Here is a 111,931-nt window from a genome sequence, read left to right as displayed (position 1 = left end):
CCTTGCCGCCAAGCTCGGTCGCGACGGGGACGAAGGTGCCCGCCGCCGCGCGCTCCATCGCTTGCCCGCCCGCGACGGAGCCGGTGAAGTTCACCGCGTCGAAGGTCCGCGCACGCAGGAGCGCATCGGTCGTGTCGTGGTCGAGGAAGACGTTGCGGAACACCGCTTCCGGCACGCCCGCCGCGTGGAAGGCCCGCGCCATGCGCTCGCCCACGAGAAGCGTCTGCGTGGCGTGCTTCAGGATCACGGCATTGCCCGCGATGAGCGCCGGCGCGACGGTGTTGATCGCGGTCATGTAGGGGTAGTTCCAGGGCGCCACGACAAGGACCACGCCCCAGGGCAGGCGCCGGATGTAGCGGTGGAACTTGTTGTCCGAGCCGACCTCGATATCGGCAAGCGCCGTGGCGGCGATGTCGGCCATGTAGCGGCCGCGCTCGGCGAAGCCCGCGAACTCGCCGCCGAAGCGGACCGGGCGGCCCATCTGCCAGGCGAGCTCCGGCACGATCTCGTCGTTCATCGCGCCCACCGCCTCGATCCCCGCGAGGACGAGCCGGACGCGTTCGTCGAGGGGCCGTGCGGCCCAGTCCGCCTGCGCGCGCCGGGTTTCGTCCACGGCCGCGCGGGCCGCGTCGAAGCTCAGTGCTGGACGCTCCGCGTAAACCGATCCGTCGACCGGCGAGATGCATTGCAACATGGTCATTCCCTCAAGCTTGCTCGAAGCCGCGCGCGATCTCCCAGTCGGTGACGGCGCGGTCGAACTCTTCCTGTTCCCATTCGGCGGCGCGGGTATAGTGGTCCACCACCGCGTCGCCCATCGCCGCCCGCAGCATCTTCGAGCCGCGCAGGGTCTCCGTCGCCGCGCGCAACGTGCGCGGAATCTCGGCCTCGCCCTTCGTCTCGTAGGCATCGCCCTTCGTCGGATCGGGTAGCGGCAGCTCCGCCTCGATGCCCGCGATGCCCGCGGCGAGGAGCGCGGCCTGTGCGAGATAGGGATTCATGTCGGACCCGGGCACCCGGCACTCCACCCGCACGCCCTTCGTGCCCGCCCCGCACAGCCGGAATCCGGCAGTGCGGTTATCCACCGACCAAACGGTGCGCGTGGGCGCGAAGGTGCCCGAGGCGAAGCGCTTGTAGCTGTTGACGTAGGGGGCCAGGAAAAAGGTCAGGTCCGGCGCGTATTCGAGGACGCCCGCCATGAAATGCCGCATCAGGGGCGACATGCCGTAATCCGCGCCCTCCTCGTAGAAGGCCGACGCGCCGTCTTTCAGGAGCGACATGTGGACGTGCCCCGCCGAACCCACCTTGTCGGACGCCCATTTCGGCAGGAAGGAGGCCGAGCAGCCCGCCGCCCAGGCGCTCTCCTTGATCGCCTGCTTCGCGATCGTGTGGTTGTCGGCGCAGTCGAGCGCGGGGGCGTGGCGGATGTTGAGCTCGTGCTGGCCGCGCTCCGCCTCGCCCTTGGTTGTTTCCACCGGAATGCCGGCGGCGACGAGATTGTTGCGCAGCGGCCGGAGGATCGGCTCCTCCTTGGTTGTCTGGAAGAGGTTGTAATCCTCGTTGAAGCCGCAGAGCGGGACGAGGTTGCGGTAGCCGCCCTTCTGCAGGCTGCGGTAATCCCCCTCGAACAGGAAGAACTCGAGCTCGGTCGCCATGGTCGCGGAATAGCCCATCTCCGCGAGCCGGGCGACCTGCGCCTTCAGCATCTGCCGCGGCGAGTGAGCGATGGGCGAATGGTCGTGGTGATCGAGCACGTCGCAAAGGACCAGCGCGGTGCCGGGAAGCCACGGCACCGGACGCAGCGTGTCGAGGTCGGGCCGCAGCAGGTAGTCGCCGTAACCCTGCCGCCAGCTTGTCGCAGCGTAACCCTCGGGCGTCGCCATCATCAGATCCGTGGCGAGGAGGTAGTTGCAGCAATGACTTTCCTCGACGCCGTGCTCGAGGAAGTTCGTGACATGGAAGCGCTTGCCCATGAGCCGCCCCTGCATGTCCACGAGCGCGACGAGAACGGTATCGATCTCCCCGGAATCGGCCAGCTTGCGGAGGCCGTCGAGGGTCAGGGTGCCGGGCATGGAATGTTCCTTGAGTTTGAAACGGGGGCGACCCGCGGCGGGGCCGCCCCCGGTGGCTTCAGCCGTTGGTGTAGGGCGCGCCGGCCTGGTTGATGACCTGGTTGTAGTCGCGGAAGATCGAGACGATGCGCTGCTGCACCTCGCCCTCCTGCGCGACCTCGTCCCAGAATTTCTTTGCGGCTTCCTCCACCTGCATCCACTCCTCCGCGGGCACGGAACGCAGCTCCAGCTTGTCGCCCTGCGCGCGGAGCCGCGCCTCGCCGCCCCAATACCACTGGTTGCGATAGGTGTGGCCCGCCTCGATCCCGGCCATGACGACCGATTTCAGGTGCTCAGGCAGCTCGTTCCAACGCTCCTGGTTGACGAAGAACGACCCGATCCAGGCGCCGGAGATGTTGTTCGTGAGGAAGTAGTCGGTCACGTCGGCCCAGCCCACGGTGTAGTCCTCGGTGATGCCCGACCAGGCCATGCCGTCGAGCTCACCCGTCTGCACCGCCACTTCGGCATCCTCGTAGGGGATGTTCACCGGCACCACGCCGAACTGCGACAGGAAGCGGCCGGCCGTCGGGAAGGTGTAGAGCTTGAGCCCGTCGAGATCCGACACGCTGGTGATTTCGCGCGTGGTGTTGAAGTTGCACGGGTCCTGCCCCGCCGCCGAAAGCCACTGGACCCCGACCTTGCCGTATTCCTCGCGCCAGATATCGGCGAGCCCGTACTGGTTGAAGAGCACCGGCACGTCGAGGATGTGCTTCGTGGCGAAGGGGAAGTAGCCGCCGAATTGCCGGGTGGGCGTGGGCGAGGCCATCGAGTCGTCGTCGGAATGCACCCCGTCGATGGTGCCGCGCTGGAGCGCCTGGAACAGCTCGCCCGTGGGCACGATCTGGTCGGCGTAGAACAGCTCCACCTGCAGCTCGCCGTTCGAATTGGCGTTGATGTAGTCGATGACGGGCTTGGTCACCTGCTCGCCCAGGGCGGCGCCGGCATAGGTCTGGAACCGCCACTGGATCGCCTCCTGCGCGCGCACGAGCGCGGGCGTGGCGAGGGTCGCGGGCGCGGCGAGCGCGGCGCCACGCAGGAACTTGCGTCTTGAGGTCATGGTCGTCTCCTCTGTCTGGACTGGGTTGGGACGGGCCGGTTCGTCCGGCCGCTGGTTAATGTGCGGCCGCTCATCCGCCGTAGACCCGGTTCGGCAGCCAGAGCGCGATTTGGGGAAAGATCATCACCAGCGCGAGCGCGAGGATCATCACGGCGACGAAGGGCACGATGGAACGGTAGATGTCGCGGATGCCGATCTCGGGCGGGGCCATCGCGCGCATCAGGAACAGGTTGTAGCCGAAGGGCGGCGTCATGTACGCGATCTGGCAGGTGATCGTGTAGAGCACGCCGTACCAGATCAGGTCGAAGCCGAGCTCCCCCACCAGCGGCACGTAGAGCGGCGCGACGATCACCAGCATCGCCGTATCGTCGAGGAACGTCCCCATCAGGATGAAGCTCAGCTGCATCAGGATCAGGATGACCCAGGGCGACAGGCCCCACTGATCGGTGAAAAGATCCTCGATCGCCTTCACCGCGCCGAGCCCGTCGAAGACGGCCCCGAAGGCCAGCGCGGCGAGGATGATCCACATGAACATGCAGGTGATGCCGAGCGTCTGGCGCAGGCAGGTCTCGAAGACCGGCCAGGTCATGCGCCGCTTGGCGAAGGCCGCGAGGAGCGCGGCGAGCGCGCCGATGGCGGAGCTCTCGACGAGCGAGGTCCAGCCGTTGACGAAGGGCACCATCATCACCGCGAAGATGCCCACCGGCAGCAGGCCCGAGCGCAGCAGGCGCAGCTTTTCCGCCATGGGGATCGCCGCCCGCTCGGCCGGGTCCAGCACGGGTCCGAGCGACGGGTTCAGCCGGCAGCGCAGCGCGATGTAGGCGATGAAGAGCCCCGCCATCATCAGTCCCGGCACCGCGCCGGCGAGCCAGAGCTGTCCCACCGGCTGCCGCGCGATCATCGCGTAAAGAACGAGCACGACCGAAGGCGGCACAAGGATGCCGAGGGAGGAACCGGCCTGGATCACCCCCGTCACCATCAGCTTGTCGTAGTTCCGCTTGAGCAGCTCCGGCAGCGCGATGGTCGCCCCGATCGCCATGCCCGCAACCGACAGCCCGTTCATCGCCGAGACCAGCACCATCAGCCCGATCGTCCCGATGGCGAGCCCGCCGGAAATGCCGCCCATCCAGACGTGGAACATGCGGTAGAGGTCGTCGGCGATCTTCGATTCCGAGAGCACGTAGCCCATGAACACGAACATCGGCAGCGTCAGCAGCGGATACCACCGCATCACCTTGATTGCCGCCGCGAAGCCGATGTCGTAGCCGCCCCGGTCGCCCCAAAGGAGGACCGCCGACACGACCGCGACGAAGCCGATCGCGCCGAAGACGCGCTGCCCCGTTAGAAGCAGCAGCATCATGCTCGCGAACATCAGCGCGGCGATCATCTCATAGGGCATCGGCAGGCCCTTCGGTGGCGGTGCGGTCGGGACGGCCCGTCGCGAGGAACAGGACGTCCTTGGCGAGTTCGCTCAACGCCTGCAGCAGCATCAGCGCGATGCCCGTGCACATCACCACCTTTATCGGCCACATGTAGGGGCGCCAGGCCGACGGGCTGCGCTCGCCGCCGTACTGGAAGGCGTAGATGGTGGACTCGACCCCGCCCCACATCAGGGTGCCGAGATAGACCAGCAGGAAGATCACGGTCACGCAATCGGTCGCCGCCTTGCGCCGGGGCGAGAGCTCTCCGTAGAACAGGTCCATCCGGACATTCGCGCCGATCAGAAGCGCGTAGGGCCCGCCCAGCATGAAGTATGCCATCATCGCGAACTGCGCAGTCTCGAGCGTCCAGAGGGACGGCGCGCCGAGGGCCTTCGACGCGGTGGACCACAGAAGCACGCCCATGAGCGCGAAGATGCCCCACATCATCACGCGCCCGAGCCCGAGGCTGACGCGGTCCATGACCGCGACATAGGCTCGGGCGGCCCGGATCACGCGGCCGCCTCGTCGAGCGCATCGAGCGAGCGGAGCAGCATCCCGGCCAGATGCGCGCCCATCTGCGCGGCCGTCTCGGGCCGGTCGATCAGGTCGTTGCGAATCTCGATCATCAGCGCCGGCAGGCCGCGCGCCTCGCCGTGGCGGGCGAGCGTGTAGGTCACGCCGTCGCCCGGCCCGTAGGGCGCGTCGAGCGCCGAGCGATGCCGGGGACCGACCTTGGCCAAGGCGGCGCGCGCCAGGGAGGCGTCGGAATGCGACAGGAAGCCCAGCTCCACGTCGCGCGGCAGGCCGTGGAAGACCGGCGTGAAGGAATGGACCGTCACCAGCGCCGGTCCGTCGGTGCGCGCGTCGAGAACGGCATCGAGCGCCGCGTGGAACGGGTCGTGGACGCGCAGGCGACGGTCCCGGCGGCCCCCTGCGTCGAGGCTCCCGTTGCCGGGAACGGGATGGCGCTCGCTCAGCGACGGGATCGCATCGGGCGCGGTTTCGGGACGGTTGCAATCGTAGACCAGGCGCGAGATGGCGCCGGCCACCAGCGGGGCGTCGAGAAGCGCCGACATCGTCAGTGCCACGTCGCGCGCGCCGATGTCCCAGGCCGCGTGCGAATGGCGCGACGCCGCCGAGAGACCCAGATCGCCGAGTTCGGACGGAATCCGGGCGGAGGCGTGCTCGCAGACGAGCACGGCCGGACCCGCCCCTTTCGGCCGGATCACCTCGACGGCGGTCCATTCGTCCCTCATTCGCGTTGCCCGCTCCGTCCCTGTTCTGTAATCATCATTACAGGGCTTCCCCGCGTGTCAAGATCCGACCGGGCGGCCCGTCGGGAGGGAGGGACGCCTTGACCGATCGCCGCGACGACCCGCCCGACGGCCTGCCCGCCGACCGTCCACTCGTCCGCGACCTTCTGGACGAACGCCGCGGTGTGCTGACCGCCGCGGAACGCAAGCTGGCGGAAGTGCTCAAGGAGGACTCGCTCCTTTCGGGCCTGCAATCCATCACGCGCCTGGCGGAGATCGCCGCGGTCTCCACGCCGACGGTGATCCGCCTCGCCCGCAAGCTGGGCTTCGACGGCTTTCCCGCGTTGCAGGACGCGATCCGCGCCGATCTCGCCGCCCGCATGCAGCAGCCGCTCGCCAAGCTCGAGGCGGCGCCGCCGGTCGCGCCCGACGCCCATGTCGTCACCCGTTTCGCGCAGCGGGCGGCGCGCAACATCGACCGGACGCTCCGGCGGCTCGACGTCGCGGCCTTCGACGCCATCGCCCGTGACCTGGCGGCCCCCGAACGGACGGTGCATATCGCCGGCGGCCGCATCACACGGTCGCTGGCGCAGTATCTGGCCGATCACCTGCGCCTGATCCGCGCCGATGTGCGCATCCTCGAATCCTCGCCAGCGCTCTGGCCGCAGACCGTGATCGACACGGGGCCCGCGAGCACGCTCGTCCTGTTCGACATCCGCCGCTACGACCGCGAGATCGAGACGCTGGCCCGTCATGCGGCCGGCCGGTCGGCGCGGATCATGTTGCTCACGGACATCTGGGGCTCCCCCGTGGAGCGATACGCCGCGCACTCGCTGCGCGCGTCGATCGAGACGCAGTCGAGCTGGGATTCGACGGTGGCGCTGCTCGTTCTGGTGGAGGCGCTGGTGGCCGAGGTGCAGCGCTTCGCACCGGGGCCGAGCGCCGCGCGGCTCGACGCGCTCGAAAGGCTGGCGAGGGCGACACCGATGTTCCGGCCACGGTAGCGGTCGAAACCGTGACGCGGAACGCTAATCTTCCGTTCGACCGGCGGCCGGGGCCGCATGCGCGTTGCGGCGCGCGGCCGGTCTTCGATAGGTAAATGCCGGAACGAACGGGGCAATTCGCGAATGACGACGGACGATGACTGGCACCAGACCGACGACGTGCCCCATGCGCAGGGCCGCGGCGATCCGTTCGCGGCGGCGGTGCGATCGACGCGCATGCCGATGCTCGTCTCCGACCCGCGCCAGGACGACATTCCGATCGTCTTCGCGAACGACGCCTTCCTCACCCTGACCGGCTACGACCGTGAGGAGGTGATGGGCCGCAACTGCCGCTTCCTGCAGGGTCCCGACACCGATCCCGAGAAGGTGCGCAAGCTGCGGGAGGCGATCGCGCGGGAGGAGGCGATCCAGGTCGACCTTCTGAACTACCGCAAGGACGGAACGCCGTTCTGGAACGCGCTCTTCGTCGGGCCGGTCCACAACGACGACGGAGAGGTGCAGTTCTTCTTTGCCTCGCAGATCGACGTGACCGACCGGGTCGAGGCGCAGGAGAAGGTCGCGCGGCAGAAAGCGCTCGTGGAGGCGGAGGTCGAGGCGCGCACGCGGGAGCTCAAGGATGCCCTCGCGGAGAACAAACGCGCCCTCGAGGAGAAGACGATCCTGCTCGACGAGGTCGATCACCGGGTGAAGAACAACCTCACCATGATCGGCTCGCTCCTGCGATTGCAGGCGAATTCGGTCGGGGAACCGGAGCTCGCGCGCACGCTCGGAACGATGCTCGAGCGGGTCGACGCGCTCGCCACCGTCCACCGGACGCTGCACCAGACGCCGGATATCCGCCGCTTCGACGTCGGCATTTTCCTGCGAGGCCTCGTCTCCGACGTCCTCGCGGTTTCGGGCCGGCACGATATCGAGGTCGTCGACCGTATCGAGGCGGTGGATATCGAGGCGGCGAAGGCCACCGCGCTCGGCCTCCTCGTCAACGAACTCCTGACCAACGTCGTCAAGCACGCCTTCGCGGACGGCCGCTCCGGGCGGCTCACGATCACCGCGAAACGCACAGGCGGCGCGGTCGTGGTGGAACTGACGGACGACGGACCGGGTTTCGACCCGCGTCCCTGCGGCCGGTCGCTCGGCCTCGTCCTCGTCAATCGGCTGTCGCGTCAGCTCGACGGGACGACGGAATGGACTAGTTCTGCGGACGGGACCATGAGCAGAACCCGGTTTCGGTCCGAACCGGCAGAATGAGGGGCACAGCTTCGATGACGCAGGATGAAACGGGCCTGCAGATCGTCGTCGTCGAGGACGAGACCCTCATCATGATGGATCTGGAGCTGATGATCGAGGCGGAGGGGCACCGGATGGTCGCCGATGCCTCGAGCGTCCGCACGCTTTGCGCCATCGATACCGACCTCCATGTCGATCTGGCCTTCGTCGACCTGCAACTCGCGGAGAAGTCCTGCGGGCTCGACGCTGCGGACTATATCCGCGCGACCTGGCCCGAGGCGCTGATCGTGTTCGTGACCGCCAACCCCCGGCTGCTCCTGCCGGAGATCGAGCGGGGCGACGGCGTGGTGCCCAAGCCCTTCTCGAGCGGCGTGATCGAGGCCGTGCTGGCCTTTCTGCACGGCGGGATCAGGACGCCGCCGCCGGTTCTCGCCGCGCCGAACGGCTTCTTCATGCGGTCCGACCTCGCGACGCGGCTGGGCTGCGAAAGCCCGGCCGCGCGGGCTCAGACGTAGCGGTTGACGACGTTCTCCAGGATCTCCTGGCGGCCCGACCGCGGTGCGGGATCGAGGCCGGAAGTCTCGGCCCGGTCGGCGATATCGGCGAGACTCGCGCCCGGGGCGAGCATGGCGCGGGCTGTCTCCGTCTCCCAACCGGCGTAGCGGTCCCGGCGCGGCCCCTCGAGCGCGTCGTCCGCGATCATCCGCGCCGCCGCCTCGAGCCCGCGAGCGCAGACATCCATCGCCCCGGCATGCGCCGCGATCAGATCCACGGGGTCGAGCGATTGCCGCCGCAGCTTGGCATCGAAGTTCGTGCCGCCCTGGCCGAACCCGCCGCCGCGCAGGATCTCGTAATAGGCCAGCGCAACCTCGGCGACGTTGTTGGGGAACTGGTCGGTGTCCCAGCCGGACTGGTAATCGTTGCGGTTCATGTCGATGGAGCCGAACACGCCCAGCGTCTGCGCGAGCGCGATCTCGTGCTCGAAGCTGTGGCCGGCGAGGATCGCGTGGCCCTGCTCGATGTTGAGCTTCACCTCGTTCTCGAGCCCGAAGCGCCGGAGGAAGCCGTAGACCGTGGCGACGTCGTAGTCGTACTGATGCTTCGTCGGCTCCTGCGGCTTCGGCTCGATCAGGATCTGACCCTCGAACCCGATCTTGTGCTTGTGCTCGACCACCATCGACAGGAACCGGCCCATCTGCTCGAGCTCGCGGTTCAGGTCGGTGTTGAGCAGCGTCTCGTAGCCCTCGCGCCCGCCCCAGAGCACGTAGTTCCGACCTCCGAGGCGGTGCGTTACCTCGAGGCAGGCCCGCACGGACGAGGCCGACCAGGCGAAGACGTCCGGGTCCGGGTTGGTCGCGGCGCCCGACATGAAGCGGCGATGCGTGAAGAGGTTGGCCGTTCCCCAAAGCAGGCCCACGCCCGTCTCAGCCATCTTCGCCTCGAACACGTCGGCGATCTCGTTCAGACGGCGGTGGTTTTCCTGCAGGCTGCCCCCCTCGGGGCGCACGTCGTGGTCATGGAAGGCGAAGAACGGCACGCGGAGGATGCGGAACATCTCGAAGGCCGCGTCCGCCTTGGCCCTCGCATGCTCCATCGTGTCGTGCGGGAACCACGGGCGCTGGAACGTGCCGCCGCCGAACGGGTCGGAGCCGTCCCAGACGAGGCTGTGCCAGTACGCCACCGCGAATCGCAGCTGATCCTGCAGCCGCTTGCCGGCGACTTCGCGGTCGGGGTCGTAGTGCCGGAACGACAGGTCGTCCGCTTCGGGGTCGTAGCGGAGGGGTTCGATTTCGGAGAAGTAGCTGCGCATTGCGGTCCTCGTTCGGCTCGGGATGATCTCGCGGCCCAAAGGCGGCCACGACGCAGGATCTCACGCGCGGCCGAATGCGCAAGCGCTTCGGCCTCGTGGTCCAGGCCCGAATAGCACACCCGCTCGGCGCCGCAGGAGCCGGTTCAGACGATGGGCATCTCGGCGCCGGCGGTCTCCGGGGCATGCTCACCGGACGAAGTCATCGTAACAGGCACGTCGAGCCGCGGATCGGTCCGAAGAGAACACGGCCTGGAGCGGCAATCGAGGCGTTCGATCCCGCCGGTGATCGGAGGACCGGAGCGCGTGACGGCGACGCGGTCGTCGATGGTCTAGCCGGGATGGAGATCCGCTGACCTCCGACCACAATCCGGCAGACCGGCGCGTCGCGGAACGCGTGGCCCATGCCGCCGAGGCCGCCGCCGCCGCGCACGGCCGCGCAGAGCCGGTCTGTATCGTCCCGTGCGGAGGCGCCGTGCGTGACCACTGATGCAATCGGCGAGACGCGCTCCGACCCCTCGCTCCGCAGGGTGCGCGCCCCCTCGATAGGCGTGACTTGCGTTCCCTCGTCCTGCCGCAGGCCTGCCACGTCTAGATGTGCCGTAGGCATCATGCGGCGCCTTTCGTAGGGAGGTGCGAAGCTCCGGACCGGCCGCGACCGCGGCCGTGGCACGAACAGGGCGGCAAGCCAGAGCCGCCCCCCGAAGCCGTGCGTCAGGGCGGGAAAACGGTCACGCGCGAAGCTGCCGTTCGCCCTCCTGATGGCCCAGCCGCTCGATCAGGCGGGCGATATTGTCGAGGTCGACCTCCTGCTCCACACCGCCCGCCTTCATCGCTTCCGCCGGCATGCCGTAGACTACGCACGTGGCCTCGTTCTGCCCGATGGTGCGGGCGCCGACGTCGCGCATTTCGCGAAGGCCGCACGCACCGTCGTCCCCCATCCCGGTCATGATGACGCCGACGGCGTTGGCGCCCGCCACGCGGGCGACGGAACGGAACAGCACGTCGACCGAAGGCCGGTGACGGTTGACGAGGGGGCCGTCCTTTACCTCGACCCGGTAGTTCGCGCCGCTGCGGACCAGCATCATGTGCTTCGCCCCCGGCGCGATCAGGGCCTGCCCCGGCAGCACGCTGTCGCCCGATGCGGCCTCCTTCACGGTGATCTGGCAGAGCTCGTCGAGACGTTTCGCGAAACCCTTGGTGAAGGCCTCGGGCATGTGCTGCACGACCACGATCGGCGGCGCGTTGTGGGGGAGCGACTGGAGCACGACGCGCAGCGCCTCCGTGCCGCCGGTCGAGGCGCCGATGGCCACCACCTTGTTCGTGGTCTGCGCCATCGCCCGGTGTCCGGCGGGCGCGAGCATGACATCGGCGGAGTGCCTCACCTGCGGCGCGACCGTCTCCCGCCGGTTCACCCGGGCATGCGCGGCGCCCAGAACGGCGTCCTGCAGGCGGATCGACGATTCCTTCAGAAATTGCCGCGTCGAAAGGTTCGGCTTCTCGATGAGATCCACCGCGCCCGCCTCCAGCGCGGCGAGATAGGTCTTGCTGCCCTCTCCGACGAGCGTGGAACAGATCACCACCGGCACGGGCTTCTGGGCCATCAAACGCCGCAGAAAGGTGATCCCGTCCATGCGCGGCATCTCGACGTCGAGCACGATCACGTCGGGCCATTCGCGTTTGAGCCGCTCGGCCGCCTGGAACGGGTCGTTGGCGGTGGCCATGACCTCGAGCTGCGGATGCGCGGAGATGATCTCGCTGATGGCCTGACGCACCACGGCGCTGTCGTCGACGATCAGGACGCGCTTCGTGTTCGGGGCCATCAGGCGACCTTCCGGTAGATCGAGGGCCGCACGAGTTCGAGACCGGCCCGCCGGGCGTGAGAGGCTTCCGTGTGGCCGGTCATCAGAAAACCGCCGATGCGCAGGCGGCGGTAGACGTTGTCGATGACGCGCTGGCGGATCTCGGCGTCGAAATAGATCAGCACGTTCCGCAGAAAGACGACGTCCGCCGCGATGCCGTCGAGCCCGTGGCCGGTGACGAGGTTGGCGTTGCGCCATGTCGACTGCGTCCGCAACTCCGGCACGATGCGGTAGATGCCCGTGGACTTCTTCGAGGACAGAAGGAAACGCGGGCGCAGTTCGGCGGGAATACCGTCCGTCTCGCCGCGCGCGTAGACCGCCTGCTCCGCCCGGCGAACGACCGGCCGCGACAGGTCGGTGCCGACGAGGCGCGGCTCGAAAGAGCGAAGGCCGCCGTCGCGCGCCGCATGCGCCGTCATCAGGGCCGAATAGCCCTCCTGCCCCGTGGAGCACGCGGCGCTCCAGAAGACCGTCTCGCGGCCCTTCGTGCGCCCGCCATCCTGCAGCTCCGCGAGCCCCTCGTCGAGGAGCCAGTCGTACTGCGCCTTCTCGCGGAAGAAGCTGGTCGTATGCGTCGTCAGCGCCTCGCCGAAGGCCACGCGTTCGGCCATGTCGGACTTCAGAAGACGGCAGTATTCGGCGTAGTCGGTCAGCCCGTTGGCCGCGAGACGGCGACCGAGACGTCCCGCGATGAAATCGGTGCGCGTCTCGTCGAGGCTGATCCCGGTGACGGATTTGGCCATGACGACGAGGTGCCGGATGTCGTCGAGACGGAGGGAGGGTGCGATCTGTAGCTGTGTCATGTCGCTCAACATGTCTGGACGGCCCCGTGCCGGGGGACGATCGGGTGGAAGGGCCGACACGCGTCCTCTTGCGTGCCGGTCGCGCTCAGACGTGCTGCATGGCTCCCGTCAGATCGACCGGGCCGGCATGACCGAAGAGCTGGTCGAGCCGGATCAGGACGATCAGGTCGGACCCCGAACGGGTGATCCCCTGCAGGATGCGGCTGTCCCAATGATCGCTGCCGAGATTGGGGCAGGGCTCGATCTCGGCGGCCGGGATCTGATGGACGTTGCGGACCCGGTCGGCGAGGATGCCCAGCGGCTTGCGCGTTTCGCCTTCCACGACTTCGATCACGACGATCCGCGTATCCTCGCCGCCCTCGATCGAGGGAATGCCGAGCCGGGCCTTCAGATCGATCACCGGCACGCTGGCGCCGCGGACATCGACCACGCCCTGGACCTCGTGGGGGGCGTTCGGCAGCGGCGTGATCTTCCGCATGTCGAGGATCTCGCGGACGTTGCTGACCTCGAGGCCGAGGGTCTGCTTTCCAAGATCGAAGGTCAGGTACGTGGACGCATGCTCCTCCTCGTCTCCCTCGAGGTCGGTCTGATTGCTGTCGATCATGGATTACCCTGCATATCGCTGGAAGTCGGCGTCGGAGACGTCGTTGGAAAGGTCGAGCTCGAAGGCCTCGACGTCGCGGGCGTTGCGGCCGGGGCGGGTCTTCGGGGCGGCGTCTCGGATCGCGACCACCCGCGGTTTCGCCGGCGCGGCGGGCGCGTTCGGCGCTGCGGCCTCGATCTCGAAATAGGAGATCACCGCGCTCAGCTGTCGGGACTGGCTGGCCAGCTGCTGGCTGGTCGCCGCCGCGGCCTCGGCCGTGTTGGCGTTCTGCTGGATCACCTGGTCGAGATCCCGGATCGCCTGGTTGATCTGCTCGGCGCCCACGTTCTGCTCGCGCGTCGAGGCCGAGATCTCGGCCACCAGATCGGCCGTGCGCTGGATGTTGGGCACCAGCGTCTCCAGCATCCGCCCGGCCTCGCCCGAGACGTCGACCGTCTCCACGGAAAGCTGGCTGATCTCGGCCGCGGCCTGCTGGGAGCGCTCGGCGAGCTTGCGCACCTCGGAGGCCACCACCGCGAAGCCCTTGCCGTGGCTGCCGGCGCGGGCGGCCTCGACAGCGGCGTTGAGCGCGAGCAGGTCGGTCTGGCGGGCGATCTCCTGGATGATGTTGATCTTGTCGGCGATGGTCTTCATCGCGCGAACCGCGTTCGACACCGCCGCGCCCGAGGCCTTGGCATCGGCGGCGGACTGGTTGGCGATCTTCTCGGTCTGGCTGGCGTTGTCGGCGTTCTGGCGGATGTTGGCCGTCATCTCCTCGATCGAGGCCGAGGCCTCCTGCGCCGCCGCGGCCTGCTGGCTCGAACCGCCGGAAAGCTGCTCGGCCGTGGACGACATGTTCGCCGCACCTTCGGAGACGTAGGTCGCGCTCACGCTCGCGTTCGAGATCACCTCGCGCAGCTTCAAGGTCATGTCGCGCAGCGAGATGCCGAGACGGTCCTCGTCCGAGCGCGGCGTGACGTCGGCGGTCAGGTCACCCTTGGCGATGGCCTCGGCGGCACGGCTCATACCCTTCAGGTCGACGACCATGCCGTCCATCTCGTTCAGCAGCAGGCCGATCTCATCGCGGCTCCTGGTCTTCGCATCGACCTCGAGGTTGCCGCGCGCGACCTCCCTGGCGACGTGGCCGGCACGGCTCAGACCGCGGCTGATCGTGGTCGAAAGCCAGAATGCGGAACCGATGGCGATGGCGGCGGCGAAGACGCCCAGTGCCAGGAGCAGGTTGCGCGAGTTCCGGTAGGCCGCGTAAGCTTCGACCTGCGCAATTTCCATCACCTCGCGGGAGCGCTCGGCCAGGACGTCGGCGGCGGCGAAGCTTTCCTTGAACGCGGGTTCGAGGCGCGTGTTCAGAATCTCCCTTGCAACGGTGTTGGTGTTCGCCAACGAGAGCGCGACGGTCTGATCGAGCAGCGCGTACCACCCGAGCCAAGCCTCGCGGATCGACTCGAGTGCCTCGCGATCCGATCCGGAGGCATTGCGTTCGGCGGCGGCCAGGTTCTCCTCGAGCATCTGCTCTTCGGCGACGATGGCGGCCGCGTTCCGGGCCAGAAGGTCCGCATCGGAGAGGATCAACATGTCGCGCTCGGCACTCTGCAGGGCCCTCACGTTGTCGGTCAGCGTGTCGATGTTTGCTTCGAGAGCGACCAAGCGGCTGTCGCGCAATGCCGAATCCGCGATCCTTCCACGGACATCGGCGATGAACGCCTCGGTTTGCGCATAGAGTGCCGCGTAGGCCGGCACACTTTCGGCATGATAGAGGTCGACCGCCCGGACGTTGGAGTTGGCCAGTCCCGGCTCGCGAAGCTCGGCCTCGGTCGCGAGGTACTCGTCCCATTCGGCCCGGAAACGGGCGAGCATCTGCTTGGACGTGTCGGTATGCAGGACACCGCTCACATTGGCGACGGCGGCCTCGACCTTGACGAATTGCTCGTCGACCTGCTGCGCGATCTGCTGCGCCGCTTCGATGTCGTCCTGTACGAGATAACTCTTGATGAGGCTCATGGAGCGCGCTGCGGCGGCTTGCATCGACAGGCTCTGGTCGAGCTGGAACGCGGTCTGGTCCGCCAGGTCGTCGAACTGCGCCTGAAGCTGCGAGGCCTTCTGCAGGGCCATGTAGCTGGATGCGCCGAGGAGCGCGATCAGCACCGCAAAGACGGCGATCAGCTTGGTCTTGATCGTTATACGCATGGTCTCGGGATCTTTCTTCGAGGTATGAAGCTGTCAGTGGGCATGTGTCGGCGCGAACGCCGCTCCGACGTCGAGCAGGATGACGAGCGCGCCGTTCTTCTTGACGACGCCGCGGATCAGGTCGGTGGGCCAGCGGATGCCGAGCTCCGGCACCGGCTCGATGTCGGCCATGGCGGTTTCCGTGATGTCGTCGACGTTGTCGGCGAGCATCGCCACCTTGGTCGCTTCGCCCGCGACGGCGAGGTCGAGGACGAGGACGCGGCTCTGGTCCTTGATCGCGGCGGGCCCCATGCCGAGGCGGTGACGCAGGTCGACAAAGGGCGCGATGGCGCCCCGCACATTGATCAGGCCCGGCGCGAACGGGTCCGCGTTGGGCGCCCGGGTTACCGGCAGCGGGTCGATGATCTCGCTCACATGCTCCACGGGGATGGCGAACGTCTCGCCGTCGAGCGAGAAGGTGAGCGCCATCGCGGCGTCGGTCGTCTCGGCCATCGCCGTCTCCTTGGTCACGCCGCCACCTTCAGGGCGCTCTGGGCGCGTTTCACGATGGCCGCGGCGTCAAGGATCAGGGCCACGGAGCCATCGCCGAGAATGGTGGAGCCAGCGAGCCCCTCGATCCCGCGGTGGTAGATGCTGAGCGGCTTGATCACGGTCTGGTGCTGGCCGATCACCTCATCCACGACCAGCCCGGTACGGCGGCCGTCCACGCTGGTAATGACGACCCGGCGATCGTCCGAGTGCAGGCGCTCGAAGCCGAAGAGCCGGTCGAGACTGAGGAACGGGACGAGCTCGTTGCGGATGTGCAGGATCGACCGGCCGCTGGCGCGCACGTCGTCGTCCGGGGGCAGCTCCACGCATTCCTCCACCGACGAGAGCGGGATCACGAAGGATTCCGTGCCGACCTTGACGAGAAGACCGTCGATGATGGCGAGCGTCAGGGGCAAGCAAAGCGTGACCTCGGTGCCGACGCCCCGCTGCGAGCGGACATCGACGCTGCCGCGCAGATCCTCGATCACCCGCCGCACGGCGTCCATGCCGACCCCTCGGCCCGAAACGCTCGACAGCGTCTTGGCCGTCGAGAATCCCGGCTCGAAGATCAGGCCGAAGAGCTGCTCCTCGGACATCTCGACCTCGGGCGTGATCAGGCCGCGCTCGATGGCACGCGCGCGGATCGCCTCGGCATCGAGCCCCGCGCCGTCGTCGGTGATCGAGATCAGGACCTTGCCGCCGGATTGCCGCGCACGCAGATCGACCCGGGCCTGCTCGGGCTTGCCGGCTTGCCGACGCGCCTCGGGAAGCTCGATGCCGTGGTCGATCGAGTTGCGGATGATGTGGACGAGCGGTTCGGTCAGGCTGTCGATGACGTTCTTGTCGACCTCGGTTTCCCCGCCGCGCGTGCTGAGCGCAACGTCCTTGCCGAGTTCCGTCGACAGATCGCGCACGACGCGCCGGAACTTCGTGAAGACCGGCTCGATCGGGAGCATGCGGATCGACAGGATGGAGTCGCGCAACCCTGAAACCAGGTTCCCGATCTCCTCCGCCGTGCCGGCCAGCGCAACGTCATCCAGATCACCCGCGATGCGGTTGAGACGCGCCTGGGCGATGACGAGCTCGCCGAGCTGATCCATCAGTTCGTCGAGGCGCTGCGACTGCACCCGGACCGAATCCGGCTTCGGCGCGGCGGTCTTCGCGTCCGGCGTTTTCGCCGCCTCGACCCTTGCGGGCGCATCCATCTGCGACCCTATCTCCGCAGGCACGGGCTCGCACGTGGCGTCCGGCGTCGACTCTTCGATCTCGATCACGCAATCGCTGGCGAAGATGAACACCTCGTCGATCGCGTCCCGCCCCTTCGACGTGTCCAGCTCGATCGTCCACCAGAGGTGGCAGACGGTGGGATCCATCTCGCCGAGCCTCGGCACCCTGTCGGCGTGACAGGTCACGACGGCATCGCCAAGCTCGCACAACTCATCGAGCAGTAGGTCCAGGCGCGTCCCGTTGCGCAGGGCAAGCGCATCGGGAACGAGACGGATGGTGAACCGCTGCGTCGTCTTCGGCGTCACAGGCGCGGAGGCGGCAGCCGGCTCGGCCTCGCCCGACAGTTTCTCGATCTCGGCCACGAGCACGGCCGAGGCCGGATCATCCCCGGCGCCGGGGCCGGCATCGATCATCCGTTCGATGTGATCGCGCGACGCAAGGGAAAGCTGGATCAGCTCGGGCGTGACCCGCGCCCTGCCCTCGCGGATCTGGTCATAGGCATTCTCGAAGTGGTGCGTGAACCGCGCGAGCGCGTCGAAGCCGAACATCGCGCCCGACCCCTTGAGGGTGTGGAGCGCGCGAAAGACGGCATCGACCGAGGCCGCGGATTCCGGTTCGGCCTCGAGTTCGAGCAAGATCGCCTCGAGGCCTTCTAGAATGTCGGTGGCTTCCTGAATGAAGGAATCGGCTGGACTGGTCAAAGCGTCATCCGATCAGCTTGGAGACCACGGAGGCGAGCTTCTGCTCGTCGAACGGCTTCACGATCCATCCGGTCGCGCCGGCCTCCTTCGCCTCCTTCATCTTCTCCTTCTGCGCCTCGGTCGTCAGCATCACGATCGGCAGGCCATGATACGCGCTGTTCTCCCGGACCTTCCGGATCATCTCGATGCCATTCATGTTCGGCATGTTCAGGTCGCAGACGACGAGGTCGACCTCGTTCGCGGCCAGGGTCGACAACCCTTCCACGCCGTCTTCGGCGCCGATGACGTTGTAGCCCCGGGGCGTCATCGTGAATCCGATCATGTCGCGGATGCTCTTGGAATCGTCGACGCTCAGGATGGTCTTCGACATCGGTTCAGTCCTCTTCAAACGTTTCGAGGGTTGTAAGGGCGGCGGCGGCGCGAGGGCCGAGGGTCAGACGATCCGCCGGGACGCTGCGGACCGCGCTGACGACGAGCTGAAGCGCGAGGGGCGCCACCGGGCCGTCCGCAAGGTCGATTTCGAGGTGGCCGGACGGGTCGGCCGCATTGACTGCCGAGACGAGCCGCGCGTGGACGTCGGGCACCCCGGCGACGCCGAGACCGGCCGGTATCGTGATCGACGAAGGAATCTCGTTGTCTGTCTCTGGCATGACCGGTCCTCGAACTTTCGCGGGAACCCTTTCCATAGATGTGAAAATGAAACGTGAAGACGAAGGTGAATCCCGGCGGCGGAACGACATCCGGACCTGGAAATGCCGCAGACGCGCCTTCGGATGGGACCGCGCGATCCGTCCGAACGAGTCCGTGTCGGAAGCGGACGACGACCCGGCCAAGGCGGAACGCCCTCAATCGCCGTGGACGACCGGTCGCCGTCTCGCGATGGCCCGCTGCTGTCCGGCAGCCCCCTTTCCGGCTTCCGTCGCGGCCTCGACGCATGGGCGGCAGCAATCGACGGAACGGGTGCGGCGCGCTCGGATCGAACGATCAGGCCGCGGCCCGCATGTCCGGCTCAATCCCGGCGACCCGCGCCTCGACGGGGATGGTCACGAGAAAGCTCGAGCCGACCCGGAACGCTGTGGGCTGCGATCCGACCGCCCATCGCGCCCGATGGTATCGACGATGGCGGAGCCAGGGCTCCCGCCTTTCATCCAAGCGTCCGCCCGCTGCGCAAAACTCGGGAAGCTGCCCGTCCTTCGGGGAGGCGCTTGCCATATCGAGGAGCTGAACGGCCTCGACGATTCCGTTCATCGGCGTTCCGGGATCGTGGCCGATCGTTGCAGGGAAGTAGAACAGCGAATGATCCGCTCGGATCCGTGCCGCGTGTTCCGTTTGACCAGGATAGGTCTCCATGCCGAAGACCGGCAGATAGATCTCGATGTAGACGTCCAGAGGCTCCGGTTCGCCATGTCCGATCCTGAGCGCGGTGAAAGGTTGCTTGGTCTCGACAATTCGGACGACGACGGAATTATGGGTCGCCAGATCGGCGTGACGAACGATCGCCTTGCCTGACACGAAGCGGAGCCAGCCGACGGGACCGAAGACCTTGAAGCGGAAAACGCCGCCGAACCGCGCCATCTCCTCGATCCGCCGTATGCCCGCATCCGTGGGCGTCTCGCGCCAGTTCGGCGATCCGCAACAGGCGCACGGCGGCGTTTTCGACCCATTCGGCCGACCGCCGGGCCGCGTCGCAGGCCACGGCGCGTTCGACGAGGTGACCGGCCAGACCGCCGCTCCGCAAAGCGTCGCTACGCCCGCGCCCATGAGCGCTACCCCCCAGCCCTTCCGCTAACGCGCCTCTCAGCGTCGAATTCCGGCGCGATCATGGGCGGTGCGCGTGAGGACCCTGTTGAACGCCTACGGCTCCGCACGTCCGGTCCCCCGAAGGACGCGGCAGGCCCGGGATGCCGTCAGGTATCGAGGGTAATGGAAATCCGGCGGTTCGCCTTGCCCTTGTTCTCGATCTTGCCGACCGCGACAGGGCCGATCTCCGCGGTGGAGCGTACATGCGTCCCACCGCAGGGCTGCAGATCGACCGGCGCCTCCGCGGACCCGATCCGCACGAGGCGAATGGGCCCTGCCCCGCGCGGCGGCCGGACCGAAAGCGTCTTCACGAGATCCGGGTTCGCGTCGAGTTCCGCCTCGCTGATCCAGTCCGCCCCGACCGGGTGGTCGCCGCTCACGAGCTGCCCCATCCGGGCCTGGATGACGTCGCGGTCGTGGATCACCTCGGGCATGTCGAAGTCGAGACGCGATTTCTCCGCCCCGATCTGCCCGCCCGTCACCGGCAGCGGAACGGCGACCGAAAGCAGGTGGAGGGCCGTGTGCATCCGCATGAAGCGGTGCCGCCGCGCCCAGTCGAGGCGCATCTCGACCTCCGCCCCCTCGGGCGGCAGCGATTCCTCCCCGTCGGGGACGAGCACGATGGCATCGGGATCCTCGGCCGGGCCTTTGACCGTTCCGGCGATGCCGCTTTCCCCGCCGTTCCAGACCAGTCGTCCGCTGTCGCCCGGCTGACCGCCCCCCCTGGGATAGAAGATCGTCCGATCCAGCACGATGCCGCCCTCCGGCGTCAGGCGGCGGACGATCCCCGTGGCGGTCTTCAGATACGCGTCCTCGCGAAAAAGCGGTTCGGTCATTCGGTCTCTGCTCCTGTCTGGCGCGGCTGCAGCGCTTCCGGGTTCCGAAGCCAGATGTCGCGCTGCGCGAAGGGAACCTCGATGCCCTCCTCGCGGAAGCGTTTGGCCAAGGCATGGTTGAGCTCGGAGGCGACGATCGGCTTGAAAAGGATATCGCGGATGACGACACGGATCGTGAAGTTCAGACTGTCCGCACCGAAGGCGTCGAAGGTCACGAGCGGGGGCGGGTTCAGGACGACCATCGGATGCGCCTCGGCCACCTCCTGCAGGACCGACTGCGCCCATATGGTATCCGTCCCGTAAGCCACCCCGACCTGCAGCACGACCCGGCCGGACGCGTTGTTGAGCGTGTAGTTCGTCACGACGCCCGATATCAGGTCGGCGTTCGGCACGATCACGTCCTGCCGGTCGAAGGTCTCGATCCGGGTGGACCGGACGGAGATCTCGCGCACGAAGCCCTCCGTCGCGCCGGCCTGCACCCAGTCGCCGATCTTGATCGGCCGCTCGATGAGCAGGATGATCCCGGAAACGAAATTCTGCACGATCGTCTGCAGGCCGAAACCGATCCCGATCGACAGCGCACCGGCGACGACGGCCAGCGCCGACAGGTCGATGCCGGCTGCCACGATCCCGATCAGCGCGGCCAGCGTAATCCCGACATAGCTCGTGCCCGAAAGAATGGCGTTCGTGCCGCCTGCGTCGAGCTGCGTCTTCGGGAGCACCGATGTGCGCAGCACGTTCTTCACGAGACCCACGACGAGATAGCCCAGCGCGAAGATCAGGATGAAGGAGAGGAAGTTGACCGGCGAAATGCGCGTGTCCCCGAGGGTGAAGCCGCGCAGGAACACGGCCCACCATTCGCCCAGTGTCGTCGGGCGCACGCCCCAGATCAGCGCGAAGAGCGGCAACGACGCGACCCACAACGTGAAACCGACAAGCGTCGGCAGAAGCTGGTCCCGCCCGGCATCCGGTCGGCGGCGGATCGCGGCATAGGCGTCGAAGACGAAGTTCTGCAGCGTGCCGATCAGCAGCACGAGCCCGAGCGAGATCACCGACGGCCAGAGAACCGCGAGCCCGAGATTGACGTAGCCGAAGGCCGCCACGATGGGCGCCGCCAGGCCAACCACCATCAACGCCCGTCCGACATTGCGCAGAAGGGGACTCCAGAACCCCTCCTCGCTATCCCCCTCGGGAGCGTCGGACGGTCCGACCCGTCCTTCCGAGAGCAGGAGCTGTCCCAGCCGGAACAGGTCGATCCCGGCCACGGTCAGAAGCACGAAATGCGAGATGGCGCGGCCGAGTTCCGGCGCGACGGATGTCGGCGCGAGGACCTCGCCCGCGAGGGTGAGCGCCACCAGCACGCCGAGCGTCAGGAAATGCAGTCGCGCCTCCGCCCGCCGGGGCGGCGCGACCGGCACGAAGGTCGGCAGGTCCGCCCGCGCGGGCAGCGCCTGGTGGGCGAGCCAGCGCGACGCCATGATGACGAGGCCCATGGTCGGAACGAGCGTCCGCGCCGCCTGCATCCGATCGCCCGTAGCTCCCATCATCGTGAGCATCTGCACGACGATCACGAGGCCGATCACCGGCAGGATCAGGCGCGCGAGCGAGATCGCGAGCAGCAGAAGGCGGGTCGTCGCCCTTTCCGCCTCCGCCGTCGCGAAGCGCTCGCGCAACCGCCCCAGCCACACGCCGGACCTCCAGAGCAGGATCACCGCGGCGAACAGCATGATCCCCAGTTCCGCGCCCCTGTTCATCCAGGTCGCGCGGGCCTCGGGCGTGGCAAACGGCGCCCAAAGCTCTTTTCCGAAGGCCAGAGCCCAGGCGCTCATCGCCTCGACCGCCGGCGGCCAGTTCGAGGGGTTGAGCGGAACGGGCGATTTCCTGAGCAACTCCTCTTCGCGGGCGTCCTGGATGCGACGGTCGGTCTCGCCGACGAGGCCGTCGGCCTCCGCGAAGGCCGCCTGCGCCTTCTGAACCGGCGCCAGCAACACCTCGAGCCGCTCCTCCAGTTCCGCGCGTTCGGCGGCGATGGCGGCGGGCTCGCTCGCGCCCTCCTCCTGCGGCACGGGACCCAGCGCCTCGATCTGCGCGCGTAGCGCCGCGATGCGGCCGGAATCCAGGTCGAGCTCCGCCTCGAAGCGGTTGCGCCATTCGACGAGCGTTTCGCGCAGCGTCGTCAGCGCCCCGATCGTCGCCTCGGTATCCCCGACGGTCTCGTTGGCAAAGTCACGTGTCTCGAGCCAGGACGCGTGGGCCTCCGGATCAAGGGCCGCCTCCTGCGCGAGGAGGGGCGCGGCGAGCGCGAGCCAGACCGCCGCCAGCAGGACCAGAAGGATCCTCATTCGAAGGCCGACGGCACCTCGCGGTCCGACCCGTCGAGCCAGCGCGGAACCGGCAGGCCCTTTTCGCGCAGGAAGGCCGGATTCCAGAGCTTGGACTGGTAGCGCGAGCCGTGATCGCACAGGATCGTCACGATCGTGTGCCCGGGTCCGAGATGCTCGGCCATCTTGACCGCGCCGCCCATGTTGATCGCGGTCGACCCGCCCATGCACAGGCCCTCGTGCTCGAGCAGGTCGAAGATCAGCGGCAGGCTTTCCTCATCGGTCACCTGGCAGACGAAGTCCGGCTCGAAGCCTTCGAGATTGCCGGTGACGCGCCCCTGCCCGATCCCCTCGCTGATCGAACTGCCCTCGGACTTGAGCTCGCCGTTCGCGTAGTATTCGTAGAGGGCCGAGGCCATCGGGTCGGCCAAACCGACCTTCACGCCCTTGGGCTGCAAGGCCGCGCCCACGCCGGAAACGGTGCCGCCGGTTCCGGCAGCGCAGATGAAGCCATCGATGCGGCCCTCCGTCTGCGCCCAGATCTCGGGTCCGGTCCCCTCGATATGGGCCTGCCGGTTCGCGGTGTTGTCGAACTGGTCCGCGAAGATCGCGCCATTCGGTTCCGTCTCGGCGAGCTTCTCGGCGAGCCTGCGGGCATAGCGGACGTAGTTGTTGGGGTTCTTGTAGGGTGCGGGCGGCACCTCGACCAGCGTGGCGCCGGCCAGACGCAACATGTCCTTCTTTTCCTGGCTCTGACTGTCGGGAATGACGATCACCGACTTGAAGCCCATCGACGCACCGACGAGCGACACCCCGATCCCGGTATTGCCGGCCGTGCCCTCGACGATGGTGCCCCCCGGCTTCAGACGACCGGAGGCCACCGCGTCGCGGATGATGTAGAGCGCGGCGCGGTCCTTCACCGACTGACCCGGATTGAGGAACTCCGCCTTGCCCAGGATCTCGCATCCAGTCGCGTCGGAGACGCGGTTGAGCCGGATCAGGGGCGTGTTGCCGACGGCTTCGGCAAGGTTTCGGTGGATCTGCACGATGGGACCTCCGGCTTGGTCCGCCCGATCTAGACCCCGCGCGAGGCCGCTTCAACCGCGCAGGCGATCCCGATTGAGCGCGAGCCAGAGCGCGGTGAGCATGAGCGGCGCGTTCGCCGCCTCGCCGGTGCCGGCCATCGCGATCAGGTCGGCCGCGGAAAGGACATGCGCCCGGATGTCCTCGCTCTCGGCAGCGACCCCGTGAAGCCCCCCGGATCCGTCTGGCAGATCGGCAAGCGCGACGTAGGAATGCAGCACCTGCGCGAGTCCCCCGGGGCTCGGGTAGTAGCGTCCGACGAGATGCAGATCCTCCGGACGGAGCGCCATTCCCGCCTCCTCCTGCGCCTCGCGGAGGGCCGCGCGCACCGGCGTCTCGCCCGCATCGATCAGGCCGGCTACCGGTTCGAGCATCCAGGGTTGCGGATCGCCCTTTGCGAGCGCGCCCATACGGAGTTGCTCGACGACCAGGACGCGGTCGCGGCCGGGATCGTAGGGCAGCACGGTCACCGCGTCGGTCACGTGGCTGATGGCGCGCTGGATGCGGTCCGAGCGGCTGCCGTCGAAGCGCGGATGATCGATGATCCACTCCTCGACACGGTGGAAACCCTCGTAGGGATAACGCACCTCCGCCACGTTCACGGCGGAGGCGGGCGTGTCCTGCCCGACCGTGACGAGCCGCCGATATTCCCGCGCCGCGAGGATCCCCTGCGCGCGGGCCTGGATCACGCCGCGCCGCGCGGCGATCTCCTCGAAGCGCACGGTGCCGTGCCCGCGCATCACCTCCGACGCGGCAAGACGCGTCCGTGCGCCATGCGCCGCGACCCATTCCGCAAGCGACCAGGCCTTTCCCGAACCGCAACCGTCGGGCGCACGATAGACCAGCGCCGGCACCGGACCCTCGGGCCCGTCGACCTCCACCGCCTCCGGCAGGTAGCCGAACGCGCTCTCGTACCAGTCGAGCCGCGCCCGCCCCTCGGCTTCCATCGACTCCGTCAGAAGCCCCTCCGCCTGGCCATCCGGGACGAGGACGGGCCAGTCGCCGGCGGCCGCGCGTTCGACATGCCACCCCGCGAGCGCGGCCGGTCGACAGGCGACGGCGCGGCCCGCAACGTCAGTCAGGAGCGCCTCGTGCATCAGCGTCCCGAAAAGAAAGTACCGACTCACCGCGTCACCCGACCGACGATTTCCGCGATCAGCCCGACACGCGCGCCGTCGCCGGAGAGCGTTCCGGAGACCCGCGGATCGGCGATCGTCGCGATGTCGCGGCACAGGAAGTCCATCCAGGTCCTCACCGCCCGCCCGCCGACGCGCCAGACGACGAGGAGCGCGTCAGCGGGATGCGTCTCCCGGAACCGGCCGCTCCGCATGCCCTTCGGCAGGACCACCCGCACAACCCGATCGGCGACGATCCATGCCAGCGCCGCGAATGGGATCGCTGCGACGAACTCGGCGGGCTTCGGCATCAGGCGGGCTTGCGCACGGTCATCTGGATGACATCGCACATCCCGTATTCGAACGCCCCGGCGCAGCCCGCGAGGTAGAGGTTCCACATTCGGCGGAAGCGCTCGTCGAAGCCCTGCGCCGCGATCTCGTCCCAACGGGCATTGAACGTCTCGTACCAGCGGCGCAGCGTGATCGAGTAGCTCCGCGCGAGGCTGACGGAGCCGTCCTCTTCCAGTCCCGCGCGCGAGACCTCCTCGGCGAGCTTCATCGGCGCAGGCAACATGCCGCCGGGGAAGATGTATTTCTGGATGAAGTCGACCGAGCGCGTGTAGATCGCCCAGCGTTCGTCGGGCACGATGATGATTTGCAACGTCGCCGCGCGGCCCGGGCGCAGCCGCTCGCGCAGCACGTCGAAATAGACCGGCCAGTAAGCGCGGCCCACGGCCTCGAACATCTCGATGGAGGCGATGCCGTCGTAGCTGCCCGTCTCGTCGCGGTAATCCTGCAGCTTGAACTCGACCCGGTCGGCAAGGCCCGCCCGCTCGATCCGCTCCACCGCGTATTTCAGCTGCTCCCGGCTCAGCGTCAGGCCGGTGACGCGCAGGCCACGCGTGCCGGCCGCATATTCCGCGAACCCGCCCCAGCCGCAACCGATCTCGAGCACATGGTCGCCGGGATGCACCCCCATCCGGTCGACGATGGACTTGTACTTAGCCGTCTGCGCCGCCTCGAGGCTTTCCCGTCCGGTCTCGTAGATCGCCGAGGAATAGGTCATCGTGTCGTCGAGCCAGGTCGCGTAGAAGGCGTTGCCGAGATCGTAGTGCCGCGAAACGTTTCGTCGCGCCTGTGCCTTCGTGTTCCGGTTGAGCCAGTGGCGCACCTTCTCGTAGGCGTGAAAGAGACGCAGGCCGGGAAACCGCCGGATCAGCACGTCCCCTTCCTTGTTGATGTAGTCGAACACGGCCTGCAGGTCGGGCGTCGTCCAGGACCCGTCCATGTAGCTTTCCATGAAGCCGTTGTCGCCCTCGCGCACCAGCCGGGCGAACACGTCGCCCCGGTGCAGCCGGATCTCGGCGGAAGGGCCCGGCGCCTGCCCGGTGTGCCGGAAGCGCCGCCCGTCGGGGAGGACCACGTCGATCCGTCCGGAGCGCGCGGCCTGCGCCATCCGGAAGGCCTGCCGGAAATAGCGCGGCAGATCCGTCTGACCGTCGGTCGTGGCCAAGGCGTCCATAGATCCCCCATCGCGTAATCGTACCACATCACCGCGCGGCCGGACGGGCAAGTCCGGAACGCCTCAGGGGTCCGATCAGGCGTCGTCGCGTGTCCTGTAGGCCTCGAGCGCCCGTGTGCGGCCTTCCGCAAGACCCACGATCGGCGCGTCGGGATAGGTGTCGTCGGCAGACATGTTCCAGCGGCGCGGGATGGCGGCGTAGAAGTCGTCGTCCTTCAGCCAGTGATCGCGGTAGCGGCGGCGGCGGTCGAACTTCCGCGCCTGCGTGTCGGGGTTGAAGATGCGGAAGAACGGGCTCGCATCCGGTCCCGACCCCGCCACCCATTGCCAGCCGAGCGCGTTCGAGGCCGGGTCCCAGTCGATCAGCGTGTCGGCGAACCAGTCGCAGCCCAGCCGCCAATGCGTCATCAGATGCTTCGTTAGGTACGATCCCGCGATCATGCGGGCGCGATTGTGCATCCTGCCGGTGACGTAGAGTTCGCGCATCGCCGCGTCGACGACCTCCACCCCGGTGACGCCGCGCCGCCAGGCCTCGGCCCGTTCGCTCTCCCGGTCCCAGGGAAAAGCGTCGAACTCGGACCGCCAGTTCGACTTCGTCAGCCGGGGCGTGTGAAAGGCGAGGTGGTGGGCGAAGTCGCGCCAGGCCAGCTCCTGCAGAAAGGTCTCCGCCTGCCCTTCGCCCTCGTGCAGCGCCTTCTGCCCCGCGAACCAACATTCCCGCGCGCTGATCTCGCCGTAGGTCAGGTTCTCCGACAGCCCGCTCGCGCCGTCGACGGCGAGGTCGTCACGCCCGGCGACGTAGCGGTCGAGCTTCTGCTCCACGAACGTGACCAGCCGGTCGCGGGCGGCGAGCTCGCCGACATGAACATGGCCCGCCACGACGGCCGCGCCCCGGTCCATCCCCGCGCCGAGACCCCAGTCCGACAGGTCGTCCGAAGCGGGCCAGTTCTCCGGCGCCGTCAGCGCCTCCACGGGCGCCAGCGGTCTCTCCAGCGCGCGGTCGCGGACGTTCTTCCAGTAGGGGGTGTAGACCTTGTAGAAGCCGCCCGTCTTCGTCTCGACGGTCCAGGGCTCGAACAGGACATGCGCGTGATGCGACCGCGCCTCGACCCCGTCCGCCTCGAGCGCGGCCTTGACCCCCGTGTCCCGCTCGCGCTCGTCGGCGACGTAGAGCCGGTTCCAGCAGACGGTTTCCGCGCCCGTCTCCTCGACCAGCGCGCGCAGCACGTCCAGCGCGCGGCCGCGCCGCAGGATCAGCCGCGCGCCGATCCCCTCCAGTCGTCCGGCCATGGCCTCGAGCCCCAGCCCGATCCGCCAGGAGGGCGCGGCGCCCCAGGTCTCGACCACCTCGTCGAGAATGAAGACCGGCACGACCGGCCGCCCCGTTTCCGCCGCTTCGCTCAGGGCGGGGTTGTCGGTCAGGCGCAGATCGCGGCGCAGCCAGAGGAGAATTGGTTTCATGCGACCGAAACTAGCATGCGCCACGGAATGACCAGACGCGCGCCGATGTCCTGGCCATCGAGAAAGGCGAGCATGTCCTGCGTCGGCTGCTCCGCATTCGTGGCCGGCAGTTCATGCGGCGCATCGTCATACTCCTTGAACCCCACCCGCGCGACGGCCTTTGTCGCCGCCCGACCCTATGGGTCGATCGGAGCGGTCGTGTCGCCGGTGCCGCGCACGACCGGCGTGAACATCGTGACGGCCGCCATGTCGGGGCGGAAACCGGTCTTTCCGAAGGCGTCGATGCAGTCGGGCGTGGCCTTCGGGCTCGCCATCATCGCCATCATCCACGACCAGTGCAGAATACCGTCGGAGACCGGATGCGAACGGAAGCCGGTGCCCTAGAGGTGCCTGAGGAAGTCCCGAAGGAAGCCCGGCCGGTCGGCCTTGATCCCGTCCTTCCATCTGCCTGAACACCGCGGCGTCCACGCCGTCGGGATTGTCCGGCGCCTTCAGCATGCAGGACACGACGGAAGAGACGAGCCCGGCCTGGCGCACGCCCGCGCCGCGCGCCGCCTTTCGTTCCGGTCAGGCCATGGACGTCAAAGCGGCTGCGCGGTCTCTACCATGCGCGCGAAGAAGCTCGCGCCGATGGGAGCGACGCGGTCGTTGAAATCGTAATCGGCGTGATGAAGCACCGGCCCCGGCCCCGTGCCGAGAAACAGATAGGCGCCGGGCCGGGCGTTCAGCATGTAGCTGAAATCCTCCGCACCCATCTCGCGGTCGGTATCGGCCGTGACACGGTCCGCGCCCACCACGTCCGCCGCGACCTCCGCGGCGAAGCCTGCCTTTTCGGCGTCGTTGATCGTGGCCGGATAGCCCCGCTCGTAGCGACAGGTCGCCTCGACCCCGTAGGCCGCCGCCTGCCCCGCGACGACTTCCGCGAGGCGCCGCTCCACCATGTCCTGCACGCCGGGGTCGAAGGTGCGGACCGTGCCGCCCATATAGGCGAGCCCGGGGATGATGTTGTCGGCGGAGCCCGCATGGATCTGCGTGATCGAGACGACGAGGTCGTCGATGGCGCGGTGGTTGCGGCTGACGATGGTCTGGATCGCCTGCCCGATGCCCAGCGCGGCGGCGATCGGGTCGCGCGTGTCGTGCGGCATGGCACCGTGACCGCCCTTGCCGGTGATGTCGATATGGAACGTGTCGACCGCGGCCATCAGCGGCCCGGGCGCGGTGAAGAACGCCCCCTCCTCGACGTTCGGCGTATTGTGGATGCCGTAGACCTGGGTGATGCCGAACCGGTCCATCACGCCGTCCCGCACCATGACCTCGCCGCCGCCGCCGCCCTCCTCCGCCGGCTGGAAGATCAGCGCGACACGGCCGCGGAAGCGGCGCGTCTCCGCGAGGTACTTCGCCGCGCCGAGCAGCATCGTCGTGTGCCCGTCATGCCCGCAGGCATGCATCCGGCCCTCCGTCTCGCTGGCATGGGCGACGCCCGAGGTCTCGCGGATCGGCAGTGCGTCCATGTCGGCGCGCAGGCCGATCGTCGGCCCCTCGCCCTGGCCCTCGATGATCGCGACGATGCCGGAGGTGGCGATCCCCTCGTGGATCTCGTCCACCCCGAGGGTGCGCAGCTTGTCGGCGACGAAACCCGAGGTCTTCGGCAGGTCGAAAAGCAGCTCCGGGTTGCGGTGCAGCCAGTGCCGCCATTCCGTCATTTCGGGCGCCATCGCGGCGATGGAGTTGAGGACGGGCATGGCTTTCTCTCCTTCTGGTGCGGCGGTAGAGAACACCCGCGAAAGGGGAATGTGAATGGCCGACGAGACGGAAGACCGCATCTGCACCGAACCGGGCGGCGGGATGCCGCGGCTTCTCGCGATCATGGCGCGCCTTCGCGACCCCGCGCGCGGCTGTCCCTGGGATATCGAGCAGGACTTCGCTTCGATCGCGCCCTACACGATCGAGGAGGCCTACGAGGTCGCCGACGCGATAGAGCGCGAGGCGTGGGATGAGCTGGAGGGGGAGTTGGGCGACCTGCTGCTGCAGGTTGTCTACCACGCGCAGATGGGGGCGGAGGCAGGACGCTTCGACTTCGGATCCGTGGCCGACCGCGTGGCACAGAAGATGGTGGACCGGCACCCGCATATCTGGGGCGACGCCTCGCGCGACAAGTCGGCCGCGGATCAGGTCGCGGACTGGGAGGCGGCGAAGGCGCGGGAGCGGGCGACGAAGCGCGAGGGGCGCACGCTTGACGGGGTGGCGCTGGGGCTGCCGGCGCTGCTGCGAGCGGTCAAGCTACAGAACCGTGCCGCCCGCGTGGGTTTCGACTGGCCGGCAACGGACGCGGTGCTGGCAAAGCTGCAGGAGGAGGCGGCGGAACTCATCGAGGCGCGCGACAAGCTCACGTCCGAGGCGGTGTCGGAGGAGATGGGCGACCTTCTTTTCGTGCTGGCGAACCTCGCCCGGCATCTCGACGTCGATCCCGAACACGCTCTTCGGGCCGCGAACGCCAAGTTCGCCCGCCGTTTCGAGGCGATCGAGGATGCGCTGGCCGAACAGGGCCGATCGCCGGCGCAGTCCGACCTCGCGGAGATGGACGCCCTTTGGGATGCGGCGAAGGCGGCCGAGAAAGACCAATCGAAAGAATCGGGATTGACCTGACAACTTTGGTCGGGAATAGGTCTCCCGAACCGAAGAAGGAGGTTTCCATGCCGCTCCGCGCACTTATCCTGTCCAGCACGGCCCTGGCCTGCGCCACCCCGGTGCTTGCCGGCGAGGTCAATGTCTATTCCTACCGCCAGCCCGAGCTGATCCAGCCGCTCATCGACGGCTTCGAATCGACGACCAGCCATACGGCGAACGTCGTCTATATCGATCAGGGGATCACCGAGCGGCTGGTGGCGGAAGGCGAACGCTCGCCGGCGGATCTCATCTTCACCGTCGACATCTCCCGCCTGTCGGAAGCCAAGGCCGCAGGCGTGACGCAGGCGGTCGAGAGCGAGCATCTGACGCAGCACGTCCCCGAGGCCATGCGGGATGCCGACGGCCACTGGTACGGCGTCACCACCCGCGCCCGCATCGTCTATGCCAGCAAGGAGCGCGTGGCCGACGGCGAGATCACGACCTACGAGGATCTGGCCGACCCGAAATGGGAGGGCCGCATCTGCACCCGCTCGGGGACGCACGACTACACGATCGGCCTGATCTCCGCGCTGATCGAGCATAACGGCGTCGAGGCGACCCGCGACTGGCTCGAAGGGGTGAAGTCGAACCTCGCCAAGGCGCCCGAGGGCAACGACCGGGCGCAGGTCAAGTCGATCTGGGCCGGGGAATGCGACATTTCGATCGGCAACACCTATTACATGGGCGCGATGCTGCAGGACCCGGAGCAGGAAGCCTGGGCCAACGCGGTGCGGATCGCCTTTCCGACCTTCGAGGACGGCAGCGGCACGCATGTGAACGTCTCCGGCGTCGCGATGACCAAGGGGGCCCCGAACCGCGACGTGGCGCTCGAGTTCATGGAATACCTGACCTCGCCCGAGGCGCAGGCGATCTATGCCGACGTCGTCAACGAATACCCTGTTTCGCCGGACGCCGAGCCGTCCGAGCTGGTGCGGAGCTGGGGCCGGATCGACCCCGACGACACGCCGCTGACCGCGATCGCGAGCCACCGCGCCGAGGCGTTGAAGCTCGTGGAGGAAGTCGACTTCGACGCCGGCAGCTGAGCCTGCTTCCGGTCCCCGCCCGGCCGCGTGCCGGGCGGGGCTGGACATTCCGGGCGCCGGCGTCTCTGTGTCGGTCATGACCAGGAAGATCATCATCGACACCGATCCGGGACAGGACGACGCCGTCGCCATCCTGCTCGCGCTCGCATCCCCGGAACTCGAGGTTCTGGGCATCGCCACGGTGGCGGGGAACGTCCCGCTCGAGCTGACGTCCCGCAATGCGCGCATCGTCTGCGAACTCGCCGGCCGGGCCGACATGCCCGTCCATGCCGGCTGCGACCGTCCCATGGCGCGCGACCTCGTGACGGCGGAGCACGTCCACGGCAAGACCGGCCTCGACGGGGCCGAACTGCCGGATCCCACGATGCCGCTCGCCGAGGGGCACGCGGTCGACTTCATCGTCGAGACGCTACGGCGGGAGGAGGCCGGAACGGTCACGCTCTGCCCTCTGGGTCCGCTCACCAACATCGCCACCGCCCTCGAACGCGCCCCCGACATCGCCGAACGGATCGAGCGGATCGTCCTGATGGGCGGAGCCTATTTCGAGGTCGGCAACGTCACCCCCGCCGCCGAGTTCAACATCTATGTCGACCCCGAGGCGGCGCGCGCCGTCTTCGCCTCCGGCGCGCCGATCACCGTCCTGCCGCTCGACGCGACGCACAAGGCGCTGACGACGCGCGCCCGCAATGCGGCCTTCCGCGCGGCGGGACGCATCGGAGAGATCGTGGCCGGTTGGACCGGGTTCTTCGAGCGGTTCGACAAGGAGAAGTACGGATCGGAGGGCGCGCCGCTTCACGATCCTCTGGTGATCGCATGGCTTCTTCGGCCGGACCTCTTCACCGGGCGCGAGGTCAATGTGGAGATCGAGGTGGACTCGCCCCTCACCCGCGGCATGACCGTCGCCGATTGGTGGGGCGTGACGGACCGGCCGGCGAACGCGCTCTTCGTCGGGGACGTCGATGCGGACGGGTTCTTCGGCCTTCTGACCGAGCGTCTGTCGCGGTTGTAGGAGCGAGAGGCCAGCCTCTCGCGCTTTCCGGGATATGTCAGAAGCAAAGATGCAGCCGAACCACCTCGCATCGCCCGGCGTTGGCACTCCATCCAGAAAGGAGGCCCCGATGTTCGCCTTCGACAATTCCTATGCGCGCCTGCCCGACCGCTTCTATACCAGGATGAACCCGACGCCGGTCGAATCGCCCGGCTGGGTCGCGTTGAACGAAGGGCTCGCGCGTGATCTCGGCCTCGACCCCGAGGCCCTGCGCGGCGCGATCGACGTCTTTGCCGGCAACCGCGTGCCCGAGGGCGCCGACCCGCTCGCGCAGCTCTATGCCGGGCACCAGTTCGGCGGCTGGTCGCCGCAACTCGGTGATGGCCGGGCGATCCTGCTTGGCGAGCATGTCCACGAGGGACGGCGTTTCGACCTGCAGCTCAAGGGTTCGGGGCCCACGCCCTATTCGCGCATGGGCGACGGACGCTCCGCGCTGGGACCGGTGATCCGGGAATACGCGGTCAGCGAGGCGATGCACGCGCTGCGCCTGCCGACGACGCGGGCGCTCGCCGCCGTGACGACGGGGGAAGAGGTGCTGCGACAGGAAGGATCCGTGCCCGGCGGCGTCCTGACCCGCGTCGCGTCGAGCCACATCCGCGTGGGCACGTTCCAGGTCTTCGCGGCGCGCGAGGATGTGGAGGGCCTGCGCGCGCTGCTCGACTATGCGATCGCCCGCCACGCGCCAGAGGCGGAGGGGCCGATGGACCTGCTGCGGCACGTCATGGCGAAGCAGGCCAGCCTCGTGGCACGCTGGATGGGGCTCGGCTTCGTGCACGGGGTGATGAACACCGACAACATGACCATCTCGGGCGAGACCATCGACTACGGCCCCTGCGCCTTCATGGAGGCCTACCACCCCGACACGGTGTTCTCCTCCATCGACCAGTTCGGCCGCTACGCCTGGTCGAAGCAGCCCGACATCGCGCTCTGGAACCTCGCGCAGCTGGCCACCGCGCTGCTGCCGCTGATGGGCGAGCGGAAGGCGGCCGTGGCCGAGGCGACGGAGGTGCTGGAGGGCTTCCGCGATCTCTACGCGGAGGCCTGGACGGAGGTCATGGCCGCGAAGATCGGGGTCGACGACATGGAGCTCGCCATGCAGCTACTCGACATCATGCGCGAGGGGCAGGCGGACTTCACCAACACGTTCCGCGCGCTCGCGACCGCGCCCGATACGGCGCGGGATCAGTTCGTGAACGCCACGCGCTTCGACAGCTGGTACACGGAATGGCAGTCGGGCGACCCCGACCGGGCCGCGATGCTTCGCGCCAATCCGGCGGTCATTCCGCGCAACCACCGCGTGGAGGAGGCCATCGCCGCGGCCTATCGGGGCGATCATGCGCCGTTCCATGCCCTGAACGCGGCGCTTGCCGATCCCTGGCGGGAGACGGAGGCGAACGCGCCCTACCGGCAGCCCGCCACGGAGGCGGAGCGGGTGACGCGCACGTTCTGCGGGACATGATTGTCCGGCGCCGCGTCGGCGGCTAGGACGGGGCCATGAGCGCCCTGCCCTCCCTCCTCGACCGTTGCGAAGCGCAGGATCTGCGCCTTACCGGACAGCGGCGCACCGTCGCGCAGGTGCTGGACGCGTCCGACGATCATCCGGACGTGGAGACGATCCATGCCCGGGCCACGGCGCTCGATCCGAACATCTCGGTCGCCACGGTCTATCGGACGGTGAAACTCTTCGAGGAATCGGGCCTGCTCGAGCGGCGGGAGTTCGGGGATGGCCGGGCCCGCTACGAGGATGCCGAGCGCGACCATCACGACCATCTCATCGACCTGCAAACGGGCGCGGTAATCGAGTTCGTCGACCCGGAGATCGAAGCCCTGCAGGAGCGGATCGCGCAGCGCCTGGGCTACGACCTGAAGGGCCACCGGCTCGAGCTGTTCGGCGTCCGTCGCAGGCACGACGGCTGACGCGTCGCGCGACCTCGCGCGTGGCGCGGCGAGGGCGCGACCCCGGGCGCCGTCCGCGGGCATGGCTTTCCAATCGGCCCGACGAAGGGTAAGGCCCGGGTGTCAGAAGTCTGGAGCCCCCCATGTTCACCATCATCGACATCCACGCCCGCGAGATCCTCGACAGCCGCGGCAATCCGACGGTGGAGGTCGACGTGACCCTCGAGGACGGCACGCTCGGGCGCGCCGCCGTGCCTTCGGGCGCATCGACGGGCGCCTACGAGGCGGTGGAGCGGCGTGACGGCGACAAGGCTCGCTACCAGGGCAAGGGCGTCCTTGGCGCGGTGGCCGCCGTGAACGGCGAGATCCGGGAGCTGATCGAGGGCTTCGACGCCACCGAGCAGGAGGCGATCGACGCCGCGATGATCGAGGCCGACGGCAGCGACAACAAGGGCAGGCTCGGCGCGAACGCGATCCTGGGCGTTTCGATGGCGGTGGCAAAGGCCGCGGCGCAGGCGAGCGCCATGCCGCTCTACCGCTATGTCGGGGGCACGTCGGCGCGGACCCTGCCGGTGCCGATGATGAACATCGTCAACGGCGGCGAGCATGCCGACAACCCGATCGACATCCAGGAATTCATGATCATGCCGGTCGCGGCCGAAACCATGGCCGACGCCGTGCGGACAGGCTCCGAGATCTTCCACACGCTGAAAGGCGAGCTTTCCGCCGCCGGGCTGTCCACCGGGATCGGCGACGAGGGCGGTTTCGCGCCCGACCTTTCTTCCACCCGCGATGCGCTCGACTTCATCCTGCGCGCCGTGGAGAAGGCCGGCTATGCCCCCGGCGAGGACGTGATGCTGGCGCTCGACTGCGCGGCCACGGAATATTACCGCGAGGGCGCCTACCGGCTTTCGGGCGAAGGCAAGACGCTTTCCTCCGACGAGAACGTGGACTACCTCGCCGCGCTGGTGCGGGACTACCCGATCCTGTCGATCGAGGACGGAATGTCGGAGGACGACTGGGACGGCTGGGTCGCGCTGACCGAGGCGCTTGGCGACCGGGTGCAGCTCGTGGGCGACGACCTGTTCGTGACAAACCCGGCTCGCCTGGCCGACGGGATCGAGCGCGGGGCCGCGAACTCGCTTCTCGTGAAGGTGAACCAGATCGGCACCCTTTCGGAAACGCTGGAGGCCGTGGCGCTCGCCCATCGCAACCGCATGACCTGCGTGATGTCGCACCGCTCCGGCGAGACCGAAGACGCGACCATCGCCGATCTGGCGGTGGCCACGAATTGCGGGCAGATCAAGACCGGCTCGCTCGCCCGGTCGGACCGGCTGGCGAAGTACAATCAGCTTATCCGGATCGAGGAATCGCTGGGGACGACCGCACGCTACGCGGGTCGCTCGATCCTGCGCGCCTAGATGCGGGCGGGAATCGCATGCCGCGCGGGGCCGGAGCGCTTGCGCGGTCTCGGGCGCGTGATAACGTCCGGGTGATCGGAGCTGCCGGATGTTGCATGCACCCACGCTGAAGGACAGGCAGTTCCGCCGTCGGGTGGCGGACTTCCTCGCCGTCGAACAGGAACAGGCATCCGTCCGTCCGCTGCGCCTCGGACTGATCGGAGCCGGCGTGTTGCTGATGCTCTATTTCGGCGGATCGCCTTGGGTCGCGCTGATCGCCCCGATCTATTTCCTGTCCGACCTCACCTATGTCCGGCACGTCGCGCGCGTTCACCGGGCGGCCCGCGTCACGAGCCGGATGCTGTTCGCCCTTCTCACGCATCATGGCGTCACCGTGCTCGCCTTCGGCGCGTTCGCCGTGGTCAACGCGTTCTGGCCCACCGCCATCGCCGCGTGGTCCGCGGGCCTCCTCGTCTTCGGTCAGGCGCTGAACTGCATCGGTCACGACACCCGGTCGCAGGACGCGGCGCGGATCGGCGCCGTGATCGTCGGACTCGGCGCCCAACTCACGATCGCGGGGTTCGGCTACAGCAAGACCATCCCGGCATCCGACTTGGTTTTCCTCCACGTCTCGAGTTTCCTGGTGACGATCTACTTCGCGGCGATGGTGCTCAACACCGCCCGGACGCGCGCGCGGCTTTCGGAGCGGACGGAGGAGCTGGCCCATGCCCAGAAGGGCGAGGCCGTCGGACGGCTGACCAGCGGCATCGCACACGATTTCAACAACCTGCTGACCGTCATGCGCGGCAATATCGACCTTCTGTCCGAGGTGCCGGAATCCGAACGCGACCCGCTGCTGCGGGAGATCGGCGACGCGACCGAACGCGGAGGACGCCTCGTCGGGCGCCTGCTCGACGCCAGCCGGCGCGCGCCGAGCGATACACGGATTCTGGACCTCGCGCCCTTTCTCGATGAATTCGGCACCTTCGCCCGGCGTATCCTGCCGGCCAACATCACGCTTGTCATCGGGGCCAGCGGGCCGCTTTGGCTGAATACCGATCCGTCGCAATGCGAGGCCGCGATGCTGAACCTCGTCGTCAACGCCCGCGACGCGATGGGCAGGCGCGGCGGGATCATCACCCTGACGGCCGAGATGATCAGCTCTCCCTCGGCGCCATCCGACATGTCGCCCTGGATTCTCCTCGTCGTGGCCGATGACGGGCCGGGGATGGAGCCGTCGGTCCTTGCCCGCGCGACCGAGCCCTTCGTGACCACCAAGCCCCCGGGCGAGGGAACGGGGCTGGGCCTCGCCATGGTAATGGACTTCGCCAACCGCTCCGGCGGGACCTTCGAGATCGAGAGCAAGGTGGGCCAGGGCACCGTCGCCCGGCTGCGGCTGCCCACCGCGTGACCGACCGGGCGGCGCCGTGGGTCGACCGCCCGTCGTTGGGCGTCGCGCTGATGCTCGGCTTCTGCGCCCTCGCGCCGCTGTCGGACGCGGTGTCGAAGCTTCTGACGGCGGACTTTCCCGTCCTGCAACTCGTCGCGGTCCGCTTCCTCGCGCAGGCGATCCTGCTCGCCCCGCTGGTCTACGCGACGGGACGAAGCTGGCGGATGTCGCGTCTTGGCTGGATCCTGACGGCGGCGCGCACGTTTCTGCAGATTGCGGGGATCTGGCTCATGGTGACGGGCCTGATCTGGCTACCGCTGGCGGATGCCATCGCCATCGCCTTCGTGATGCCTTTCATCCTTCTCCTGTTCGGACATCTCCTCCTCGGAGAAGAGGTCGGGCCCCGGCGCCTGACGGCCTGCGCCATCGGGTTCCTGGGCACGCTTCTCGTCGTGCAACCGAGCTTCGCGGCGGTCGGGTGGCCGGCCTTCTATCCGCTCGGCGTCGCTTTCGTCTTCGCGGCCTTCATGCTTGTCACCCGCCGCGTCGCGCGGGAAGCCGACCCGCTCGCGATGCAGGCCGCGTCGGGCGCGATGGCGACGGCGGGCCTCGCGCTTGTCTACGCCGTCCTGCCGCGCGCGGGCGCCTTCGACCTCGCGCCGGTCGCGGACCACGGCCCCCTTCTGCTGACCATGGCCCTCCTTGGGACGGGGGCGCACCTGATGATGACGTGGTCCCTGCGCTACGCGCCGGCCTCGACCCTCGCGCCGATGCAGTATCTGGAGATCCCGATGGCGGCGATCATCGGCCTCGCCCTTTTCGGCGACTTTCCGAACCCGATGGCGATGGCCGGGATCGGCGTGACGATCGCGACCGGGCTCTACATTCTCTGGCGCGAACGGGGATCGGCATGAACGCGGACGACATCATCGCGACGCTCGACCCCGCGCCGCTTCCGGGAGGGGGCCGGTGGCGTCGGACCGGGGCCGGCGAACGCGTATCCGGGCTTCACCTTCGACGGGTTCGGGCCTGCGCCGGGCGAACTCGACATTCCGGACGGTGGAGACCGACATGAACATCCTGCACATCGCCTCCCTCCTCGTCGTGCTGGCCGGCGCGTTCGGCGCGGTGAATTACCTGTTCCTCCGCCTGCCCTCGGCCATCGGCATCCTGATCGTCGCGCTCGTGGCGAGCTTCGGTCTGATGCTCGTCGACGCCCTCCTGCCCGGTCTCGGCCTGGCCGATCAGATCCGCGGCGGCGTCCGGGGCATCGAGTTCGACGAGACGCTGCTCGAGGGGATGCTCGGTCTCCTGCTCTTCGCGGGCGCGCTACATGTGAAGGTGGCCGACCTGAAGCGCGAATGGCTCCTCGTCCTTCTGATGGCGACGCTGGGTGTCGGGCTTTCCACCGCGATCGCCGGGCTGGGCTTCGCCTGGATCGCCGGCGCGCCGCTCCTCGTCGCGCTGGTCTTCGGGGCGCTCATTTCGCCCACCGACCCGGTCGCCGTTCTGGGTGTGCTGCGGCAGGCGTCCCTGCCGCGCACGCTGGAAACCAAGATCGCGGGGGAGAGCCTGTTCAACGACGGGGTCGGCTACGTCGTGTTCCTCGTTCTCGTCGGCATCGCCTTTCCGGCCGGCGACGCGCATGGTGGGGGCCTGGCCGGCGCGGCCCAACTCTTCGTGCAGGAGGCGTTCGGGGGCGCGGCCCTCGGCGCGGCGCTCGGATGGCTGACCTACCGCGTCATGCGGCGCATCGACGACCCGCCTCTCGAGGTGCTGATCACGCTCGCGCTCGCGTTCGGCGGCTACCAGCTCGCCGTCTGGCTCCATGTCTCGGCACCGATCATGGCGGTCGTGGCCGGGCTCCTGATCGGCGACGTCGGCACGAAATACGGCATGTCCGCGGAGACGCGGGCGCATGTGGACACCTTCTGGACGCTCGTGGACGAGATTCTGAACGCCGTCCTGTTCCTGCTGATCGGGGTCGAGGTCTTCGCGGTCGCCTTCGAGGCGAGTTATGTCGTGGCCGGTCTCGCGGCCATCGTGCTGCACCTCCTCGCGCGCTTCGTCGCCGTGGTCGTCCCGGTCGTCGTCCTGAAGCCGTTTTCCGGCTTCGAGGACGGGATCACGCGGATCATGACCTGGGGCGGGCTGAAGGGCGGCATTTCCGTCGCCCTCGTCCTGTCGCTGCCCGACATGGAGTGGAAACCCCTGATGCTGACCTGCACCTATTTCGTCGTGCTGTTCTCGATCATCGTGCAGGGACTCACCGTCGGCCGCCTCGCCACGCGGGTCGGGAACGCGCCGACGATGGTCTGAGCGGGCGGCCCTATCCCTTCATCGCGCCGTCGGGGCCGATCTCGACCCATACACCCCGTTCGGCGGAGGCGTAGATCGCCTCGATCAGCCGCAGGTCGCGCAGGCCCATCTCGGCCGTGATGCGAAGCTCCGCCCCGTCGCGGACATGGCGGCTGAAGTGGTCGATCTCCTCCCAGAACTGCCGGGCATCCGGATCGTCGACCGCCACCTCCTCGGTTCCGTCCACGCGGGAGACGCTGAGCGAATTGCCCATGTAGCTGGTCGCGGGGTCGAGCACCGCTACGCCGTCCGAACCCCAGACGTCGATCCGTTTCTTCGACGCGATGTAGCCCGAGGAGATCTGGCCCCGCCGCCCCGAGGGGAACTCCAGCAGGACGTTGCAGATCCCCTCCACCTCGGCGAAGCGGTCGTCGTCGTAGGCGGGCGCATGGGTCTGCGCGACGAGACGGTTCGGCACCTCGTCCATGAACCAGATCAGGCCGTTCAGCGAATAGATCCCGATATCCGGCAGCGAGCCCCCGCCCGCGAGATCCTTCCGCATGCGCCAGATGTCCCGGGTTGCCTTCGGGTCGAGCGGACGGTGATGGTCGGAAGCCACGAACTCGATCCGGCCCAGCGCGCCCGCCTCGATCATCCGCTTCAACTCGACATTGTGCGGCTCGAAATGCGCCCGGTAGGCGACGCCGAGGTTCACGCCGTTGGCCGCGCAGGCGTCGATCATGCGCTGGCCGGCGGCAGGGGACGTCGCCATCGGCTTTTCGCAGAAGACGTGCTTGCCGGCCTCCGCCGCGCGCACGACGTTCGTCTCGTGGATCGCGTTGGGCGTGACGACATAGACGACGTCGATGTCGTCGGCCTCCGCCAGCCCTGCCATGTCGTAACCGAATCGCGCCGCCTCCGGCACGGCATAGGCGTCGCCGACCTGCGCGAGCTTGTCCGGCGTGCCCGAGATCAATCCGGTCAGGCGGCTGTCCACGCCCTCCTTCACATGCGGCAGGACATAGTTCTGCGCGAAATGGCCAAGCCCGCAGACCGCCCAGCCGACCCGCTCGCCCGGCGGCGCGGGCCAAGGGTTCGGGCCGTTCATGGCCGGTTGCGGCCGCCCCGTCGGTTCGACCGGCAGGTCGGGCCCCGGCGGCGTGCCGCCCGCGCCCGTCTGCGCCTGAGCCGTCCCGGCACTCAGGCCGAGCGCGCCGAGACCGAGCGCGGTCGAATGAAGGAAGCCCCGGCGGGACAGGTCGGGCTTGGGCATGGTGCGTCTCCTCGCGTGTCGCGAGGCAAACGGGCCGGCGCCCCGACTGTTCCCGCGACCTCAGGCCTCCAGTTCGGCGTCCCAGTAGAGATAATCCATCCAGCTCTCGTGAAGGTGGTTCGGCGGGAACTTCCGCCCGAGGTTCATCAGCTCGCCCGTAGCCGGGCGTCGTGGGGCACGGCGCAGGGTGAAGCCCACCTGCTTGAGCGACCGGGAGCCCTTCTTGAGATTGCAACGGCCGCAGGCCGCGACGACGTTCTGCCAGCTCGTGATGCCGCCGCGCGCGCGAGGGACGACGTGGTCGAAGGTCAGGTCGCCCCGGGCGCCGCAATACTGGCACCGGAACTCGTCGCGCAGAAACAGGTTGAAGCGCGTGAACGCGACCTCCTTCTGCGGGCGCACGTAATCCTTGAGGACGACGACCGAGGGAATGCGGATCTCGATCGAGGGGGAGCGGACGACCTCCTCGTATTCGCTCACGATCGTGACCCGGTCGAGAAAGGCGGCCTTCACCGCGTCCTGCCACGGCCAGAGCGACAGCGGATAATAGCTGAGCGGCCGGTAATCGGCGTTCAGGACGAGGGCGGGGAAATGGCGCAGCCCGGCGGGGTCGCGGACGAACTCGCTGCGGAAATCCGGCTCGGATGCGGAAATGTCGCTGACGGTCAAGAGGCTCATCCGGTCGCTTCCCTGATCGGAGAGCGGCCCGCCCGGCCCCCGGGCGCGCGGCCCTCTCGGGTGGGACTATATCTAGCGAACGCTTGCTGACAAGTGCCCAGATCGGGGGGTCCGATCGCACATGTTCGTGACGTTTCTCCGGCAACCGAACCCGGGGGGCGCCACCGGTCACGCGATGTCGAAGACGTCCCGCATGAAGGCCACCGCGACCTGCAATCCGTCGGGCGCGATGCCGTGCGCCGTGTTCTTCATGACATGCGCGTAGACCCGCTCGAACCCCGCCCCTTCAAGGGCCTCGGCCGCCTGCGGCAGCGACTCGACCGGCACGACCTCGTCGGCGTCGCCGTGGACAAGAAGGACGGGCGGCTTGCTCACAGCCTCCTCGGCGAGGAACTCGGGCTTCAGGAGCCGGCCGGAGAAACAGACGAGTCCGGCGAAGGACTCCGCCCGCCGGGGCGCGACATGCAGCGTCATCATCGTGCCCTGGCTGAACCCGAAGAGGGTGGTCTGGGCCGGCGTCACGCCTTCTTCGGCCATCACCTCGTCGAGCCACGCGTTCAGGTCGTCGACGGCGCGGTCCATCCCCGCCATCGCCACCTCCTCGGTGGAGCCGTCGATCCACGGAATAGGGAACCACTGGAAGCTCCCCGGCATGCCCGCCAACGCCTCCGGCGCGTCAGGCGCGGCGAAGGCGGTGTCGGGCATGTGCGGCATCAGCGGGTCGGCCAGCCCCATCAGATCGGCCGCGTTCGCGCCGTAGCCATGCAGGAAGATGACGAGCCGCTTGGGCGCGTCGGGCCCCCGGCGTTCGTGGTTCAAGCTCACCGGATGCCCTCCCGCTTCTTCTCCGCGGCGTAGTAGGCCCAGAGCAGACGGGCCGCAACCGCGCGCCAGGGCGTCCAGTCCCCGGCGATCTCGCGCATCGCACGCTCCTTCGGACGTTCCTCCAGCCCGAGCAGCATCCGCGCGCCTTCCTGCAGGGCAAGGTCGTTCGGCGCGAAGACGTCGGCATGGCCGAGCGAGAACATCGCGTAGATCTCCGCCGTCCAGCGCCCGATCCCCGGCACCTCCGTCAGCACGGCCACCACCTCGTCGGTATGGGCCTCGCGCAGCGCGTCGTAGTCGATGTCCTGCGCGGCCAGCGCGCGAAGGTAGCGGCACTTCTGACGCGACAGGCCGCAGGCGCGCAGCGTCTCCTCGTCGGCGGCGAGGACGTTCGCCGGATCGTCGAGCCCCGCCGCCTCGCAGCGCGCGAGGATGGCGGAGGCGGCGGCGACGCTCACCTGCTGGCTTACGATCGCGCCCATCAGCGCCCGGAATCCGTCCGTGCGGCGCCGGAGCGGAAGCGGCCCGACCCGTTCGAGCGCCTCCGCGAAGCGCGGATCGCGCGCGGCGAGCCAGGCCGCGCCCTCGGCCACGTCGTCGTCGGCCTCGATGATCCGTCCGGCCCTATGGGCGGGGCCCGGCGTGGGACCGGACGAAAGCGATGGCGCGTCGGATGTCATGACTCTCCTCCCCGCCGGCGGATGGCGGCCGTTCGATCACGTGGACGGCTAACCCGAGAGCGGCCGCCGCGTCGAGCTTCGCCGTCGCCCCGCCCGCGTTCTTCGTCACGAGATCGGTGATCCCCAAATCGCGGAAGAGCGCGGTCTCGTAGGCGAGGTCGAAAGGTGGCCGTCCGACGATCCAGGTCACGCCGTCCCGCTCGGGCGCGGGGTCGATCCGGCGGCAGAAGACCGCGAGGCCCCGGCCCGCGAAAGCGTCGAGCGAGCCCGGCCCGGTGGCGAGGAAGACGCGGGCGTCGGGGGACAGTCGGGCGGCGACATCCGTGGCCGAACGCGCAGGGAGGCAGCCCGGTCGGACCGGCCAGGGCGGGCGGATGAGGCGCAGATAGGGTCGGCCCATCCCGACGCAGACGCGCACGGCGCGCGCGGTCATCGCGCATGCGAAGGGATGCGTCGCGTCAAGCACCGCCGCGACGTCCGCGAGCGCCGCGCGGAACGCCGGCTCCCCGCCGAACCCGCCCCGGCGCGTCGGCACGCCGAGCGGGGCCGGGTCGGCCGTCGCGCCGGCGAGGGAGGCCTCCACGTCGCGATCGGCCACGGCGGCGCAAAGGCGCCGCGCCTCCGCCGTTCCCGCAAGGATCAGAACCCTAGAGCGCATGGGCGAGCACGATACCCGCGCGGTCGATCACCACGACGTCGACCTGCGCCGCGATCATCCCGCGCACGCGCAGGCGGGCCTCCCGCGCGACGATCCCGGCAAGTGCCGGCACATGCGTCGCAGCCTCCAGCGCCGTGTTGCACCCGGTCAGATCGGTCCCGGCCCAGTCCGACAGCAGCGCGAGGTCGACTTGGCTTCGCGCCGAATGCAGATCCATCGCCCCCTGCGCGAGCTTCGTCATCTTGCCGATCCCGCCCCCGACCGTGACGCGGGCGACCGGATGGCGGCGGAGGTATTTCAGCATCCCCCCCGCGAAGTCGCCCATGTCGAGCATCGCCCCGTCCGGCAGCCCGTGCAGCGCCTGCACCACCCGCTCCGACGTCGCCCCAGTGCAGCCCGCCACATGGGTCAGACCGGAGGCCACCGCGACGTCGATGCCGCGATGGATGGACGCGATCCAGGCGGCGCAGCTGAACGGCCGCACGATCCCCGTCGTGCCCAGGATCGAAAGGCCGCCCTCGATCCCGAGCCGGGGATTCCAGGTTTTCCGCGCCAGCGCCGCGCCGCCGGGGACGGAGATCGTGATCTCCACATCCGGCGCCCGCCCGTGGGTCGCCGCAAGCTCCGCCACGATCTCGTCGAGCATGGCGCGCGGGACCGGGTTGATCGCCGGCTCGCCCACGGGGATCGGCAGGCCCGGCTTGGTGACGCGGCCGACCCCCTCGCCTGCCCGGAACACCACGCCGCTCGCGGAGGCCGCGACCCGCACGCGGATCTCCGCCCCGTGGGTCACGTCCGGGTCGTCGCCCGCATCCTTGATCACGCCGGCCTCGACCCAGCCCGCGCCGCGCCGGACGCCCACTACGTCGAAGCCGGGCGTTTCCCCCTTCGGCAGCGTGATCGTCACCCGGTCCGGGACCGCGCCGCCCCAGAGACCCTCCAGCGCCGCCCGGCACGCGGCCGTCGCGCAGGCGCCGGTGGTCCAGCCGCGGCGGAGGGGTCTGTCGGGCGCAGGGTTCATGGCCGATCCTTCGCATGACGCCCCCGCGCCGCCAATGGTCGGGCGGCGCCTTTCCTCGGCCGCACCCGCGCGGCATAGAGAGGTCATGGACCCGCGCGCCCCCGACCTGCCCGCCAGCGACTGGCCCGAGCTGAAGCCCGGCTGGGTCTGGCTTTGCGGCGCGGGGCCGGGCGATCCCGGGCTGCTCACGCTCCATGCCCTCAATGCCATGCGGCAGGCGGACGTGATCGTCTACGATGCGCTGGTTCAGGAGGGGCTGCTCGACTGGGCGCCGCAGGCCGAGCGCATCTATGCCGGCAAGCGCGGCGGCAAGCCCTCGGCGCGGCAGCGCGACATCTCCCTCCGCCTCGTGGAGCTCGCCCGGGCCGGGCAGCGCGTGTTGCGCCTCAAGGGCGGCGACCCCTTCGTCTTCGGCCGCGGCGGCGAGGAGGCGCAGACGCTGGTGCAGCACGGCATCCCGATCCGCATCGTGCCGGGCATCACCGCGGGGATCGCGGGGCTGGCCTATGCCGGCATCCCGGTCACGCATCGCGACGTGAACCAGTCCGTGACCTTCGTGACCGGCCACGACAGGCTGGGCGAGGCGCCCGCCGCGCTCGACTGGGCGGGGATCGCGCGGGGCAGCCAGGTCATCGTGATCTACATGGGCATGAAGCATATCGGCACGATCGCGGCGAAGCTGATCGCGGCGGGGCGCGCGCCCGCCGAACCGGTCGCGGTGACGACGACGGCGACGCTCGACGCACAGCGCACGATCGAGACGACGCTCGGGACGGTGACGGAGGATATCGCCGCCGCCGGGCTGGAGCCGCCGGCGATCATCTGCGTGGGCATGGCCGTGATGCTGCGGCAGGTGCTCGACTGGCAGGCGCAGGCGCGGGGCGAGGCGCCGCGCGATCTCGACCCGCTCGACCTTCGCCGCCCTGCCGAGACGGGCTGACGCGGCCATGCCCGGTTTGATCCTCGCCGCGCCGGGTTCCGGCAGCGGCAAGACGACGGTCACGCTGGGCCTTCTGCGCGCGCTGCGCGATCGCGGGATCGCGGTCCGCGGGGCAAAGAGCGGGCCGGACTACATCGACCCGCGATTCCACGAAGCGGCGAGCGGCGTGCCCTGCCCCAATCTCGACGCCTGGGCCATGCCGCCGGAGATGATCGCCTCGCTCGCCGCCGGGCCGGGACTGCTGCTCGTCGAGGGCGCGATGGGCCTCTTCGACGGCGCGCCGCCCGACGGGCGCGGCGCGGTGGCCGACCTCGCGCGGATGCTGTCGCTGCCCGTCGTCCTCGTCGTCGACGCGGCGCGGATGGCGCAATCGGTCGCGCCGCTCGTCGCGGGCTTCGCCGGGTTCGACCCGGAGGTCCGCGTCGCCGGCGTGATCCTGAACCGGGTGGGCAGCGCGCGGCACGAGGTGATGCTGCGCGCCGCCTGCCCGCTGCCCGTCCTCGGCGCCGTGCCGCGCGACCCCGCCCTGGCCCTGCCATCGCGACATCTCGGTCTGGTGCAGGCGGCGGAGCATCCCGGGATCGAGGCTTTCCTCGTCGGTGCGGCCCGCCTCATGACCGCGCATCTCGACCTCGACTCGATAGTGGACATCGCCGCGCCCCTTGCCGCCGCGACGCGTCGGCCGGTCGCGCCCCCGGCGCAGAGCCTCGCCGTGGCGCGGGACGCGGCGTTCGCTTTCGCCTATCCGCACCTGCTCGACGGCTGGCATGCGGCGGGCGCCGAGATCCGAACCTTCTCCCCGCTGGCCGACGAGTCCGCGCCGGGGGCCGACCTCGTCTACCTGCCCGGCGGCTACCCGGAGCTTCATGCCGGACGCCTCGCCGGCAACGCACGGTTCCTGCGCTCGCTCCAGGGCCGTGCGGTGCACGGGGAATGCGGGGGCTACATGGTGATGGGCGACGGACTAGTCGACGCGGCGGGCGCACGGCACGCCATGGCGGGACTGCTTCGGCTCGAGACGTCCTTCGCCGCAAGGCGGCTGCATCTCGGTTACCGTCGGCTTCGCGGCGAGCACGGCGCCTTCGCGGGAAGCTGGGCGGGGCACGAGTTCCACTACGCCGCCGTGCTGCGGGCCGAGGGGACACCGCTCTGGGCGGTCGAGGACGCCGAGGGGAACGCGCTGCCGCCGGACGGGCTTTGCGCGGGGCAAGCGACGGGCGGCTTCGCGCATCTGATCGCGCCGCTGGACCCGGGGCGGGGGCCGGCGTAGGCACGGCGCATGACCGACGCCACCGCCCTCCCCGCAGACGAACGCACCCGAGATTCCCGCGCCCGGCGCAACGTCGCCGTGCTGGTCGCCGCGCAGGCGATCCTCGGCGCGCAGCTGCCGATGAACTTCATCATGGGCGGGCTCGCAGGCATGACGCTGGCGCCGACGCCGCTCCTCGCGACGCTGCCGATCAGTCTCATCGTCTTCGGCTCCATGACCACCGCCCCCTGGATCAGTCCGCTGATGCAGGCCCGCGGGCGGCGCTTCGGCTTCGTGCTCGGCGCACTTGCGGGCGCCGGCGGTGCGGCGCTGGCGGCGACGGGGCTCCTGCTGGGCAGCTTCGCCCTGTTCCTCGCGGGCGCCTTTCTGAGCGGCATCTTCATGTCGACGCTGGGCTTCTATCGTTTCGCGGCGACCGATACCGCGCCGGAAGCGTTCCGCCCCAAGGCCATCGGCTACGTGATGGCGGGCGGATTGCTCTCGGCGCTTCTCGGGCCGCAGCTCGTCAAGGCGACGGCGGAGGCGACCGCGCTGCCCTTCGTGGCGAGCTATCTGGCCATCGTGCTTCTGAACCTCGCGGGGCTGTGGCTTTTCTTCCTGCTCGACATCCCGACGCCGGCGAAGCCCGCCCACGACGCGCCGCGCGGCCGGACGCGGGCGGAGCTTCTGCGCTCGCCGCCCATCCTCGTCTCGATCCTGTGCGCGATGGTGGCCTACGCGCTCATGAACCTCGTGATGACCTCGACGCCGCTCGCCGTCGTCGGCTGCGGCTTCGCGACGGGAACGGCGGCGGACGTCGTCTCCGCGCATGTCGTCGCGATGTATCTGCCGAGCTTCTTCACCGGCCACCTGATCGCGCGGTTCGGCACCACGCGGATCGTGTCCGTCGGGCTGCTGCTTCTGGCCGGGGCGGGGCTCGTGGCGCTTTCGGGCACGGCGCTCGCGAATTTCTACGGCGCGCTCGTGCTGCTGGGTCTGGGCTGGAACTTCGGCTTTATCGGCGCGACCGCGATGCTAACGGCGAACCACGCGCCCCATGAGCGCGGATCGGTGCAGGGGCTGAACGACGCGATGGTCTTCGGCCTCGTCACCGTCGCGTCGCTTTCCTCGGGCGGGCTGATGGGTTCCGCGGCCGATGCCGTGTCGGGCTGGGCCGCGGTGAACGCGGCGATGGTGCCGTTCCTCGCGCTGGCCGGTGGCGCGCTGATTTGGCTCAGGATGCGCCGGCCGACCTGACCCGGATCAGGCCCGGCCCTTCCACGGCACCAGCCACGTCTCCGCCTTGCGCATCAGGATGTCGATGCCGAAGCCGATCAGGCCGATCAGGATGATGCCCATGATGACGATGTCGGTGCGCTGGAACTTGGAGGCGGCGATGATCATCATGCCCGCGCCCTTCTGCGCGGCGACGAGCTCGGCGGCGACGACCGTGCCCCAGCACACCCCCATCGCGACGCGCGCGCCGGTGAAGATCTCGGGCAGCGAGTTCGGGATGATCACGTGGCGCAGGATCTGCCATTTCGAGGCGCCGAGCGAATAGGCCGCGTGGACCTTGGCGATCGCCACGCCGGACACGCCCGAGCGCGCGGCGATCGCCATGATCCAGAGCGCCGCGAGGAACAGCAGCACGATCTTGCCGCTCTCCCAGATGCCGAACCAGATGATGACGAGAGGGATGAGCGCGAGCGGCGGGACGGGGCGCATGAACTCGACGATGGGGTCGAACCAGCCCCGGAACCAGCCCGAAAGGCCCATCGCGTAGCCGAGCGGGATGCCGACGATCGCGCCCAGTAGAAAGCCCACGAGCACGCGGAAGAGCGAAAAGCCCAGATGTTCCAGCAGGGGCACGTTCTGGTAGCCCTCGGTGGCGATCGTGGTCAGCGCGTCCCAGACCCGCTCGGGCGAGGGAAGCCAGATCGGCTCCATCTGGAGGCCACGGTCGGGCGTCACGGTGAGCGAGCCGCGCGGGGTGAGGCCGACGATGCCGCCCTCGATCGCGACGGTCCCGCCCGCCTCGATCGGCTGGCCGTTCACGGCGACGACGCGCGCGCCCTCGCCGTCATTCCCGGTCACGCGCAGGAGCTCGGTCCGGTAGGCCACGATCTGGCCGGAATCGTTGAGCGCGAAGCCGTCGCCCTCCCCGATCTCGGGCGGTTCGACGGCGGCGCCCTGCTCGTGGACGACGAGGGCGACCTCCGCCTCGTCGGTCTCGCCGGCCTCGTTCGCGGCGGTGTAGGCGAAGCGCGTCTCGCCCAGGAAGGGGCCGGGGACGTGGAGCGGCGACAGGCTCGAGCCGGTGAACGCGGCCCAAAGGAGGAAGATGACGACGACCGAGATGATGGAGGCGACGCGGTTCGGCCGCACCGCGCTTTCGTCGCCGAAGGTCACGGTCTTGAGCGCGGTGAAGTCGCGCGGCTGCCGCCCCCGCATGGCGAAGCCGACCGCGAGCATGGAGCCGACGAAGAGCGCGACGTAGATGGCGAGGAGGATGATCCCGGTCATGTCAGGCGGTCTCCGTCCGGCCCATTATCTCTTCCTCCATCTCCCAGATCATCGACAGGATCTCCTCCCGTCTCGTCGCGAAATCCGGCATCTTCTTCACTTGCCGCAAATCCTCGTTCACCCCCGCCTCCGCGAAGGGCAGCCGGTACTCGCGGTGAATGCGCCCGGGCCGCGGCGCCATGACGAGGAGCCGCTCGCCCAGCAGCAGCGCCTCCTCGACGGAATGGGTGATGAGGATGATCGTCTTGCCCGTTTCCTTCCAGAGCTTCAGGACCAGGCCCTGCATCTTTTCGCGGGTCAGCGCGTCGAGCGCGCCGAGCGGCTCGTCCATCAGGATCACATCCGGATCGTTGGCGAGACAGCGGGCAAGCGCCACGCGCTGCTGCATGCCGCCTGAAAGCTCGTAGATCGCCTTCTCCTTGAACGCGCCGAGACCGGTGATGTCGAGGAGGTGGTCGGCGCCGGACCGTCGCTCCTTCGCCGGCATGCCCTTCATGCGGGGGCCGAACTCCACGTTGTCGCGCACCGACATCCATTCGAAGAGCGCGCCCTGCTGGAACACCATCCCGCGCTCGGCCGAGGGACCGCTGACGCGGTTGCCGTGCAGCACGATGCGCCCGTCGGTCGGCGCGAGGAAGCCCGCCACGATGTTGAGGAGCGTGGTCTTGCCGCAACCCGACGGGCCGAGCACGGACAGCAACTCTCCATCGGCCAGGTCGAGCGAGACGTCCTTCAGCGCCTGCACATGCCCACCCCCGGGCAGGTCGAAGCGCATCGAGACGCCCTCGATGGATAATCCGCTCATCCGGTGTCTCCCGTCATGTCATGTCCGGTCCAGTCGAACCCCGCCGGGCAGATCGCGCCCGCGTCGGAACCGGGACGGCAGGACCGTCCCGACCTGTCACGTCCCGATCAGGACGATCCGTCCTGAGCCCGCCGGAGCGGGTCGGCGTCGACCGTATCCTCGTAGGTCTCCAGCGCCGAAGGGATCGAGCCGGCTTCCGTGAACACGCCGGCCACGCCCTGCATGAAGTCCTGTGCGCCGCCGCCGAGCCACCGTTCGCCCAGCTGCTCCTCTATGGTGGGAAAGCGGAACGTCTGAGCCTGCTGCATCGCCGCCTCCTCCGTCAGACCGGCCTCGCGCGCCATGATCGGCAGCATCTCGGCCTGCGCTTCCTCGCCGGAGTTCCAGCGTTCGTTCGCTTCGGCCGTGACGCGCAGGAAGTCGGCGAGGAGGTCCGGCGCCTCCGCCACGAACTGGGCCGGCGCGGAGGTCACGTCGAAGACGAGGATGCCCACCTCCTCCTTCTCTTCCCCGGTGAGCAGGACGTTGCCGTATTCCTTCATCGTGTCGAGCGACCCGCCATAGCCGCAGACCATGTCGAGCGCCCCCTGCGCGAAGGCGGCGGCGCCTTCGGGCGGCGCCATGTCGACGATCTCCATCGTCGAGACGTCCACGCCGAAATGCTGCATCTGCGCGAGGAACCCATAATGCGCGGCGGTGCCGATCGGCACGGCGACCTGCTTGCCCTCCAGCTCGGCGGTGTTGGTCTTGTCGATCTCGAGGTTGCTCGCCACGACGCAATTGTCGTTGTCGGAATAGCTGACGGCCACGTCGACGGCCTTCAGATCCTGCCCGGCGGAGGTCGCGACGACGAAGGGCGGCACGCCCTGGCTCACGGAGATCTGGACGTCGCCCGAGGCCATCGCCGCCGACATCGCGGTGCCGGTGTCGAAGGCGACCCAGTTGATCGAGACGCCGAGCTCCTCCTCGTAGGTGCCGTCGTTCTTCGCGACGAGAAACGGCAGCGGCCAGTCCATGAAATAGGCGACGGTGATCTGGTCCATCTGGGCCTGCGCGACCTGCGCGCCGGATATGGCCGTCAGGGCGGCGACGGTCCCGAGCAGAGTGGATCTGAACGACATATGGCTTCTCCCGGTTGGTTGCTTCGACGGGAGCATCTGACGGCCCCCTGTCGCCCCACCGGACCATTCCTGCCCGTGCGCGGCAAGCGAAAGCGTAGAGGCGGGATTGCGCGCGTGACAAGCACGGGGCTGGGCTGGCCTCAGATTCGCGCGGCTTCTGGCCCTAACCGGCACGGCAGAACTGGCGCTTTGCTCTCGGGGACGCTTAGTCTCGCCGCACGCATCCGCCGAGGAGTCCGAATCGTGGACCAGACCCTGAACGACCTTACCGATATCGTCGAAGCCGACCGCGCCCATGTCTGGCACCATCTGCTTCCGCACAAGCCGCTGGAGACGACCGATCCGCGAATCATCGTCGAGGGCCGCGGCATGCGGGTCTGGGACCAGGGCGGCAAGGAGCATCTCGACGCGGTGTCGGGCGGGGTCTGGACGGTCAACGTGGGCTACGGACGCGAGGAGATCGCCGACGCCGTGCGCGACCAGCTCGTGCGGATGAACTACTTCGCGCAATCGGCCGGCTCCATCCCCGGCGCCCGCTTCGCCGAGCGGCTGACGGCGAAGATGCCGGGGCTGAAGCGCGTGTTCTACGCAAATTCGGGCTCGGAGGCGAACGAGAAGGCCTTCAAGATGGTCCGCCAGATCTCGGCGCGCCATCACGGCGGGCGCAAGTCCAAGATCCTCTACCGCGACCGCGACTATCACGGCACCACGATCGCCAACCTGTCCGCCGGCGGACAGCAGGAGCGCAACGCCCAGTACGGCCCCTTCGTCCCGGGCTTCGTCGCCGTGCCGCACTGCCTCGAATACCGCGCGCACGAGCAGGGCTGGTCCGGGGAGGCCGATTACGGCCGCCGCGCCGCCGACGCCATCGAGGAGGTGATCCTGCGCGAAGGGCCCGACACGGTGGGTGCGCTCTGCCTCGAGCCGATCACGGCCGGCGGCGGCGTGATCGTGCCGCCCGAGGGCTACTGGCCGCGGGTGCAGGAGATCTGCGAGAAATACGACATTCTGCTGCATATCGACGAGGTGGTCTGCGGCGTCGGGCGGACGGGCACCTGGTTCGGCTACCAGCATTACGACATCCGCCCCGACTTCGTGACGATGGCGAAGGGCGTGGCCTCCGGCTACGCGGCGATCTCCTGCTGCGTCACCTCGGAGCGGGTCTTCGAGATGTTCAAGGACGCGCCGGACGACCACCTGCACTATTTCCGCGACATCTCCACCTTCGGTGGCTGCACCGCCGGACCGGCGGCGGCGATGTCCAACATGGACATCATCGAGCGCGAGGAGCTGCTCGAGAACACGACGAAGATGGGCGCCTACATGCTCGACGAGCTGCGCGCGCTCGGCGAACGGCACGCGGTGATCGGCGAGGCGCGCGGCAAGGGGTTGTTCCTCGGTGCCGAGCTCGTCTCCGACCGGACCACGAAGGAGCCCGTGTCCGAGAAGATGGTGCAGGCCGTGGTCGCCGACTGCATGCAGCAGGGCGTCATCATCGGCGCCACCAACCGCTCCGTGCCGGGCCGCAACAACACGCTCTGCTTCAGCCCCGCCCTGATCGCGACCAAGGACGACATCGACGCCATCGTCTCGGCCGTCGACGGCGCCCTGGGCCGGGTCTTCGGCAACTAGGGAGGTCCGGCCCCCGGATGCCGTAAGCCGAGGGCTTCTCCGTCCAGTTCGGCGGCGCTAGAGGACCAGACATGGTCGTCGCCGTCGAACAGTTCATCCTCGACCCCGCACATCGCGGCACGTTGCAGAGGCAGTTGCAGGAGATCGTCACGAACGGCATCCTGTCGGGACGGTTCCGCCCCGGCGACCGGATGCCCTCCTCGCGCGGCCTGGCCCGGCATCTGGGGATCAGCCGCATCACGGTGACGCTGGCCTATACCGACCTCGTGGCGAGCGACTACCTGTCGGCGCGCGGACGGTCGGGCTATTTCGTCTCAGAGAGCGCGCCCGAGCCGGCGCCGGTCCCGACGCGCGCCCGTTCCGAAAGCCGGGTCGACTGGTCGCGGGCGCTCGGCCAGCGCTTTCCGGCGAGCCAGGTGATCGCCCGGCCGGAGGATTGGCGCCGCTATCGCTATCCCTTCATCTACGGCCAGACCGACGCCCGGCTCTTCGATCAGCAGAACTGGCGCAAAAGCGCGCTGCAGGCGCTCGGCACACGTGAATTCCGGTCCCTGACGGAGGACAGCTACGGCCGCGACGACCCGTTCCTGGTCGACCAGATCATCCGCCACATCCTGCCGCGCCGGGGGATCGCGGCGGATCCGTCCGAGGTGCTCATCACGATGGGGGCGCAGAACGCGCTCTGGATCCTTGCGCAGGTTCTCCTGACGCAGCGGAGGACCGCCGTGATGGAGCAGCCCTGCTATCCCGCGCTCCGCGAGATCCTGGAACGGTCGCGCTGCATCGCCGCCGAAATCCCCGTCGACGACGGGGGCCTGCCACCGGAGGCCATTCCGGGCGACGCGGACGTGGTCTTCGTCACGCCCTCGCACCAATGTCCCACCTCGGCCACCATGCCGATCGCCCGCCGCCGGGCTTTGCTTGAACGCGCGGAGCGGGACGATTTCCTGATTGTAGAGGATGATTACGAGCCGGAACTGGCCTCCGCCGGCGCGTCCGCCCCGGCCCTCAAGTCGCTCGACCGGGGTGGCCGCGTCGCCTATATCGGAAGCTTCGCCAAATCGCTCTTTCCCGGGCTGCGCCTGGGCTACGTGGTCGCGCCGGAGCCGCTCATCCGGGAGCTTCGCACGCTGCGCTGGCTGACGATACGGAGTGTGCCCGGGCATCTGCAACGGGCGACGGCTTTCTTTCTGGCCGGCGGCCACCACGACGCGCAGGTTCACCGCCTTGCGCGCGCATTTCGCGAACGCCGGACCGTGGCCGAACGCGCGATCGCCGAGCACGGGCTGCGGATCGCTGGGGCGGGCACGTTCGGCGGCTCCTCCTTCTGGATGCGCGCGCCCGAGGGGGTGGCGTCTTCGGCCCTCGCACGGGCGCTGCGCGGGCGCGACGTCCTGATCGAACCGGCCGGCCCGTTCTTCGGGCCCGGCCGCGACCCCGAGACGCATTACCGTCTCGCCTATTCCTCCATCGCGTCGGCCGACATTCCCGAAGGAATCGCGCGGATCGCCGAGGCCGGTGGTGCGCTGGCGGCAACCGCGGCCGCGCCTGTTTGGCCATAGGGCACAGGCCGGTCTGGACCTATCCCGCCCTTGACCTCCCGCCTAATCTGGAAGCAACATGCGAATGAATTGAGACTTCCCGTCTCATTGCTGCCGCAATCGTATTCCGGGGGAATGGCCATGAAGATGACGACCGAAGAAGCATTCGTGAAGGTGCTGCAGAGACATGGCATCCGTCACGCCTTCGGTATCATCGGCTCCGCCATGATGCCGATCTCCGACATCTTCCCGTCGGCCGGGATCACCTTCTGGGACTGCGCGCACGAGGGCTCGGCCGGCATGATGGCGGACGGCTACACCCGGGCCACGGGCGAGATGAGCATGATGATCGCCCAGAACGGGCCCGGCATCACCAATTTCGTGACCGCGGTGAAGACGGCCTACTGGAACCACACGCCGCTCCTCCTCGTGACGCCGCAGGCGGCGAACAAGACGATCGGCCAGGGCGGGTTCCAGGAAGTCGAGCAGATGAAGCTGTTCGAGGACATGGTGGCCTATCAGGAAGAGGTGCGCGACCCGACCCGCGTGGCCGAGGTGCTGACCCGCGTGATCGCCAAGGCCAAGCGCCTGTCCGGCCCGGCGCAGATCAACATTCCCCGCGACTTCTGGACCCAGCAGGTCGATATCGACATCCCCGAACCGGTCGAGTTCGAGGTCTCGCCCGGTGGCGGGAACTCGATCCGCCGCGCCGCGGAGCTGCTGTCGACCGCGAAGAACCCGGTCGTCCTGAACGGCGCCGGCGTGGTGTTGTCGGAGGGCGGGATCGCGGCCTCGATGCAGTTGGCGGAGCGTCTCGATGCGCCGGTCTGCGTGGGCTACCAGCACAACGACGCATTCCCGGGCAGCCACCCCCTTTTCGCCGGGCCGCTGGGCTACAACGGTTCGAAGGCCGCGATGGAGCTCATCAAGGATGCCGACGTCGTGCTCTGTCTCGGCACCCGGCTCAACCCGTTCTCGACCCTTCCCGGCTACGGCATGGAATACTGGCCCGCCGAGGCGCGGATCATCCAGGTCGACATCAACCCCGACCGGATCGGCCTGACCAAGAAGGTCTCCGTGGGCATCGTCGGCGATGCCGCCAAGGTCGCGACCGGCATCCTCGAGAATCTTTCGGACAGCGCCGGTGATGCCGGACGGGACGAGCGCCGCGATCGCATCGCCCAGACGAAATCGGCCTGGAAGCAGCAGCTTTCCTCGATGGATCACGAGGACGACGACGAGGGCACGAGCTGGAACCAGCGCGCCCGTGAGGCCAAGCCGGACTGGATGAGCCCCCGCATGGCCTGGCGCGCGATCCAGTCGGCGCTGCCGCGCGAGGCGATCATCTCGTCGGACATCGGCAACAACTGCGCCATCGGCAACGCCTACCCGGATTTCGACGAGGGGCGGAAATACCTCGCCCCCGGCCTGTTCGGGCCCTGTGGCTACGGTCTGCCGGCGATCGTGGGCGCCAAGATCGGGCGGCCCGACGTGCCGGTCGTGGGCTTCGCCGGCGACGGCGCCTTCGGCATCGCGGTGAACGAGCTCACCGCGATCGGCCGCGAGGAATGGCCCCCGATCACGCAGATCGTGTTCCGCAACTACCAATGGGGCGCGGAAAAGCGGAACTCGACGCTCTGGTTCGACGACAATTTCGTCGGCACAGAACTCGACACCAAGGTGAGCTACGCGGGCATCGCGCAGGCCTGCGGCCTGAGGGGCGTGCAGGTCCGCACGATGGAGGAGCTGACGGCCGCGCTGAACGAGGCGATCCGCGACCAGATGGAGAACGACACGACCACCCTGATCGAGGTCATGCTGAACCAGGAGCTGGGCGAGCCTTTCCGGCGCGACGCGATGAAGAAGCCGGTCCGCGTGGCCGGCGTGTCGAAGGACGACATGAACGTCGCCGCGGAGTGATCGCCGGCGCCGCCATAACCGGACCGGTCCGATGACCTCCCTTCTCCAGACGCTGCGGGAGCGGGCGCGCGCCGCCCGCCACCACATCGTGCTCTCCGAGGGGACCGACCCCCGCGTGGTGGACGCGGCACTGCGGGCCGCGGAGGCGGGGATCGGGCACGTCACCGTGCTCGCGCCCGAGGGGGCCGACCTGCCCCCCGGCGTCGCGCGTTGCGACCCGGCGACGGCCGAAACCGACGCCATGGTCGAAGCCTATCTGGAGGCGCGCGCCAAGCGTCACCCGACGCGCGACGATGCGGCCCGAGCCGTGCGCGATCCGCTGATCCATGCCGCGCTGATGGTGCGCACCGGCCGGGCCGACGGCACGATCGGCGGCGCGGTCCACACCACGTCCGACACGGTACGCGCCGCGCTCCAGATGATCGGGGCCGCCCCCGGCATGCCGCTCGTGTCGAGCTTCTTTCTGATGGTGCTGCCGCCCTCGCATCCGACGCGGCCCGGCGGCGCGATGATCTTCTCCGATTGCGGCCTCGTCATCGAGCCCGACGCCGATGCGCTCGCCGCCATCGCGCGGCAGGCCGCCGCCTCCGCCGCCGCGCTTCTCGGCATCGAACCGCGCGTCGCGCTCCTGAGCTTCTCCACGAAGGGCAGCGCGCATCACCGCAAGGTCACCAAAGTGACGGACGCGCTCGAACGCCTGTCCGACGCGCCCTTCCCCGTCGATGGCGAGCTGCAGTTCGACGCCGCTTTCGATGTGGACGTCGGCGCCTCCAAGGCGCCCGGCAGCGCGGTCGCCGGTCACGCGGATGTGCTCGTCTTTCCGGATCTCGACGCCGGCAATATCGGCTACAAGATCGCCCAGCGGATCGGCGGCGCGACGGCCATCGGTCCCGTCCTGCAGGGCCTCGCCCGGCCCGCCAACGACCTGTCGCGCGGATGCAGCGCCGACGACATCCTCGACATGATCGCGGTCACCTCCGCGCAGATCGACGCCCTCGGAAAGGGGGAGACGACATGAACCAGCCCAAGCTGAACCTTTCGCCCAAGGTCTCCGACGAGATCCGCAAGACGACCTGCTACATGTGCGCCTGCCGCTGCGGCATCGACGTGCACATCAACCACACGGCCGAAGGCGACAAGGTCGCCTATATCGAGGGCAACCGAGCCCATCCGGTCAATCGCGGCGTCCTTTGCGCCAAGGGGTCCGCGGGCATCATGCAGCACAACGCCCCCTCCCGCCTGCGCGCGCCCTTGAAGCGCACTGGGCCGCGCGGCTCCGGCGAGTTCGAGGAGATTTCCTGGGAGGAGGCGTTTCGCATCGCCGAGGGCTGGCTGCGCCCGATCCGCGCGAGCGATCCCTCCAAGCTCGCCTTCTTCACCGGCCGCGACCAGTCGCAGAGCTTTACCTCCTGGTGGGCCCAGGCCTTCGGGACGCCGAACTACGCCGCGCATGGGGGCTTCTGCTCCGTCAACATGGCGGCGGGCGGCATCTACACGATAGGCGGCGCATTCTGGGAGTTCGGTCAGCCGGATTGGGACCGCACGCGCTTGTTCATCCTGTTCGGGGTGGCCGAGGATCACGACAGCAATCCGCTCAAGATGGGCATCGGCAAGCTCAAGAAGCGCGGCGCCAAGGTCGTGGGCGTCAACCCCGTCCGCTCCGGCTACAACGCCGTGGCCGACGAATGGTACGGGATCACGCCGGGGACCGATGGTCTGCTCATCCTGTCGCTCGTCCACTGCCTTCTGAAGGCCGGCAAAATCGACCTGGAATACCTGCGCGACTATACCGACGCGCCGGTCCTCATCGACGCGGACCCCGATTCCGCCACGCACGGCCTCGCCTTGCTCGACGACGACGGCCACAAGCTCGTCTGGTGCCGAGACGAGCAGCGCGCCCGCTGCTTCGATGCCGAGACGGTCAACCCCGATCTCGCCGGCACCTGGGAGCGGGACGGGATCGTCCATCGCACCGTGTTTCAGCACATGGTCGACAAGTATCTCGATCCCGCCTACGCCCCCGAGGCCATCGCGGACCGCGTCGGCATCTCCGCCGGACGCATCCACGCGCTCGCCGCCGAGATCGCGCGCACCGCCTTCGAGGAGGCGATCGAGCTCGACATCCCCTGGACCGATTTCCGCGGCCGCCGCCACGCGACGATGAAGGGCCGGCCAGTGAGCTTCCACGCGATGCGCGGCATCTCCGCTCATGCCAACGGCTTCCAGACCTGCCGGGCGCTCCACATGCTGCAGATCCTGATCGGCAGCGTCGAGACGCCGGGCGGGTTCCGCTTCAAGCCGCCCTACCCCAAGGCCGCGACCGCCCATCCGAAGCCGCACCGCAACCACCAGCCGAACGCCCCGCTCGACGGACCGCATCTGGGCTTCGTGCACGGCCCCGAGGATCTGGCGCTGCGCCCGGACGGCTCGCCCGCGCGGATCGACAAGGCCTTCACCTGGGAGAACCCGATGTCGGCCCACGGGCTGATGCACATGGTCATCTCCAACGCGCATGCGGGCGACCCGTACCGGATCGACACGCTGTTCCTCTACATGGCGAACATGGCGTGGAACTCCTCGATGAACACGCGCGGCACGATGGAGATGCTGTCGGACACGGACGAGAACGGCGACTACGTCATTCCGCACATCATCTACGCGGACACCTATTCGTCGGAGACGGTCGCCTACGCCGACCTGGTCCTGCCCGACACGACCTATCTGGAGCGGCACGACTGCATCTCCCTCCTCGACCGCCCGATCTCCGAGGCGGAGGCCGCGGCCGACGCGATCCGCTGGCCGGTGGTGGAGACGGACCGCGATGTGCGGGCCTTCCAGACCGCCATGATCCAACTCGGTGCGCGGCTCGGCCTGCCCGGCATGGTCAAGGACGACGGAACGGCGAAGTTCGCCGACTTCGCGGACTACATGGTCAATCACGAACGCCGCCCCGGCGTCGGCCCGCTGATGGGCTGGCGCGGCAACGGCGAGGGTGGCGAAAGCCATGGACGCGGTGCACCGAACCCTGCGCAGCTCGACCGCTATATCGAGAATGGAGGATTCTGCCTCGCCCATGTCCCCGAAGAGGGGCAGTTCATGAAGCCTTGGAACAAGGCCTATCAGGACTGGGCGGTGGAGATCGGATTGTTCGACAAGCCGTCGCCCTACATCTTCACGCTCTGGTGCGAGCCGCTGCGTCGGTTCCAGCTCGCCGCCGAAGGCGTGGGCGACCTGCAGCCGCCCGACCACCTGCGCGACCGCATCCGGACGACGATGGATCCGCTGCCGATCTGGTGGGATCCGTCGGAGGGGCAGGACGGCGCCGGAGAATACGACGTCCACGCGCTGACGCAGCGGCCGATGGCGATGTACCATTCCTGGGGCACGCAGAACGCCTGGCTTCGCCAGATCCACGGCCGCAACCCGATGTACCTGCCTACCGAGATCTGGGAGGCCGAAGGCTTCGCCGACGGCGACTGGGCGCGCATCGCCTCGCCCCACGGCGAGATCACGGTGCCGGTCGCGCACATGCCCGCGCTCAACCATCGCACGATCTGGACCTGGAATGCGATCGGCAAGCGCAAGGGGGCCTGGGCCCTGCATGACAACGCGCCGGAGACCGACAAAGGCTTTCTACTCAACCACCTGATCCACGAATTGCTGCCGCCGAAGAAGGACGGGATGCGCTGGTCGAACTCCGACCCCATCACCGGTCAGGCCGCGTGGTTCGACCTGAAGGTGCGCGTCGAGAAGACGGCGCCGCCCCCCGACCTCGCCTCCAGGCCCGGTCTCGCGCCGCAGGTCTCGCCCGTGGGTCAGGGCCCCGACCAGCTTCGCTGGGAGGTCAAATGACCCTTCTTCCTGGCCCAGAGACTCATTCCCCCGTCGCGGCCCGCACCCCGCGGCGACGGCGCGACAGGAGGGATGCACGCCCATGACCGCCTTGCCCGAAAGGACCGACCGGAAGCTCGGCCTCGTGATCGATCTCGACACCTGTGTCGGTTGCCATGCCTGCGTCATCGCCTGCAAGGGCTGGAACACGCAGCATTACGGGGCGCCGCTGTCGGATCAGGACGCTTACGGAGACGCATCCGGCACCTTCCTGAACCGTATCCATTCCTATCAGGTCGAGCCGGAGCACGGTGCGTCGCAGACGATCCACTTCCCGAAATCCTGCCTTCATTGCGAGGACGCGCCTTGCGTCACGGTTTGCCCGACGGGGGCGAGCTACAAGCGGGCAGAGGACGGGATCGTGCTCGTCAACGAGGATGCCTGCATGGGCTGCGGCCTTTGCGCGTGGGCCTGTCCCTACGGCGCGCGCGAGGTCGACATGGCCGCGGGCATCATGAAGAAATGTACGCTCTGCGTGGACCGCATCTACAACGAGAACCTGCCCGAAGCGGATCGCCAGCCGGCCTGCGTGCGGACCTGCCCTTCCGGCGCGCGCCATTTCGGCGATCTGGGCGACCCGGACAGCGATGTAAGCCGGCTCGTGGCAGAGCGCGGCGGCGTCGATCTCATGCCCGAACAGAACACGAAACCCGTGAACCAGTACCTGCCGCCGCGCCCGAAGGATCGGCTGCAAGCCCCCGAGATGACGGGCGACGAGGACATCCTCGCCCCCTGGCTCGCCCCCGTCGCGGAGGAGCCGCAGGGCTTCCTGAAATGGCTCGACGGCGCGCTGGAGCGGCTCTGAATGCACCCCGCTCCCAGCGTCATCATCTTCTCCACCCTGTCGGGCGCGGGCTTCGGCCTCCTGATCTTTCTCGGCCTGGGCCTGCCGGCGGTCGAGGGTCGGGTCGCCTTCGTCTTCTACCTGATCGCCTTCGGCCTCACGGTGATCGGGCTCCTCTCCTCGGTCTTCCACCTGAAGAACCGCAAGAACGCCTGGCGCAGCTACAGCCAGTGGCGCTCTTCCTGGCTGTCGCGGGAAGCATGGGCGGCGGTTCTGTCCCTCGTCGTCATGGGCCTCTACGCCGCCGGGCAGGTCTTCTTCGGCCTCACCCTTGCCCCGCTCGGCTGGCTCGGCGCGGCGCTGTCGCTCTTCACGGTCTACACGACCTCGATGATCTATACGCAGCTGCGCGCCGTGCCGCGATGGAACCAGTGGGCCACGCCGGTCCTGTTCCTCGTCGCCTCGCTCGCCGGCGGCGCGCTCCTGTCGGGGAACGCGACGGCCGCCATCCTCCTCCTCGCGCTACTGGGCATCGTGGTACTCTGGCACTGGTGGAAAGGCGACCGGCGCTTCGGCGAGGTCGGCTCCACGCTGGAAACGGCCACGCGGCTCGAGGGGCGCGTGAAGCTCTGGGAAAAGCCGCATACCGGCGAGAACTACCTGACGCGGGAAATGGTCTATCAGATCGGCCGCCGCCACGCGGTGAAGCTCCGCGTGATCGCGATGGGCCTGATGGTCGTCCTGCCTCTCCTCGTTCTCCTCGTCCTTGGCGCGCATCACGTCAGCGCGGCCGTCGCGGTCCTGAGCTATCTGGCCGGGATGGCGGTGCAGCGCTGGCTCTTTTTCGCGGAGGCAGAGCATGTCGTCGGCCTTTATTACGGCGCGCACGGCAACATGACCGCCAATGCCTCGGAACGGACGCCGGCCTGACCGGCGTGCGGATCAGGGATAGAGGTCGGTGAACTTCGCCTCGAGATAAGCGAGCAGCGGTTCCGCCGACGGCGCCTCGCCCGTGGCATGCGCCACGGTCTCCGTGGGCATCCGCAGCGACCCGTAGCGCTGCACATGCTCCCGCATCCATCCGGTCGCCGGGGACGGATCGCCCTTGGCCAGCGCCTCGTCGATACCCGTCACGTCCCGCCGCGCCGCGGCCATCAGGCAGCCCGCGTAAAGGTTGCCCAGCGAATAGGTCGGAAAGTAGCCCATCAGGCCGACCGACCAGTGCACGTCCTGCATGAAGCCGTGCGCCGGCCGGTCCACCGCGACGCCGAAATCGGCGGCGAAGCGATCGTTCCACGCCCCTTCCAGATCGGCCACCTCCAGTTCACCCCGCATCAGCGCCCGCTCCAGATCGAAACGCAGCATGATGTGGAGGTTGTAGTGCAGCTCGTCGGCCTCCGTCCGGATGAAGCCCGATCGGACGCCATTCACCGCGCGGTAGAAGTCCCGCTCCGAGCCGACGCCGAGATCGCCGAACATGTCCCGCATGCGTCCGTAGAGCCAGCCGCAATAGGCCTCCGACCGGCCCATCTGGTTCTCGTAGCTGCGCGACTGGCTCTCGTGGACGCCCATGCTCGCGCCGCGGCCGATTGGCGTGAGCAGGAAGGCGGGATCGACGCCCTGCTCGTAGGCCGCGTGACCGACCTCGTGGATTGTCGAGTACAGGCAGTTGAACGGATCGGCCTCGTCCACCCGTGTCGTGATCCGAACGTCGAGGCCGGAGCCCGAGGAGAACGGATGCACGGCGAGGTCCAGCCGCCCGCGCTGGAAGTCGTAGCCGAACGCGCCCGCGATCTCGGCGCCGAGGGCGAGCTGCGTGGCCTTGGGGAAGGTGCCGTTGACGGTTGGCGCGGGCTCCCCCGCGAGCGCCCGGGCGCGCAGCGCCACGAGCCGGGGGCGCAACGTGTCGAACATCGCGGCCATCGCGTCGGACGATCCGCCCGGCTCGTAATCCTGCATCAGCGCATCGTAGGGGTCGCCCCCCTCGGCAAGCGCCTCCCCCTCCTCGCGGCGGAGCCGGACGACCTCCGCCAGCACGGGCAGAAACGCCGCCGCGTCGTCGTGGACCCGCGCCGTGGCCCATTGCCCCTGCGCCAGCGAGGTGACGCGCGCGAGCTCGGCGGCAAGCCGGGCCGGCACCCTGCGGCTGCGATCGTAGACCCGCCGGATCTCGCGCAGGTTGGCGTCGGCCGCCGCGTCGGGCGCGTGCGCCTCCCTGAGCCAGTCGCCGAGACGCGGATCGGTGCGCCGCGCGTGCAGCACCTCCTCCAGCGCGGCCATCTCCTCCGCGCGCTGCGGCGCGGCCCCGCGCGGCATGAACGTCTCCTGATCCCAGCCGGTGCGCCCGGCCACTTCGCCCAGCGCCTGCGTGGTGCGCTGGAACGCCATCAGATCGTCGTAGGCCGGCATGTCAGCTCCTCACGGATTGCGGCAGGGGATATTTCGCGCGGTGGCGGGCGCGGACCGCGAGGCAGATCAGGATCACCGCGCCGAACTGGTGCAGGATCGCGAAGTGCCACGGCGCGCCGTAGAGAACGGTGACGATGCCAAGCAGCATCTGTACGATTGCCATGTGCATCACGCCCGCGAAGGCCACGCGCGTCTTGCGGTTCGCCGACTGGCGGGCCTGCCACCAGACATAGATCGTGGCGGCAAGCACGGCATAGCCCGTGATGCGGTGGAAGAACTGCACGGTGCCGTCGTTCTCGAACAGGTTGCGCCACCACGGCGCGATCTCCCACATGGCGGGTGGCAGGAACGCTCCCGCCATCAGCGGCCAGTCGGTGTAATTGCGCCCCGCATCGAGCCCCGCGACGAGCGCGCCGATCAGGATCTGCACGAAGACGAGGCCGATCAGCCACGCTCCGGCCCGCATCAGACGCGGCTCCGCCAGGCGGCGGGCCTGCAGGAGCGCGGCATCCGCCCGCGACATCGACAGCATGTACCACGCGATCAGCGACAGGATCGCGAAGGCGAGGCCCAGATGCGTGGCCAAGCGGTAGGAGGCGACGTCCGTCATCGTGCCCTCCAGCCCGCTCGACACCATCCACCAGCCGATCGCGCCCTGCAGCCCGCCCAGAACGCCCAGCCCGGCGAGCCGGCCGGTCCAGCCCGGCGGCATCTTCCGGGTCGCGAGCAGACCCGCGAAGCCCAGAAGCCAGACAAGTCCGATCACCCGGCCAAGCTGCCGGTGGCCCCATTCCCACCAGTAGATCGTTTTGAACTCCGCGAGCGACATGCCCGCGTTCTGCAGCTCGTATTCCGGGATCTGCCGGTAAAGCTCGAACTCCGCCTCCCACGCCGTCGCGCTCATCGGCGGCAGCGCCCCGGTGACGGGCCTCCACTCGGTGATCGACAGGCCGGAATCGGTGAGCCGGGTCAGTCCGCCCACGGTGATCATCGTCACGACGAGCACGAAAAGCACGGCAAGCCAGATCCGCACCGCGCCCCGCGCACCGCGCCGCTTGGCGTCGATCCCGCCGGTCCGCGCCGCGGGACGCTCCGCACCCTGAACGTCCTGGAATATCGCACGTTTCGCCATGTCCGTCTCCGTCCTTGCGCGGCGTCAGCTATGCGCTCAGCCGCGCTCTTTCCATCGCACCATCTGCCGCATCATGCCGTGGAAGATTTGCACGTCCGCACGGGTGAGCGGCATCCGCGACCAGAGGTTCCGAAGGTTCACCTTCATCGCCGCGGCCTTGCCCTCGGGAAAGAAGAACCCCGCCGCGTCCAGCCGCTCCTCGTAATGCGCCACGAGCGCGTCGCGTTCGGCATGGCTGGCCCACTCCGTCCCCGCCATCGCGACCTCCACCGGCGCCGGCGCGTTTGTCGCCCGGCGCCATTCGTAGCCCATCAGCAGCACGCATTGCGCGAGGTTGAGCGAGGCGAAGGCCGGGTTCGTCGGCACGCTGACGATGGCGTCGGCGCGGGCCACGTCGTCGTTCTCGAGCCCGGTCCGCTCGGGACCGAAGAGGATCGCCACGCGCTCCCCCCGCGCGCCGCGCGTTCGCGCCTCGGCCATCGCGGCCTCGGGCGAGAAGACCGGCTTGGTCAGGTCGCGGTCGCGGGCGGTGGTCGCGAAAACCATGGTGCAATCGGCCACCGCCTCGGCCGTCGTGTCCGACAGCCGCGCGCGGTCGAGCACCCGCCCCGCGCCGGAGGCCAGCGCCACGGCCCGCTCGTTGGGCCAGCCGTCGCGAGGGGCGACGACGCGCATGTGCCCGAGGCCGAAATTGAGCATGGCGCGGGCGGAGGCGCCGATATTCTCGCCCATCTGCGGACGCACGAGCACGAAGGCCGGGGGCGTGGGAGGCGCCTCGGCGTTCGCCGCGCGGGGGTCTTCGAGGGGCGTCGCCAATGTCCCGTTCACCTGCATAACCTTGCGTCGATGGGGTCCGGGTCCGCACTGGTCCCCGCCCGCATCCGCGGGGCCTACAGCCGGCGATGGGGCAGCGCAACATTCGCCCGGCTTGCGGCCTCCCCCGCCTCTCGCTACTCGGGCGGACGAAAGGACGCTCGATGACCGACATGCCGCAGATCTATCTCGTGACCCCGCCGGAGATCGACGCGGCTTTCGGGGACCGCCTCGCCCGCGTACTGGATCGGGCGGAGATCGCCTGCCTGCGCCTCGACCTCGCCTCCCGCGACGAGGATCGCGTGACCCGCGGTGCCGATCTCTGCCGCGAGGTGGCGCATCGCTTCGACGTGCCGCTCGTGATCAAGGACCATGTCGCGCTGGCGGAACGGCTGGGCCTCGACGGGGTGCATCTGTCCGACCCGCGCCCGATCCGGAAGCTGCGGGCCGATTGGGGACCGGACCCGATCATCGGGGCCTTCTGTGGCACGTCGCGGCACGAGGGGATGAACGCGGGCGAGGCCGGCGCGGACTACGTGTCCTTCGGGCCGGTCGGTGCGACCGCGCTTGGCACCGGCGAGCGGGCGGAGCCCGAGCTCTTCGCCTGGTGGTCGGAGACGATCGAGCTGCCGGTCGTGGCCGAGGGCGCGCTGAGCCCCGACGTGGTCGAGGCGCTGGCGGGCGTGACGGACTTCATCGCGCTCGGCGAGGAGATCTGGACGGCCGACGACCCGGCGGCGCACCTAGCCGAGCTGACGGCCTTCTTCCGCGCCTGACGCCGACCGCCCCGCCGCGCCGAGTCCGGCGCGCACCGCCGCCTCCGCCGCGCGGGCGAGCGCCTTGCGGTCGGGATGGTCGGCCACGGCAAGCGGCGCGTGGTAGACGACCTCGACCCGGCCGTGACGCGGACAGGCCAGCACCCGCAGGAGGTGCGGCCCGAAATCCTGATCGCCCCACCAGCCGTAGAACGTTTCGGGCTCGCCCTCCGGCGAATGGTAGGCAAGCGTGACCGGCTGCACCTGCATCGCGGGCAGGCCGGGGGAGAAGAACGCGGCGAAGAGGGTCGGCTTGAACCGCAGGACACGGCGGCCGTCGGTGCTCGTCCCTTCGGGAAAGAACATCAGCCGGTGCCCGGCCCTGAGGCGTGCCTCGAACATCGTCCGCTGCGCGCGCGCCTCGCGCGGGTCGCGGCGGATGAACACCGTGCCGGTCGCGCGGGCGAGCCAGCCTATGAACGGCCAGCCGGACACCTCGGACTTGGACACGAAGTAGATCCGTTTCGAGGCGTTCAGCGCGAAGATGTCGAGCCATGAGACGTGGTTCGCGACCGCCGCGCCCACCCCTTCCATCACCGGGCCCCGCACCTCCCGCCCCATGCCGAGGATCGCAAAGGCCGTGCGACAGACGCCACGGGTGACAAAGGGCGTGACCGGCCGACGCAGACCGAAGAGCGGCCGCTCCGCGAGGCGCAGCAGCAGCGTGAGAAGAAGCCCTCCGAGGAGCAGCAGGGCCAGCGGCACGCCCCGCCGGACGATCCGCACTGCGTCGCGCGGGCCGAGCGGGCGCGGCTGCGGCGGCGGCGGCGCCCCGTCCCAGGTCAACGGGCGATCGCCGCGATGTCGCGAAGCAGCGCGTCCGGCAGCCGCGCCCGGGCCGGTTCGAGCACCATGCACACGTCCACGGTGTTGAAAGCCCGGTCGACATAGGCCCCGTCGCCCACGACGGCCCCGGCGCGCAGGTAGGTCTTGATGAGCGACGGCACGTGCCGCATCGCGCTGCGCGGCGCCTCGCCCCGGATCGCGACGGCGCCGGGACCGCGAGCCACGGGCGCGATGGCGCGGGGCGCGGACGCCTCCATGCGCAGGCGGCACAGGGCCGGCATGTGCGCGCCGGGATCGGCCCCGCCGAAGGAGGCCGTGCCGACGAGATAGCCGACGCCCCGGGCCCGCATCCGGCGCAGAAGCGCAGTGAAAAGGACGAGGCCGGCAATCCCGTTGCGGTAGTCCCGGTGGACGCAGGCGCGTCCCGCCTCCGCCACGGACCGACCCGAGGCGCGGAGCCGCGAAAGGTCGAACTCCCGCGCGGTGTAGTCCGTCCCCTCCGCGATCCGCAGCGTGGCCACCACCCCGAGCTGCGGCTGCGCCCGGTCGCGCAGCACGAGATGGTCGGCGGCGTCGTCGAAGGCGTCGGCCTCCGCCTCCGCGCCGAGTTCGTCGACGAAGCAGGCCCGGCGCAGCGCGTGCGCGGCGGCGACCTCGGACGGGTCGCGCGTCAGGGTCGGGACGAGCTCTGGCAGCATGATCGTTGCCTAGGCCCCGCGCCCGCATCGCGCAAGCCATGCCATCGCGCGGAATCGCGCCGGCGCGCGCCGGTGCACGACGCGCCGTAACGCTTCGTTAACTTGCGGCATGCGACGAGAAAGAAACGAACAATTAACCGAAATCCGGAACCAGCGCGACGCGCCGTCCCTCGATCACCTGTTTGCCCGCATGCTCGAAGTTGACAGTCACCCGCTGGCCGATCACCGATTGCACTTGCCCCAGCCCCCAATCGGCGGCGTCGGGATGGCGGACGAACATGCCGGGCTCGAGGAAGGACGTCGCATCAGTCATGCAGAGGGCTCGAAATGAGGAACATGTCGAAGCATAGCACCGCGAACGACGCCGACGAGCCGGACCTCATCGCGCTGCTCGGCTCGCGCCTTTGCCACGATCTGGTGAGTCCGATCGGGGCCATCGGCAACGGGCTGGAACTGCTCGAGATGACGGGCGTCGGCGGCGACGAGATGGCGCTGATCCGGGCATCGGTCGAATCCGCCAAGGCCCGCATCCGGTTCTTCCGGCTCGCCTTCGGATCCGGCGCCGGCGACGGGATCGTCCCGGCGCGGGAGATGCGCGAGGCGCTCGACGCGATGTACGCGGAGACGCGCACCAAGGTGCTGTGGCAGGACGAGGAGGACCGTCCTCGCTCCGAGATGCGGCTGGCCTGCCTCGCGCTGAACTGCGTGGAGGTGGCCACGCCATGGGGCGCGACCGTGGAGGTGTCGCGCAACAAGGCGTCCTGGGTGGTGCATGTTACGGCCAAGCGGCTCAGGATCGACGCGCCACTCTGGGAAAGCCTCGGCAACGGTGAGCTGCCGGCGGACCTCAAGGGCTCGGAGGTGCAGTTCGGCATCCTCGGACGCGAATCGCGGCGGCAGCGACGTCCGGTTTCCGTGCGCGCCGACGAGACGCATCTGAGCGTGATCATCTGACCGGTCAGAGCTCGCGCAGACCAGCGCGGAACCTCGCGGCGTTCCCGACGTAGCGCGCGGCCGAATCGAGGAGCGCCGCCCGCGCCGCGGCGTCGAGTTCGCGCACGACCTTTCCCGGCGCACCGAGGACGAGCGTCCCGTCGGGGATTTCCTTGCCTTCGGTCACGAGCGCCCCCGCGCCGATGAGGCAGCCCCGGCCGATCCTGGCGCCGTTCAGGATCGTGGCCCCCATGCCGACGAGCGAGCCGTCGCCGATCGTGCAGCCGTGCAGGAGGGCCCTGTGACCGATCGTGCAATCCTCGCCGATCGACAGCGGGAAGCCCATGTCGGTGTGAAAGACGCAGTGGTCCTGCACGTTGGAGCGTGCGCCGACCGCGATCCGCTCGTTGTCGCCGCGCAGCACCGCGCCGAACCAGACGCCCACATCGGCGGCGAGCGTCACCCGGCCCATCACCTGCGCATCGGGCGCCACCCAGGCCGTCCCGTCGATCTCGGGCGCCACACCGTCCAGTTCGTAGATCATCTCCGCTCCCTCGCCCGGAATTCCTCGTTCAACCCGCGCGTGAACGCCGACAGCCAAGGCTGGCGGTCGCGGCGCAACCGTTCGGCGATCAGGATCGTCCGGAGCCGCGCCTCGCAGGTTTCCGCGTCGTCGTTCACGAGAACGTAGTCGTATTCCGCCCAATGGCTGATCTCGGCCTCGGACTTGGCCATCCGGTGGGCGATCGTCTCCGGCGCGTCCTGGCCGCGCTCGCGCAGGCGCCGCTCGAGCTCCGCGATGGAGGGCGGCAGGATGAAGATCGAGATCACGTCCTTGCCGATGGCGGAGTTGCGGACCTGCTGCCCGCCCTGCCAGTCGATGTCGAAGATCACGTCCCGGCCCTTGGCGAGCGCGCTCTCGACCGGCGCGCGGGGGGAGCCGTAATGGTGGTCGAACACCTCCGCATGCTCCAGCATCTCGCCGTCGAGGACCAGCTGGCCGAAGCGCACCCGGTCGATGAAATGGTATTCCCGCCCGTCCACCTCGCCCGGCCGCGGGTCGCGGGTCGTGGCCGACACCGAGAAGCCGAGCGTCGGATCCCAGGCCATGAGGCGTCGCGCCATGGTGGACTTGCCCGCGCCCGACGGGCTGGAAAGGATGATGGCGAGGCCGCGGCGCAGGGGCTCCGGCGTCGCCTCGACGGCCTTCGTGATGGGATCGGCGATGGGTTCGGGGGCGGTCGTCATGTCACTCCACGTTCTGGACCTGCTCGCGCAGGCGGTCGATCAGGGTCTTCAGTTCCAGCCCGATCGTGGTCATCGCGGGCATGCCCGACTTGGCGCAGAGCGTGTTGGCCTCACGGTTGAATTCCTGCGTCAGGAAATCGAGCCGCCGCCCGACCGGCCCGTCGGCGGCGAGGAGGTCGCGTGCGGCGGCGACATGGAGGTGCAGACGGTCCAGCTCCTCGGTCACGTCCGCCTTGACGGCGAGCGCGGCGACTTCTTGCGCCACGCGCGCCTGGTCGAGACCGACGTCGCGCAATCGGGCGAGCGCGGACCGGAAGCCGGCTTCGATATGGTCGCGACGCGCCCCGGCGAGACCCTCCGCGTCCGCGACGCGCACCTCGATTTCATCCACCAGCCCGGCCACGAGCTCCTGCAGGCCCGCGCCTTCCCGCGCGCGGTCGGCCGCAAAGGCCGCGGCAAGCGCCGCGAGATCGGCTTTCGCGACGTCGGGCGTCAGCTCGGGCGCCGCATCGCGCGCCCTGCGGGCCGTTATCGCGAGAACGTCGGTCGCACGGTCGGGGGCGAGCGGATATCCCCGGCCTTCGGCCGCGGCGCGAACCTGCGCGAGCGTGGCAATCGTCGCGTCGAGTGCGTCCGCATCGGACCCTGCAGGTCCGCCCGAGTCCGCGTCGGCGAGACGCAGCGACAGCGCGACGTTGCCCCGGGCGGCCACGGCCGCGACGGCGGCGCGGGCCGCGGGCTCCAGCCCCGGAAGCTCGGGCAGGCGCAGGCGAAGGTCGAGGCCGCGCGCGTTGACGGAGCGCATCTCCCACCGGCGCCCCGCCCGGTCGAGCGCGGCGTATCCCGTCATCGACATCATGGCTCCCGCCTAGCCGTCCGGTCCCGCCCGGGCAAGCCGCGTCGTGCGTTAACCTCCTGGTAACGAAGTCCGAGACAATTTTCGATATATTGCGTAGGACCGGTGGTGGGTGTCGGGCGTTTGACCGCAACGGGTTTCGGGTTGGCCGAGGCTGCGGCCCAAAGACGATGGATGGCGTATCATGACGAAGTTCGACGGGACGATGGATGAAATGACGGGGCGCGGTCCCAGCGGGCTTCGGACCATGCGCACCTCGCCGATCCTCAACGAGGCGATGCGCTACTGGAATACCCTGCGCGAGGGTGCGGACCTGCCGCGTCGCACCGCGCTCGATCCGCGCGCGATGAGCCACATCATCGGCCACGCGATGATCCTCGACCGGGTCCATAACGGCGCGATCCGCGCCCGGCTCGGCGGGCACGTGATGAACGACCTGATGGGCATGGACGTCCGCGGCCTCCCGGTCCGCGCCTTTTTCGAGCTGCGCGACCGCGACCGCGCGGTGGAGCTCGTCAACCAGGTCTTCGAGACGCCGGCCTCGCTGGAGATGGACCTGCTGTCGCAGAGCCCGACCGGAGCCCTGCTGACGGGCCGGATGTTGTTCCTGCCGCTGCTTGATAGCGCGGGCGCGCCGACCAAGGCGCTCAGCGTCCTCGTCACCGACCGCGTGGTCAGCGATCCGCCCCGCCGGTTCGGCATCACCAACGCGACGATGGTCCCGCTTCAGACGGCCTCGATGCGGGCCATGCCGGCGTGCCGCGCGGCCCCCGCGTCCGACTTGCCGGAGGAGATGCGGCCAGAGGAAACCGGCGCCCCGGCCATGCGTCCCTCCTCCGTGCCCTGGCTCCGCGTCGTCAAGTGATCGCCGCGCCCGAGCCCGGAAGGCGTCGGGCGCGCGAGGCCTGGAAGCTGGATCGGGGACGAGCGGGTTCGCCGATCCGGGGTGAACCCGCAAAAGGGCACGAAGGTGTCGCGATCAGGACGCCGCGCGCTGCCGTTCGCTGCGAAGGCCCGACAGTTCCTCGGCCACGAGGAAAGCCAGCTCGAGCGATTGCGACGCGTTGAGCCGCGGATCGCAGGCGGTATGATAGCGGTCCGAAAGGTCCTCGTCCGTCACCGCCCGGACGCCACCCGTGCATTCGGTCACGTCCTGCCCGGTCATCTCGAAATGCACGCCGCCCGGCACGGTGCCTTCGGCCCGGTGGATCGCGAAGAACTCCTGCACCTCGCGCAGCACGCTCTCGAAGGGGCGGGTCTTGTAGCCCGAGGACGACTTGATCGTGTTGCCGTGCATCGCGTCGCAGGTCCACACGACGTTGGCGCCCATGCGTTGCACCGTACGGACGAGGCGCGGAAGATGATCGCCGACCTTGCCCGCGCCGAACCGCGCGATCAGCGTCAGCCGGCCCATCTCGTTCTCGGGGTTCAGTGTCTCGATCAGGCGTTTCAGGTCTTCCTCGGTCGTGCTCGGCCCGCATTTGAGCCCGATCGGGTTCATCACGCCACGGCAGAACTCGACATGCGCGCCGTCCGGCTGCCGCGTGCGGTCGCCGATCCAGAGCATGTGCCCCGACCCCGCGAGCCACTTGCCGGTCAGCGAATCCTGCCGGCAGAGCGCTTCCTCGTATTCCAGAAGCAGCGCCTCGTGGGAGGTGTAGAAATCAACCGTGTGCAGCTCGGCGTTGCTGTCGGCGGTGAGCCCGGCCGCCGTCATGAAGTCGAGCGTGTCCTGCAGCTTGGACGCCATGTCCTTGTATTGCTGCACGCGCTGGCCTTCCGTGAAGCCCAGCGTCCACTGGTGGACCTTGTGCACATCCGCGAAGCCGCCCTTCGAGAAGGCGCGCAGCAGGTTCAGCGTCGCCGCCGCCTGCGTGTAGGCCTCCAGCATCTTCGCCGGATCGGGCATTCGCGCCTCGGGCGTGAAGGCCAGCTCGTTGACGATGTCGCCGCGATAGGAGGGAAGCTCCACGCCGTCGCGCGCCTCGGTCGGGGCGCTGCGCGGCTTGGCGAACTGTCCCGCCATGCGGCCGACCTTCACCACCGGGACCTTCGCCCCGAAGGTGAGGACCATGGCCATCTGCAGCATGACCTTGAACGTGTCGCGGATGGTGTCGGAGGAGAACTCCGCGAAGCTCTCCGCGCAATCGCCACCCTGAAGCAGGAACGCCTCGCCGCGACCGGCCTGCGCGAGCTCGTGCTTGAGCGACACGGCCTCGCCGCCGAAAACGAGCAGCGGATAGCGCGACAGCCGGGCCTCCGCCGCGTTCAGCGCGGCCTCGTCCGGGTAATCCGGCATCTGCACCCGCGGTTTCGCGCGCCAATCCGACTTCGTCCAGGCCATGACCGTCATCCTTCCCACTCGACCGGGACGCGCCTACCCTATTCGACCGCATGTCGCAAACGCTGCGATCGCCCTTGAACCGGATCGCGGATTGCGCTTTCCCGGAACGCGGCATCCGCAACCTGCGTCCGGACGCCGTTCCGGAGTGCGTCGATGACCGACAAGGCCCTGCCCGAAACGCCCCGCGCCATCCGTGTCGCTCCGCCGGGAAAACCGCGGCACTTCACTTTCGTCCTGCTGGACCGGTTCACGCTGATGTGCTTCGCCAGCGCGCTCGACGCGCTCCGGCTCGCGAACCGGATGTCGGAGGTGAAGCTCTATTCCTGGTCGCTGGTCGGCGAAGGGGGCGGGTCGGCCAGCTGTTCGGCGGGCACCACGATCCGCCTCGATGGCGATCTGGGCGAGGTCGGACGCGACGACACCGTGCTCGTGGTCGGCGGCACCGGGATCGCTCAGGCGACGACCCCCCGCCTGCGCAACTGGCTTCGGCGCGAGGCGCGCAAGGGAATCACCGTCGGCGGCCTTTGCACCGCCGCGTGGAGCCTCGCGGCGAGCGGGCTGCTCGACGGCAGGCGCGCGACGATCCATTGGGAGAACCACGACGGCTTCGGCGAGGATTTTCCCGAGATCGAGCTGACCAAGGCCATCTTCACGGTCGACGGCAAGCGCATCACCACGGCCGGCGGCACCGCCTCGATCGATCTGATGCTGCATCTGATCGCCCGTGATTACGGCGAGGATCTCGCCGCGCTCGTGGCCGACCAGCTGATCTATTCGGCGATCCGCACCGACCAGGACACGCAGCGGCTGTCGATTCCCGCGCGGATCGGCGTGCGCCACCCGCGCCTGTCGAAGGTCATCCGCGAGATGGAGCAGGCGATCGAGGATCCGGTGAGCCCCGCGACGCTCGCCGCGGAGGTGGGCATGTCCACGCGGCAGCTCGAGCGGCTGTTCCGGCGCTACCTCGATCGCAGCCCGAAGCGCTACTACATGGAGCTGCGGCTCGCCAAGGCGCGCAACCTGCTGATGCAGACCGACATGTCGATCATCAACGTGGCGCTGGCCTGCGGCTTCACCTCGCCGTCGCATTTCTCGAAATGCTACCGGGCGCATTACGGCTCCACCCCCTACCGGGAGCGGGGCACGCACGCCTAGCTCAGGTGGGCGGTCGCCGTCCTGCCCGCCCGCCGCGTCGGCCCGACCGCCGCGGTCCGTCGAGCGCCTCGCGCAGGACTTCGGTCATCGGATGCGGCGGCCTGGCGGCGAGCAGGCGGGGGATCGCCTCCGCCGGGTCGCCGTCGAAGGACAACGCCCAGTCGAGGAAGATCGACCGACATTCGCCGGGGGCGATCCCGTCGATCCGGTAGGCTTCCGCGATCAACCCCTTGGGATCGTCGTCGTCCTGCATGGGTCTCGATGCCTGTGCCATCGCACCGCCCTAGCCCCCCGTCGCGGCCCGGTCCAGCGCCCGCGCGATGATCCGGGCCGCCGTCGCGGCCACCGCGTCGCAGGCGGCCTTGGTCGCATCGGCGGAGGGCAGGTTCATGGCCTGCGCGAGGAAGGCCGCGCCGCCGGTGCCCAGTGTGCCGGGCGGCTCGGCCTCCGTCAGAAGCCGGATCGCCTGTTGCACGCCCGCCATGAAGCGGTGCGCGTGCAGAAGTTCCGTCCGTTCGGATTCGGTCAGCCAGCCCGGCACCGCCATCTGTTCGGTAATCCCGCGCGCTTTCGAGCCCGCCATCAGCGTGTGCGTCTGGGCCACGAGTTCGATGTCCTGCATCCGGCCCGGGCCCGACTTCACCGTGAGCCCCGTCCCCGTGCGTCCCGCCGCGATCAGGCGCAGACGCATTTCCCGCAGCGCATCGAGCATCGCGTCGTTGTCGAACCGGCTCGCCCCGAGGATCGCGGCGCGCGCCGCCTCGACATCCCCGCGGAGCTGCGGGTCGCCAACGACCGGACGGGCCCGGGTCAGCGCCATGTGCTCCCAGACCCAGGCCTCCTCCGCCTGGTAGCGCGCAAAGCTCTGCAGGGGCGTCGCGACCGGCCCCTGCCGCCCGGAGGGGCGCAGGCGCATGTCCACCTCGTAGAGTTTGCCCGCCCCCATCGGCGCCGACAGCGCGGTGATCAGGACCTGCGTGAATTTCGCCGCCCATTGCGAGGCACCGAGCGCGCGGCGGCCGTCCGACATCGCGTCCGCCGCCGCGCCGTCATGGAGGACGACGAGATCGAGGTCGGACCGCGCCGTCAGCCGGCCCACCCCGAGCGACCCCATGCCGAGCCCGGCGAGCCGCAGGCCGGGCACGCGCCCGTAGCGACGCGCCGTCTCCCGCTCCGCCTGGCGCCAGGCCGCACCCAGAGTCGCCCCCGCCAGCGCCGCATAGGCGCCCCCGGCCGTGCGCCCGTCGATGAGGCCGCGCAGGAAGTGGACACCGATGCGGAAATGCGCCTCGCGGTGCCAGAGGCGAAGCGCGATTTGCCCGGTCTCGAACTCGTCCTCGAACGTCGGCACGTCCCAGATTTCCGGCAGGGGCTCGAAGAAGGACCCGTCGATCACCGCGTCGAGCACCCCCGCTTGTTGCGACAGGTGCCGCGCGAGGTCCGGCGCCGTGGCGCAGATGTCGGCGATCAGCGAGACAAGCTTCGGGTTGGCCTCGAACAGCGAGAAGATCTGCACGCCGGCGGGCAGCCCGCGGAGGAACCCGTCGAAGGCCGCCAGCGCCTCCTCCGGCCGGGCGGCCCGGGCGAGCTCCGTCAGAAGGCCCGGGCGCAGCCGCTCGAAGATGACGCGCGCGCGGCTCGAACGGAGGGCGGGGTAGGTCATCCACCGGTCGGTCGCTGCCTCGGCCCCCTCGAACGTCGTCACGTCCTCCGTGCCCGACGGCGGCGCGAAGGAGGGCGCGGCGATCGCCTCCACGGCCTCCAGCGTGCCCCGGAGATCCGTCAGGAACGCGGCCGTGTCGCCCTGCCCCATGAACCGGGCGATGCGGTCCAGTCCCGCCCGCTCCTTCGGCAGGCAATGCGTCTGCGCGTCCTGCACCATCTGCACGCGATGCTCGACGACCCGCAGGTCCCGATAGGCGCGCGCGAGCAGGTCGCGGTCGCGCGGCACGACCCAGCCGGATTCCACCAGACGGTCGAGACCCTGGAGCGTGCCGCGGACACGCAGGGTGGAATCGCGCCCGCCCGCGATGATCTGCTGGGTCTGCGTCAGGAACTCGATCTCGCGGATGCCGCCGCGGCCGAGTTTCAGGTCGTGCCCGGCGATCTGGATCGGACCGGACAATCCCTTGTGGGCGCGGATGCGCTGCCGCATCTGCTGCGTTTCCTCGACCACGGCGTAGTCCAGATGCCGCCGCCAGACGAAGGGAACGAGCCGGTCCAGGAAATCCTCGCCCGCCCCGATCGCACCGGCGCAGGCCCGCGCCTTGATCCAGGCCGCCCGTTCCCATGTCCGGCCCATCGCCTCGTAATAGCGCTCCGCCGCCTCCATCGAAAGGACGATGGGCGTGGAGCCGGGATCGGGACGAAGACGCAGATCGGTGCGGAACACATAGCCGTCGGAGGTGATGTCGGACATCAGCGCCATTGCCCGCCGCGCGGCCTTCAACAGGACGGCCCGCGCTTCGCCGTAATCGGCGGGGTCGTAGCGTTGTTCGTCGAACAGGAGGACGAGGTCGATGTCGCTCGAATAGTTGAGCTCGCCCGCGCCCATCTTGCCCATCGCGATGGCCACCAGACCGCCGTCGCCGTCCACCGGGCCGCGCGCGAGGCGGCCGACCGCATGGGCGAGGCATTTCTCGAGCGCGGCGTCGGCGAAGCGCGTCCAGTGCGCCGCGGCCTCCATCACCTCCCAGACGCCCGCGATCTCGCTCAGGCCGACCAGCAAGGCCATGCGTCGCTTGGCCTGCCGCAGTGCGGCCTTCGGGTCGCCCTCGATGGCATCGATCCCGGCGAGGAGGTCGGCGAAGACGCGCTCCGGGTCGCCCTCCCATAGCTTGGGCAGCCATGCGGCCTCCCGCTCCAGGGTCCGGGCAAGAAACGGGCTGCACCCCGCCACGCCCCGCACGAGCTCCGCCATGTCGGCTGGCGGGGACAGCGCGGCCGCCGTCGCGGCGCCCGCGTCGGCATCGAAGGGAATGGGGGCGCGGCACACGCGGGAGCGGAACATGGCGCAAGTCAGGTCAAGTGCCGCGCGCCCCGTCAAGCCGCTTGCGCACCCCGCGCGCAGATCGCGCGGCCATGTCGTCCCCGCACGTCAGGCGAAAAGGTCGTGACACAGCTCCAGCGCGTCGACCAGCGTGTCGACCTCTGCCTCGGTGTTGTAGACCGCGAAGCTCGCCCGGCAGGTCGCGCTCAGCCCCATATGGCGCATCAGCGGCTCGGCGCAGTGATGGCCGGCGCGGACCGCGACCCCCTTCTTGTCGAGCACGGTCGAGATGTCGTGGGCATGCGCCGCGCCGTCGAGCGTGAAGCTGAAGATCGCGGCCTTGCCCGGCGCCTCGCCCTGCAGGTTGAGCCAGTTCAACCCGCGCAAGCGGTCCTGCGCGTAGTCGCGCAACCGCGCCTCGTGCGCGGCGATGTTTTCCACGCCCAGACCCATCATCCATTCGAGCGCGGCGCCCAGCCCGATGGTCTGAACGATGCCGGGCGTGCCCGCCTCGAACTTCATCGGCGGATCGTTGTAGACCACAGTGTCGCGCGTCACCTCGCGGATCATGTCGCCGCCGCCCATGAAAGGCACCATCTCCGCCATTCGCTCGGGACGGATGTAGATCGCGCCCGACCCGCTGGGGCCGTAAAGCTTGTGTCCGGTGATCGCGTAGAAGTCGCAGCCGATCTCGACCACGTCCACCGGCAGATGCACCGCCCCCTGCGAGCCGTCGACAAGGACCGGCACACCCCGTTCCCGCGCGCCGGCGCAGATGGCGCGCACGTCGACGACGGTGCCGAGCACGTTCGACAGATGGGTAATCGCGACGAGCTTCGTGCGCTCGGTGATCGCGTCGAGCACGGCCTCCGCGTCGAGCGAGCCGTCGGGCGCGGTGTCGACCCAGACGAGCTTCACACCCAACCTTTCGCGCAGGAAATGCCAAGGCACGATGTTGGCGTGATGCTCCATGACCGACAGCACGATCTCGTCGCCCGCTTCCATTCGCGGCGCGGCCCAGCCGTAGCTGACGAGGTTGATCCCCTCCGTCGTGCCAGAGGTGAAGACGATGTCCTCCTCCGACGGGGCGCGAAGAAACCGGGCGACGGTGCCGCGAACCTTCTCGTAGTTCTCGGTCGAGATCGTGGACAGCGTGTGCAGCCCGCGATGGACGTTGGCGTAGTCCTCGCCGTAGGCGCGCTGGATCGTGTCGAGCACGACCTTCGGCTTCTGCGCCGAGGCGCCGTTGTCGAGATAGGTGAGCGGCTTGCCGTTCACCTCACGCGAGAGGATCGGGAATTGCGCGCGAACGGCGTCGACATCGAACATCAGAGGGTCTCCGCAACGTAGAGGGAATTGAGCCAGACCCAGACGAACCCGCCAAGCGCGACAAGGCCGACGAGCGATTGTGCCGCACCCGGTCCGACGAAGCCCGTCGTCAGGCCGAGGAGCAGCAGCGCCGGCACGACCGCGAGGAACGCCCAGAAAAGCGCGATCCGGGCACCGAGCCCGGTTCCGCGCCCGCCCGCGACCCGCGCGACGAGATGCGAGGCGAAGGCGAGGATGTAGAGCGCGATCGGCACGATGAAGATCCAGGCCATGACCGCGCCCGAGACCAGCGCCTCGAACTTGGCATCCACGAGGTCGGCGGGGATGTCCACGCCGACCCGCGCGCTTTCGGAGAGGAGGGCCGCCTCGAAGGCCGGATCGGACGCCTGCGCCCGCCGGACGAGAGCGGGCAGCTGCGCGACGAAGCCCAGCAAGGAGCCAGCGGCGAGATAGACAAAGGCCACCCGCTCGCTCGGCCCCTGCGCAAGACGCTCGGCCATCACCGCGCGCGGGCGGAGCCACGCCCGCGGGATGTCGCGCGTCACCGACATCTCAGTCGCGGGACAGCCAATCGGCCAGCCGCCCGGAGATATTCGCGCGCAGCGTCTCGTCCTCGATCTCCTCCAGCGCCTCGGCGAGGAAGCTCAGCACCAGCAGATCGGTCGCCGCCCGCTCCGGCACGCCGCGCGAGCGCAGGTAGAAGAGCGCCGTCTCGTCGATCGCGCCGGTGGTCGAGCCGTGCGAACAGGCCACGTCGTCGGCATAGATCTCGAGTTCCGGCTTGGCGAGGAACACGCTGTCGTCGTCCAGAAGCAGCGACTGGCTGATCTGGTAGCCGTCGGTCTTCTGCGCGCCTTCCTTGACCAGGATCTTGCCCTGGAACACGCCGACGGCGCCGTCGCGCAGGACCTTCTTATAGACCTGGCGGCTTTCGCAATTCTCCGCATCGTGGATGACGAAGACCGTATCGTCATGGTGGAAATCGCCTTGCCCGAAGGCCGCGCCGGCGATGTGGCTCACCGCGTCGTCGCCCGTCAGCTCGACCACCGCCTCGTTGCGCGTAAGCTCGCCATGCGCCGAGAGCGTGAAGGACTTGAACGTGCTTTCCGCCCCGAGCCGGGCGAAGAGGTGCGTGTTGCCGTGCCGCGCGCGGGTCGGCCCGTCGACGCGGATGTGGTGGAACGTGCCGTCGTCCGCGACGTCGATCTCGGTCACGATGTTCGAGCGCGCGCCTGCGATCCCGCTTTCCAGCACGGTAACAGACGCGCCGGTCTCGACCTTGACAAGGTGATGCAGGATCGGGTCGGTGCCGCCGCCGGTGCGGACATGGATCGGCATCGCGACCTTGCCCGTCGCGCGGATCACGAGGCCGTTCGTCGCGAAGGCCGAGTTCAGCATCGCGAGCGGGCGCGAGACCGGACGGGACCCCGCCGCCTCGCGATGACCGTAGAGCTCCTTCGCCCAGTGGATGTCGGCCCGCGCCGCATCCGCCAGCGTGCCGATCTCCAGCCCCGCCGGCAACTCACCGGGGATCTCGATGTTGTCGCCGTCGATCGTCACGACAAGGGCATCGACCCCCTCGAACGGGTCCTCGACCTGATCCGGCACGTCGAGCGCAGGGGCCGCCTGCACCAGCGGCGCGGGGTTCGTGTAGCGCCAGTACTCGTCGCGCCGGCCGGGCAGCCGCACGGCTTCGAGCCGTCCGAGCGCATCCTTGCGTGCCGCGCCGAGCCAACCGCCGCCCTCGGGCAGCGTCAGCGCGGCGAGACGCTCTTCGGTCGCCTGTTGCTTCGGGTCCGCCGCCATCAGGCCGCCCCCTCGAGGATGTTGCCGTAGCCGTTTTCCTCGACCTCGAGCGCGAGCTCGGGGCCGCCGGTCTGCACGATCCGGCCCTCGGACATGATATGCACGACGTCCGGCCGGATGTGGTTCAGAAGCCGCTGATAATGCGTGATGACAAGAAAGGCGCGCCCCTCGTCGCGCAGCGCGTTCACGCCGTCCGCCACGAGCTTCATCGCGTCCACATCGAGGCCGGAATCGGTCTCGTCGAGGATGCACATCTTCGGCTCCAGCATCGCCATCTGAAGAATCTCGTTGCGCTTCTTCTCGCCGCCCGAGAAGCCCACGTTGACCGGACGCTTCAGCATGTCGGCATCGATCTTGAGCGCTTTCGCCTTTTCGCGGATGAGCTTCAGAAAGTCGCCCGCGGAGACCTCCTCCTCGCCCCGCGCCTTGCGCTGCGCGTTCACGGCTGTGCGCAGGAACGTCATGTTGCCGACGCCCGGGATCTCCACCGGATACTGGAACGCGAGGAACAGGCCGATGGCGGCGCGCTCCTCCGGCTCCATGTCCAGCAATTCCTCGCCGTCGAGCGTCGCGCTGCCCTCGGTCACCTCGTAGCCGTCACGACCCGAGAGCACGTAGCTCAGCGTCGACTTGCCGGACCCGTTCGGCCCCATGATCGCGTGCACCTTGCCAGCCTCGACGGTCAGGTCGACGCCCCGGAGGATCGCCTTGTCCTCCTCCTCGAGCTTCACATGCAGGTTCTTGATCTCAAGCATATCGTAATCCTTCCAGCGCCCTGCGGCGCGACGTTCATTCCGTGGTGACCGCAGTGCCCGACGCGGAAACCATCAACATCCCGCTGTCCTTGCCGACAACCTCGTAGTCCAGATCGACACCGACGACCGCGTTCCCGCCGAGCTCGGCGGCCTGTGCCTCCATCTCGCCGACGGCGATGGCGCGGGCCTCGCGCAGCGACTTCTCGTAGGATCCCGACCGGCCGCCGAGGATGTCCGTGATGCCCGCGAACATGTCGCGGAACACGTTCGCCCCGAGAATGGCCTCGCCCACGACGATGCCGTGATACGCGGTGATGCGGCGTCCCTCGATGGTCGGGGTGGTCGTGGAGATCACCTCGGGCTCGCGCTTGCTGCCCCAGATGCTCATCCGACCGACCCTTCGAGCGAAATGGCGACGAGCTGCTGCGCCTCCATCGCGAACTCCATCGGCAATGCCTGCAGCACTTCCTTGCAGAAGCCGTTGACGACCAGCGCCACCGCCTCCTCTTCGTCCATGCCGCGGGAGCGGCAGTAGAACATCTGGTCGTCGTCGACCTTGGACGTCGTCGCCTCGTGCTCCACGCGGGAGGAGTTGTTGCGCACCTCGATGTAAGGCACCGTGTGCGCGCCGCATTCCGACCCGATCAGAAGGCTGTCGCACTGGGTGTAGTTGCGCGAGTTCTTGGCCTTCGGATGCATCGACACGAGACCGCGATAAGTGTTCTGCGCCTTGCCCGCGCTGATCCCCTTGGAGACGATCCGCGACCGGGTGTTCTTGCCCAGATGCACCATCTTGGTGCCGGTATCGGCCTGCTGGAAGTTGTTGGCAATGGCGATCGAGTAGAACTCGCCCTGGCTCGCCTCGCCCCGCAGGATGCAGGACGGATACTTCCACGTCACGGCGGACCCGGTCTCGACCTGCGTCCACATGACCTTGGACCGGTCGCCCCGGCAATCGGCGCGCTTGGTGACGAAGTTGTAGATGCCGCCGCGTCCGTTCTCGTCGCCCGGATACCAGTTCTGCACCGTCGAGTACTTCACCTCCGCGTCGTCGAGCACGACGATCTCCACCACCGCCGCATGAAGCTGCGCGACGTCACGCTGCGGCGCGGTGCAGCCTTCGAGGTAGGAGACGTAGCTGCCCTCCTCCGCGATGATCAGCGTGCGCTCGAACTGGCCGGTATTCTCCGCGTTGATGCGGAAATAGGTGCTCAGCTCCATCGGGCAGCGGACGCCCTTCGGAATGTACACGAAGGATCCGTCGGAGAAGACGGCGGAGTTCAGCGTCGCGTAGTAATTGTCCGATTGCGGAACGACGGAGCCCAGATATTTCTTCACAAGCTCCGGATGCTCGCGCACCGCCTCGGAGATCGAGCAGAAGATCACGCCCGCCTTGGCGAGCTCCTTCTGGAAGGTCGTGCCCACGGACACGGAGTCGAACACCGCGTCGACGGCGACCTTGCGGTCCTCCTCGCCCGGCTCCGGCTCGACGCCCGCGAGGATCGCCTGCTCCTTCAGCGGAATGCCCAGCTTCTTGTAGGTTTCGAGAAGCTTGGGATCGACATCGTCCAGCGATTTCGGCTTCTCCAGCATGGAGGCCGGGCGGGCGTAGTAATACTGATCCTGGAAATCGATCTCCGGATACTGGACCATCGCCCATTTGGGCTCCTTCATGCCGACCCAGCGCCGATAGCCTTCCAGCCGCCATTCCAGCATCCAGTCCGGCTCGCCGTTCTTCTCGGAGATCAGGCGCACGATGTCCTCGCTCAGACCCTTCGGCGCATAATCCATCTCGATTTCGGTGTTCCAGCCGTGCTTGTAGGTGCCGGACAGCGATTTCACCCGCTCCACCGTTTCGGCGTCGACGCCTTCCTTCGCACGCATCTCGTCAAGTACCGTCATCGCCGTCTCCTGTCTCGCAACCGTCGGAACGCCTCGACGAACCGGGCCACCTGTTCTTCCGTCGTATCCGGACCGAGGCTCACGCGGATCGCGCAATCGGCCTCGCCCGGACCGTATCCCATCGCCCGCAGCACCGCGCTTTCGCGCACCTTGCCGCTGGAGCAGGCCGAGCCCGCGCTGACCGCGAACCCCGCCAGATCGAGCGCCATCACCTGCGTCTCGCCTTTCCACCCGGGCGTAATCAGGCAGGACGTGTTCGGCAGGCGCGCGGCTCCGTCACCCACCAAGGTAGTCGGTGCGCCCGCGCCCGCAAGACTTGTTTCTAGAAAAGTTCTAAGTTGCGCAACCCCGTCCCACGTGCCGGCCTCCAGATCGCGCATCGCCGCTTCGGCCGCCGCGCCGAAGCCGGCGATGGCCGCCACGTTCTCCGTTCCCGAACGGCGCCCCATCTCCTGTCCGCCCCCGCGGATCCGGCTCGTGACATCAAGACCGCGCCGCAGGACGAGCGCCCCGATTCCCTTCGGTCCGCCCAGCTTGTGCGCGGAGACGAGCGCCATGCCGATCCCCGACCAGTCGAACGCGACCGGCACCTTGCCGAAGACCTGCGTCATGTCGCTGACCGCGAGTCCGGACGGCAGATCCTGCATCACTCCGGTCTCGGAATTGGCCGCCTGCAGAGCGCTGGCAGCCGGGTCGCGCAACGACACGCGGCCGTCCGGCCCCACGGGCAGCGTGCCGTCGCCCCAGGCCGCCACCGCCTCGTGTTCGACGAGCGCCGTGGCAAGATCGCGTCCGGACATGGCAAGCGCCGCGGCCTCGGTCGCGCCGGACAGGAAGACGACGTCCGATCCGTCCGCGCCCATGGCGGAGGCGACCTGCGCGCGGGCGCGTTCGACGATGGCCTTCGCCTGCCGGCCCTCGTGGTGGACGGAGGAGGGATTGCCGATCGCGTCCATCGCGGCGATCGTCACCGCGCGCGCCTCCGGCCGGAGCGGCGCCGTCGCGTTCCAGTCGAGGTAGACCCGCTCGGCCATCCGCGCCTCCTTCTTCCTGATGCAAGTACTCCGAACCCGGGCGAAGCCCGGAGGGTCGCTACTCGTCGACCACCTGGAGCAGGGAGGGGACAGCCGGACAGGGGACGAGGTCGTTGCCCACAACGTCCGACAGGCGCGTCTGGTGCAGGAACACGTAGACATGCGCCGAAAGCGATTCCCAGAGCCGGTTCGCCATCGACTGCGCACGGCTGCCCGACAGGCCGCCCGATGCGGCCGCCCCGGTATGCAACGCGCTCACGGTCTCGTCGACCGCCTCGAGCACGTCGGAGACCCGGATCTCGGACGCGGCCCGCGCCAGTCGGTAGCCGCCGCCCGGGCCGCGGATGGACTCGACCAGACCGGCCCGCCGCAGTTTCACGAAAAGCTGCTCCAGATAGGGCAGCGAGATGTCCTGCCGTCTGGAGATCTCCGACAGCGACGCCGTCGTCCCCGCGTCCCGCTGCGCGAGGTCGACCAGCGCCACCATCGCGTATCGCCCCTTGGTGCTCAGCTTCATCGACGCCCCCTCACTCCGATTGACGCCTCGGCGCACAGGGCTTACCTCGTGCCACCACGGAAAATCGGTCGGACGGGTTTATCGTCCGGGCCCGTTCCGCGTCAACCGACCGAAGCGACAGGAGCGCCCATGCCCGAAGTGATCTTCCCCGGCCCCGAGGGTCGCCTCGAAGGCCGGTATCACCCCCAGAAGGTCAAGGACGCCCCGATCGCCATCGTGCTGCATCCGCATCCGCAATTCGGCGGCACGATGAACAACCGCGTGGTCTACAACCTGCATTACGCGTTCCAGGAGCTCGGCTTCACGGTTCTGCGCTTCAACTTCCGCGGCGTGGGCCGAAGCCAGGGCGAGTTCGATCAGGGCATCGGCGAGCTTTCCGACGCGGCCTCCGCGCTCGACTATCTCCAGGCGCTCAACCCGAACGCCAAGCATTGCTGGGTCGCGGGCTTCTCCTTCGGCGCGTGGATCGGCATGCAGCTTCTGATGCGCCGGCCGGAGATCACGGGCTTCATCTCCGTGTCGCCGCAGCCCGACCGCTACGATTTCAGCTTTCTCGCCCCCTGCCCCGCCTCCGGCCTCGTCATCAACGGGTCCATTGACCGTGTCGCGCCGCCCGCGGACACGCTGGCGCTGGTCAACAAGCTCCATGAGCAGAAGGGCATCACGATCACCCACGAGGAGATGGAAGGCGCGGGGCATTTCTTCGAGGATCCGTACATGGACCCGATGATCGCATCGGTGAAGAGCTACGTCGCGCGGCGCATGACCGAGACCACGCGGTGAGGCGCGCGTGAGCCTGACCGAGGAGCTGGCCGACAAGCTCGCCGCGCGCGTGATCGCCCATGTCGAGAAGACGGGGGACGAGGACGTCGTCGCGCTCCTGTCGCGAAGCCTCGACGATACGTGCCAGACGCTGCGCGACGCGTTCCACACCTCGCTCCGGGTCCAGCGCGCGGCGCTCCGGGCCGACCGGCTCCTCGCCGAGCGTATGGCCGGGTTCGACGACCGGCACCCATCGCAGGACACGGCCGCCCGGCCGGTGCCGCCCGACGTTGGCTGATCTCGACGATCGCATGGCCTTCCTTCTGGAGGCCGGCCGCCTTTCCTCGGTCGAGCGCGCGACCCGTGTCGTGGACGGCACGCGGGCCGAGAACTCGGCGGAGCATTCCTGGCACCTCGCGCTGTTCGCCCTGACGCTCGCGCCGCACGCCCCCGACGGCGTGTCCATCGATCGCGTCATCCGCATGCTGCTCCTGCACGATCTGGTCGAGATCGACGCCGGCGACACGCCGATCTATGCCGCGAAGGCCGGGGACGCCGCCGCGCAGGCCCGCGCCGAACGGGCGGCCGCGGACCGCATCTTCGGCCTCCTGCCCGCGTCGCAGGGCGCCCTGTTCCGCGCGCTCTGGAACGAGTTCGAGGCGGCCGAGACGCCGGACGCCCGGTTCGCCAAGGCGCTCGACAGGTTCCAGCCGCCGAATCTGAATCTCGCCGCCGGCGGCGGGTCCTGGCGCGACTACGACGTGTCGGAGGACGCGATTCGCGCCCGGATCGGACCGGAGATCGCGCGCGGCGCGCCCGACCTCTGGACCTGGATTTCCCGCAGGATCGCCGCCTTCTTCGCCGGCTAGCGCGGAAATCCTTCGGGCCCGCCGAAACGCCTTGCGCCCTTTCCTCGTGACGGCGCGGGGGATCGGCGGGGTGTCGGGCCATGCGTCCGGCACCCCGTCGATGCGGGCGGCCCATCCGAACGCGAAGGATGGCGCCGCCCCCGACGGCCATCCAAACAGGCGCCGCCGGTTCATGGCGCCACGGCCGCACGGCCGCCGGCCCGGACGCGCCTGCGGGCGGGCCTCTCCAACCGCCCGGATCGTTCCGCCCCGTCGCTGGCCCCCGCCCGGGGGATGCGCTACGACCCTCGCAACGTCTGGCGCAATTCCGGAGACCCCATGTCCAAGATCAAGGTCGAAAACCCTGTCGTCGAGCTCGACGGCGACGAGATGACCCGCATCATCTGGCGATTCATCAAGGACAAGCTGATCCTGCCCTACCTAGACGTCGACCTGCTCTACTATGACCTCGGCATGGAAGCGCGCGACGAGACCGACGACCGGGTCACCGTGGACGCCGCTGAGAAGATCAAGGAGGTCGGCGTCGGCGTGAAATGCGCCACCATCACGCCGGACGAGGCGCGGATGGAGGAGTTCGGGCTGAAGCGCATGTACCGCTCGCCCAACGGGACCATCCGCAACATTCTCGGCGGCGTCATCTTCCGCGAACCCATCATCTGCCGCAACGTCCCCCGCCTCGTGCCCGGCTGGACCAAGCCCATCGTCGTCGGCCGCCACGCCTATGGCGACCAGTACCGCGCCACCGATTTCCGCTTTCCGGGCAAGGGCAAGCTCTCCATCAAGTTCGTCGGTGAGGACGGGCAGGAGATCGAGCACGAGGTCTTCGACGCGCCGGGGTCCGGGGTGACGATGGCGATGTACAACCTCGACGAATCGATCCGCGACTTCGCCCGCGCCTCCATGAACTACGCGCTGAACCGGGGCTGGCCGCTCTATCTGTCCACGAAGAACACGATTCTGAAGGTCTATGACGGGCGCTTCAAGGACATCTTCCAGGAGGTGTTCGACGCCGAGTTCAAGGACCGGTTCGCGGCGAAGAAGATCTGGTACGAGCACCGTCTGATCGACGACATGGTCGCGGCCTCGCTGAAATGGTCGGGCGGCTATGTCTGGGCCTGCAAGAACTACGACGGCGACGTGCAGTCCGACACCGTCGCGCAGGGCTTCGGCTCGCTCGGCCTGATGACCTCTCAACTGATGACGCCCGACGGCAAGATCGTGGAGGCGGAGGCCGCGCACGGCACGGTCACGCGCCATTTCCGTCAGCATCAGGCCGGCAAGGAAACGTCGACCAACTCCATCGCCTCCATCTATGCCTGGACCGGCGCGCTGAAGCACCGCGCCAAGCTCGACGACAACGCGGCGCTGCGCAACTTTGCGGAAACGCTCGAGACCGTGATCGTCCAGACGGTGGAAAGCGGGCATATGACGAAGGATCTCGCGCTCCTTGTCGGGCCGGATCAGAAATGGCTCACCACGATGGGATTCCTCGAAAAGGTCGACGCGAACCTGCAGGCGGCGCTGTAGCGCGCACGCCCCGCGCACCCGTTCCAACCCATGGCAGAAACCTCCACGCCCTGGCCGAACCGCGAGCCGCATCGCCCTGCGGCCGTCGCGCACACGCCCCTCGAGGATGCTCAGGCCATTCTCCTCGGCACGGCGCTCTGCGCGCTGGGCGTGCTCTTGCTGACGTCGGCGGGACTCGTGACCGGCCAGACCGCGGGACTCGGCATCCTGGCAAGCTACCTGACCGGCTGGCCGTTCGGGCTCTGGTTCTTCGTCCTGAACCTGCCGTTCTACGTGCTCGGCTGGCGGCGGATGGGACCGCGCTTCATCGCCCGGACGGTGATCGCGGTCTCGCTGCTGTCGGTCTTCGCCGCGCTGCTGCCGTCCTTCGTCACCTTCGAACGACTCGACCCTTGGGTCGCCTCGGCGCTCGCGGGCGCCGTGACGGGCATGGGGCTCATCGTGATCTTCCGGCACGGCGCTTCGCTCGGCGGCATCGGCATCCTCGCGCTCTGGATGCAGGAGCGGTTCGGGGTCCGGGCGGGGTGGGTGCAACTTGGCTTCGACGCGGTGCTCTTTGCGACGGCGTTCGTGATCCTCGACCCGTTCCTCGCCCTGGTCTCGCTTCTGGGCGCGGTGATCGTGAACCTCGTCATCGCGGTCAACCATCGCCGCGACCGCTATATCGGACGCTGACGTGAACTGGGTGCTCCTGATCCTCGCCATCGCCTTCGAGACCGTCGGCACCTCGGCGCTGAAGGCCTCCGGCGGCTTCACCCGCCTCGGACCCTCGCTCGTCACGCTGTTCTGCTTCGTGGTGTCGCTGTTCCTGCTGTCGCTTGTCCTCCGGACGATCCCCGTGGGCATCGCCTATGCCATCTGGTCCGGGCTCGGCATCGTGCTGATCGCGGCGATCGGCTGGGTCGTCTTCGGGCAGCGGCTCGATCTTCCCGCGATTGCCGGGCTGATCCTGATCATCTCCGGGATCGTCGTGATGCAGCTCTTTTCCGACACGACGGGGCACTGAACCCGCCGATCGCCCCGTCAGGCCGCGCTGATCACGCCCCGCGCCGCGTCGAGCGCCGCGTCGGCCTGCGCGATGTCGGCCCCGCCGCCCTGCGCCATCTCGGGCCGGCCACCGCCGCCGCGCCCGCCGAGCGCCTCCACGGCGGCCTTGACGAGATCGACCGCCGAAACCCGGTGGGCAAGGTCCTTCGTGACCCCTGCCGCGACCGCGGGCTTCGCGCCCGTATCGGCGATCAGCACGACCACGCCGGTCCCGAGGGCGGCCTTCTGCGCGTCGATCATCGGGCCGAGATCCTTGCCGGACACGCCGGAAATCACCTGCATCACGGCCTTCATCCCGTTGATGTCCTGCGCCGTCGCGCCCGCGCCCATCGCCTTCTCGCGGCGAAGTTGCGCCACCTCGTTCTGGAGCGCGCGGCGCTCGTCCATGAGAGCGCGGACCCGTGCGCCGACCTCCTCGGGCTGGGACTTGAACAGATTGGCGAGTTCGGCCACCCGGTGATCCTGCGCCCGCAGGTAATCCATCGCCGCCTGCCCGGTCAGCGCCTCGATCCGCCGGATGCCCGCGCTCGACGCCTGATCGCCCAGCGTGACGAAAGCGCCGATCTCGCCGGTCCGGCCGACATGCGTGCCGCCGCAGAGCTCGATCGAGTAGGTCCGCTTGTCGGCCCCCTTGCCGGTTCCGTCCTCCGCACCCATCGAGACGACGCGCACCTCGTCGCCGTACTTCTCCCCGAACAGCGCCTGCGCGCCGAGCGCGCGCGCGTCGTCGGGCGCCATGATCCGCGTCGACACCTCGGCGTTCTGCCGGATAAAGGCGTTCACCTCCCCCTCGATCCGCGCGAGCTCCGCCAGCGAGACCGCCCGGCCGTGGCTGAAGTCGAAGCGCAGCCTGTCGGGCGCGTTGAGCGAGCCGCGTTGCGCGACGTGGTCGCCGAGCGCCCCGCGAAGCGCCTCGTGCAGAAGGTGCGTCGCGGAGTGGTTGGCGCGGATCGCCGACCGGCGCTCGTGATCGACCGCGAGCTCCGCCGACTGGCCGCGCTCGATGCGCCCCTCCTCGATCTCGGCCAGATGCATGTAGACACCGGCGGACTTGCGCGTGTCCGTCACCCGCGCGCGGCCCGACTGCGTGCGCACGATCCCGGTATCGCCCACCTGGCCGCCCGCCTCCGCGTAGAACGGGGTCTGGTTGATGACGATGGCGACGGTCTCGCCGGCCGTCGCGGCGTCCACCTCCGCCCCGTCGCGGACGAGCGCGCGGATCTCGCCCTCGGCCGTCTCCGTGTCGTAGCCGAGGAACTCGGTCGTGCCGTGACGTTCCGCCAGGTCGAACCAGATCGCCGCATCCGCCTGCTCGCCCGAGCCGGACCACGCCGCCCGGGCCCGCGCCTTCTGCTCGGCCATCGCCGCATCGAAGCCCGGCACGTCCACAGCGAAGCCCTTTTCCCGCAACGCGTCCTGCGTCAGGTCGAGGGGAAAGCCGTAGGTGTCGTAGAGCTTGAACGCCGTCGCGCCGCCAAGCGTGCCGCCCGCGGGCAGGCGTCCGACCTCGTCCTCGAGCAGGCGAAGGCCGCGATCGAGCGTGGCGCGGAACCGCTCCTCCTCGCCGCGCAGCGTCTCCTCGATCAGCGCCTTCGCACGGCCGAGCTCCGGGTAATGCTGCCCCATCTGCTGTACCAGCGCGGGGACGAGCCGGTGCATCACCGGGTCCTGCGCGCCGGCCTGGTGCGCGTGGCGCATGGCGCGTCGCATGATCCGGCGCAGCACGTACCCGCGCCCCTCGTTCGACGGCATCACGCCGTCCGCGATCAGGAAGGCGGTGGAACGCAGGTGGTCGGCGATCACCCGGTGATGCACGTTCTCGGACCCGTCCGCCTCCGTCGACGTCGCGTGCGCGCTGGCCTCGATCAGCGCGCGCATCAGGTCGGTGTCGTAATTGTCGTGCTTGCCCTGCAGGAGCGCGCCGATCCGCTCCAGCCCCATGCCGGTATCGATCGACTGCATGTCCAGCGGTCGCATCGAGCCGTCGGGCAGCTGTTCGTTCTGCATGAAGACGAGGTTCCAGATCTCGATGAACCGGTCGCCGTCCTCGTCCGGGCTGCCCGGCGGGCCGCCCGGGATGTGATCGCCGTGGTCGTAGAAGATCTCGCTGCACGGACCGCAGGGGCCGGTCGGGCCCATGCGCCAGAAATTGTCGTCGCTCGCGATGCGGATGATCCGCTCGTCCGGCAAGCCCGCGACCTTCTTCCACAACGCCGCCGCTTCGTCGTCGGTATGGAAGATGGTGACCAGCAACCGGTCAGGGTCGATCGCGAACTCTTTCGTGAGCAACTCCCAAGCATAGGGGATCGCGTCGGCCTTGAAGTAGTCGCCGAAGCTGAAATTGCCCAGCATCTCGAAGAAGGTGTGGTGACGGGCGGTATAGCCCACATTGTCGAGGTCGTTGTGCTTGCCGCCGGCGCGGACGCATTTCTGCGACGTTGCGGCGCGGTTGTAATCCCGGTTTTCGACCCCTGTGAAGACGTTCTTGAACTGGACCATGCCCGAGTTGGTGAACATCAGCGTCGGGTCGTTGCGCGGCACGAGGGGCGAGCTGTCGACCACGGCGTGTCCGTTGCGCGCGAAATGGTCGAGGAAAGTCGAGCGGATGTCGTTCAGGCTGGGCATGTCTTTCGTCCTCGCGCGGCGGGTCCGCGCCGTCCTATCGCCGCCATGCCGGCCCGTCCAGTCGGGCAACGAAGACGGGGCCGCCCGGCAGGCGACCCCGTCACGTCATCCGGCCATGGTCCGCGCGCGGCGGACGGTCACTGGTCCAGAATCTCGTCGTTGTCGTCGGCGCCCATCTTGAAGTCGAGGCCGTGGGCCGCGCGGATCTTGTCCTCGATCTCGAGCGCGACGGAGGGGTTCTCGCGCAGGAACGTCTTGGAGTTCTCGCGTCCCTGCCCGATGCGCTCGTCGCCGTAGCTGAACCAGGCACCGGACTTGTCGACCACGCCGGCCTTCACGCCGAGGTCGAGCAGCTCGCCCATCTTGGAGATGCCCTCGCCGTACATGATGTCGAACTCGACCTGCTTGAACGGCGGCGCGACCTTGTTCTTGACGACCTTCACCCGCGTGGTGTTGCCCACGACCTCGTCGCGATCCTTGATCGCGCCGATGCGACGGATGTCGAGCCGGACGGAGGAATAGAATTTCAACGCGTTGCCGCCCGTGGTCGTCTCCGGCGAGCCGAACATGACGCCGATCTTCATGCGGATCTGGTTGATGAAGATCACCATGCAATTCGAGCGGGAGATCGAGCCCGTGAGCTTGCGCATGGCCTGGCTCATCAGGCGCGCGTGAACGCCGACCGAGCTGTCGCCCATGTCGCCCTCGAGCTCCGATTTCGGCGTCAGCGCCGCGACCGAGTCCACCACCACGAGGCTCACCGCGCCGGAGCGCACGAGCGTGTCCACGATCTCGAGCGCCTGCTCGCCGGTATCGGGCTGCGAGATCAGGAGCTCGTCGAGATCGACGCCCAGCTTGCGGGCGTATTGCGGGTCGAGCGCGTGCTCGGCGTCGACAAAGGCGCAGACGCCGCCCTTCTTCTGTTCCTCGGCGACGACATGGAGGGTCAGCGTCGTCTTGCCCGAGGATTCCGGGCCGTAGATCTCGACCACGCGGCCCTTCGGCAGGCCGCCGATGCCGAGCGCGATGTCGAGGCCAAGGGAGCCGGTCGAGGTCGACTCGATGTCCTTGAGGACGTTGTCGCCCCCGAGCTTCATGATGGAGCCCTTGCCGAACTGCCGCTCGATCTGGGCCAGCGCGCTGTCGAGCGCCTTCTGCTTGTCCGCGCCGCGTTTGTCAGCCATGTCGATAAGGTTCGCCATTCCCATAGTATCAGGCCCTTGTTGCATGCTGCCGCAGCCGCGGCAATCGGGGTTTCGTTCTCGTATCGTTCTGCTTGCACCGGATATGGAACGTTTGGGGAACGCATTCAAGTAATCATTCAAATCGACCTTAATTCGCGCGATGGGGAGGGCATGGAAGCGAGAATCCGAACGTGTTGATCTTCTGGAAGGCCCGTCTCGTGCTGCTGGCGGTGCCCAAGACGGGCTCCACCGCGCTCGAGGCGGCGCTCGTCCCGCACGCGGCCGCGGCGATCGTCGATCCGCCGGGACTGAAACATTGCGGCGTGCGGAGATACGACCGCGAGCTGCGTCCGTTCTTCGAGCGGAACGGGCGGTCGCTGGAGAAGATGGCCCTGGTGCGGGAGCCGGGGGACTGGCTTGGAAGCTGGTTCCGCTACCGCACCCGGCCCGCGCTGCGGGGCCATGCGAACTCCACCGCGGGCCTGACGTTCGCGGAATTCATGGAGGCGCATCTCGCGCCCGATCCACCCCCCTTCGCGCGCGTCGGATCGCAGGCGGTGATGCTCGCGGACGGGGTCGACCACCTGTTCCGGCACGAGGCGATGGACCGCGCGGTCGCGTATCTCCGCGAGCGTCTCGACCTCGCGTTCGAGCTTCCGCGCGCGAATGCCTCGCCGGGCGGCGACCTGTCGCTGCCGCCCGCCCTGACCGCGCGGCTGCGCGACGAACGGGCGGCGGATTACGCGCTTTGGGAGGGGGCGGCCCGATGACCTATTGCAGCGCCTGCTCCACCGTGCGGGTCAAGTCGTTCAGCGAGAACGGCTTGGCCAGAAAGGTCGCGTTCGGCACGGGGGCGCTGGTTTCCGACAACGCGTCCTGCGTGTAGCCCGAGATGAAGACGGTCCGCACCTTGGGCCGGTCCTCGAGCGCCTTGCGCACCCAGCTCGGCCCGTCGAGCCCCGGCATCATCACGTCGGTCACGAACAGGTCGACGACGAGCGACGCGTCCGACAGCTGCGCGAGGGCGGATTCGGCGTTCTCGGCCTCCACCACGTCGTAGCCGCGCAGGCGAAGCGCGCGGGAGGCGAAGGCCCGGACCGGCGCCTCGTCCTCGACCAGAAGCACGACAGGGCGCGCGCGGTCCCCGGTCGTTTCGGCGGGCGCGTCGACGGTCGCCCCGTTCGCGCCGCCCCCGGTCTTCGCGCGGGCGGCATGGACCGCCTTGGCGATCAGGCGGTCCGCCTCGTCCGCGGTTCCGGCCCTGCCCGGATCGACATCCTCGCGCCCGGATCCCGCATCCCTGTCGCCCTTCGCCGGAGCGCGCGCGGCGTCCCCGTCCTCCGCCCGGCTGCCCGGGCGTTCGGGCGCCGCCGGCAGATCGACCGGGTTGGCCGGAACGGCGGGCGTCGCGACGGCGGGCGACGCGAGCATCTCGTCGGGATCGTCATCGAGATCGGCGACCTTCTCGTCGTCGGGCATGGCCGGGAAGTACAGGCTGAACCGCGTTCCCACGCCGAGTTCGGAATCCGCGAAGATATAGCCGCCGGACTGCTTCACGATGCCGTAGGCCATCGACAGGCCGAGGCCGGTCCCTTCGCCCGGTCGCTTGGTCGTGAAGAACGGCTCGAAGATCCGGCCGAGGTTGTCGCTGGAGATGCCCAAGCCCTCGTCGGTCACGGTGATGACCACGTACTGGCCCGGCGGCATCGTCACCCGGTCGCGGGTCTGCGGCTGGTTCAGGAAGCGGCACTCGGTCTCGATCCGGATCTCGCCGCCCTCGGGCATCGCGTCCCGCGCGTTGACCACGAGGTTCATCAGCACCTGCTCCAGCTGCCGCCGGTCGCCCCGGACCGGAATGAGGCCGGGATCGTGCTGCAGCGTAAGGCGGACATTGTCGCCCACCAGCCGGTTCAGAAGATGCGCGAGATCGCTCAGCGTGTCGCGCAGGTCCACCGGCTGCATCTGCAGCTTCTGCTTGCGCGAGAACGCAAGGAGCTGGCCCACGAGGGCGGCCGCGCGGTTCGCGTTCTGGTTGATCTGCTTGAGGTCCGCGAAATCCTCGTCGCCCTCCTCGTGGCGCAAGAGCAGCAGGTCGCAATGGCCCGAGATCGCCGTGAGGAGGTTGTTGAAGTCGTGCGCCACGCCGCCGGCGAGCTGACCGATGGCCTGCATCTTCTGGCTCTGCACGAACTGCGCCTCGAGGGTCTTGAGCTCGGTCGCATCGTTCAGCACGGCGAGCAGGCCGCCTTCCGCGTCGTCGACCGGGCGGCCCAGCGTGATCTGCAGGTAGGTCTCCACCTCGGCGCCGGTCACCCGCACCACCTCCGCGCGGTAAAGGCCCCGCCCGGCCGCGGCCTCGCTGACCCATTCGCGGACACTGCGGCCCAGCCCCTCGACCATGGCGGCGAGCCGGACCTCTCCGGGGGACGCGGTCGCCGGCAGCAGATCGCGCGCCAGCCGGTTGGCGGACAGGACGCGGCCCTCGGAATCGAGCCGCAGAAGGGCCACGGGCAGGGAGTCGAGCCCGACGCGATCGTTCTGATGCTCCGTCGCCGGCATCACGAAAACCTCGGACCGCCCGTTCACCGATTCCGACAGGATGACGCGGACGGGCTGTGGCCCGTCGTCGGTGAGAAGCCGGTTCAGACCACCGCTCACGAGAGGCAGGTCCTGGAACAGATCCCGCAGGCGCTCGGCGCGATGTCCCACCTGCGCGCGCAGCACCTCGTTCGTGTAAAGCACCGTTCCCGACGGGCCGAAGGCCAGCATCGGCAGGCCGATCCCATCGCGCGCGCGCGCGGGCCGGTCCACGAGGTCGACGAACCGCCATAGAAGGCCGCCGGGGATTTGGCGCACCGCCACGCGGACATGGCCCCTGCGCGTCACGACGTCCTCGTGCGCGGAGCCCTGCCCCCGCGCGGCGTGGCGGAGGCGATGGACGACGGCGTCCGGATTGGCGAAGAGCGCCTCCAGCGCGGTCGTCATCGCCGCGCCGTCCTGCGCGCCGAACTTGTCGATAGCGGCGGCGTTCTGCGCGAACACGGTTCCGGCCTCGTCCGTGCACAGGCCCGGGGCGGTGTCGAACTCGAGGAACTCCATCACGGCCTTCAGCCGGCGGCGCTCCATGCGGGCGTCCACATTGGCCGCGATCTGCAACGCGGCGGGGATCGCCGCGAGCGATCCCGCCAGGGCGAGCAGCAGCGCGCGCGATACGTCGAGCTCCACCACAAAGGACGCCAACACCGCGGCGAGCGCCGCAAGAAAGAAGATCGTGGACCCGGTCCGCAATCGGTTGAGGGTCTGTGCCGTATCGCCCAAAGTCCACCCTTTCGCCGAGCCTGATCGGCCTATCCGTCGATAACGCGGTAAACGTATCCTAAATAAATCTTAATACGGAATTAATCCGGCCCCGAATGCCGGCGGCCGTACGGTTCCGGTCCGGGCGCGCCGCTGCCCGGATATAGCCCGGTCCGCGCTGACCCACCCCGTCGGCGGCCCGGCTCAGGAGTTGAACTTCCAGCCCGCCGCGCGGGCCTGCACCCAGTTCCAGCTCGATCGACACATCTCCTCCAGGTCGCGCCGCGCCTCGAAGCCGAGCTCGGACCGCGCACGGCTCGGATCGGCGTAGAGCTTCGGAACATCGCCCGCCCGCCGCGGCGCGATGCGGTAGGGCAGCTCGCGCCCGACGACCTTCTGATAGGCACCGTGCATCTCCAGCACCGAGACGGGATTGCCCGTTCCGATGTTGAGCCGGTGCGCCCGCCCGTCCAGCAGCGCCTGCAGCGATTTCACATGGGCGTCGGCCAAGTCCATCACGTGGATGTAGTCGCGCCAGCAAGTCCCGTCCGGCGTGTCGTAGTCATCCCCGAAAACGCGCAGCTCCGGCATCTCGCCCGTCGCGACCTTTGCGACATAAGGCATCAGGTTCTCCGGCGTGCCGCGCGGATCCTCCCCGATCAGCGCGGACGCATGCGCCCCCACCGGGTTGAAATACCGCAAGACGCCGATCAGCCAGGGATCGGCCTGTGCCGCCTGCTCCAGAATGCGCTCGCAGGTGACCTTGGTGAAGGCATAGGGCGAGGTATGGGCGAGCGGCATGTCCTCCGTCAGCGGAAAGACCTCCGGCTCGCCGTAGACCGTGGCCGTCGAGGAGAAGACGAGGCGCCAGACCTCCGCCGCCCGCATCGCCAGCATCAGGTTCGTCAGCCCGCCGATATTCGTCTCGAAATAGTCGAGCGGCTTCGCCACGCTCTCGCCCACCGCCTTCCTGGCGGCGAAATGCACCACGCCGTCGATGGGCTTCGCCGCGAAGAGCCGCGTCAGCAGCGCGCGGTCGAGCACCGTTCCCTCCACCACGTCGACATCCGCGCCGGTCAAACGGGCGAGCCGGTCGATCACGCCTCCGTCGGAGTTCGAGAAGTCGTCGAGGATCGTCACCGCGAACCCGGCCTCGCGCAGCGCCACATAGGTGTGCGACCCGATATAGCCGGCCCCGCCGGTGAGGAGGATGTGCGGCATGTCGGATCTCCGGAAAAGCTGTCGGTTCTCCGCGTCTAGCGGCTCCGCATCCGCGCGAAAACCCTGCGGCGCGCGACGAGGTGAACGCCGGCGCGACAGGAACGGATCGCGGGCGGGCGGCTTCGGGTCGGCCGGGACGGTCTTTCGCGAGGGCCGCATTTCGCCTAGTCAGGCACGAACACCACAAGATAGAGCAGCAGAATGCCCGACGATCTCCTCGACGGCGCCCAGCCGGACCATAGCTACGACGCCTCCTCCATCGAGGTGCTGGAGGGGCTGGAGCCCGTCCGCAAGCGCCCGGGGATGTATATCGGCGGCACCGACGAGCGGGCGCTCCACCACATGGTGGCCGAGGTGCTCGACAACTCGATGGACGAGGCGGTGGCCGGCCACGCCAACCGGATCGAGGTGGAGCTTCTCGCCGACGGCTCCTGCACGATCCGCGACAACGGCCGCGGCATCCCCGTCGATCCCCACCCGAAGTTCCCCGGCAAGTCCGCGCTGGAGGTGATCCTCTGCACGCTCCACGCCGGCGGCAAGTTCTCCGGCAAGGCCTACCAGACCTCGGGCGGCCTGCACGGCGTGGGCGCCTCCGTGGTCAACGCGCTCAGCGATTCGATGGTAGTGCAGGTCGCCCGCGACCGCCAGCTCTGGGAGCAGCGCTTCTCCCGCGGCGTCCCGCAGGGGCCCGTGGCCCGGATCGGCGCGGCGCCGAACCGGCGGGGCACGACCACCACCTTCCACGCCGACCCGGAGATCTTCGGCACCCACCGCCTGAAGCCCGCGCGGCTGTTCCGCTCGATCCGCTCCAAGGCCTACCTGTTCTCCGGCGTCGAGATCCGCTGGTCGTCGGAGATCGACGACGGGGAAACGCCCACCAGGGCCACGTTCCACTTCCCCGGCGGGCTGGCCGACTACCTCGCGGAAACGCTGGGCGACGCCGCGACCTATGCCGACGCGCCCTTCGCCGGCACCGTCGACTTCCGGGAGCGGTTCGGCATCCCCGGCAAGGTCGAGTGGGCGATCAACTGGACCCCCTCCCGCGACGGCTTCCTGCAAAGCTACTGCAACACCGTCCCCACGCCCGAGGGCGGCACCCACGAGCAGGGGTTCTGGGCCGCGATCCTGAAGGGCGTGAAGGCCTACGGGGAACTCGCGGGCAACCGCAAGGCCGCGCAGATCACCCGCGACGACCTGACCACCGGGGGCGCGGCCCTCGTCTCCTGCTTCATCGCGGAGCCCGAATTCGTCGGCCAGACCAAGGACCGGCTCGCCACCACGGAGGCCGCGCGGCTGGTGGAGACGGCGATCCGCGACCGCTTCGACACCTGGCTCGCCTCCGACACCAAGGCCGCGGGCGCCATCCTCGACTTCCTCGTGCTGCGCGCGGAGGAGCGTCTGCGCCGCCGGCAGGAGAAGGAGACGGCCCGCAAATCCGCCACCAAGAAGCTCCGCCTGCCCGGCAAGCTCGTCGATTGCACGGCGAGCGCGCGCGACGGCACCGAGATCTTCATCGTGGAGGGCGACTCGGCCGGCGGCTCCGCCAAGATGGCGCGCGACCGCAAGACCCAGGCGCTCCTGCCCCTGCGCGGCAAGATCCTGAACGTGCTCGGCGCGGCGTCCTCCAAGCTCGGCTCCAACGCGGAGATCTCGGACCTGTCGCAGGCGCTGGGCGTCGGGCTGGGCTCGCGCTTCGACATCGAGGATCTGCGCTACGACAAGGTCATCATCATGACCGACGCCGACGTGGACGGGGCGCATATCGCCGCGCTCCTGATGACGTTCTTCTTCACCCAGATGCGGCCGATGATCGACAGCGGCCACCTCTACCTCGCCTGCCCGCCGCTGTTCCGGCTGACGCAGGGGGCGAACCGCGTCTACTGCCTCGACGAGGCCGAGCGCGACGCCTGGCTGAAGAAGGGTCTGGGCGGCAAGGGAAAGAACGGCGGCAAGATCGACGTCTCCCGCTTCAAGGGTCTGGGCGAGATGGACGCGAAGGACCTCAAGGAGACGACGATGGACCCCGCCTCCCGCAAGCTCATCCGCGTCTCCATCGACGAGGACCTCCCCGGCGAGACCGGCGACCTCGTGGAACGCCTGATGGGCAAGAAGCCGGAGATGCGGTTTCAGTATATTAGTGAGAACGCAAGGTTTGCGGGGGAGTTGGATGTGTGAGGCGGTGCCCAATCTAGAGGCATCCACCCAAATAGCGTTTTCTCGCATAATAGAACGCCGATTCTTCAATACGGGCGATCTAGATTATATTTCTGCTCGTGTGCTCTTCTTTCACGGTTTAACAGAGAATTTTCTTTGGTCTGCCTTACAATCTGCTGAGAAGCATTTGAAAGCAGCTCTGCTATTTCGAAAGATTCCGACCGGCAAGACGCATAATATCGAGAAGTTGTATGACTTACTTTTAACGTCCGATGATGTTCTGGAACCCCCGCCAATAGATTATTCAGAATCAATTGAATTTTTAGATCCAGAATGCTTCACTGTTGCAGACATCGTTACGAAATTGAATTTCGATGGTCATTCGAGCGTGCGTTATGGCGAATTTAAGTATGAGTGGTCAATCTATGATTTGATAGCCTTTGATTGGCTTATCAAATGGGGCAGGATTCAAAGTCAAACTCATCCTAACTTTTTCGAAAGACGGAAAATTTATGTTAGTGATGCCCCTGTTACAACGTTTGGCGCAGTACGCCTAACTGAAAAAACTAGTGAAGCTCTGTTCTACAACAACTTTGCTTTTGGAAACTCCCCTGATCTTCAGTATGGCCCCGGCCTTTTACATATGAGTACGGACGATGCTATTCATAGATACGCATTAGCCCAGAATGATGTTCGAGGTATAGCCGCCCGAAAAGCTGAGGCGGAACTCCTCGATCTTATAAAAGGAAAATACTAGTACGGGTGGGATCAAAGAATAACCGCCCGGCCGCAGGCCGGGCAGCCCCCGACCGCCCCCCATGGGCGGGGGCTCCGCCCCCACCCGCGGCCGGGGCCTGCCCTCTCCGCATCACGGGCGACTGCTCCGCCCCGCATCGTGGACAGCCGCCCGACCCGAACCTGCCTCTCTCCGCGCCACCCTGCCGATCCCCGCGCCGATCACGGCACCGTGTCCCGCCCCCGCGCCCCTCGCCCTTGCACGCCCCCCGCTCCCGCGACGTAGGGTCGGAGGAACCCCGCCAGCCGAAGGGTCCCCAGTGCGCCGTGTCCTCAATGCCAACAGCTCGCCCGGAGCCGCGATCCACTCGCTGAAAACGATCCACTGGATCGTTTTCCTGGCGCTCGCGACCCCAGCCGCCGCGCAGGACACCGATCTCGAACTCGTCCTCCTCGCCGACGCCTCGGGCTCGATCTCGTCCACGGAGATCGCCTTCCAGCGGCGGGGCTACGCCGAGGCCATGCGGGACGCGGACGTGCTCGCCGCCATCGCCGACACCGCCTACGGCTCCATCGCCGTCACCTACGTGGAATGGGCCGAGACGCAGGACGTGGTCGTGGACTGGATGGAGATCGCCACCGCCGAGGACGCCGCCCGCTTCGCCGCGGCCCTCGACGGCCCGCCCCGCCGCGCGGTCGGGCGCAACGCCATCGGCGCGGCGCTGCTCAAGGGCCTCGACCTGATCGAGACGAACCGGATCGACGGCTGGCGCCGGGTCATCGACTTCTCGGGCGATTCCCCGCGCAACTTCTCCGGCCCCGCGATCGAGGCCGCCCGGCGGGAGGTGCTGGCCGCCGGCGTCACCATCAACGCGCTCGCCGTCATCTCGGAGCGCGGCCGGGGCGGCGGCGACACCCTCGCCCAGACCTACGGCGAGATCATCATCGGCGGCCCCGGCGCCTTCGTGGTCGCCGCCGAGACCCGCGCCGCCTTCGCCGAGGCCGTGAAGCGCAAGCTCATCCTCGAGATCGCCGGCACGCCCCCGCCCCGCGAGGTGGCGCGGAACTGAACTCTGGCGCGCGCCGGCCATCCCGCTAGGCTCCGGCCGCATGCGCGCCCTCCTCCTCCTCCTCGCCCTCACGGCCTGCACGCGGGGCGTGACGCCCGCGGAGACCGCGCTCGTGGCCCCCCTCCTCCCGGATCTGCGAACCGGGGACGTGCGGATCACCCGCAGCCCGGTCGTCGGCCTGTTCCCGATCGCCTACGACGCCCGCCCCCGCATCGCCTGCCGCGAGAGGATCGCGCCGCCGGTGGAGGGCCGCGTCGTCGCCAGCACCGCCGGCATCGTCCTCTTCGAACGCCTCTGGACCGCGCCGCGCTGGAGCCTGCCGGACTACGCCGCGCCCGTGGGCGACCATCTCGACCTCGCCACGGCGATGTTCTTCGTCCACGAGATGACCCATGTCTGGCAGTGGCAGCATCGCGACCGCACCGGCTACCATCCCGCCCGCGCCTTCTTCGAGCAGATCGAGATCGACGATCCCTACCTGTTCGACACCGAGGCGCCGACGCCCTTCCTCGACCGCGGCTACGAGGAACAGGCGAGCCTCGTGGAGGAATATCTCTGCTGCGCCACGCTCGATCCGCAGGGCGCGCGCACCGGACGCCTCCACGCGCTCCTGTCGGAGGCCCTGCCCGTCGCGCCGCCACGTGCCTTTCCGCGGCCCGTCCTCGTCCCGTGGGCCGGGGATCTCGACGGTATCTGCGCATGATCGCAAGGGCGGCGTTGCGACCCTATAGTGCCACAGCCGTAACACAGCCGTAACACAGCGATAACACGGTCAGGAGGCGGCTTCGGCCCGCTCCTCCAGCGTCAGCCACTCCTCCTCCGCGGCGGCGAGCTTTCCTTGCCGGTCGGTCAGGGCGTCGGTGGCCTTGCGGAACTTCACCGGCTCACGCGAATAAAGCTCCGGGTCGGAGAGCAACGCTTCCAGCTTCCCGATCTCCGCCTCCAACCGACTGATCTTGTTCGGCAACTCCTCCAGCCGGTGCCGCTCGGTATAGCTCAGCCCCTCCGCCTTCGGCGCCTCGGATCTCGGCTTCGCGACGGATTTCGCCGCCGGAATCCCCGCCAGCGATTCCCCCCGCTCCGGCCGTTGCGCCACATAATCCGACCACCCGCCCGGATAAACCTGCGCCCGCCCCCCGCCTTCCATCGCCACCGTCTGCGTCGCGACCAGATCCAGGAAGTCCCGGTCGTGACTCACGACGAGCACCGTCCCGTCGTACTCCCCGATAACGTCTTGCAAAAGATCGAGAGTTTCCACGTCGAGGTCGTTCGTCGGCTCGTCCAGCACGAGCAGATTCGACGGCAGCGCCATGATCCGCGCGAGCAGCAGCCGCGCCTTCTCGCCGCCCGAGAGCGATTTCACCGGGGCCTTGAACTGCTTGTCGTCGAACAGGAAATCCTTGAGATAGCCCGCGACGTGCCGCGGCGTGCCGCGCACCATCACCTGATCGGACGCCCCCGACACGCCGAGCAGCGGATCGAGCGTGAGCGAATCCCACAGGCTCGCCTCAGGGTCGAGCTTCGCGCGGGCCTGATCGAACACCGCGACCTCGAGATTGGTGCCGAGCCTTACCGTTCCGGCATCGGGCTCGACTTCGCCCAACAGCATCTTCAGGAGCGTCGTCTTGCCCACCCCGTTCGGACCGACGAAGGCGACGCGATCGCCGCGCATCACCCGCAGGTCGAAATCGCGGACGATGGCCCGGTCGCCGAAATCCTTGGACAGCCCCGTCGCCTCGATCACCCGCTTGCCGCTCGACTGCCCCGCGTCGAGTTCCAGCGCGGCGGTGCCGGCGCGGCGCACCTGCCCGGCCCGCTCGGCACGCAAGTCGGCCAGCGCGCGGACGCGGCCCTGGTTGCGCTTTCTGCGGGCGCTGATTCCCTCCACGGCCCAACGCGCCTCCGCCTTGATCTTGCGGTCGAGCTTGTGACGCGCCTGGTCCTCTTCCTCCCAGACCTTGTCGCGCCAGGCCTCGAAGGCGTCGAATCCCTTTTCCTGCCGCCGCACCGCGCCCCGGTCGATCCAGAGCGTCGCCCGCGTCAGCGCGCGCAGGAACGCCCGATCATGGGAAATCAGGACATAGGCCGCGCGCGTCGACTTCAGCTCCGCCTCCAGCCATGCGATGGCGTCGATGTCGAGATGGTTGGTCGGCTCGTCGAGCAGCATCAGCTCCGGGGCCTCCGCAAGCAGCTTGGCCAGTGCCGCGCGCCGCCGCTCCCCGCCGGAAGCCGCCTCCGGCGCCGCGTCGAGCCGGAGCTTCAGCCCCTCCGCGGCCGCCTCCACCCGCCAGGCCTCCGCCGCGTCGAGCCCGGAGGCCGCGTATTCACCCAGCGTCGCGAAGCCCGCGAGGCTCGGCTCCTGCTCCATGTAGCCGACGGCCGTGCCGGGCGAGAGCGTGCGCAGGCCGCGATCCGCCTCGACCAGCCCGGCCATGACCTTCATCAGCGTCGATTTGCCGGATCCGTTCCGGCCCACCAGCGCCACCCGGTCCCCCGGCTGCACGACCAGCGACAGGTCGGCGAAGACGGGGGCGCCGCCGAAGGTGAGGGAAATATCGGAAAGCTGGAGAAGGGGTGCGCGCGCCATGTCGCGCGGGCTATCCGCCGGACCCGGTGCCGTCAATCAGGCGGCGAGCAGCTTCGCCAGCCGCCGCGCCCGGTTCAGGGGGATCGCTGCGACCGGGAGCGCGGCGTGAACGTGGAGCGTGCCCAGATCTCGGTCGATCACGGCGTGGTCCGAGATCGAGGCCCCGAGGGCGAGCCACATCCGCAGGAGCGGCGGCATGGGGCCGGCGAGCGCGGCGAGCGGCATCGTCTCCGCCGCGCGCCGGCGGGACCGCCACGCCTCCGGCGCGACGCGGTCGGCGATCGCGACCGGACCGTTGCCCCGGAGGGGGAAGGACGCGCAGCCATGGAGCGCCGTGGCCCCCTCGGCCGTGACCGCCCGCGCCATGGTCGCGAGCATCAGGCGCGGAATCCGCGGATCCTCGTGGCCCGGCGCGATGCAGAACCGGCCGACCTCGATGGCGACGGGAAAGGCGCAGGCGAAGGCCCCGAGGTCGTAGCGGGTGCCCGCATAGCCCCCGATGGCAGCACCGTTCCGCTGCACGGCGAGCCGGGCGTAGCCGCACAACGTGCCCGCCTCCTCGACGAGCAGGTGCCGAGCGTCGCTGTCGTGCCGGTCCCGGTCGCAGGCGCCGTTCCGGAACAGGCGGGCGCGAAGCGCAAGGCCGGCTCCGGCCCTGTCCACCGGCACGATCCGTGCCCGCAGCCCGCCCGCCGTCACGTCCATGCCCCGTCCCTCCCCTTGGCCTCGACGGCTCCGCCCCTATCTCAAGCCTCGCACCGCGTTCCGGCGGTGTCCACGAGAAGGAGCGTGTCATGGAAAAGGTCGAGAAGTCCGATGCGGAGTGGAAGGAACAGCTCGGCCCGGACGCCTACAAGGTGCTCCGCAAGCACGGCACCGAACGGGCCGGCACGCACGAGGACTTTCCGAAGGGGCCGGGCACCTATGTTTGCAAGGGCTGCGGCAATCCGCTTTTCGATCAGGCGACCAAGTTCGACAGCGGCACCGGATGGCCCAGCTTCTACCAGCCCGTCGACGGCTTGGACGGTGAGAAGGTCGGCGAAAGCGTCGACAATTCGTGGTTCATGAAGCGCACGGAGGTGCATTGCGCGCGCTGCGACGGTCATTTGGGCCACGTCTTTCCCGACGGGCCGCAGCCGACCGGCCTGCGCTACTGCATCAACGGGGTCGCGCTGGACTTCGACGGCGTCGACTAGCGCTTCACGCCGCCCCGGAGCTCTCGATGGCAGGGGCTTTCACCGCTGACCCGTAATTGGGACGAGCCGTTTTCCCAATCGCACGTAGCCGGTCACATCGTGCGCCAGCCGCTCCCCGACGACGAGGCGTCGCGGGAAGGGAGGCGGCGTCGGCATCTTCGTGGGAATGGGCCGATTCCCCGACGCGCAACGCACCTGTTCCGTCTGGAACATAGACGTATTCGTCCTCGAACCGATGGACGTGGCGCTCTGTCAAAAGGTCGTCCGGCGCAATCTCGACGAGATGAGGCCGATTCCGGTCGGCGTGGCGGCGTCGCCGGGCGACGTGTTCACCCGGCGCGCACGGGCATCGGTCAAATGCGTCCTGGCGGGCCTGTCCGTCGCCGCCATCCCGGCCACGGAAAGGCGGCCCGACACCCCGGCCATCAGATGCTGTCCGCGAGTGTCTCACCCACGTTGATGCGTCCGAAATTGCGGAAGATTTGCTGGATCAGGCCGAAGTCGCGGATCGAACTCGCGGTGACGCGGCGCGAGAGCGGGACCACGCGCCCGCGCTCCAGGCCGAAGCGTTCGATATTCGCGAGCGTGCCGTTCGGAGCGAAGGACAGGGCCACCAACTGCCGGTCGATCGTGCGTCGCGGGAAGGCGCCGTAGTGCCGCACCCGGCTCTGTACGTAGTACCAGGCATCGGACCGTTCCACCCCGCTGGTCGCGGGACGTCCGACAGCGGCCTCCACCGTTTCGCGGCTGTCGACGCCGATATCGAGCGCCGCCAGCGCCTCGGGCTCGGGCACGTAGCCGTGGTTGCGGTAGGTGGCGGCACAGGCGGCCAGTCCGAAACAGAGCACGGCGACCAGCAACCGTTTCGCAATCGTCGTCATCGCCTGTCCCTTGCTGCGAACGGGCCCCCGTTGCGCGGGCGGTCCCTTTCGCCTTATGGCTTAGCCGGCCATGTCTGCGCCATCAAGGCCGGGGGGTGCTTCCTCGGACCGCGACCCGAACCGAAGAGCCCGATCGTGATGAAACCCGTCCTGTCCCATCTCCTCCGCCCCGCGGACCTGTCGCGACGGAAGGCCACGCATGTGCGCCTCGTGCCGGATGCCGGCCAGCTGGAGGCGCTTGCCGACAGGCTCGGCGTCGATGCACTCCGCAAGGTCCGTCTGGAGGGAGAGCTCCGGCCCGGACCGGGACAGGACTGGGTTCTGGACGCCGCGCTCGGCGCGACCGTGGTGCAGCCCTGCCGGGTCACGACCGATTCGGTCACGACGCGGATCGAGGAGCCGCTCCGGCGGCGGTACTCGCCGGATTACGAGGTGCCGGCCGGCGACGAGGCGGAGATGCCGGAAGACGACAGCCTCGAGCCCCTGCCGGCGATCATCGATATGGGCGAGGTGCTGGAGGAGGCGCTCGCGCTCTCCATCCCGGCCTTTCCGCGCGCATCCTCGGCGGAAGGCCTCGACCTGTCGGCGACGCCGCCCGGCGCGAAGCCGATTGAGGACGACAAGATCAGGCCGTTCGCCGCACTCGCCGCGCTGAAGGACAGGCTGCAAGGGAAGGAGTGACCGGGCGCGGGCCTACCTCGCCTCCGCCATCATCGCCCGCACCTCGGCGAGCCGGTCCGGCGAAAGGTGATGGTTCGGCGTCGCCTGCGCGTGGACGACAGCGGTCGCGGCGGCGACGAAAAGGACGCCGCCCGCGACGAGGGTTTTGAGGCACATGGCAATTGTTCCTTGATGCGTGAACCGTTCGGGACGCCTCAGATAGCCCCGAACGCCTGCACCGTCCTGTGCACCACCGCAGACCAATGCCTGCATCATGCTCCTGTCATGCAAAGGACGCACATGGCTTGCCCCCGATCCGGAACTCTGTAACAGACGCCTTCCCGCCGCTTTCGGCGGTTGGAAAATTGCTGGACCCTCGGGCGGAATGCCACTAGGGACCACCGAAATCTGAATGACACCGGGCCGCCCGTCGATGCGGTCCCCGAGAGACTCCGAGGTTGCTCCATGGCCGTCCCGCAGAACAAGGTCACCCCGTCGCGGCGCAACAACCGCCGTTCGCACGATTCCCTGAAGCCGGGCAATCCGGCCGAATGCCCCAATTGCGGCGAGCTGAAGCGCCCACATCACGTCTGCGGCGCCTGCGGCCACTACGCCGACCGCGAAGTGATCGCGGCCGACAGTGTCGATCTGGACGACGACGCTGCCTGATCCTGACGATCCGGCACGCGACGACGAAGGGGGACCGTCATGTCCGATGAGGTTCCGGCTCCCGGCGCCGACGCATCGGGCGTGCTGTCCATCGACGCGATGGGCGGGGATCACGGGCCCGAAGCCGTCGTCGCCGGGCTGGCACGTGCGGTGAAAACCCATCCGGCCATCCGCTTCATCGTTCATGGCGACAAGCCCATGCTCGACGCGCTGATCGCGCGGCGGCGTGGCCTGTCCGATCACTGCACGACCCGCCACGCGGCCGACGTCGTCGCGATGAGCGACAAGCCCAGTCAGGTGATGCGCACGGGTCAGTCCACCTCGATGTGGTCCGCCGTGGAAGCCGTCCGTTCGGGCGAGGCGACCGTATGCGTGAGCTGCGGCAATACCGGCGCGCTCATGGCCGTCAGCATGGTCCGTCTCCGCAAGCTGCCGGGCATCAACCGCCCGGCGATCGCGATTCTCTGGCCTTCGCACAACCCGTCGGGCTTCAACGTCATGCTCGATGTCGGCGCCGATATTCGCGCCGACGCGGAAGACCTCGTGCAATACGCGTTGATGGGCATGTCCTATGCGCGCAACGGCCTCGGACTCGAGCGTCCGCGAGTCGGCCTGCTCAATGTCGGCACGGAGGAGCACAAGGGCCGGACCGAACTCAAGGACGCGCATGACCGGATCGAGCAGGCGGCCGTCAGAGCCGGGTTCGACTATGTCGGATTCGTCGAGGGCGGCGACATTCCGGGCGACCGCGTCGACGTCATCGTAACCGACGGCTTCACCGGCAACGTCGCGCTCAAGACCGGCGAAGGCACGGCCCGCTTCGTGCGCGACATGCTGGGCGAGACGCTCCGCGCCACCGCAATGTCCCGCGTCGCCGCCTTTCTTGCGATGACCTCGCTCAAGCGTCTGGCGCACCGCATCGACCCGCGCCGGGTCAACGGCGGCGTGTTCCTCGGGCTGAACGGCACCGTCGTGAAGTCGCATGGCGCCGCCGACGAGACCGGAGTGGCCGCTGCGATCGGGCTCGGCTGGGAATTGTCGAAGTCCAATTTCAACGAGCGCATCAAGGCGCGCGTGACGGGCGTCGCGATGACGGCCGAGGCGCAGGGATGATCCGCTCCGTCATCCGGGGCGTCGGCCACTACCTGCCCGACCGCGTCGTTCCGAACGAGTGGTTCGAGAGCTTTCTCGACACGTCCGACGAATGGATCGTCTCGCGCAGCGGCATCGAGCGGCGCCATTTCGCGGCGGAGGGGCAGCCGACCTCCGACCTCGCGATCCGGGCGGCCCGCGCGGCGCTCGGGAATGCGGGGATCGAGGCCGATGCGATCGACGCTGTGATCGTCGCGACCTCCACCCCGGACCTGACCTTTCCCGCCACCGCGACGATCGTGCAGGCCGGCCTCGGCATGACGTGCGGCTTCGCCTTCGACGTGCAGGCCGTCTGCGCGGGGTTCATCTACGCCCTGGCCAACGCGGATTCGCTAATCAAGTCGGGTCAGGCCGAACGGGTCCTCGTGATCGGCGCGGAAACCTTCAGCCGGATCATGAACTGGGAGGACCGCAGCACCTGCGTCCTGTTCGGCGACGGCGCCGGGGCGGTCGTGATCGAGCGGGCGGAGGGCGACGGCTCCAACGCGGATCGCGGCATCCTCGCCACCGATCTGCACAGCGACGGCCGCTACCGCGAGATCCTGCAGGTCTCGGGCGGCGTGTCCGCGTCCCGGACGACGGGCCACCTCATGATGGCCGGCAAGGAGGTGTTCCGCCACGCGGTGGAGAAGCTTGCCCAGACGACGACGGACGTGCTCGCCAAGGCGGGGCTGACGCCAGCGGAGATCGACCGGGTCGTGCCCCATCAGGCGAACATCCGCATCATTACCCGCACGGCGCAGAAGCTCGGCCTGCCGATGGAGAAGGTCGTGGTCACGGTGGCCGATCACGGCAACACGTCCGCCGCCTCGATCCCCCTCGCCCTGTCGGTCGCTGCCGCGCGCGGGGAGCTTCGCACCGGCGACCTGGTCGTGACCGAGGCCATCGGCGGCGGGCTCGCCTGGGGTGCGGTGGCGCTGCGCTGGTAGACCCGACCCGCGCGATTCCGTCGCGAATCCGCGTATGAAGTTCCTCCCGCAAGTTGCTGGCGTTGACTATCTTTATCGGCCGGGCCAGACTCGAACCGGCGAGTATTTCAGCGTGCGGGGGTATGGGATGACCAACAAGACATTGACGCGGATGGATTTGAGCGAGGCGGTGTTCCGCAACGTGGGGCTGAGCCGAAACGAAAGCAGCACGCTCGTCAGCTCCGTGCTCGAGAACATCTCGGACGCGCTGGCTTCGGGCGAGCAGGTGAAGATTTCGGGCTTCGGGACCTTCTCGACGCGCGACAAGAACGCCCGTGTCGGACGCAACCCCAAGACGGGGGAAGAGGCGCCGATCCCGCCCCGCCGTGTCCTGACGTTCCGGCCTTCGCACTTGATGAAGGATCGCGTTGTCGCCGGCAACGCATCGCGGAAGGGCTGAGATTGGCGCGGGCCCCCGAAAAATCCGAAGGCGCGTTCCGCACGATCCGCGAAGTGGCGGACTGGCTCGGCGTGCCGACGCATGTGCTGCGCTTCTGGGAATCCAAGTTCGCCCAGATCGAGCCGGTGAAGGGCGCCGGCGGACGCCGCTACTACCGGCCGGAGGACATGCGTCTTCTCGGCGGCATAAAGGTCCTGTTGCACGACGAGGGCCTGCCGATCCGCGGGGTCGTCCAGAAGATCGACGAGGAGGGGGTCGACGCCGTCATGGTCCGTTCGCCTTCGCTCGACCGGTCGGAATCGGTGCCGAAGCCGCGCCGCGTGATCCGCAGCGACGACATGGCGGAGGCATCGCGCGTCGTGTCGATCGATCGCGCGCGGGAGAACGCGGTGGGTGGCGGCCCGGGCCGCGAGGCCCCGCCCGAGCCCGAGCTGCCCGAGGATCTGCCTTTCCCGTCCGACCCGAGCCCGACGCAGCCGGACATGCCCGATGACGACGACACCGTGGTTCCGCCCCAGCCTGCCGACAGGCCCGTGCCCGAACCGAGCGACATGCCGGGGCAGCCCGATCCGCCGAAGACGCGGTCCGACGATTGGTCCGACCCCGCCGGCGCGAATTCGGCGGAATCCGCCGATCCGGAGACAGACGCTTTGGAACCCGGGGCGTTCCACGAACCGGAGGAACTTCCGGATTCGTCGTCCGAGAATGGCCTGCACGATCCCGAGGAGGTGGACATGGAAATGAACGACGCGCCGGCCTCCGACGACGACGAGTCTGCCGGGCCGATGCCCGAGCCCGAAGACGCATTCGCGGAGCCCGCGTTGGCCTTCACGATCCCGGAACCCCTCGAACCGGAAACGGCGGAGTCGGCAGCCGCGGAGGGGCCGCCCGAGCCGGGGCCGACGTTCGAAGAGCTGTTCCCCTCTGAACCCGCTTCCGAGGATGCGGATGTCGCGCCCGCCCCGGTGTTCGGAACGTCCCTGTTCGACACGCAGGCCGTTTCGGCCGGAACGCCGGCCATCCGTCTGACGCCCGTGAACCGCCGGGCGCTACGTCGCGTGGTTCGCAAGCTCCGAGGCCTGATCGAGGAAGTCGAAGCCGATCTGAACGAGGGGGCAGACGGCTGACCTTTCGGCTTGCGCACCGGTCCGAAAGCCGTAAGAAGGCCCGCAGTCGGGCTATGGCGCAGCCTGGTAGCGCGTCCGTCTGGGGGACGGAAGGTCGCAGGTTCGAGTCCTGCTAGCCCGACCAAATCGCAACGCCTCTCCCCTGCCGGGGCGAGGCGTTTCGCTTGAGGGGAGCCCATGACGGTGTCTCAATTCGCCCCCGGCGTCCTAGCCTCGCAACAGATCGAGCGCCTTTTCGACGGCGGCGTGATCACGGCCCCGCCCCGCGTGCCGGGCCAGGTACAGCCGGCCAGCCTCGACCTGCGCCTCGGTGCCCGCGCGTACCGGGTGCGTGCCTCCTTTCTGCCGGGCAAGGGGCGAAGCGTGGCGGACAGGCTTGACGAGTTCGGCATGCACGAGGTCGACCTCTCTGCCGGCGCGGTGCTGGAGAAGGGCTGTGTCTATCTCGTCCCGCTGCAGGAGCGTCTCGCCCTGCCCGGCGACCTCGCGGCGGTGGCCAACGCGAAATCCTCGACCGGTCGGCTGGACCTGCTGACCCGGACCGTCGCCGACGGCGGCACCGAGTTCGACCGGATCGCCCCGGGCTACGACGGCCCGCTTTATGCCGAGATCTGTCCGCGCAGCTTTTCCGTCCTCGTGCGGCCGGGCATGCGTCTGAACCAGATACGTTTCCGCGCGGGCGAGGCCTTGCTGGACGACACGGCGCTCCGGACGCTTCACCGCGCGATGCCGCTGACCGACGGCGATCCGGTCATCGACGACGGGCTGGGCTTTTCCGTGGATCTGTCGGCGGGCGAGGCGGCCATCGTGGGCTGGCGCGCGAAACCGCATACCGGACTGATCGACCTCGACCGAATCGGACATTACCGGCCCGCCGACTTCTGGGAGGCGGTCCGCACCGACCGACGGTGCATCGTCCTCGACCCCGGCGCGTTCTACATTCTCGTCTCGCGCGAGGCGGTGACGATTCCACCCGCCTATGCCGCCGAAATGGCCCCCTACCTCGCGATGGTGGGGGAGTTCCGCGTGCATTACGCGGGCTTCTTCGATCCCGGCTTCGGTCACGGGATGC

General features: G+C 68.8%; 109 protein-coding genes and 1 tRNA gene (2 of these 110 cut by a window edge). 46 read left to right on the top strand and 64 right to left on the bottom strand.

Going from position 1 to position 111,931, the window contains the following annotated elements; genetic code table 11:
• The 6 genes from Q1B08_RS04755 to Q1B08_RS04730 all read right to left on the bottom strand — a co-directional run.
• Window positions 1-700, bottom strand: the 5' portion of a protein-coding gene (locus tag Q1B08_RS04755; protein ID WP_299815533.1) for an aldehyde dehydrogenase family protein. Its footprint begins 677 nt before the window's first position; only the first 700 of its 1,377 coding nucleotides appear in the window; its start codon is at window positions 698-700; the stop codon falls past the left edge of the window.
• 4 nt (window positions 701-704) lie between these two features.
• On the bottom strand, window positions 705-2,069 hold the full coding sequence (locus Q1B08_RS04750) for a glutamine synthetase family protein (protein ID WP_299815530.1): 1,365 nt from the start codon (window positions 2,067-2,069) through the stop codon (window positions 705-707).
• Between the two features lie 58 nt (window positions 2,070-2,127).
• Window positions 2,128-3,165: a TRAP transporter substrate-binding protein gene (locus Q1B08_RS04745; protein WP_299815527.1), complete on the bottom strand. Its 1,038-nt coding sequence runs from the start codon at window positions 3,163-3,165 to the stop codon at window positions 2,128-2,130.
• A 70-nt stretch (window positions 3,166-3,235) separates the two neighbouring features.
• Window positions 3,236-4,564, bottom strand: coding sequence for a TRAP transporter large permease subunit (locus Q1B08_RS04740; RefSeq protein WP_299815524.1), 1,329 nt, complete (start codon window positions 4,562-4,564; stop codon window positions 3,236-3,238).
• A complete protein-coding gene (locus Q1B08_RS04735) occupies window positions 4,554-5,096 on the bottom strand; it encodes a TRAP transporter small permease subunit (RefSeq protein WP_299816346.1) in 543 nt (180 codons plus the stop codon). Before Q1B08_RS04735 ends, Q1B08_RS04740 begins: the two co-directional genes overlap by 11 nt.
• Window positions 5,096-5,842, bottom strand: coding sequence for an N-formylglutamate amidohydrolase (locus Q1B08_RS04730; RefSeq protein ID WP_299815521.1), 747 nt, complete (start codon window positions 5,840-5,842; stop codon window positions 5,096-5,098). Before Q1B08_RS04730 ends, Q1B08_RS04735 begins: the two co-directional genes overlap by 1 nt.
• Window positions 5,843-5,940: 98 nt before the next feature.
• Here Q1B08_RS04730 and Q1B08_RS04725 point away from each other — a divergent pair, with 98 nt between their 5' ends.
• From Q1B08_RS04725 to Q1B08_RS04715, 3 genes are all read left to right on the top strand, one after another.
• Entirely contained in the window at window positions 5,941-6,843 is a 903-nt protein-coding gene (locus tag Q1B08_RS04725; RefSeq protein ID WP_299815518.1) for a MurR/RpiR family transcriptional regulator, read from the top strand.
• A gap of 123 nt (window positions 6,844-6,966) precedes the next feature.
• Window positions 6,967-8,091 (top strand): PAS domain-containing protein, encoded by a 1,125-nt coding sequence (locus Q1B08_RS04720; RefSeq protein WP_299815515.1) that lies wholly within the window; start codon window positions 6,967-6,969, stop codon window positions 8,089-8,091.
• A 14-nt stretch (window positions 8,092-8,105) separates the two neighbouring features.
• Window positions 8,106-8,585, top strand: a complete 480-nt coding sequence (locus Q1B08_RS04715; protein WP_299815511.1) for a response regulator — start codon at window positions 8,106-8,108, stop codon at window positions 8,583-8,585.
• Here Q1B08_RS04715 and xylA read toward each other — a convergent pair.
• The 20 genes from xylA to Q1B08_RS04615 all read right to left on the bottom strand — a co-directional run bounded on the left by xylA (window position 8,576) and on the right by Q1B08_RS04615 (window position 29,666).
• A complete protein-coding gene (gene xylA / locus Q1B08_RS04710; protein ID WP_299815508.1) occupies window positions 8,576-9,880 on the bottom strand; it encodes a xylose isomerase in 1,305 nt (434 codons plus the stop codon). The two genes, Q1B08_RS04715 and xylA, sit on opposite strands and share 10 nt — an antisense overlap.
• A gap of 728 nt (window positions 9,881-10,608) precedes the next feature.
• The gene (locus tag Q1B08_RS04705; protein ID WP_299815505.1) at window positions 10,609-11,700 is read right to left on the bottom strand and encodes a chemotaxis response regulator protein-glutamate methylesterase; all 1,092 of its coding nucleotides are present in this window, start codon (window positions 11,698-11,700) and stop codon (window positions 10,609-10,611) included.
• Window positions 11,700-12,542 carry a CheR family methyltransferase gene (locus tag Q1B08_RS04700; RefSeq protein ID WP_299815502.1) on the bottom strand — a complete coding sequence of 281 codons (843 nt, stop codon included), beginning with the start codon at window positions 12,540-12,542 and terminating at the stop codon, window positions 11,700-11,702. Before Q1B08_RS04700 ends, Q1B08_RS04705 begins: the two co-directional genes overlap by 1 nt.
• An 85-nt stretch (window positions 12,543-12,627) precedes the next feature.
• Window positions 12,628-13,146: a chemotaxis protein CheW gene (locus tag Q1B08_RS04695; protein ID WP_299815499.1), complete on the bottom strand. Its 519-nt coding sequence runs from the start codon at window positions 13,144-13,146 to the stop codon at window positions 12,628-12,630.
• Between the two features lie 3 nt (window positions 13,147-13,149).
• Complete coding sequence (locus Q1B08_RS04690; RefSeq protein WP_299815496.1) at window positions 13,150-15,330, bottom strand: methyl-accepting chemotaxis protein; 2,181 nt, start codon at window positions 15,328-15,330, stop codon at window positions 13,150-13,152.
• 33 nt (window positions 15,331-15,363) lie between these two features.
• On the bottom strand, window positions 15,364-15,822 hold the full coding sequence (locus tag Q1B08_RS04685; RefSeq protein WP_299815492.1) for a chemotaxis protein CheW: 459 nt from the start codon (window positions 15,820-15,822) through the stop codon (window positions 15,364-15,366).
• A gap of 14 nt (window positions 15,823-15,836) precedes the next feature.
• Window positions 15,837-17,786, bottom strand: a complete 1,950-nt coding sequence (locus Q1B08_RS04680; RefSeq protein WP_299815489.1) for a chemotaxis protein CheA — start codon at window positions 17,784-17,786, stop codon at window positions 15,837-15,839.
• Between the two features lie 4 nt (window positions 17,787-17,790).
• Window positions 17,791-18,156 carry a response regulator gene (locus Q1B08_RS04675; protein WP_299815486.1) on the bottom strand — a complete coding sequence of 122 codons (366 nt, stop codon included), beginning with the start codon at window positions 18,154-18,156 and terminating at the stop codon, window positions 17,791-17,793.
• A gap of 4 nt (window positions 18,157-18,160) precedes the next feature.
• Window positions 18,161-18,436: a hypothetical protein gene (locus Q1B08_RS04670; RefSeq protein ID WP_299815483.1), complete on the bottom strand. Its 276-nt coding sequence runs from the start codon at window positions 18,434-18,436 to the stop codon at window positions 18,161-18,163.
• A gap of 334 nt (window positions 18,437-18,770) precedes the next feature.
• Window positions 18,771-19,361, bottom strand: coding sequence for a hypothetical protein (locus Q1B08_RS04665; RefSeq protein ID WP_299815480.1), 591 nt, complete (start codon window positions 19,359-19,361; stop codon window positions 18,771-18,773).
• 332 nt (window positions 19,362-19,693) lie between these two features.
• Window positions 19,694-20,422, bottom strand: coding sequence for an alanyl-tRNA editing protein (locus Q1B08_RS04660; RefSeq protein WP_299815477.1), 729 nt, complete (start codon window positions 20,420-20,422; stop codon window positions 19,694-19,696).
• A complete protein-coding gene (locus tag Q1B08_RS04655) occupies window positions 20,419-22,764 on the bottom strand; it encodes a DUF3772 domain-containing protein (RefSeq protein ID WP_299815474.1) in 2,346 nt (781 codons plus the stop codon). Before Q1B08_RS04655 ends, Q1B08_RS04660 begins: the two co-directional genes overlap by 4 nt.
• Entirely contained in the window at window positions 22,761-23,789 is a 1,029-nt protein-coding gene (locus tag Q1B08_RS04650; protein ID WP_299815471.1) for a cysteine synthase A, read from the bottom strand. Before Q1B08_RS04650 ends, Q1B08_RS04655 begins: the two co-directional genes overlap by 4 nt.
• A gap of 51 nt (window positions 23,790-23,840) precedes the next feature.
• Window positions 23,841-24,953, bottom strand: a complete 1,113-nt coding sequence (locus tag Q1B08_RS04645; protein ID WP_299815468.1) for an NUDIX domain-containing protein — start codon at window positions 24,951-24,953, stop codon at window positions 23,841-23,843.
• A complete protein-coding gene (locus tag Q1B08_RS04640; protein WP_299815465.1) occupies window positions 24,950-25,252 on the bottom strand; it encodes a hypothetical protein in 303 nt (100 codons plus the stop codon). Before Q1B08_RS04640 ends, Q1B08_RS04645 begins: the two co-directional genes overlap by 4 nt.
• Window positions 25,252-26,463: a cyclopropane-fatty-acyl-phospholipid synthase family protein gene (locus Q1B08_RS04635; RefSeq protein WP_299815462.1), complete on the bottom strand. Its 1,212-nt coding sequence runs from the start codon at window positions 26,461-26,463 to the stop codon at window positions 25,252-25,254. Before Q1B08_RS04635 ends, Q1B08_RS04640 begins: the two co-directional genes overlap by 1 nt.
• 75 nt (window positions 26,464-26,538) lie before the next feature.
• On the bottom strand, window positions 26,539-27,924 hold the full coding sequence (locus Q1B08_RS04630) for a deoxyribodipyrimidine photo-lyase (protein ID WP_299815459.1): 1,386 nt from the start codon (window positions 27,922-27,924) through the stop codon (window positions 26,539-26,541).
• Window positions 27,921-28,070, bottom strand: a complete 150-nt coding sequence (locus Q1B08_RS04625) for a hypothetical protein (protein WP_299815456.1) — start codon at window positions 28,068-28,070, stop codon at window positions 27,921-27,923. Before Q1B08_RS04625 ends, Q1B08_RS04630 begins: the two co-directional genes overlap by 4 nt.
• A 30-nt stretch (window positions 28,071-28,100) precedes the next feature.
• Window positions 28,101-28,241 (bottom strand): hypothetical protein, encoded by a 141-nt coding sequence (locus tag Q1B08_RS04620; RefSeq protein ID WP_299815454.1) that lies wholly within the window; start codon window positions 28,239-28,241, stop codon window positions 28,101-28,103.
• Window positions 28,242-28,505: 264 nt separating this feature from the next.
• Window positions 28,506-29,666, bottom strand: coding sequence for a M20 aminoacylase family protein (locus Q1B08_RS04615; protein WP_299815451.1), 1,161 nt, complete (start codon window positions 29,664-29,666; stop codon window positions 28,506-28,508).
• Window positions 29,667-29,721: 55 nt separating this feature from the next.
• Between Q1B08_RS04615 and mazG the strand changes: the two genes are divergently transcribed.
• The 9 genes from mazG (at window position 29,722) to Q1B08_RS04570 (ending at window position 39,687) form a co-directional block, all read left to right on the top strand.
• A complete protein-coding gene (gene mazG / locus Q1B08_RS04610; protein ID WP_299815448.1) occupies window positions 29,722-30,570 on the top strand; it encodes a nucleoside triphosphate pyrophosphohydrolase in 849 nt (282 codons plus the stop codon).
• A 47-nt stretch (window positions 30,571-30,617) separates the two neighbouring features.
• Window positions 30,618-31,634 (top strand): Fe(3+) ABC transporter substrate-binding protein, encoded by a 1,017-nt coding sequence (locus Q1B08_RS04605; RefSeq protein ID WP_299815445.1) that lies wholly within the window; start codon window positions 30,618-30,620, stop codon window positions 31,632-31,634.
• Between the two features lie 76 nt (window positions 31,635-31,710).
• Entirely contained in the window at window positions 31,711-32,643 is a 933-nt protein-coding gene (locus Q1B08_RS04600; RefSeq protein WP_299815442.1) for a nucleoside hydrolase, read from the top strand.
• A 109-nt stretch (window positions 32,644-32,752) separates the two neighbouring features.
• Window positions 32,753-34,141: a protein adenylyltransferase SelO gene (locus tag Q1B08_RS04595; RefSeq protein WP_299815439.1), complete on the top strand. Its 1,389-nt coding sequence runs from the start codon at window positions 32,753-32,755 to the stop codon at window positions 34,139-34,141.
• A 35-nt stretch (window positions 34,142-34,176) separates the two neighbouring features.
• Complete coding sequence (locus tag Q1B08_RS04590) at window positions 34,177-34,599, top strand: Fur family transcriptional regulator (protein ID WP_299815436.1); 423 nt, start codon at window positions 34,177-34,179, stop codon at window positions 34,597-34,599.
• Between the two features lie 122 nt (window positions 34,600-34,721).
• On the top strand, window positions 34,722-35,999 hold the full coding sequence (eno, locus tag Q1B08_RS04585) for a phosphopyruvate hydratase (RefSeq protein WP_299815433.1): 1,278 nt from the start codon (window positions 34,722-34,724) through the stop codon (window positions 35,997-35,999).
• Window positions 36,000-36,087: 88 nt separating this feature from the next.
• Window positions 36,088-37,389 carry an ATP-binding protein gene (locus tag Q1B08_RS04580; protein WP_299815429.1) on the top strand — a complete coding sequence of 434 codons (1,302 nt, stop codon included), beginning with the start codon at window positions 36,088-36,090 and terminating at the stop codon, window positions 37,387-37,389.
• Window positions 37,386-38,282, top strand: coding sequence for a DMT family transporter (locus tag Q1B08_RS04575; protein ID WP_299815426.1), 897 nt, complete (start codon window positions 37,386-37,388; stop codon window positions 38,280-38,282). Before Q1B08_RS04580 ends, Q1B08_RS04575 begins: the two co-directional genes overlap by 4 nt.
• A 157-nt stretch (window positions 38,283-38,439) precedes the next feature.
• Window positions 38,440-39,687 (top strand): sodium:proton antiporter, encoded by a 1,248-nt coding sequence (locus tag Q1B08_RS04570; RefSeq protein ID WP_299815423.1) that lies wholly within the window; start codon window positions 38,440-38,442, stop codon window positions 39,685-39,687.
• Window positions 39,688-39,697: 10 nt separating this feature from the next.
• Here Q1B08_RS04570 and Q1B08_RS04565 read toward each other — a convergent pair whose 3' ends face one another.
• From Q1B08_RS04565 to Q1B08_RS04540, 6 genes are all read right to left on the bottom strand, one after another.
• Window positions 39,698-40,939 (bottom strand): Gfo/Idh/MocA family oxidoreductase, encoded by a 1,242-nt coding sequence (locus Q1B08_RS04565; protein WP_299815420.1) that lies wholly within the window; start codon window positions 40,937-40,939, stop codon window positions 39,698-39,700.
• A 60-nt stretch (window positions 40,940-40,999) separates the two neighbouring features.
• Window positions 41,000-41,617, bottom strand: a complete 618-nt coding sequence (locus Q1B08_RS04560; RefSeq protein WP_299815417.1) for an HNH endonuclease — start codon at window positions 41,615-41,617, stop codon at window positions 41,000-41,002.
• 168 nt (window positions 41,618-41,785) lie between these two features.
• Complete coding sequence (locus Q1B08_RS04555) at window positions 41,786-42,442, bottom strand: prolyl oligopeptidase family serine peptidase (protein ID WP_299815414.1); 657 nt, start codon at window positions 42,440-42,442, stop codon at window positions 41,786-41,788.
• Window positions 42,439-43,122: a DNA-3-methyladenine glycosylase 2 family protein gene (locus Q1B08_RS04550; protein ID WP_299815412.1), complete on the bottom strand. Its 684-nt coding sequence runs from the start codon at window positions 43,120-43,122 to the stop codon at window positions 42,439-42,441. The genes Q1B08_RS04555 and Q1B08_RS04550 overlap by 4 nt, the downstream gene beginning before the upstream one ends.
• Window positions 43,067-43,780, bottom strand: coding sequence for a precorrin-6A/cobalt-precorrin-6A reductase (locus tag Q1B08_RS04545; protein ID WP_299815410.1), 714 nt, complete (start codon window positions 43,778-43,780; stop codon window positions 43,067-43,069). The genes Q1B08_RS04550 and Q1B08_RS04545 overlap by 56 nt, the downstream gene beginning before the upstream one ends.
• Complete coding sequence (locus Q1B08_RS04540) at window positions 43,770-44,801, bottom strand: cobalt-precorrin-5B (C(1))-methyltransferase (RefSeq protein WP_299815408.1); 1,032 nt, start codon at window positions 44,799-44,801, stop codon at window positions 43,770-43,772. Before Q1B08_RS04540 ends, Q1B08_RS04545 begins: the two co-directional genes overlap by 11 nt.
• Before the next feature lie 85 nt (window positions 44,802-44,886).
• On the opposite strand from Q1B08_RS04540, the gene cobA reads away from it, so the two are divergent.
• From cobA to Q1B08_RS04525, 3 genes are read left to right on the top strand one after another with little or no spacing between them, the layout of a single operon-like run.
• Complete coding sequence (gene cobA / locus Q1B08_RS04535) at window positions 44,887-45,741, top strand: uroporphyrinogen-III C-methyltransferase (protein WP_299815405.1); 855 nt, start codon at window positions 44,887-44,889, stop codon at window positions 45,739-45,741.
• A gap of 7 nt (window positions 45,742-45,748) precedes the next feature.
• Window positions 45,749-47,011 (top strand): cobyrinate a,c-diamide synthase, encoded by a 1,263-nt coding sequence (locus Q1B08_RS04530; RefSeq protein WP_299815402.1) that lies wholly within the window; start codon window positions 45,749-45,751, stop codon window positions 47,009-47,011.
• A gap of 9 nt (window positions 47,012-47,020) precedes the next feature.
• Complete coding sequence (locus Q1B08_RS04525; RefSeq protein WP_299815399.1) at window positions 47,021-48,247, top strand: MFS transporter; 1,227 nt, start codon at window positions 47,021-47,023, stop codon at window positions 48,245-48,247.
• A gap of 6 nt (window positions 48,248-48,253) precedes the next feature.
• Here the strand turns inward: Q1B08_RS04525 and Q1B08_RS04520 are convergent, their stop codons facing one another.
• From Q1B08_RS04520 to Q1B08_RS04510, 3 genes are all read right to left on the bottom strand, one after another.
• Complete coding sequence (locus Q1B08_RS04520; protein WP_299816345.1) at window positions 48,254-49,504, bottom strand: ABC transporter permease subunit; 1,251 nt, start codon at window positions 49,502-49,504, stop codon at window positions 48,254-48,256.
• Between the two features lie 10 nt (window positions 49,505-49,514).
• Window positions 49,515-50,318 carry an ABC transporter ATP-binding protein gene (locus Q1B08_RS04515; protein ID WP_299815396.1) on the bottom strand — a complete coding sequence of 268 codons (804 nt, stop codon included), beginning with the start codon at window positions 50,316-50,318 and terminating at the stop codon, window positions 49,515-49,517.
• A gap of 107 nt (window positions 50,319-50,425) precedes the next feature.
• Entirely contained in the window at window positions 50,426-51,439 is a 1,014-nt protein-coding gene (locus Q1B08_RS04510; RefSeq protein ID WP_299815393.1) for an ABC transporter substrate-binding protein, read from the bottom strand.
• 243 nt (window positions 51,440-51,682) lie between these two features.
• On the opposite strand from Q1B08_RS04510, the gene Q1B08_RS04505 reads away from it, so the two are divergent.
• The 7 genes from Q1B08_RS04505 to Q1B08_RS04475 all read left to right on the top strand — a co-directional run bounded on the left by Q1B08_RS04505 (window position 51,683) and on the right by Q1B08_RS04475 (window position 62,137).
• Window positions 51,683-53,071 (top strand): aminotransferase class III-fold pyridoxal phosphate-dependent enzyme, encoded by a 1,389-nt coding sequence (locus Q1B08_RS04505; RefSeq protein WP_299815390.1) that lies wholly within the window; start codon window positions 51,683-51,685, stop codon window positions 53,069-53,071.
• 71 nt (window positions 53,072-53,142) lie between these two features.
• Window positions 53,143-54,633: a PLP-dependent aminotransferase family protein gene (locus Q1B08_RS04500; protein ID WP_299815387.1), complete on the top strand. Its 1,491-nt coding sequence runs from the start codon at window positions 53,143-53,145 to the stop codon at window positions 54,631-54,633.
• Between the two features lie 120 nt (window positions 54,634-54,753).
• The gene (gene xsc, locus Q1B08_RS04495; protein ID WP_299815384.1) at window positions 54,754-56,532 is read left to right on the top strand and encodes a sulfoacetaldehyde acetyltransferase; all 1,779 of its coding nucleotides are present in this window, start codon (window positions 54,754-54,756) and stop codon (window positions 56,530-56,532) included.
• 31 nt (window positions 56,533-56,563) lie between these two features.
• The gene (locus Q1B08_RS04490) at window positions 56,564-57,550 is read left to right on the top strand and encodes a phosphotransacetylase (protein ID WP_299815381.1); all 987 of its coding nucleotides are present in this window, start codon (window positions 56,564-56,566) and stop codon (window positions 57,548-57,550) included.
• On the top strand, window positions 57,547-60,384 hold the full coding sequence (locus Q1B08_RS04485) for a molybdopterin oxidoreductase family protein (protein WP_299815378.1): 2,838 nt from the start codon (window positions 57,547-57,549) through the stop codon (window positions 60,382-60,384). The genes Q1B08_RS04490 and Q1B08_RS04485 overlap by 4 nt, the downstream gene beginning before the upstream one ends.
• An 82-nt stretch (window positions 60,385-60,466) precedes the next feature.
• Entirely contained in the window at window positions 60,467-61,228 is a 762-nt protein-coding gene (locus tag Q1B08_RS04480; protein WP_299815375.1) for a 4Fe-4S dicluster domain-containing protein, read from the top strand.
• A complete protein-coding gene (locus tag Q1B08_RS04475) occupies window positions 61,229-62,137 on the top strand; it encodes a DmsC/YnfH family molybdoenzyme membrane anchor subunit (RefSeq protein ID WP_299815372.1) in 909 nt (302 codons plus the stop codon). It begins immediately after the preceding gene.
• A 12-nt stretch (window positions 62,138-62,149) separates the two neighbouring features.
• Here Q1B08_RS04475 and Q1B08_RS04470 read toward each other — a convergent pair whose 3' ends face one another.
• Genes Q1B08_RS04470 through Q1B08_RS04460 form a run of 3 tightly spaced genes read right to left on the bottom strand, consistent with a single transcriptional unit; the run spans window position 62,150 to window position 65,564 of the window.
• Window positions 62,150-63,616, bottom strand: coding sequence for a carboxypeptidase M32 (locus Q1B08_RS04470; protein ID WP_299815369.1), 1,467 nt, complete (start codon window positions 63,614-63,616; stop codon window positions 62,150-62,152).
• Window position 63,617: 1 nt separating this feature from the next.
• Entirely contained in the window at window positions 63,618-64,748 is a 1,131-nt protein-coding gene (ctaA, locus tag Q1B08_RS04465) for a heme A synthase (protein WP_299815366.1), read from the bottom strand.
• A 36-nt stretch (window positions 64,749-64,784) separates the two neighbouring features.
• Complete coding sequence (locus Q1B08_RS04460; protein ID WP_299816344.1) at window positions 64,785-65,564, bottom strand: RNA methyltransferase; 780 nt, start codon at window positions 65,562-65,564, stop codon at window positions 64,785-64,787.
• 161 nt (window positions 65,565-65,725) lie between these two features.
• On the opposite strand from Q1B08_RS04460, the gene Q1B08_RS04455 reads away from it, so the two are divergent.
• Window positions 65,726-66,337 (top strand): thiamine phosphate synthase, encoded by a 612-nt coding sequence (locus tag Q1B08_RS04455; protein ID WP_299815363.1) that lies wholly within the window; start codon window positions 65,726-65,728, stop codon window positions 66,335-66,337.
• Here the strand turns inward: Q1B08_RS04455 and Q1B08_RS04450 are convergent.
• From Q1B08_RS04450 to Q1B08_RS04440, 3 genes are all read right to left on the bottom strand, one after another.
• A complete protein-coding gene (locus Q1B08_RS04450) occupies window positions 66,305-67,162 on the bottom strand; it encodes a lysophospholipid acyltransferase family protein (protein WP_299815360.1) in 858 nt (285 codons plus the stop codon). The two genes, Q1B08_RS04455 and Q1B08_RS04450, sit on opposite strands and share 33 nt — an antisense overlap.
• Window positions 67,159-67,860, bottom strand: coding sequence for a GNAT family N-acetyltransferase (locus Q1B08_RS04445; RefSeq protein ID WP_299815357.1), 702 nt, complete (start codon window positions 67,858-67,860; stop codon window positions 67,159-67,161). The genes Q1B08_RS04450 and Q1B08_RS04445 overlap by 4 nt, the downstream gene beginning before the upstream one ends.
• Before the next feature lie 133 nt (window positions 67,861-67,993).
• Window positions 67,994-68,173 carry a DUF3553 domain-containing protein gene (locus Q1B08_RS04440; protein WP_299815354.1) on the bottom strand — a complete coding sequence of 60 codons (180 nt, stop codon included), beginning with the start codon at window positions 68,171-68,173 and terminating at the stop codon, window positions 67,994-67,996.
• A gap of 23 nt (window positions 68,174-68,196) precedes the next feature.
• Between Q1B08_RS04440 and Q1B08_RS04435 the strand changes: the two genes are divergently transcribed.
• On the top strand, window positions 68,197-68,814 hold the full coding sequence (locus Q1B08_RS04435) for a histidine phosphotransferase family protein (RefSeq protein ID WP_299815351.1): 618 nt from the start codon (window positions 68,197-68,199) through the stop codon (window positions 68,812-68,814).
• 4 nt (window positions 68,815-68,818) lie between these two features.
• On the opposite strand, the gene Q1B08_RS04430 is transcribed toward Q1B08_RS04435, so the two are convergent.
• From Q1B08_RS04430 to Q1B08_RS04420, 3 genes are read right to left on the bottom strand one after another with little or no spacing between them, the layout of a single operon-like run.
• Entirely contained in the window at window positions 68,819-69,337 is a 519-nt protein-coding gene (locus Q1B08_RS04430; RefSeq protein ID WP_299815348.1) for a gamma carbonic anhydrase family protein, read from the bottom strand.
• On the bottom strand, window positions 69,334-70,041 hold the full coding sequence (gene gmk / locus Q1B08_RS04425; protein WP_299815345.1) for a guanylate kinase: 708 nt from the start codon (window positions 70,039-70,041) through the stop codon (window positions 69,334-69,336). Before gmk ends, Q1B08_RS04430 begins: the two co-directional genes overlap by 4 nt.
• A 1-nt stretch (window position 70,042) precedes the next feature.
• Entirely contained in the window at window positions 70,043-70,897 is an 855-nt protein-coding gene (locus tag Q1B08_RS04420; RefSeq protein ID WP_299815343.1) for a DUF1732 domain-containing protein, read from the bottom strand.
• A gap of 184 nt (window positions 70,898-71,081) precedes the next feature.
• On the opposite strand from Q1B08_RS04420, the gene Q1B08_RS04415 reads away from it, so the two are divergent.
• Window positions 71,082-71,762, top strand: a complete 681-nt coding sequence (locus Q1B08_RS04415) for a PAS domain-containing protein (RefSeq protein ID WP_299815341.1) — start codon at window positions 71,082-71,084, stop codon at window positions 71,760-71,762.
• Window positions 71,763-71,876: 114 nt separating this feature from the next.
• Here Q1B08_RS04415 and Q1B08_RS04410 read toward each other — a convergent pair whose 3' ends face one another.
• Window positions 71,877-73,250: a class II 3-deoxy-7-phosphoheptulonate synthase gene (locus tag Q1B08_RS04410; protein WP_299815339.1), complete on the bottom strand. Its 1,374-nt coding sequence runs from the start codon at window positions 73,248-73,250 to the stop codon at window positions 71,877-71,879.
• 144 nt (window positions 73,251-73,394) lie between these two features.
• Here Q1B08_RS04410 and Q1B08_RS04405 point away from each other — a divergent pair, with 144 nt between their 5' ends.
• Complete coding sequence (locus tag Q1B08_RS04405; protein WP_299815336.1) at window positions 73,395-74,396, top strand: GlxA family transcriptional regulator; 1,002 nt, start codon at window positions 73,395-73,397, stop codon at window positions 74,394-74,396.
• A gap of 1 nt (window position 74,397) precedes the next feature.
• On the opposite strand, the gene Q1B08_RS04400 is transcribed toward Q1B08_RS04405, so the two are convergent.
• From Q1B08_RS04400 to Q1B08_RS04355, 10 genes are all read right to left on the bottom strand, one after another.
• Window positions 74,398-74,649 (bottom strand): hypothetical protein, encoded by a 252-nt coding sequence (locus tag Q1B08_RS04400; RefSeq protein WP_299815333.1) that lies wholly within the window; start codon window positions 74,647-74,649, stop codon window positions 74,398-74,400.
• 30 nt (window positions 74,650-74,679) lie between these two features.
• Window positions 74,680-77,406, bottom strand: a complete 2,727-nt coding sequence (locus Q1B08_RS04395; protein ID WP_299815331.1) for a glutamine-synthetase adenylyltransferase — start codon at window positions 77,404-77,406, stop codon at window positions 74,680-74,682.
• Between the two features lie 87 nt (window positions 77,407-77,493).
• Complete coding sequence (locus Q1B08_RS04390) at window positions 77,494-78,714, bottom strand: cysteine desulfurase (protein ID WP_299815328.1); 1,221 nt, start codon at window positions 78,712-78,714, stop codon at window positions 77,494-77,496.
• Window positions 78,714-79,265 carry a YIP1 family protein gene (locus Q1B08_RS04385; RefSeq protein WP_299815325.1) on the bottom strand — a complete coding sequence of 184 codons (552 nt, stop codon included), beginning with the start codon at window positions 79,263-79,265 and terminating at the stop codon, window positions 78,714-78,716. Before Q1B08_RS04385 ends, Q1B08_RS04390 begins: the two co-directional genes overlap by 1 nt.
• 1 nt (window position 79,266) lies before the next feature.
• Complete coding sequence (sufD, locus tag Q1B08_RS04380) at window positions 79,267-80,523, bottom strand: Fe-S cluster assembly protein SufD (RefSeq protein WP_299816342.1); 1,257 nt, start codon at window positions 80,521-80,523, stop codon at window positions 79,267-79,269.
• The gene (gene sufC / locus Q1B08_RS04375) at window positions 80,520-81,275 is read right to left on the bottom strand and encodes a Fe-S cluster assembly ATPase SufC (protein WP_299815322.1); all 756 of its coding nucleotides are present in this window, start codon (window positions 81,273-81,275) and stop codon (window positions 80,520-80,522) included. Before sufC ends, sufD begins: the two co-directional genes overlap by 4 nt.
• Window positions 81,276-81,309: 34 nt before the next feature.
• The gene (locus Q1B08_RS04370) at window positions 81,310-81,630 is read right to left on the bottom strand and encodes a heavy metal-binding domain-containing protein (protein WP_299816340.1); all 321 of its coding nucleotides are present in this window, start codon (window positions 81,628-81,630) and stop codon (window positions 81,310-81,312) included.
• Window positions 81,631-81,659: 29 nt separating this feature from the next.
• On the bottom strand, window positions 81,660-83,177 hold the full coding sequence (gene sufB / locus Q1B08_RS04365) for a Fe-S cluster assembly protein SufB (RefSeq protein WP_299815319.1): 1,518 nt from the start codon (window positions 83,175-83,177) through the stop codon (window positions 81,660-81,662).
• Window positions 83,174-84,211 carry an aminotransferase class V-fold PLP-dependent enzyme gene (locus Q1B08_RS04360; RefSeq protein WP_299815316.1) on the bottom strand — a complete coding sequence of 346 codons (1,038 nt, stop codon included), beginning with the start codon at window positions 84,209-84,211 and terminating at the stop codon, window positions 83,174-83,176. The genes sufB and Q1B08_RS04360 overlap by 4 nt, the downstream gene beginning before the upstream one ends.
• 58 nt (window positions 84,212-84,269) lie before the next feature.
• Window positions 84,270-84,728, bottom strand: a complete 459-nt coding sequence (locus Q1B08_RS04355; RefSeq protein WP_299815313.1) for an Rrf2 family transcriptional regulator — start codon at window positions 84,726-84,728, stop codon at window positions 84,270-84,272.
• A gap of 129 nt (window positions 84,729-84,857) precedes the next feature.
• Between Q1B08_RS04355 and Q1B08_RS04350 the strand changes: the two genes are divergently transcribed.
• From Q1B08_RS04350 to Q1B08_RS04325, 6 genes are all read left to right on the top strand, one after another.
• The gene (locus Q1B08_RS04350) at window positions 84,858-85,511 is read left to right on the top strand and encodes an alpha/beta hydrolase (RefSeq protein ID WP_299815311.1); all 654 of its coding nucleotides are present in this window, start codon (window positions 84,858-84,860) and stop codon (window positions 85,509-85,511) included.
• Between the two features lie 7 nt (window positions 85,512-85,518).
• Complete coding sequence (locus tag Q1B08_RS04345) at window positions 85,519-85,788, top strand: hypothetical protein (protein ID WP_299815308.1); 270 nt, start codon at window positions 85,519-85,521, stop codon at window positions 85,786-85,788.
• The gene (locus Q1B08_RS04340) at window positions 85,781-86,359 is read left to right on the top strand and encodes an HD domain-containing protein (protein WP_366139967.1); all 579 of its coding nucleotides are present in this window, start codon (window positions 85,781-85,783) and stop codon (window positions 86,357-86,359) included. The genes Q1B08_RS04345 and Q1B08_RS04340 overlap by 8 nt, the downstream gene beginning before the upstream one ends.
• A gap of 318 nt (window positions 86,360-86,677) precedes the next feature.
• Window positions 86,678-87,886, top strand: coding sequence for an NADP-dependent isocitrate dehydrogenase (locus Q1B08_RS04335; protein ID WP_299815305.1), 1,209 nt, complete (start codon window positions 86,678-86,680; stop codon window positions 87,884-87,886).
• A 30-nt stretch (window positions 87,887-87,916) separates the two neighbouring features.
• A complete protein-coding gene (locus Q1B08_RS04330) occupies window positions 87,917-88,561 on the top strand; it encodes a YitT family protein (RefSeq protein ID WP_299815302.1) in 645 nt (214 codons plus the stop codon).
• A gap of 1 nt (window position 88,562) precedes the next feature.
• Window positions 88,563-88,892, top strand: coding sequence for a multidrug efflux SMR transporter (locus Q1B08_RS04325; RefSeq protein ID WP_299815299.1), 330 nt, complete (start codon window positions 88,563-88,565; stop codon window positions 88,890-88,892).
• Between the two features lie 17 nt (window positions 88,893-88,909).
• Here the strand turns inward: Q1B08_RS04325 and alaS are convergent, their stop codons facing one another.
• Both alaS and recA read right to left on the bottom strand, forming a co-directional pair.
• Window positions 88,910-91,558 (bottom strand): alanine--tRNA ligase, encoded by a 2,649-nt coding sequence (gene alaS, locus Q1B08_RS04320; RefSeq protein WP_299815296.1) that lies wholly within the window; start codon window positions 91,556-91,558, stop codon window positions 88,910-88,912.
• A 137-nt stretch (window positions 91,559-91,695) separates the two neighbouring features.
• Window positions 91,696-92,766 carry a recombinase RecA gene (gene recA / locus Q1B08_RS04315; RefSeq protein ID WP_299815293.1) on the bottom strand — a complete coding sequence of 357 codons (1,071 nt, stop codon included), beginning with the start codon at window positions 92,764-92,766 and terminating at the stop codon, window positions 91,696-91,698.
• 167 nt (window positions 92,767-92,933) lie between these two features.
• Between recA and Q1B08_RS04310 the strand changes: the two genes are divergently transcribed.
• Entirely contained in the window at window positions 92,934-93,512 is a 579-nt protein-coding gene (locus Q1B08_RS04310) for a gamma-glutamyl kinase (protein ID WP_299815290.1), read from the top strand.
• A 1-nt stretch (window position 93,513) separates the two neighbouring features.
• Here the strand turns inward: Q1B08_RS04310 and Q1B08_RS04305 are convergent, their stop codons facing one another.
• Window positions 93,514-96,060: an ATP-binding protein gene (locus Q1B08_RS04305; protein WP_299815287.1), complete on the bottom strand. Its 2,547-nt coding sequence runs from the start codon at window positions 96,058-96,060 to the stop codon at window positions 93,514-93,516.
• A gap of 183 nt (window positions 96,061-96,243) precedes the next feature.
• Complete coding sequence (gene galE, locus Q1B08_RS04300) at window positions 96,244-97,260, bottom strand: UDP-glucose 4-epimerase GalE (protein ID WP_299815284.1); 1,017 nt, start codon at window positions 97,258-97,260, stop codon at window positions 96,244-96,246.
• A gap of 201 nt (window positions 97,261-97,461) precedes the next feature.
• Here galE and Q1B08_RS04295 point away from each other — a divergent pair, with 201 nt between their 5' ends.
• From Q1B08_RS04295 to Q1B08_RS04280, 4 genes are all read left to right on the top strand, one after another.
• Window positions 97,462-99,435 (top strand): DNA topoisomerase IV subunit B, encoded by a 1,974-nt coding sequence (locus tag Q1B08_RS04295; RefSeq protein ID WP_299815281.1) that lies wholly within the window; start codon window positions 97,462-97,464, stop codon window positions 99,433-99,435.
• A 4-nt stretch (window positions 99,436-99,439) separates the two neighbouring features.
• The gene (locus Q1B08_RS04290; RefSeq protein WP_299815278.1) at window positions 99,440-100,171 is read left to right on the top strand and encodes a HEPN domain-containing protein; all 732 of its coding nucleotides are present in this window, start codon (window positions 99,440-99,442) and stop codon (window positions 100,169-100,171) included.
• Window positions 100,172-100,529: 358 nt separating this feature from the next.
• A complete protein-coding gene (locus Q1B08_RS04285) occupies window positions 100,530-101,219 on the top strand; it encodes a DUF1194 domain-containing protein (RefSeq protein WP_299816336.1) in 690 nt (229 codons plus the stop codon).
• 40 nt (window positions 101,220-101,259) lie between these two features.
• Complete coding sequence (locus Q1B08_RS04280) at window positions 101,260-101,922, top strand: hypothetical protein (protein ID WP_299815275.1); 663 nt, start codon at window positions 101,260-101,262, stop codon at window positions 101,920-101,922.
• Between the two features lie 69 nt (window positions 101,923-101,991).
• Here Q1B08_RS04280 and Q1B08_RS04275 read toward each other — a convergent pair whose 3' ends face one another.
• Window positions 101,992-103,806, bottom strand: coding sequence for an ATP-binding cassette domain-containing protein (locus Q1B08_RS04275; RefSeq protein ID WP_299815272.1), 1,815 nt, complete (start codon window positions 103,804-103,806; stop codon window positions 101,992-101,994).
• A 36-nt stretch (window positions 103,807-103,842) separates the two neighbouring features.
• The gene (locus tag Q1B08_RS04270; protein ID WP_299815269.1) at window positions 103,843-104,511 is read right to left on the bottom strand and encodes a GNAT family N-acyltransferase; all 669 of its coding nucleotides are present in this window, start codon (window positions 104,509-104,511) and stop codon (window positions 103,843-103,845) included.
• Between the two features lie 89 nt (window positions 104,512-104,600).
• On the opposite strand from Q1B08_RS04270, the gene msrB reads away from it, so the two are divergent.
• Entirely contained in the window at window positions 104,601-105,002 is a 402-nt protein-coding gene (msrB, locus tag Q1B08_RS04265) for a peptide-methionine (R)-S-oxide reductase MsrB (protein ID WP_299815266.1), read from the top strand.
• A gap of 252 nt (window positions 105,003-105,254) precedes the next feature.
• Here the strand turns inward: msrB and Q1B08_RS04260 are convergent, their stop codons facing one another.
• On the bottom strand, window positions 105,255-105,428 hold the full coding sequence (locus tag Q1B08_RS04260) for a hypothetical protein (protein ID WP_299815263.1): 174 nt from the start codon (window positions 105,426-105,428) through the stop codon (window positions 105,255-105,257).
• Complete coding sequence (locus Q1B08_RS04255) at window positions 105,428-105,883, bottom strand: outer membrane protein assembly factor BamE (RefSeq protein WP_299815261.1); 456 nt, start codon at window positions 105,881-105,883, stop codon at window positions 105,428-105,430. The genes Q1B08_RS04260 and Q1B08_RS04255 overlap by 1 nt, the downstream gene beginning before the upstream one ends.
• 138 nt (window positions 105,884-106,021) lie before the next feature.
• Between Q1B08_RS04255 and Q1B08_RS04250 the strand changes: the two genes are divergently transcribed.
• A complete protein-coding gene (locus Q1B08_RS04250; protein ID WP_299816334.1) occupies window positions 106,022-106,564 on the top strand; it encodes a DUF177 domain-containing protein in 543 nt (180 codons plus the stop codon).
• Between the two features lie 12 nt (window positions 106,565-106,576).
• Here Q1B08_RS04250 and Q1B08_RS04245 read toward each other — a convergent pair whose 3' ends face one another.
• Window positions 106,577-106,720 (bottom strand): hypothetical protein, encoded by a 144-nt coding sequence (locus tag Q1B08_RS04245; RefSeq protein WP_299815258.1) that lies wholly within the window; start codon window positions 106,718-106,720, stop codon window positions 106,577-106,579.
• Between the two features lie 288 nt (window positions 106,721-107,008).
• Between Q1B08_RS04245 and rpmF the strand changes: the two genes are divergently transcribed.
• The 7 genes from rpmF to Q1B08_RS04210 form a co-directional block, all read left to right on the top strand.
• Complete coding sequence (gene rpmF, locus Q1B08_RS04240) at window positions 107,009-107,212, top strand: 50S ribosomal protein L32 (protein WP_299815255.1); 204 nt, start codon at window positions 107,009-107,011, stop codon at window positions 107,210-107,212.
• A gap of 39 nt (window positions 107,213-107,251) precedes the next feature.
• Window positions 107,252-108,325: a phosphate acyltransferase PlsX gene (gene plsX, locus Q1B08_RS04235; RefSeq protein WP_299815252.1), complete on the top strand. Its 1,074-nt coding sequence runs from the start codon at window positions 107,252-107,254 to the stop codon at window positions 108,323-108,325.
• Complete coding sequence (locus tag Q1B08_RS04230) at window positions 108,322-109,293, top strand: beta-ketoacyl-ACP synthase III (protein WP_299815248.1); 972 nt, start codon at window positions 108,322-108,324, stop codon at window positions 109,291-109,293. The genes plsX and Q1B08_RS04230 overlap by 4 nt, the downstream gene beginning before the upstream one ends.
• A 127-nt stretch (window positions 109,294-109,420) precedes the next feature.
• Entirely contained in the window at window positions 109,421-109,732 is a 312-nt protein-coding gene (gene ihfA, locus Q1B08_RS04225; protein WP_299815245.1) for an integration host factor subunit alpha, read from the top strand.
• A 2-nt stretch (window positions 109,733-109,734) separates the two neighbouring features.
• Window positions 109,735-110,859 (top strand): MerR family transcriptional regulator, encoded by a 1,125-nt coding sequence (locus Q1B08_RS04220; protein ID WP_299815235.1) that lies wholly within the window; start codon window positions 109,735-109,737, stop codon window positions 110,857-110,859.
• 47 nt (window positions 110,860-110,906) lie between these two features.
• Window positions 110,907-110,983 (top strand) — tRNA-Pro (locus Q1B08_RS04215).
• Window positions 110,984-111,036: 53 nt separating this feature from the next.
• Window positions 111,037-111,931 carry the 5' portion of a 2'-deoxycytidine 5'-triphosphate deaminase gene (locus Q1B08_RS04210; RefSeq protein ID WP_299815232.1) on the top strand. The gene runs 185 nt beyond the window's last position, so only the first 895 of its 1,080 coding nucleotides appear in the window; its start codon is at window positions 111,037-111,039; the stop codon falls past the right edge of the window.

Source organism: uncultured Jannaschia sp. (assembly GCF_947494025.1).
GTDB lineage: Bacteria > Pseudomonadota > Alphaproteobacteria > Rhodobacterales > Rhodobacteraceae > Jannaschia.
This window is presented reverse-complemented; position numbering and strand designations above follow the sequence as displayed.

Bases quoted from the DNA above. Each gene is read 5' to 3' on its own strand.
- Q1B08_RS04750 (WP_299815530.1), bottom strand. From the start codon at position 2,069: ATGCCCGGCACCCTGACCCTCGACGGCCTCCGCAAGCTGGCCGATTCC.
- Q1B08_RS04745 (WP_299815527.1), bottom strand. From the start codon at position 3,165: ATGACCTCAAGACGCAAGTTCCTGCGTGGCGCCGCGCTCGCCGCGCCC.
- Q1B08_RS04740 (WP_299815524.1), bottom strand. From the start codon at position 4,564: ATGCCCTATGAGATGATCGCCGCGCTGATGTTCGCGAGCATGATGCTG.
- Q1B08_RS04730 (WP_299815521.1), bottom strand. From the start codon at position 5,842: ATGAGGGACGAATGGACCGCCGTCGAGGTGATCCGGCCGAAAGGGGCG.
- Q1B08_RS04720 (WP_299815515.1), top strand. From the start codon at position 6,967: ATGACGACGGACGATGACTGGCACCAGACCGACGACGTGCCCCATGCG.
- Q1B08_RS04715 (WP_299815511.1), top strand. From the start codon at position 8,106: ATGACGCAGGATGAAACGGGCCTGCAGATCGTCGTCGTCGAGGACGAG.
- xylA (WP_299815508.1), bottom strand. From the start codon at position 9,880: ATGCGCAGCTACTTCTCCGAAATCGAACCCCTCCGCTACGACCCCGAA.
- Q1B08_RS04705 (WP_299815505.1), bottom strand. From the start codon at position 11,700: ATGGCCCCGAACACGAAGCGCGTCCTGATCGTCGACGACAGCGCCGTG.
- Q1B08_RS04700 (WP_299815502.1), bottom strand. From the start codon at position 12,542: ATGACACAGCTACAGATCGCACCCTCCCTCCGTCTCGACGACATCCGG.
- Q1B08_RS04695 (WP_299815499.1), bottom strand. From the start codon at position 13,146: ATGATCGACAGCAATCAGACCGACCTCGAGGGAGACGAGGAGGAGCAT.
- Q1B08_RS04690 (WP_299815496.1), bottom strand. From the start codon at position 15,330: ATGCGTATAACGATCAAGACCAAGCTGATCGCCGTCTTTGCGGTGCTG.
- Q1B08_RS04685 (WP_299815492.1), bottom strand. From the start codon at position 15,822: ATGGCCGAGACGACCGACGCCGCGATGGCGCTCACCTTCTCGCTCGAC.
- Q1B08_RS04675 (WP_299815486.1), bottom strand. From the start codon at position 18,156: ATGTCGAAGACCATCCTGAGCGTCGACGATTCCAAGAGCATCCGCGAC.
- Q1B08_RS04670 (WP_299815483.1), bottom strand. From the start codon at position 18,436: ATGCCAGAGACAGACAACGAGATTCCTTCGTCGATCACGATACCGGCC.
- Q1B08_RS04665 (WP_299815480.1), bottom strand. From the start codon at position 19,361: ATGGCGCGGTTCGGCGGCGTTTTCCGCTTCAAGGTCTTCGGTCCCGTC.
- Q1B08_RS04660 (WP_299815477.1), bottom strand. From the start codon at position 20,422: ATGACCGAACCGCTTTTTCGCGAGGACGCGTATCTGAAGACCGCCACG.
- Q1B08_RS04655 (WP_299815474.1), bottom strand. From the start codon at position 22,764: ATGAGGATCCTTCTGGTCCTGCTGGCGGCGGTCTGGCTCGCGCTCGCC.
- Q1B08_RS04640 (WP_299815465.1), bottom strand. From the start codon at position 25,252: ATGCCGAAGCCCGCCGAGTTCGTCGCAGCGATCCCATTCGCGGCGCTG.
- Q1B08_RS04635 (WP_299815462.1), bottom strand. From the start codon at position 26,463: ATGGACGCCTTGGCCACGACCGACGGTCAGACGGATCTGCCGCGCTAT.
- Q1B08_RS04630 (WP_299815459.1), bottom strand. From the start codon at position 27,924: ATGAAACCAATTCTCCTCTGGCTGCGCCGCGATCTGCGCCTGACCGAC.
- Q1B08_RS04620 (WP_299815454.1), bottom strand. From the start codon at position 28,241: ATGATGGCGAGCCCGAAGGCCACGCCCGACTGCATCGACGCCTTCGGA.
- Q1B08_RS04615 (WP_299815451.1), bottom strand. From the start codon at position 29,666: ATGCCCGTCCTCAACTCCATCGCCGCGATGGCGCCCGAAATGACGGAA.
- mazG (WP_299815448.1), top strand. From the start codon at position 29,722: ATGGCCGACGAGACGGAAGACCGCATCTGCACCGAACCGGGCGGCGGG.
- Q1B08_RS04605 (WP_299815445.1), top strand. From the start codon at position 30,618: ATGCCGCTCCGCGCACTTATCCTGTCCAGCACGGCCCTGGCCTGCGCC.
- Q1B08_RS04600 (WP_299815442.1), top strand. From the start codon at position 31,711: ATGACCAGGAAGATCATCATCGACACCGATCCGGGACAGGACGACGCC.
- Q1B08_RS04595 (WP_299815439.1), top strand. From the start codon at position 32,753: ATGTTCGCCTTCGACAATTCCTATGCGCGCCTGCCCGACCGCTTCTAT.
- Q1B08_RS04590 (WP_299815436.1), top strand. From the start codon at position 34,177: ATGAGCGCCCTGCCCTCCCTCCTCGACCGTTGCGAAGCGCAGGATCTG.
- eno (WP_299815433.1), top strand. From the start codon at position 34,722: ATGTTCACCATCATCGACATCCACGCCCGCGAGATCCTCGACAGCCGC.
- Q1B08_RS04580 (WP_299815429.1), top strand. From the start codon at position 36,088: ATGTTGCATGCACCCACGCTGAAGGACAGGCAGTTCCGCCGTCGGGTG.
- Q1B08_RS04570 (WP_299815423.1), top strand. From the start codon at position 38,440: ATGAACATCCTGCACATCGCCTCCCTCCTCGTCGTGCTGGCCGGCGCG.
- Q1B08_RS04565 (WP_299815420.1), bottom strand. From the start codon at position 40,939: ATGCCCAAGCCCGACCTGTCCCGCCGGGGCTTCCTTCATTCGACCGCG.
- Q1B08_RS04560 (WP_299815417.1), bottom strand. From the start codon at position 41,617: ATGAGCCTCTTGACCGTCAGCGACATTTCCGCATCCGAGCCGGATTTC.
- Q1B08_RS04550 (WP_299815412.1), bottom strand. From the start codon at position 43,122: ATGACATCCGACGCGCCATCGCTTTCGTCCGGTCCCACGCCGGGCCCC.
- Q1B08_RS04545 (WP_299815410.1), bottom strand. From the start codon at position 43,780: ATGCGCTCTAGGGTTCTGATCCTTGCGGGAACGGCGGAGGCGCGGCGC.
- Q1B08_RS04540 (WP_299815408.1), bottom strand. From the start codon at position 44,801: ATGAACCCTGCGCCCGACAGACCCCTCCGCCGCGGCTGGACCACCGGC.
- cobA (WP_299815405.1), top strand. From the start codon at position 44,887: ATGGACCCGCGCGCCCCCGACCTGCCCGCCAGCGACTGGCCCGAGCTG.
- Q1B08_RS04530 (WP_299815402.1), top strand. From the start codon at position 45,749: ATGCCCGGTTTGATCCTCGCCGCGCCGGGTTCCGGCAGCGGCAAGACG.
- Q1B08_RS04525 (WP_299815399.1), top strand. From the start codon at position 47,021: ATGACCGACGCCACCGCCCTCCCCGCAGACGAACGCACCCGAGATTCC.
- Q1B08_RS04515 (WP_299815396.1), bottom strand. From the start codon at position 50,318: ATGAGCGGATTATCCATCGAGGGCGTCTCGATGCGCTTCGACCTGCCC.
- Q1B08_RS04510 (WP_299815393.1), bottom strand. From the start codon at position 51,439: ATGTCGTTCAGATCCACTCTGCTCGGGACCGTCGCCGCCCTGACGGCC.
- Q1B08_RS04500 (WP_299815387.1), top strand. From the start codon at position 53,143: ATGGTCGTCGCCGTCGAACAGTTCATCCTCGACCCCGCACATCGCGGC.
- xsc (WP_299815384.1), top strand. From the start codon at position 54,754: ATGAAGATGACGACCGAAGAAGCATTCGTGAAGGTGCTGCAGAGACAT.
- Q1B08_RS04490 (WP_299815381.1), top strand. From the start codon at position 56,564: ATGACCTCCCTTCTCCAGACGCTGCGGGAGCGGGCGCGCGCCGCCCGC.
- Q1B08_RS04485 (WP_299815378.1), top strand. From the start codon at position 57,547: ATGAACCAGCCCAAGCTGAACCTTTCGCCCAAGGTCTCCGACGAGATC.
- Q1B08_RS04480 (WP_299815375.1), top strand. From the start codon at position 60,467: ATGACCGCCTTGCCCGAAAGGACCGACCGGAAGCTCGGCCTCGTGATC.
- Q1B08_RS04475 (WP_299815372.1), top strand. From the start codon at position 61,229: ATGCACCCCGCTCCCAGCGTCATCATCTTCTCCACCCTGTCGGGCGCG.
- Q1B08_RS04470 (WP_299815369.1), bottom strand. From the start codon at position 63,616: ATGCCGGCCTACGACGATCTGATGGCGTTCCAGCGCACCACGCAGGCG.
- ctaA (WP_299815366.1), bottom strand. From the start codon at position 64,748: ATGGCGAAACGTGCGATATTCCAGGACGTTCAGGGTGCGGAGCGTCCC.
- Q1B08_RS04455 (WP_299815363.1), top strand. From the start codon at position 65,726: ATGACCGACATGCCGCAGATCTATCTCGTGACCCCGCCGGAGATCGAC.
- Q1B08_RS04445 (WP_299815357.1), bottom strand. From the start codon at position 67,860: ATGCTGCCAGAGCTCGTCCCGACCCTGACGCGCGACCCGTCCGAGGTC.
- Q1B08_RS04440 (WP_299815354.1), bottom strand. From the start codon at position 68,173: ATGACTGATGCGACGTCCTTCCTCGAGCCCGGCATGTTCGTCCGCCAT.
- Q1B08_RS04435 (WP_299815351.1), top strand. From the start codon at position 68,197: ATGTCGAAGCATAGCACCGCGAACGACGCCGACGAGCCGGACCTCATC.
- Q1B08_RS04430 (WP_299815348.1), bottom strand. From the start codon at position 69,337: ATGATCTACGAACTGGACGGTGTGGCGCCCGAGATCGACGGGACGGCC.
- gmk (WP_299815345.1), bottom strand. From the start codon at position 70,041: ATGACGACCGCCCCCGAACCCATCGCCGATCCCATCACGAAGGCCGTC.
- Q1B08_RS04420 (WP_299815343.1), bottom strand. From the start codon at position 70,897: ATGTCGATGACGGGATACGCCGCGCTCGACCGGGCGGGGCGCCGGTGG.
- Q1B08_RS04415 (WP_299815341.1), top strand. From the start codon at position 71,082: ATGACGAAGTTCGACGGGACGATGGATGAAATGACGGGGCGCGGTCCC.
- Q1B08_RS04410 (WP_299815339.1), bottom strand. From the start codon at position 73,250: ATGACGGTCATGGCCTGGACGAAGTCGGATTGGCGCGCGAAACCGCGG.
- Q1B08_RS04405 (WP_299815336.1), top strand. From the start codon at position 73,395: ATGACCGACAAGGCCCTGCCCGAAACGCCCCGCGCCATCCGTGTCGCT.
- Q1B08_RS04400 (WP_299815333.1), bottom strand. From the start codon at position 74,649: ATGCAGGACGACGACGATCCCAAGGGGTTGATCGCGGAAGCCTACCGG.
- Q1B08_RS04395 (WP_299815331.1), bottom strand. From the start codon at position 77,406: ATGTTCCGCTCCCGCGTGTGCCGCGCCCCCATTCCCTTCGATGCCGAC.
- Q1B08_RS04390 (WP_299815328.1), bottom strand. From the start codon at position 78,714: ATGTTCGATGTCGACGCCGTTCGCGCGCAATTCCCGATCCTCTCGCGT.
- Q1B08_RS04385 (WP_299815325.1), bottom strand. From the start codon at position 79,265: ATGTCGGTGACGCGCGACATCCCGCGGGCGTGGCTCCGCCCGCGCGCG.
- sufC (WP_299815322.1), bottom strand. From the start codon at position 81,275: ATGCTTGAGATCAAGAACCTGCATGTGAAGCTCGAGGAGGAGGACAAG.
- sufB (WP_299815319.1), bottom strand. From the start codon at position 83,177: ATGACGGTACTTGACGAGATGCGTGCGAAGGAAGGCGTCGACGCCGAA.
- Q1B08_RS04360 (WP_299815316.1), bottom strand. From the start codon at position 84,211: ATGGCCGAGCGGGTCTACCTCGACTGGAACGCGACGGCGCCGCTCCGG.
- Q1B08_RS04355 (WP_299815313.1), bottom strand. From the start codon at position 84,728: ATGAAGCTGAGCACCAAGGGGCGATACGCGATGGTGGCGCTGGTCGAC.
- Q1B08_RS04350 (WP_299815311.1), top strand. From the start codon at position 84,858: ATGCCCGAAGTGATCTTCCCCGGCCCCGAGGGTCGCCTCGAAGGCCGG.
- Q1B08_RS04335 (WP_299815305.1), top strand. From the start codon at position 86,678: ATGTCCAAGATCAAGGTCGAAAACCCTGTCGTCGAGCTCGACGGCGAC.
- Q1B08_RS04330 (WP_299815302.1), top strand. From the start codon at position 87,917: ATGGCAGAAACCTCCACGCCCTGGCCGAACCGCGAGCCGCATCGCCCT.
- alaS (WP_299815296.1), bottom strand. From the start codon at position 91,558: ATGCCCAGCCTGAACGACATCCGCTCGACTTTCCTCGACCATTTCGCG.
- recA (WP_299815293.1), bottom strand. From the start codon at position 92,766: ATGGGAATGGCGAACCTTATCGACATGGCTGACAAACGCGGCGCGGAC.
- galE (WP_299815284.1), bottom strand. From the start codon at position 97,260: ATGCCGCACATCCTCCTCACCGGCGGGGCCGGCTATATCGGGTCGCAC.
- Q1B08_RS04295 (WP_299815281.1), top strand. From the start codon at position 97,462: ATGCCCGACGATCTCCTCGACGGCGCCCAGCCGGACCATAGCTACGAC.
- Q1B08_RS04280 (WP_299815275.1), top strand. From the start codon at position 101,260: ATGCGCGCCCTCCTCCTCCTCCTCGCCCTCACGGCCTGCACGCGGGGC.
- Q1B08_RS04275 (WP_299815272.1), bottom strand. From the start codon at position 103,806: ATGGCGCGCGCACCCCTTCTCCAGCTTTCCGATATTTCCCTCACCTTC.
- Q1B08_RS04270 (WP_299815269.1), bottom strand. From the start codon at position 104,511: ATGGACGTGACGGCGGGCGGGCTGCGGGCACGGATCGTGCCGGTGGAC.
- msrB (WP_299815266.1), top strand. From the start codon at position 104,601: ATGGAAAAGGTCGAGAAGTCCGATGCGGAGTGGAAGGAACAGCTCGGC.
- Q1B08_RS04260 (WP_299815263.1), bottom strand. From the start codon at position 105,428: ATGGCCGGGGTGTCGGGCCGCCTTTCCGTGGCCGGGATGGCGGCGACG.
- Q1B08_RS04255 (WP_299815261.1), bottom strand. From the start codon at position 105,883: ATGACGACGATTGCGAAACGGTTGCTGGTCGCCGTGCTCTGTTTCGGA.
- Q1B08_RS04250 (WP_299816334.1), top strand. From the start codon at position 106,022: ATGAAACCCGTCCTGTCCCATCTCCTCCGCCCCGCGGACCTGTCGCGA.
- Q1B08_RS04245 (WP_299815258.1), bottom strand. From the start codon at position 106,720: ATGTGCCTCAAAACCCTCGTCGCGGGCGGCGTCCTTTTCGTCGCCGCC.
- rpmF (WP_299815255.1), top strand. From the start codon at position 107,009: ATGGCCGTCCCGCAGAACAAGGTCACCCCGTCGCGGCGCAACAACCGC.
- plsX (WP_299815252.1), top strand. From the start codon at position 107,252: ATGTCCGATGAGGTTCCGGCTCCCGGCGCCGACGCATCGGGCGTGCTG.
- Q1B08_RS04230 (WP_299815248.1), top strand. From the start codon at position 108,322: ATGATCCGCTCCGTCATCCGGGGCGTCGGCCACTACCTGCCCGACCGC.
- ihfA (WP_299815245.1), top strand. From the start codon at position 109,421: ATGACCAACAAGACATTGACGCGGATGGATTTGAGCGAGGCGGTGTTC.